Here is a 115,343-nt window from a genome sequence, read left to right as displayed (position 1 = left end):
GTTGCGCAGGCCGACGAATGCCTGGCGATTGAACATCGTGCCGGCGGCGGCCTGCGCGCCGTTGTTCAGGTTGAAGCCGGACTGCAGGTCGAAGATCGCATGCGTGCCGCCGCCGAGATCCTCGTCGCCGCGCAGCCCGAACTTCGACGCATACAGGTTGCCGTCGCGCATGTACACGTTCGAGTGGCCCTGCTGGTTGTTCACGTACGCGAGCGAATCGTCGACGACGCCGTATAGCGTCACGCTGCTTTGCGCATGGGCGGCGGATGCGCCGAGCGATGCGGCCGAAAAAATCAGGATTGCATATCGATTGCAAGGTGATTTCATTGTAGATCTCCAAGTCTCATCAAAGGGGGGCGGGAGGCTGCAAGCCTCCTCTGTGGTTGAGCGGCAGGCCGCACGAACGGCCCGCCCGATCGGTATGGGGCGCGTCAGCCAGCGAACGCGACGACGATGCGGCGCCATGCGCCGTCCTGCGCGTCCTGCTCGACGCGCGCGCCGCGGACGGCGACCGGGCCTTGCAGCGACGCGGGCAGCAGGATCTCGACGCGGTCGGCCGGGCGGCCCGGGCGGCCGTCCCAGCGGACCGACACGCCGAGCACGCCCGACGCCTCGCGGCCGGTCTCGATCCGCCACAGTCCGTATTCGCCGTCGCGCCACGCTTCAGTCTCGCCGTCGTCCTCGACGCATTCGCCGTACGCGACGCCGTCCTCGATGCGCGGCGCGACGAGGAAGCCGCGCGTGTCGGCACGTGCGCCGAAATGCTGTTCCGCGACGTTCAGCGGCAGCACGCGGCCTTCGCGCAGCAGCATCACCGGCGTGTCGAGCGGCGCGGGCAGCGTCACGCTCGCGCCGCCGTCGAACGATTGCGCGCTCGCGCAGCACATCCAGCGTGCGCCCGACGGCAGGTACACCGTGCGCTCCGCGCGGCCGGGATCGACGACCGGCGCGACGAGCAGCGCGTCGCCGAGCATCATGTCGTCGCACTCGTCGTAGCAGCGCGCGTCGCCGGGGAAATCGGCGAGGGTCGGCCGCAGCACGGGCTCGTAGCGCGTCGTCGACAGCCACAACAGGTGATAGAGATAAGGCAGCAGCCGGTAGCGCTGCTTGATCAGCGATGCGATCTGCGCGGTGATCTCCGGATACATCCACGGTTCGTTGACGGTGCCATCGTCGTTCCACGAATGGATGCTGAAGCGCGGCATGAAGATGCCGAACTGCACCCAGCGCAGCAGGAGCTCGGGCGACGGCGCGGGCCCGGAGAAGCCGCCGATGTCGTGACCGATGTTCGACACGCCCGACAGCGCGAGCCCGAGGCCCATCTTCAGGTTGTAGCGCAGCGTTTCCCAGGATGTGAAGTTGTCGCCGGACCAGGTCTGCACGTAGCGCTGCATGCCGGCGCCGCCGGAACGCGACACGAGGAACGGTCGCTGCGTCGGCGCATGCGTGCGCTGCGCTTCGCGCGACGCGCGCATCATCAGCATCGTCTGCAGCACTTTCGCCTCGCGCGCGGGGAACGGCTGGCCGAAGCCGTGCGCGATCGCGTCGGGCGACCAGATCTCGTATTCGTTGTTGTCGTTCCAGGTCGATTCGATCCCGTATTCGAGCAGCGCCGACGTGACCTGCTCGCGCCACCAGCGGTAGGCGTCAGGCTGCGTGAAGTCGAGATACGCGCCGACCTCGTCCCAGAACTGCACCCATGCGGGCTCGCCTGATGCCGAGCGGATCAGCAGCCCGCGCTGCGCGGCGTCGTCGAACGCGGGATGGTCGCGCAGCAGGCACGGCTTGATGTTCGCGCACAGGCGGATGCCGTGGTCGCGGTAGTGCTTCACGAAACCCTTCGCATCGGGAAACTTGTCGCGGTTCCAGTTGAACACGTAGCGCTTCGCGCCGATCGACGTATAGCCCGACGACAGGTGGAACGAATCGCACAGGATGTCGTGCGCGTCGCACTGCTCGACGAACTGGTTCATCTGCTGCTGCGCGTCCGGTGCATCGGTGTAGCTCATCGTCGAGCCCGAATAGCCGAGCCCCCATTTCGGCGTGCGCGCGGGGCGCCCGGTGAGCCACGTGAAGCGCCGCGCGGCCGCGAGCGGCGTGTCGGGCGACGCGATGAAGTAGTAGTCGAGATCGCCGTGCTCGGCGACGAAGTAGCGGTACGGGCCGTGATAGTTGTCGAGCTCGCGGCCCATGTCGAACGCGCAGTCCGACAGCGTGTCGTAGAAGAGGCCGAACCCCTGGCATGCGTCGGGCGACCACGTGATGTAGAACGGGATGTGCTTGTACAGCGGGTCGGTGTGCTTCGCGCTGTAGCCCATCGCGTCGATGTTGCGCATCTCGAAGCGCGCGCCCGTGCGGTCGAGGTCGCCCGCGCGTTCGCCGAGGCCGAACACCTTGTCGCCGCGCTCGCGGGCGACGTAGTGATACGCGCGATCGTCCCACCAGCCGAAGTTGTACGCCTGCGTCGCGCGGTCGGCGAGCGCGACGCGCCACGCGCCGTCCGCGCCGCGCATCGACCACGTGCAATGGCCGCCTTGCCAGCGCACCGCGAGCCGGATCTGCGCGGTTTCGACGCGCAGGCCGTCGTCGTCTTCGGCGAGATCGTACGCGGGCAGCGCGAAGCCGGTCAGGTCGACGCGGTCGCGCCCGTCGAGCGGTACGTCGTCGAGGCCCGGCGCGATCGACCACGTGCGCGGGTTGCGCGCCGTCGCATCGGGCAGCACGCGCACACGCACGATGTCGTCCTCGAGCACGAAGATCTCGACGGTTGCGCCCGCATCGGACGCGAGCAGCAGGCGGTTCGCGTGCCGGCCGGCGAGGCGGAACACGGGCGGATGAAGAAGCGAAGTCATGAAGGTGTTCCTGTGAGAGCGAAGGTCAGGCGTGCTGGGCGAGCAGGCGTTCCTGCTTCGACTGCCCGCGGATCAGCACCGCGAGCAGCGTGACGCCGATGATGTCGAACAGGCCGAGGCACGCGAACAGCGGCGCATAGCCGATCTTGTCGGCGAGCGCGCCGACCAGCAGCGAGAAACCGAGCCCGCCGATCCACGCGGCCATCCCGGCGAAGCCGCTCGCGGTGCCGACTTCTTCGGCATCGAACACGTCGGCCGACAGCGTGTTGACGAGCGCGGAGATCATCTGGTGCGCGAAGCCGCCGACGCAGAACAGCGCGATGGCCGTGTACGGCGACGACACGAGCCCGATCAGCGCGGGCCCGAGCATCAGCACCGCTCCGAGCGCGACGCCGGCGACCCGCGACCACACGAGCGGCAGCTTGAATCGTTTCACGAGATACGGTGACAGGTAGCCGCCCGCGATGCCGCCGAGGTCGGCCGCGAGAAACGGCATCCACGCGAAGATCGCGATCTGCGCGAGCGCCATGTGGCGCTCGGTCGCGAGGTACAGCGGAATCCAGAAGCTGAAGGTCTGCCATGCGGGTTCGGCGAAGAAGCGCGGCAGCGCGATGGCCCAGAAGCGCCGCGCGGTGACGACGTCGCGAATGCGGCGCTTCGACACGGGCGGCATCGTCGTCTGGCCATCGCGGATCAGCGCACGCTCCTGCGGCGTGATGCGCGGATGATCCGCAGGCGACCGGTATTGCGTGTACCAGAGCGCGGCCCACACGAACCCGAGCGCGCCGGTGGCCATGAAGGCGGCCTGCCAGCCGAACCGCATCGACAGGAACACGACGAGCGGCGGTGCGATCGCGGCGCCGAGCGACGTGCCCGCGTTGAAGTAGCCGACCGCGACGGATTTCTCGCGATCGGGAAACCATTCGGCGACGGCCTTCATCCCCGACGGAATCGCGGCGGCCTCGAACAGCCCCAGAAAGCCGCGCAGGATGCCGAGCGACAGCCAGCCCGACGCGAAGCCGTGCGCGACGCCGACCACCGACCACAGCATCGCGAACAGCGCGAACCCGAGCCGCAGCCCGATCAGGTCGACGACGAACCCGCACACGGGCTGCATGATCGTGTAGCCGATCTGGAATGCGCCGACGATGTACGAATACTGCTGCGTCGAGATCGCGAATACCTGCTTCAGCTCGGGGGCGAGCACCGCGAGGGAATTCCGCGCGAGGTAGTTGAGGATCGTGCCGACACATACGAGCACGATGATCCACCAGCGCAACGCCTTGACTGTCTTCACTGCTGTCTCCTGTCGGGCAGGGCAGGCGCGCGGCGCCTGCCCGATCCATGAGGGCCATCCGTCCGGGATGGCTTGTCTTGTCGATTTGTACGATGTCCGATCTTGATGGGCGCCGGATTTTCCGGTTTATATCGAAATATCGGTGTTCAAGCGAACATTCCGTCGTCATTGAATACGGAAGTTATCTGACGACTGATCATTTTCGAACATCCTATGTTCGAATGCGAATCCGGTCAACGTGAATTTGCGTTCGAACGAACTTGCTCGGGGTTTTCCCGATGGAAGAGTGGCGGCGCGCGCGGAGACGTACGGCGGTCGCATGCCGAAGGCACCGTGCGGTGGGGCTGAGCGATGGCCGAGCGCTCGGTGGGCGCCGGATGGGGCGTGACAACCCTGATGAAAATTTATTTCTTTTCTGGGTCCGGATTGTGTAAATTGATTTTCATCATCCTTGCAACGACCCTTCGCATGACGCCTCTCGTTTCGCACGACGCCAGTCACGACGAACCCGCGATCGCCGAGCGGATCGCGTCGGCGATGCCGTTGATGACGCCGATTCACCGGCGCATGGGCGAGTTCGTGCTCGCGAATCCGTTTCGCGCGGCGACGATGCGAATCGACGAACTCGCGCAGGCCGTGAATGCGTCGATCGCAACCGCGAACCGCTTCGCGAAGGCGCTGGGCTTCGACGGTTATCCGGCGATGCGCGCGGCGCTCGTGCGCGGTTTCGAGGCGACGCTCGGGCCGGTCGAACGGCTGCGCTCGGCGCAGGAGCAGGAGCCTGGCGTACGCGGCGCCGCATGGATCGACGCGGTGTTCGACCAGGCCGTCGCGAACATCGAGAACACGCGCGCGCAACTGGACGCGGCCGATGTCGAGGCCGCGGTCGAGGCGATTGTCGGCGCGCGGCGCGTGCTGATCCTCGGCGCGGGGTCGAGCGCGTTTCTCTCCGGGCTGATGGAGCACGGGCTGTCGGTGTGCCACGACAGCGTGCAGTCGCTGGCGCTGCTTGGCGGCCCTTCGCACGCGGCGCGGCGCCTGTATACGGCCGACTCGCGCGATCTCGTGATCGCGCTCGCGTTTCCGCGCTACGTGAAGGACACGATCGAGCTGGCCCGCCGCGCGGCGGCGCGCGGCGCGCGCGTGCTCGGCATTTCCGACGGCCCGCAATCGCCGCTTGCGCCGATCGCGTCGCTGAACCTGTACGTCAAGGCCGAGCGGCGCTTCGCGGCCACGTCGGAAGCGGCCGTGCTCGCGATGATCGAGGCGTTGATCGACGCGGTCGCGCTGCGCACGCACCGGTCCGCGAAGTCCGCCGCCGAGATGACCGAATTCCTGCTGCCGTGGCTCGTGCAGCCGCAAGCGGCGCTGCCGGCCGCCAACCCTTCTTCCCCCCGTCCGAAAAAATCATGACTTCTCCCGCGATCGTCGCGATTCACGGTGGTGCAGGCACGATCCTGCGCAATGCGATGGATACCGATACCGAACGCCAGTACCGCGCCGAACTGACCGCGATCCTGCAGGCCGCGCAGCAGGTGCTGGCCGACGGCGGCAGCGCGCTCGACGCCGTCACCGTCGCGGTCCGAATGCTCGAGGACTGTCCGCTGTTCAACGCCGGGCGTGGCGCCGTGTATACGGCCGAAGGCAAGCACGAACTCGACGCGGCGGTGATGGATGGCGCGACGCTCGGCGCCGGCGCGATCTGCTGCGCGACGCGCGTGCGCAATCCCGTCCTCGCCGCGCGGCGCGTGATGGAGGCGAGCGAACACGTGCTGTTCGCCGGCGCGGGCGCCGATGCGTTCGCGGCCGCGCAGGGGCTCGAACTCGCGGAACCCGGTTACTTCGGCACCGAATCGCGTCATGCGCAGTGGATCAAGGCGCGAGCGGCGGCCGGCACGATGCTCGACCACGATGCGGCGACGTTCACGTTCGGCTCATCGCAGCCGCAGTCGCAGCCGCAGCCGGCCGAACCGCTCGATCCGGACCGCAAGCACGGCACGGTCGGCGCGGTCGCGTGCGACCTGCACGGCCATATCGCGGCGGCGACGTCGACCGGCGGCATCACGAACAAGCAGCCGGGGCGGGTCGGCGATTCGCCGATCATCGGTGCCGGTTGCTATGCGGACGATGCAACCTGCGCGGTGTCGTCGACGGGTACCGGCGAGATGTTCATCCGGCTCGCGACCGCGTATGACGTCGCCGCGCAGATCGCGTATCGCGGCGCGTCGCTCGCCGACGCCGCGCACGACGTGGTGATGAACAAGCTGCCGCGCCTGGCGGGCCGCGGCGGGATCGTCGCGGTCGACGCGCACGGCAACGTTGCGATGCCGTTCAACACCGAAGGGATGTATCGCGGCTACGCGCGCGTCGGCGAAGCGCCCGTCGTCGGCATCTATCGCGACGACGCGGCCTGATTCCGGATCGCACGAGGAGACCCACCCATGACTTCGAGCCGAAACCCGTCCGGCCTGGCGCTGCCCGAGCAGCGCGTCGTCGCCGTCGACGACCTGTCGGTCACGTTCCGCCGCGAAGGCGCGACGTTCGACGCGGTGCGCAACGTGTCGTTTCACGTCGATCGCGGCGAGACGCTCGCGATCGTCGGCGAATCGGGCTCGGGCAAGTCCGTCACGTCGCTCGCGCTGATGCGGCTCGTCGAGCATGGCGGCGGCGAGATCACGGGCGGCCGGATCGCGTTCCGGCGCCGCGGCGGCGCGTTCGTCGATCTTGCGCAGGCGAGCGCCGCGACGATGCGCGGCATCCGCGGCGCGGACATCGCGATGATCTTCCAGGAGCCGATGACGTCGCTGAACCCGGTGTTCACGGTCGGCGACCAGATCAGCGAGGCGATCGCGCTGCACCAGTCGAAGGGGGCGGCCGAAGCGCGCGCGGAAGCGCTGCGGCTGCTCGATCTCGTGCGCATTCCGGAAGCGCGCCGCGTGTTCGCGCGCTATCCGCACCAGTTGTCGGGCGGGATGCGGCAGCGCGTGATGATCGCGATGGCGCTGTCGTGCCGGCCCGCGCTGCTGATCGCCGACGAGCCGACGACCGCGCTCGACGTGACGATCCAGGCGCAGATCCTGCAACTGGTTCGCGGGCTGCAGGACGAAATGAACATGGGCGTGATCTTCATCACGCACGACATGGGCGTGGTGGCCGAAGTGGCCGACCGCGTGCTCGTGATGTATCGCGGCGAGAAGGTCGAGGAGGGCGAGTCGGAGCGCATCTTCGCGGCGCCCGCGCATCGCTACACGCGCGCGCTGCTCGCGGCTGTGCCGCGGCTCGGTGCGATGCAGGGCACCGACGTGCCCGAGAAATTCCCGCTGCTGAAGGCGGACGGCGCGAGTGCGGCGGCACCAGCGTCTGCGTCTGCGGCGAACGACGATGCGCAGCCGCCCGTCGATCAGGCGGCGGCGCCGATCCTGCGCGTGCGCGACCTCGTCACGCGCTTTCCGGTGAAGAGCGGCGTGTTCGGCCGCGTGTCGCAGTTCGTGCATGCGGTCGAGCGCGTGAGCTTCGAGCTGCGCGCGGGCGAGACGCTCGCGCTCGTCGGCGAATCGGGCTGCGGCAAGTCGACCACCGGCCGTTCGCTGCTGCGCCTCGTCGAATCGCAGAGCGGCTCGATCGAATTCGACGGTCGCGACATCAGCGCGCTGAAGGGCCCGGACCTGCAGGCGCTGCGCCGGAACATCCAGTTCATCTTCCAGGATCCGTTCGCGTCGCTGAATCCGCGCCTGACTGTCGGCTTCTCGATCATGGAACCGCTGCTCGTGCACGGCGTCGCGAGCGGCCGCGAAGCGCAGGCGCGCGTCGACTGGCTGCTCGACAAGGTCGGCCTGCCGCCCGAGGCCGCGCGCCGCTATCCGCACGAATTCTCGGGCGGCCAGCGCCAGCGGATCGCGATCGCGCGCGCGCTCGCGCTGAACCCGAAGGTCGTGATCGCCGACGAGTCGGTGTCCGCGCTCGACGTGTCGGTGCAGGCGCAGATCGTCAACCTGATGCTCGACCTGCAGCGCGAGCTCGGCGTCGCCTACCTGTTCATCTCGCACGACATGGCCGTCGTCGAGCGCATCAGCCATCGCGTCGCGGTGATGTATCTCGGCCAGATCGTCGAGATCGGCCCGCGCCGCGCGGTGTTCGAGGCGCCGCAGCATCCGTACACGAAGAAGCTGATGAGCGCGGTGCCCGTGGCCGACCCCGCGCGCCGGCATGCGCCGCGCCAGCTCGCGGCGGACGAGATCCCGAGCCCGATCCGCGCGGCCGGCGACGAGCCGGTCGTCGCACCGCTCGTCGCGGTCGGCCCCGATCATTACGTCGCGACGCATCGCGTCGGCGGCGCGTACTGATTTCGCGAGGGGCCGATCATGGACCGCAGTTGCGCACGCGCCAGGCAAAGGCGCTATTTCCCCGAGCGGGTGCAGTCCCGCCGCGAATCCCACCACGCGTCACCGAACCATCCACAGGAGCCAAGCAAGATGAACAAACCGCATTCGTTCCCGATGTTCCGTCCGCGCGCGCTGCTCGCTGCGGGTGCCGGCGCGCTCGCGTTGTCGGCCGCGGTGCCCGCGTTCGCGCAGCAGAACGTCGTGGTCGCCGTGTACTCGACGTTTACGACGATGGACCCGTACGACGCGAACGATACGGTGTCGCAGGCTGTCGTCAAGTCGTTCTACGAAGGCCTGTTCGGTTTCGACAAGGACATGAAGCTCGTCAACGTGCTCGCGACCAGCTACACGGCGTCGCCGGACGCGAAGGTGTATACGGTCAAACTGCGCCAGGGCGTGAAATTCCAAGACGGCACCGATTTCAATGCCGCTGCGGTGAAGGCGAATTTCGACCGCGTGACCGATCCGGCGAACAAGCTGAAGCGTTACGGCCTGTTCCGGGTGATCGAGAAGACCGAAGTGGTCGATCCGACCACGGTGCGGTTCACGTTGCGCGAACCGTTCTCGGCGTTCATCAACACGCTCGCGCACCCGTCCGCGGTGATGATTTCGCCGGCCGCGCTGAAGAAGTGGGGGCGCGACGTGTCGCTGCATCCGGTCGGCACCGGGCCGTTCGAGTTCGTCGAATGGAAGCAGACCGACGACATGAAGGTGAAGAAATTCACCGGTTACTGGAAGAAGGGCTATCCGAAGATCGATGCGATCGACTGGAAACCGGTGGTCGACAACAACACGCGCGCCGCGCTGATCAAGACCGGCGAGGCCGATTTCGCATTCACGATTCCGTTCGAGCAGGCGAACGATCTGAAAAGCAGTCCGAAGGTGGACCTGATCGAGGCGCCGTCGATCATTCAACGCTACATTTCGCTGAACACGCAGCAAAAGCCGTTCGATAACCCGAAGGTGCGTGCAGCGCTGAACTACGCGGTCAACAAGGATGCGCTCGCGAAGGTCGTGTTCGCCGGTTACGCGACACCGGAGACGGGGGTCGCGCCGATGGGCGTCGAATACGCAACGAAACTCGGGCCCTGGCCGTATGACCCGGCGAAGGCACGCGCATTGCTGAAGGAAGCCGGTTATCCGAACGGCTTCGAATCGACGCTCTGGTCCGCCTACAATCACACGACGGCGCAGAAGCTGATTCAGTTCGTCCAGCAGCAGCTCGCGCAGGTCGGCGTGAAGGTGCAGGTGCAGGCGCTCGAGGCCGGCGAGCGGGTCGCTCGGGTGGAGAGTGCCCAGGATCCGGCGAAGGCACCGGTGCGGATGTACTACAGCGGCTGGTCGGCGTCGACCGGCGAGGCGAACTGGGCGTTGTCGCCGCTGCTTGCTTCGGCGTCGGCACCGCCGAAGCTGTACAACACGGCGTACTACAAGAACAGTCTTGTCGACGACGACCTCGCGCAGGCGCTCGCCACGACCGACCGCACGAAGAAGGGCACCCTCTACGCCGACGCGCAGAAGCAGATCTGGGCCGACGCGCCGTGGATCTTCCTCGTGCAGGAGAAGATCGTCTACGCGCGCAGCAAGCGTCTGCACGGGATGTACGTGATGCCGGACGGCTCGTTCAACTTCGACGAGATCTCGCTGAAGTGACAGCGCGCCACCTGCCATGCAGCGCCGGCGGAGCAGTCCGCCGGCGCATTGACCCGACCGGTGCCCCATGCTGAATTTCCTCGTCAAACGCCTGTTCGGCCTGCTGCCCACGCTCGCGATCGTCGCGGTGCTGGTGTTCCTGTTCGTGCACCTGCTGCCGGGCGACCCGGCGCGGCTCGCGGCCGGGCCGGAAGCCGACGACGCGACGGTCGCGCTCGTGCGCGCCGATCTCGGGCTCGACCGGCCGCTGCCCGCGCAGTTCGCGAACTTCTTCGTGAAGATCGCGCACGGCGATTTCGGCATGTCGACGCGCAGCAAGCGGCCGGTATCGACCGAGATCGGCGAGCGCTTCATGCCGACGCTGATGCTGACGCTCGTCAGCATGGTGTGGGCAACGCTGTTCGGCATGGCGATCGGGATCGCGTCCGCGGTGTGGCGCAATCGCTGGCCCGACCGCCTCGGGATGACGATCGCGGTGTCGGGCATCTCGTTTCCCGCGTTCGCGCTCGGCATGCTGCTGATGGAGATCTTCTCGGTGAAGCTCGGCTGGCTGCCGGTCGTGCCGGACGGCACGTGGAAGAGCTACGTGCTGCCGTCGCTGACGCTCGGCGCGGCGGTCGCGGCCGTGATGGCGCGCTTCACGCGCGCGTCGTTCGTCGAGGTGCTGAACGAGGATTTCGTGCGTACCGCGCGCGCGAAAGGCGTGCACGAGCCGATGGTCGTGCTCAAGCACTGCCTGCGCAACGCGATGATCCCGGTCGTCACGATGATGGGGCTGCAGTTCGGCTTCCTGCTCGGCGGCTCGATCGTCGTCGAGGCGGTGTTCAACTGGCCGGGGCTCGGGCGCCTGCTCGTCGATGCGGTGACGATGCGCGACTACCCGGTGATCCAGGCGATCGTGCTGCTGTTCTCGCTCGAATTCATCCTGATCAACCTGACCGTCGACGTGCTGTACGCGGTCATCAACCCGACCATCCGGTTCAAGTGAGGCGCACATGAACGCGACTGTCCAGACCGCGGCGCCGGCCGCGCCGAACACGATCCGCACGCCGTGGCGCGAATTCTGGCGCAAGTTCCGCAAGCAGACCGTCGCGCTCGTCGCGGGCGGCTTCGTGCTGGCGCTCGTCGTGCTGGCGTTCGTCGGCCCGCACATCGTGCCGTTCGATCCGGAGAACTATTTCGACTACGACGCGCTGAACGCGGGGCCGTCGGCCGTGCACTGGTTCGGCGTCGATTCGCTCGGTCGCGACATCTTCAGCCGGATCATCGCCGGCACGCGCATCTCGCTCGCGGCCGGCTTCTTCTCGGTCGCGCTCGGCGCGCTGATCGGCACGTTCTTCGGGCTGCTCGCCGGCTACTACGAAGGCTGGTGGGACCGCATCACGATGCGCGTGGCCGACGTGCTGTTCGCGTTCCCGGGCATCCTGCTCGCGATCGGCGTGGTCGCGATCCTCGGCAACGGGATGATCAACGTGATCTGCGCGGTCGCGATCTTCAGCATCCCGGCGTTCGCGCGGCTCGTGCGCGGCAACACGCTGATGCTCAAGCACATGACCTACGTCGAGGCCGCACGCAGCATCGGCGCGTCGGACTGGACGATCATCATGCGGCACATCCTGCCCGGCACGGTGTCGTCGGTCGTCGTCTACTTCACGATGCGGATCGGCACGTCGATCATCACGGCCGCGAGCCTTTCGTTTCTCGGGCTCGGCGCGCAGCCGCCGACGCCGGAGTGGGGCGCGATGCTCAACGAGGCCCGCGCCGACATGGTGACGGCGCCGCACATCGCGGTCTTCCCGAGCCTCGCGATCTTCCTGACCGTGCTCGCGTTCAACCTGCTCGGCGATGGCTTGCGCGACGCGCTCGATCCGAAGCTGGAGCGCCGCTGATGCGCGCTGCACCGATGCGGGCCGCGACGCTGCCGGCCGGGCCGCGTGGCACGATTGCCGACGTGCCGGGCGTGACGGTCGGCCATTGCACGCTCGCCGCCGGCAACGTGCAGACGGGCGTGACCGTCGTGAGGCCGCATCCGGGCGATGTGTACCGCAGCAAGGTGCCGGCCGGCGCGGCCGTGATCAACGGCTTCGGCAAGAGCGTCGGGCTGGTGCAGGTCGATGAACTCGGCACGCTCGATACGCCGATCGCGCTGACCAACACGTTCAGCGTCGGCGCGGTCGCGCACGCGCAGATCCGTGCGGCGATCGCGGCGAATCCGCAGATCGGCCGCGACTGGCCGACCGTCAACCCGCTCGTGTTCGAGTGCAACGACGGTTATCTGAACGATCTCCAGGCGTTCGCGGTGACGGCTGCGCATTACGACGACGCGTGCCGCGCGGCGTCGCGCGACGTCGTGCGCGGCGCGGTGGGCGCCGGGCGCGGGATGTCGTGTTTCGACCTGAAGGGCGGGATCGGCTCGGCGTCGCGCGTCGCCGTCGCAGCCGGCAGGCCCTATACGGTCGGCGCGCTCGTGCTCGCGAATTTTGGCCGGCTGCCGATGCTGGCGCTCGGCGGCGTGCCGCTCGGACGCATCGTCGCGCAACGGCGCGCGGCCGGGGCCGCGCACGCGGCGCCGCCCGAGCAGGGCTCGATCATCCTGTTGCTGGCCACCGATGCGCCGCTCGACACGCGGCAGTTGTCGCGGCTCGCGCGCCGCGCGGGCGCGGGGCTGGCCCGCACCGGTTCCGTCTACGGGCACGGCAGCGGCGACATCGCACTCGCATTCTCGACCGCGTACACGATCGCGCACGAGGCGTCGACTGTCGCGCTGCCGGCCCTCGTAGCCGATGCGGCGCTCGATCCGCTGTTCATGGCCGCGGCCGAAAGCGTCGAGCACGCGATCGCCGATGCGCTGCTGCAGGCCGTGACGGTTGCCGGGCGCGACGGCCACGTGCGGCAATCGCTGCGCGACGCCGTGCCCGATCTCGACCGGTTGTTCAACGAAGGCAACGAAGGACGTCTGACCCATTCATGAAGATCCTGATCTCGACCGACATCGAGGGTGTCGCCGGCGTGTTCGCCACCGAGCAGACGCGTGCTGGCAATCCCGAATACGAGCGGGCGCGCCGCTGGATGACCGCCGAGGCGAACGCGGCGATCGAAGGCGCGTTCGCGGGCGGCGCGCAGGCCGTCTGGATCAACGACTCGCATGGCGGCTTTCGCAACCTGCTGCCCGACGGGCTCGATGCGCGCACGCGCGTCGTGCTCGGCAAGCCGCGCACGCTCGGGATGATGGCGGGCCTCGAGCAGCAGCCCGACCTCGTGTTCATGATCGGCTATCACGCGAAATCGCAGACGCGCGGCGTGCTCGCGCACACGATCAACAGCTTCGCGTTCACGCAGGTGTGGCTGAACGGCGTCGAACTCGGCGAAGCCGGGCTGTACGGCGCGCTGGCGCGCGAATATGGCGCGCACGTCGCGCTGGCAACGGGCGACGACGTGTTCGCCGAGGAAACGCAGCCGCTGTTTCCGGATGCGTGTTTCGAGACGGTCAAGACGGCCGGCGGCGCATCGAGCGGCGACACGCTCACGCCCGCCGCATCGTGTGCCCGAATCGCGACCGCCGCACGCGACACGGTTGCGCGGGCGCTGTCGGCAGGCTTGCGCGCCGGTGCCCATCGGCCCGCGCCGGCCGCGTGCACGCTGCGCGTGCAGACGGCCGCGCTGGCCGACCTGTTCTGCGTGCTGCCGTCGCTCGAGCGTGTCGATGCGGTGACGCTGCGTTTCGACGGGCCTTCGGTCGAGCATGTGGTGCGCACGCTGAACAGCCTGTCGGCGATGTCGTTCATGCTGCGGTGATGCGCGCCGCCATGATGGCGCTTGCGCGCGACGGGTCAGCCGTTGCCGACGGGGCTTGCCGTCGCGGCGGGCAGGAACGCTTCCATCGCCGCGACCAGCGCGAGCGGCGTCTCGTTCATCGGATAGTGGCCCGCATTGCGCAGCACGTCGACGGTGGCGAGCGGATAGCGCCGCAGGTAGGTGCGGGCCATCAGCGCCGCGTCGAACGCCGGATCGTGCTCGCCGATCAGCACTTTCACCGGATGCACGCCCGCGATCTCGTCGCTGAAATCCGTATCGGCCCACGCGCGGAAGTACGCGCCGAACGCATGCGCGGACGAACAGGCTGCCGAATACGCGGCTTTCCACTCGACCCAGGCGGCGGGCAGCCGGCCGCCGGTGCTGCGATCGATGATGGTCCTGCGATCGGCGACGTGGTCGGCGGCGCGCTCGAATAGCGCGCGTCGCGCCGCGTCGAACGGCAGGCCGCCGCAAGGCACGGGCGCGATCGGCACCAGCGCGCGCACGCGTTCGGGCGCGACGGCGGCGATCCTCTCGATCGCCATGCCGCCCATCGAATGGCCGACAAGGCTGAAGGTCGGGAAGTCGAGCGCGTCGGCAAGCGCGAGCGTGTCGGCGGCGATCTCGTCGATCGTGTAGTCGCCGCGTGCTTCGCGCATGCGGCCGTAGCCGCGGTAGTCCATGAATACATAGCTGAAGCGTTCGCGCGACAGCCACGCTTCGACGGGTTCGAACGCGCGGGCGTCGCCGAACCAGCCGTGCAGCACGAGAACAGGGTGGGGGCCGTCCCCCACGCGATAAAACGTATTCGGCATGTCCGCTCCGATGATGTTGCAATCCGGCCGATCAGGCCGACGGGTCTTGCGGCCGTCAGGTCGCGCAAGGGTGGAGCGGATCGTAGATCGATCGAAGGAGACCCGCCTTCGATGTCGGGTCATTGATGATGGAATTCGGGCCGTGAGAAATACGCTGTTAGATCCCTACGAACACCTTCCCCGGAGCGTGGTCGTGACCGCCAACGACTTTGCGGCGGGCACGACGTTTCCGGAGCACGCGCACGGGCGCGGGCAATTCGCGTTCGCGTCGCGTGGCACGATCAGCGTGTCGACGCCGCACGGGCGATGGCTGGTGCCGCCGCAGCGTGCGTGCTGGGTGCCGGCCGGCGTGCGGCACGCAATGACGATGACCGGGCCGGTCACGATGCTCAACACGTTCGTGTCCGGCGACGCCGCGCAGGCGGCGGGCCTGCCCGGGCAGTGCGGCGTGTATGGCGTGTCCGCGCTGCTGCGGCACTTGATCGACGATGCGATCGACCTGCCGGCCCTGTACGACGTCGACGGCCGCGCGGGCAAGCTGATGGCGCTGCTGATCGCGGAAATCGCGACGATGCCGCGTCTGTCGCTGCATGCGCCGCTGCCGGCCGACGCACGGCTGGCGAAGGTGTGCCGGCACCTGTTCGCGTCGCCGTCGATCGCGGCCGATCTCGACCAGGTGGCCGCCGACGCGGGCGTGAGCCGGCGCACGTTCACGCGGCAGTTCCGTGCGCAGACGGGCGTGAGTTTTGCCGCGTGGCGTCAGCAGGTGTGCATGCTCGCGGCGATTGCCCGCCTGAGCGACGGGCAGCCGGTGACACGTGTCGCGCTCGATCTCGGGTACGCGAGCGCAAGCGCGTTCACGTCGGCGTTTCGCCGCATTCTGGGTGAAACGCCGAGCCGGTATCTGGAAATTCGGCGCTAGCCGAAAGGAATCGGCGGGCGGCGCGTGCCACGCTCGTTCGCTCGTCGAAGCGGCAAAAAAATACGCGCCTGCCACATTCGGTCAGACGCGTTTAAAGGCACTCGGTCAGAAAAAATGCGCGCACCGCCAGCGGGCGGTGTCGCGCGTTGCTTGCGGAATTGTTGCCTATTCCGATGTAATCATGTCGGATCGTAGCGGATAACGGAGCATACGCCGCATAACGCGCAAACGATATCGTGCTGGCCCGACGATTGATGTGCTGTCGCAGCATGCGTTTCAATCGCGCGTTCGATGTGGGGGAAGAAGCCCCGGACAATAGGCATCGGCAACCGTGCCCAGGCGCGATGCGGCGCAGCATCGAATGATTGCAACGGAACACGAAAAAAAAGCCGCGTGGCGCGATCCCTGTCGGTATCGCGTCACGCGGCGGTGCGGTTGCATCCGAAACCGGCGTGCGCCGGCGCGTGCGTCACACGTCGAAGAACACCGTTTCGTCCGGCCCCTGCATGCGGATGTCGAAGCGGTAGACGATCGGACGGCCCGGCTGCGCGTCGCGTTTCGCGACGAGCGTCGCGCGGCGCTCGGCCGGCACCGCGTTGAGCACGGGGTCGGCCGCGTTCGCGGCGGCTTCGTCATCGAAGTACACGCGCGTGAACGCATGGGTGAGGATCCCGCGCATCATCACGGTCACATTGATGTGCGGCGCGTCGTCGGCGGCGATGCGGCCCGGCTTCACCGTTTCGACGACGAAGCGGTGCTGCGCATCGGTGCCCGTGCCGACCCGCGCGAAGCCCGTGAAGCCGGATTTCGCGATGTCGTCGCGCGACGCGGGGTAGCGGCCCGCGCCGTCCACCTGCGTGAATTCGAGCACCGCGTCGTTGACGACCTTGCCGTCGCCGTCGAACACCTGCCCGACCAGCAGCACATGCTCGCCTTCGACGTGCGTCGCGGCGATCGTCGGCGTGAACAGGCTCTTCAGGTCGTAGTCGTATTGCTGCGGGCACAGGCCGTATGCGAAGTACGGGCCGACCGTCTGCGAAGGGGTTTGCTTCAGCGTCGTCATGGTTCAGCGCTCCATCGGGGTAGCGTCGCGGCCGCGCAGCACGATGTCGAATTCGTAGCCGAGCGCATAGCCTTCTTCGGTGATGTCCATCGAGAAGCGCGAGACCAGGCGATCGCGCGCGGCCTCGGGCGTGCCCTGGAAGATCGGGTCGTACGCGAGCAGCGGGTCGCCGGGGAAGTACATCTGCGTGACGAGACGCGAGCCGAAGTAGTCGCCGAACAGCGAGAAGTGGATGTGATTTGGGCGCCACGCGTTCGGATGGTTGCCCCACGGATACGCGCCGGGCTTGATCGTCAGGAAGCGGTAGCAGCCTTTGTCGTCGGTCATGCAGCGCCCCGCGCCGAGGAAGTTCGGGTCGAGCGGCGCGTCGTGCTGATCGACCTTGTGCACATAGCGGCCGGCCGCGTTCGCCTGCCACACCTCGACGAGCGTGTTGCGCACGGGCTTGCCGCCTTCGTCGAGCACGCGGCCCGTGACGACGATGCGCTCGCCGAGCGGCTCGCCGTTCTTCACGGCGTTCTTCGTCAGGTCGTGGTCGAGCGCGCCGAGATCCTCAGCGCCGTAGACGGGCGCGTACTGGTCGCGCAGCTTGTCCTTCAGCGGGATCAACGGGCGGGTCGGGCCGCGCTTCACGGACGAACGGTACTCGGGGTGGACATAGGCCGGATGCGACGGCCAGTCGCGCGGGGTGAGGATCGTGGGGGAATCCATCGGGCGTCTCCTGATAGGTATTTCGCGAACTGGATGGCACGACTTTAGCCAATCCGGAAAGTTATGCAAAATGACCTTTTTTCGCGAGACGTATAACCGTTCGTTATGTTCATCTCACCAATGAAAATTCCGCCGGACAGGATGCCTGTCCGGCGGAGAAAGCGATCGGGCTTCGCGTCGTCGGTGACGACCCCGTGCACGGCCCTCCAGCCAGCCCGTCGCTGCTTTTTTGTCGTTTGTTCTTGTTGTTATCCGGTCTCCCTGAGCGCCCGTTATGACTGACGGCCAGGATCGAACACGATCCCGTCGAATTCGAGCGACAGCGTGCCGCTGCGCAGCAGGGCGGCCGGTGTCGCGGCCCGATCGGCGCCGAGCACGTCGCTCACGTACTGCGCGCAGAACCCGCGCCGCGCCCGCAGGTTGAAGCGGTTGCCGAGCAGTGCGTCGATCCGCTGTTCGGCCGTCGCCTGAACCTGGCGCTGCGCGTCGACGGTCGGTGCCGCGACGCGGCGCGCCAGCGCGATGCGTCCGCCGTCGGTACGGGTGACGAAGCGCGACAGCGGCGTGAGCTTCGTCCACGCAAACGCGGGCTCGGCGATCACGGGTTCGTCGCCCGACGTATCGACGACGATGCCGAAGCGATTGGCCCACGCGCCCGCCGGGCCCGCCGCGTCGCGCGGCGCATGCGCAATCACGCGGATGAACACCAGATCGCCGACATGCGCGCCGGCGGCCAGCGTGCGAACGGTCGCGAGCGGCATCGTGCGATCCGTATCGCGTGCATCGCGCGGTGCGGTGTGGTGCGGTTCGTAGGCGGCGGCTTCGGTTCGGGGGGCCATTTCGGCTCCGTCGTTGTGTGGACAGGACGGAGCGGATTATGCAGACAAGTATCCGAAAGTGTTCATCTGCATGTGCTGGTAGCCTAATATCTGACCTTGAGCATCATTTTTCGATACCAAAATGACCGAGACCGCCCAACTCATCGAAACGCTGAAGCGCCAGTTGAAGGCGCAGGGAATGACCTACCGCGATGTCGCGGGTGCACTCGACGTGTCCGAGACCAGCGTGAAGCGGCTGTTCGCGAGCGGCCGCTTCACGCTGGAGCGCATCGTCGAGATCGCGCAATTGCTCGGCTACACGCTGGCCGAGCTCGTGCAGGAGGCGTCCGCGTCGGCGCCGCGGCTGCGCGTGCTGACCGAGCCGCAGGAGGCGCTGCTCGTGTCGGACGAGAAGCTGCTGCTCGTCGCCGTTTGCGCGATCAATTACTGGACCGTGCAGGACATCGTGTCGGCCTATCGCGTGACGAAGGCCGAGTGCGTGAAATACCTGCTGATGCTCGACCGGATGAACGTCGTTGCGCTGCTGCCGGGCGACCGGATTCGCCTGCGCGTCGCGCGCGATTTCGACTGGCTGCCGGGCGGGCCGATTCGCCGTTATTTCCACGAACATGCGCTTGGCGATTTTCTCGACAGCCGTTTCGACGGGCCGGGAGAAACGATGACGTTTTCGCAGGGGATGCTGACGGAAGCCGCCGCCGCGGAACTCGAACTGGAGTTGCGCCGGCTGCGCAGCAAGGCGGCTGCGCTGCACGCGGAATCGTCGTCCGCACCGCTCGGGCAGAAGCGCGGGACGGGGCTGTTGATCGCGAAGCGGGTCTGGGAGCCGACGGGTTTCCACGCGTTGCGGCGCGATGTGTGACGCGGGAATCCGGAAAGTTATGCAAAATGGCATTTCATCGACACTCGCATAACCGCCCGTTATGAATAATCGTATCGCCGACGGTCGCGTCAAGTTCCGGCACCTGCAGTGTTTTCTCGCGGTCGCGCAGTTGGGCGGCGTGCAGAAGGCGGCCGAAAGCCTGTCGATCACGCAGCCGGCCGTCTCGAAGACGATCGCCGAACTGGAGGCGATCCTCGGCGTGAAACTGTTCGAGCGCGGCCGGCAGGGCGCGCAGCCGACCCGCGAAGCGCAGTTGTTCATGCCGCACGCGAACGCGTGCGTGCTGGCGCTGCGGCAGGGCGTCGGGCTGCTCGCGCGCGAGGGCGGGGCCGCCGCCGCGACGCTGGAAATCGGCATGCTGCCGACCGTCGCGGCATCGCTCGCACCCGCGTTGATGAAGGCACTGGCCGCCCGCTGGCCGCGCATCGTCGTACGGATCGCGACGGCTGCGAACGCCGACCTGCTCGAGCGCCTGAAGTCCGGCGCGATCGAATGCGCGATCGGGCGGCTGTCGGAGCCGGAGCGGATGATCGGGCTCGCGTTCGAGCAGTTGTACAACGAGCCGCTCGTTGCGGTCGTGCGCGCCGGGCATCCGCTGCTGGCGAGCGCGGCGCCGGCCACCGAGCTCGCGCGCTATCCGGTCGTGCTGCCGCCGTTCGGCACGCTGATCCGCCAGTCGGCCGAGCAACTGCTCGGCGCATGCGGCGTGCCGCCGCTGGATTCGTTCATCGAAGTGCTGTCGGTATCGGTCGCGCGCGCGCTGGCGCTCGAGAACGACGCGGTCTGGTTCGTGCCGCTCTATGCGGCCGAATACGATCTGTCGGCCGGTGCGCTGGCGCGCCTGCCGCTGCCGTCCGCGGGCACCGACGAACCGGTCGGGCTCGTCCTGCGCACCGATGCGCAGCCGTCGCCGGTCGCGCGGACGCTGATCGATGCCGTGCGCGACATCGCGCGGTCGCGGTTCGGCGACACGCGCCCGCACCGGACGCCACGCGCCGCGCGCAAGCCGGCTCGCGGCGATCGTTGATCTATCGGGCCGGGCGGCAAGCCCGGCTCAATCCCTTTCCCTGCTGGTGGATTGGCCATTCGGTCAGTAGCGGACCTCGTGGTCCTTGGCATATCGTATCGTTTTTGGTACGATTGGTGACAAGACGATGGCGAGACAGCAGATTCAGGTCACGCTCGGCGTCCGGTTCTTCCGGACGGCCCGTGGCAACGAGCCGGTGCGCGAATGGCTCAGGGCGCTCGGGCAAGCGGAGCGAAGAGTGATCGGCGAAGAGATCAAGACCGTTCAACTCGGCTGGCCGCTCGGCATGCCGCTGGTCCGGAAGATGGCGAAGGATCTGTGGGAGATCCGCGTGATGCTGCCGGGGCGAAGCGCCCGCGTGCTGTTCACGGTCGTCGGCGACACGATGGTCCTGCTGCACGGCTTCTTCAAGCAGTCGCGGGCCACGCCGTCGGACGATCTCGACGTCACCGTCGCGCGCCTGAAAGCGCTGACGCACGCCATCTGAATTTCCCGGTTGCGCCGGAACGCACCGTCTCCGACGGTCGGGCCGCCGGCAACGCCATGCACTGGAGTACGACATGACGACCACGAACAACCCGCATATCGGCAGCGACTTCGATACCTTCCTCGAAGAGGACGGCAATCTCGAAGCGGCCACCGCCACCGCGATCAAGCGCGTGATCGCGTGGCAGATCGGGCAGGAAATGAAGGCGCAGCACATCACGAAAACCGCGATGGCCGCACGGATGAAAACCAGCCGTGCCGCGCTCAACCGGCTGCTCGACGAAACCGACACGAGCCTCACGCTGGCGACACTCGCGAGCGCGGCCGCCGCGCTCGGCAAACGACTCAGCTTCGAGCTGGTGCCGGCCTGACCGGTGTGAAGCAACGGCGCGCGGCCGGATTGCCGCGGTCGTCCGCGTGATGCGCGCCGCGAATTGGCCGGCGTTCTGCTGCGATACGGCCTGCGATTCGGCCTGCGATTCGGCCTGCGATTCGGCGACGCATCGCCGCGAGCGGGCGGGGGCGTCAGCCCACGCGCACGTGCCGGGTTATTTGCGCGGCCCGGTTACCTGCAGATAAAGCAGCGCACCACCTGCAAGCAACAGCGGGCACAGCAAATACCATCCGGTCGTCAGGAACAGCCCGGCGACCGCGACCAGCGAAATCCATGCGCAGCGGTAAGCGATGCCGCCGCGCGGCAGCAATTTCAGCGCGGCGGCCGCGCCGAGCCCGTACACCATCACGAAACACCCGGACGTCACGAGCACAAGCGGTTTCGGTCCGACGTCCGAGATCGTCGTCGCGGCCAGCGCGACGGCCGCGAGCACGGCGATCACGCCGAGGCTGCGGCGCGGGACGCCGCCGACCTGGCTGCCTTGCGCGAGCCACGCAGGCAGTGCGCCGTCGCGCCCGAGCGCCGCGCCGAGCTTGGCCGCGCCCGCGAAATACGCGTTCATCGTGCCGAGCGTGAGCAGCAGCGCGGCCGCGGCGGCCAGCACCTGCGCATGACCACCGATGCCGCCGGCGATCAGTTCGGCGAGCGGCGCGCCCGATACGCCCGCGGACGGCCCGAGCACCGTCACGCTCGCGGCGGCGACCGACAGATACAGAAACCCGACGACCACGACCGCGATGCCGGCCGAGCGCGGCATGTCGTGCGCGGGCCGGCGGAATTCGGCCGCGAGATGCGTGATCGCTTCCCAGCCCGCGAAGCTCCACACGAGCAGCGCGGCAGCCTGGCCGACCGCGAGCCAGCCGTGCGGCGCGAACGGATGCAGGTTCGCGGTGCGCGCATGCGGCGCGGAGGCGAGCACCGCGGCGAGCAGCAGCGTGACGAGCAGCGCTGATAACACGAGCTGCATGCGACCTGAAACGGTAACGCCGAATGCATTCGCGGCCGATACGGCCGCGATCAGCGCGGCCGCCGTGACGATGACCGTCGTGTGCCCGCCGCCCGTGACGGCCGCGACGTATGCGCCGCCGAACATCGCGGCGGCCGGCGCGCCGGCCGGCACCGCGAAGTAGAAGCACCAGCCGACGATCGCCGCCGCTTTCGGCCCGAATGCGCGCCGCGCATAGGTCGATACGCCGCCCGCGTCGGGATAACGCGCACCGAGTGCGGCGAAGGTGGCCGCGAGCGGCCCGGACAGCACGACGAGCGCGGCCCACGCGAGCAGCGATGCCGGGCCCGCGACCTCGGCGGCCAGCGCCGGCAACGCGATCACGCCGGTGCCGAGCACCGCACCGATATACAGCGCGGCACCCTGGAAAATCGTCAGCGAGCCCGCGTGATGGGCGGCGGGCGAGTCGGCATGCGAGGGCATCGGCGGCAGTCTCCGGAAGTCTTGTTTTGTTCGGGCGCGGGAGCCCGCGCGGTAAATCGTTGGATGCTACCCGAACGATGGCGACAGCGCGGCGCGGCGATCAGTAGTCTGCGCTGCGCCGCGTGTCAGTCGGTGTCAGCAGTAGCGCGCGAGCCGCAGGCGCGCATCCTCGCGCGTGGCGGGCGACAGTTCGGGGGCGTAGTGGAACGACCCCGACACGAGCGACGCAACGGGCATGCCGTCGCGGAACAGCACGCGATTGCCGGCCAGCGCCGGCACCTTGTCGCCGGGCAGCAGCGTGCCGGCCAGATTCAGCGGGTCGGCGCCCGTCACGCATACGTATTGTCCGTCGTCCGGTTGCCGCCGCAGTTCGCGCAGGATCGGGATCGCCTCGGGCAGCGCGAACTGCTCGCCCGCGAGCCCGGCGACGAAGCGTCCGCCGCGAATCTCGCCGCGCGCTTCGAGGCGCTGCAGCACGCGCACGAGCTCGCGCCAGCTCGGCAGCCAGTCGGCCTCGCGTTCGAGCAGCCGCCAGAACACGACGCCATAGCGGCGCAGCAGCGTCCACGCGATATGTTCGAGCGCGTCGGGATCGGTCGCGGCCGGGCCGCGTTTCGGCGCCGGCGCATCGTTCGACGGTGCCTGGCGCTGCACGAGCGCCCAGCGGCCCGCGTCGTCCATCCCGCCGATCAGCGCGCCGCCGCGTCGCGTGCGCGGCGCATAGGTCGCGCTGCGCTTGACGGCCGGCTTCAGCAGCGCGCGCAGGCCCGCGTAGCTGTCCGCATTCACGAGGCCGGCCGACACGAGCTCGCCGAGCGCCTGTTCGAGTTCGACGGGCAGCATGTGCAGGTCGTCGAGCAACGCATCGAAGAACATCGCGCCGTGCGCGACGAGGGTGTCGCGCACCTGCGTGGCCCGCGCGGACAGCGCCGGCTGCGCGTCGGGGTCGCGCAACGCCTGCCAGGCGGCGAGATGGCGGCGCGGCAGCAGCACGATCGGCGTCGTCTTCACGGGCGTGCCGGCCGCGCGCGCCGGCGCGCCGATACGCGTCCACACGAGCTTGCCCGAGCGGCACAGCTCGTCGAGGCCGCCCGCCATGTAGTCGGTGAGCCGCGCGGGCAGCAGCGCGTCTTCCCATGCGCTCGCCGCGGCCTCGTAGCCTTCGAGTTGTTCGACCACGGCCGCGAGTGCGTCGCGGCCCGCGCCGCGCGTGTCGGGCGTCAGGTGTTGCCAGTGGAACAGGAAGCGCATGAAATCGGCGCGCTCGACCGGTTCGATCTCGCGGCGCAGCCGCTTCACCGTATAGCGATGAATACGGGCGAGCAAGTGGCGTTCGCACCATTCGTCCGTCGTCGCGCCCGGCGTGAACCGGCCGCGCATGACATAGCCTTCGCGCTCCAGCGCCGCGAGTGCCGTCGCGATCGCCGCAGGCGGCAGGCCGAGCGGCGTCGCGATCGCGTCGAGCGCAAGCGGCCCGAAGCCGGTGAGCCGTGCGCGGATCACGTCGACGAGCGCGGCATCCGCTTCCCACGGTTGCGCGCAGGCGGCCGGTACCTTGAGCGCCGGCGCGGTGCGCGCGTCGGGGTGCAACGCGCGCATGCACACGAGCCGTTCGACCGGCACCCACAGCGCGGCGCCGCCCGGCGCGACGAGTTTCGTCGCGCGGCGGCGTTCCGCGAGTTCCGCGAGCCGGTCGGGCCAGCCTTCGTGTGCGTGTGCTTCGCTGTCGGCGACGCACGCGAGCGTCAGCAGCGCGTCGTGCATTTCGTCGGCGTCGCGCACGAGCGGCCATGCTTCGTCGCGCACCGCGTCGATCGCGTCGGCATCGAGCGCGCCGAGATCGTCGGTCGATTCGGGATCGCTCCAGCGGCGCGACTGCACGGCCTGCGTGCGGCGCTCCTCGAGCGGTGCATCGTCGAGGAACGCATAGGGTTTCGCGTTCAGGATCTCGGCCGCGAGCGGCGACGGCGCGGGCAGGTCGCGCGCGACGAGCTCGATCGCGCCGCTTTCGATCCGGCGCAGCAGCGCGAGCCAGCCGTCGGTGTCCATCGCGTCGTGCAGGCAGTCGTCGAGCGTCTGGTCGACGAGCGGATGGTGCGGTATCTCGCGCTCGCCGACGATGTTCTCGAGGCACGCGACCTGATCCGGAAAGACGGTCGCGAGCAGATCCTCGCTCTTCATCCGCTGCAGTTGCGGCGCGGTGCGCTTGCCGCCCGTGAAGCGCGGTAGCGCGAGCGCGGTGGTCGCGTTCCAGCGCCAGCGCACGCCGAACAGCGGCGCGTCGAGCAGTGCCTGGACCAGCACGTGCTCGGCGCTGGTCGAGCGCAGGTAGCGCCACACTTCGTCGAGCGCGAAGCTGTGCGCGAGCGACAGCGACAGGATGATCGCGTCGTCGGTCGCGGCGGCCTGCAGCTCGAAGTTGAAACTGCGGCAGAAGCGCTTGCGCAGCGCGAGCCCCCACGCGCGGTTGATGCGGCTGCCGAACGGCGAATGGATCACGAGCTGCGTGCCGCCCGATTCGTCGAAGAAACGCTCCATCACGAGCGTGTCCTGCGTCGGCAGCGCGCCGAGCGCGGCGCGCGTGCGTGCCAGGTAGTCGGCGATCTGGCGCGCGGCGTCGGGCGACAGGCGGAGATCGTCGACGAGCCAGCGCAATGCCGGCGCGAGGCGGCTTTCGGCGGGGGCGATAGCGGTGCCTGTTGCGGTTGTCGCTTTGGCAGCTGCCTGGCTCGCGGCGTGACCGCCCGCGCGCTTGCGCCCGCCGGCATCGGCCTGCCGGTCGCCGTCGGCGAACAGCCCGTCGAGCCGCGCGCGCAGCCGGCCGACCGCCGCCGACAGCTCGTCGCTGCGCCCCGGCGCCTCGCCGAGCCAGAACGGAATGTTCGGCGACTGGCCCTGCGCGTCCTCGACGCGCACGCGGCCCGTTTCCACGCGAATGATCCGGTACGACTGGTTGCCCAGCTGGAACACGTCGCCGGCAAGGCTCTCGATCGCGAAATCCTCGTTGACGGTGCCGACCTGGATGCCCTGCGGTTCGAGCAGCACCGCATAGTCGGCCATGTCGGGGATCGTGCCGCCCGACGTCGTCGCGGTCATCATCGCGTTGCGGCGCCCGCGCACCGTGCCGCCGACCACGTCGCGATGCAGGTACGCGCCACGCACGCCGCGGCGGCTCGTGAAGCCTTCGGCGAGCATCTTCATCACTTCGTCGAAGCGCTCGCGCGTCAGGCGCGCGTACGGCGCCGCGCGCGTGAAGCTCGCGTACAGCGCGTCTTCCTGCCATTCCGCGCACGCGACTTCGGCGACGATCTGCTGCGCGAGCACGTCGAGCGGCGCTTCGGGAATCCGCAACGCGTCGAGTTCGCCGCGTTGCACGCAATCGAGCAGCGCCGCGCATTCGACGAGTTCGTCGCGCGACAGCGGGAACAGCCGGCCCTTCGGCACGCCGCCGACATGGTGCCCGGAGCGGCCGACGCGCTGCAGGAACGGCGCGATTCCGCGCGGCGAACCGATCTGGCAGACGAGATCGACGTCGCCGATATCGATGCCGAGCTCGAGCGACGCGGTCGCGACGAGCAGCTTCAGTTCGCCGCGCTTCAGGCGCTGCTCGGCATCGAAGCGGTGCTCTTTCGCGAGACTGCCATGATGCGCGGCGATCGCTTCCTTGCCGAGCCGATCGGCGAGATGGCGCGCCATGCGCTCGGCGGTGCGCCGCGTGTTGACGAACACCAGCGTCGTGCGATGCACGGCCGCGAGCCCCGCGATCCGGTCGTACACCTGTTCCCACACGTCGGTCGCCATCACGGGCTCGAGCGGCACGTTCGGCAGTTCGAGCGCGAGGTCGCGCTCGCGCGTGTGGCCCGTGTCGACGATCGTGCAGTCGCGCGGCGCGTCGGCCGGGCCGCCGACCAGGAAACGCGCGACCGCGTCGATCGGCTTTTGCGTCGCCGACAGCCCGATGCGCGGCAGCGCGTGACCGGCCAGCGCGTCGAGACGTTCGAGCGACAGCGCGAGATGGCTGCCGCGCTTGGACGACGCGAGCGCGTGGATTTCGTCGACGATGACCGAGCGCACGTTCGACAGCATCTGTCGCCCCGATGTGGACGACAGCAGCACGTACAGCGATTCGGGCGTCGTCACGAGGATGTGCGGCGCGCGCTTGCGCAGCGCGGCACGCTCGGCTTGCGTCGTGTCGCCGGTGCGCACGGCGGTGCGGATCGCCGGTACCGGCAGGCCGAGTTGCGCGAGCGATTCGGCGATGCCGGCGAGCGGAGCGTCGAGGTTCACGTGGATGTCGTTCGACAGCGCCTTCAACGGCGACACATAGACGACGAGCGTCGTGTCGGGAAGCGTGCCGTCGTGCGACAGCGCATCGTGCACCAGATCGTCCAGCGCGCACAGGAACGCGGTGAGCGTCTTGCCGGAGCCGGTCGGCGCGGCGACGAGCGTCGAGCGGCCGGCCTTGATGTGCGGCCACGCGAGCGCCTGCGCGCCGGTCGGCGCGGCGAACGTACGCCGGAACCACGCGGCGACGGCCGGGTGGAACACGTCGAGCGCACTGGCGGCAGGGCGGGTAGCTGTGACGTCCATCGGAGCGTTGAAATGGGGTGCGAGCGTGCGGACGCATCGCGCGCGAATCGAATCGTCAGTGTGCCAGACGTCGCGCGTGCGTGCCGGGCACGCGCGACGACGCTTCAGATCGAGATGGGGGCCTGCACCGCACTTTCAACGGACGGAAAGTTGCGTGCGCGCCGGCACGGCGATAGCGCGTCGAATTGCGTCGAATTGCAACTACACGCGATGCAGCCAGCCGAGCCAGTGTTCGAGCAGCGGCGCGCGTGCCCACAACGACTGCGCGAGCCACAGCGTGCCGCCCCATGCGGCGGCCACCACGATCAGGTCGCAATGCCCGCTGTTCCAGAGGTTGAGCGAGTGACGCCGCCAGATCCACGGCACGCCGAGCGGGTTCGGCCAGTCGGCGAGCAGGTGCATCACGCCGCCGCACGCGAAGCCGAACAGCGGCGCGGCCCACAGTGGATGCGGATGGTGGATGAGCCCGTGCCACCCGAGCGCGAGCAGCGCGATCCAGCCGATGCCCCAGTGCGTGACGGTGCGGTGCGTGATCCACAGGCGGCGCTTGCGGCTCCACCATGCGACTTCGAGCCAGTCGGGCGCGGTGCCGCCCGCGACGCCGGCCGCGAACGCGGCGAGCAGGCCCGCGTGCCACGGGCCCGTGGCGCCGGTCTGCGCAACGAGGACGGCGGCGGCGACGCCGGCCGCGAAGCCGGACGCATGATGCGCGTTGTGTGATGCCATAGGGAGCGAGACGAAAAAACGTGAAGCAGCGCGTGATCGAAAGAAAATGATGCGGCGCGAAAGCGGGGCGCTATCTTCTCAGATCGGCCTGCGCAGCGGGTGGTTCGTCCGCAGATTTTTTGCGTATGCTGCGTTGCAGGCAGCGCAGTTTGCAACTTTCCGATTTGTGCATTGCGCGATGACGCGTGCGGCATGCAATTTCGACCGATCCGCGTGCGTGCTTCGGCACCGCCGCGTGACCGGGCTACATAACCGGCACGCATTCGTGGCGTGCCGCGTGTTCGACCCTTTTTGTCCCCCTATACTACGAAATCGGCATATGGCCGTCGGCGCGCCAGCGGCTGTAAGCGGATCAGGTGCTTTTCCTGCCTGAAGGAGATCCACATGGGGGACATGCAATGACTACGCTGAATCGCTTCAAATCATCCGCCGTCGTGCTTGCGACGGTGGCCGGCATCGGTTTCCTGCCGAACGCACCCGTCTATGCGAAAGGTCCGCAGCCGGCGGTCCTGACGAGCTCGGCGGTCGCGGTGGCCGACAAGTACAGCGCGGATGCCGCGGAGCGGATCTTCAAGGAAGGCGGCAACGCGATCGACGCGGCCGTCGCGATCGCATTCACGCTCGCCGTCACGTACCCCGAAGCCGGCAACATCGGCGGCGGCGGCTTCATGACGATCTACAAGGACGGCAAGCCGTACTTCATCGACTACCGCGAGCGCGCGCCGCTCGCCGCGACGAAGGACATGTACCTCGACAAGGACGGCAACGTCGTCAAGGGCATGAGCCTGTATGGCCCGCGCGCGGTGGGCGTGCCGGGCACGGTCGCGGGCATGTGGGAAGCGCAGAAGCGCTTCGGCAAGCTGAAGTGGAAGCAGGTGCTTGCGCCGGCGATCCACTATGCGCGCGACGGCTTCGTCGTCGACGAACAACTGGCGCAGCGCGGCGTCGACGCGTCGAAGGAGTTCGGCGGCAAGACCAACTTCGACAAGCACTTCTCCGGGTTGAAGGCCGGCGCGAACTTCAAGCAGCCCGACCTCGCCGACGTGCTCACGCGGATCTCGAACGATGGCGCGGAGGGTTTCTACAAGGGCAAGACGGCCGAGCTGATCGCCGCGTCGATGAAGACCGGCGACGGCAACGGGCTGATCACCACCGAGGATCTCGCGCAATACCGCGCGGTGTGGCGCCAGCCGGTGCAGGCGAAGTGGAACGGCTATGACGTGATCACCGCGCCGCCCCCGAGCTCGGGCGGCATCGGCCTCGTGCAGCTGCTGAAGATGAAGGCCGACCTCAAGCAGGACTTCGAGGGCGTGAAGCTCAACTCGCCGCAATATGTCCACCTCGTCGCGGAAATCGAGAAGCGCGTGTTCGCCGATCGCGCGCAGTATCTCGGCGATCCCGACTTCTACAAGGTGCCGATCGCGCAGCTGACCGCCGACGCGTACATCGCGAAGCGCGCCGCCGAAGTCAACCCGAAGGAGCCGTCGGACACGAAGAGCGTGCAGCCGGGCCTCGGCACGACGATGCCGGAGAAGGCGGAAACGACGCACTTCTCGGTGGTCGACAAGTGGGGCAACGCGGTGTCGAACACGTACACGATCAACGGCTATTTCGGCTCGGGCGTGGTCGCCGACGGCACGGGCATCGTGCTGAACGACGAGATGGACGACTTCTCCGCGAAGCCGGGCGTCGCGAACATGTTCGGCGTGGTCGGCAGCGACGCGAACGCGATCGAACCGAAGAAGCGCCCGCTGTCGTCGATGTCGCCGACGATCATGACCCGGGACGGCAAGGTGTCGCTCGTGATCGGCACGCCGGGCGGCTCGCGGATCTTCACGTCGATCTTCCAGGTGATCAACAACATCTACGACTTCAAGATGCCGTTGAAGGAAGCGGTCGGCGCGATGCGCTTCCATCACCAGCTGCTGCCGCCGAACACGATCTTCTGGGAGCCGTACCACCCGATCGAAGGCGAACTCGCGAAGCAGATCGAGGCGCGCGGCTATACGCTGAAGGGCCAGGACTTCAGCGGCGACATCCAGGTGATCAAGATCGACGGCAAGACGCCGGAGGCGATGGCCGACCCGCGCGGACGTGGCGTGACGCGGATCATCCACTGACGTGAAGTGACGCGTGCGCGTTTGCGACAGCGGCCGCGCACGCCGTTCCGCAGCCGGGCGTTCGGGCCCGGCTGCGGAACGCGCTCAGGGGGCAGTCCGGATGAATCCGGCGATCCGGGCCGCAACCGCTTCGGGCGCATCCTCGAAGCAGTAGTGCCCGACGCCCGCCAGCCGCTCGACAGGCGCGGACGGAAACAGCGCGGTAAAGAGCGGCAGGAAGTGTTCGGCGCCGAGCGTTCGATCGGCGTCTCCCCAGATCGCGAGCGCGGGTGTTGCGCGTATCGTGCGGATCGCCGCCGCATCGGGTTCCTCGAACCGGTGCATGCCGGCGGCAAACCCCCGTGCCCATCCGATCGCGCCGAGACAGTCGGCCGGTTGCGCGAACGGCGCACCGTATGCGGCGATCCACGCGTCGGTGATGATCGCGTGATTCTCGAAGCCGTTGAGCTTCAGCGTGCTCAGGATGTTGAAGCCGAGCTGCCCGAGCACCGTTTCGAGCGTACCGTCCGCCGCCGTGCGCATGATCCACTGGAACCACGGCGCATCGCGACCGTTCGCGGTCAGGCGCTCGACAAGGTCGGGCTGGCCGAACGGCGTCGGGCCGTTCGCCGACACGATGCGCCGGATGCGGGCCGGATGCCGCGCGGCGAGCCCCATGCCGACCGGCCCGCCGAAGTCGTGCATCACGAGCGTCACGCGATCGAGGTCGAGCGCGAGTACGAAACGCTCGAGGTTGTCGATATGGTCCTGTAGCCAGTAGCTGCGGTCCTGCGGCGTTGCGCTTTTGCCGAACCCCATGTGATCGGGGACGACGACGCGATGCGTTGGACTCAACGCCGCAACCAGATGGCGGAACAGATAACCCCAGGTGGGTTCGCCATGCAGGCACAGGACGGTTTCGCCGTCGCGCGGGCCTTCGTCCACGTAGTGCATCCGGAAGCCGGATGCATCGTCGAAATGCGGGGTGAATGGAAAGGTGCCGTCGAACGTGGCGTCGGACCGGATCATCGAGCGCTCCTTCGGGTAGTCGGATCATTTGGTTTCAAGTTGAAACTGGATGGAAGCGTAGACCATGAGGTTTCAAGTTGCAACCGAAGGAATGACCCGACGGCTGCTGAATGGCGAAGTCGGCTGCGCGCGATTAAGCAATGGAATGGGACCGTGCCTGGATCTGTCGCTCTAAAGTTGTGAATCTGTGCGCCAATTCGGGCCGCTAAATCAGTTCCGTTCATCGATCGCGAACAGTCGGGCTCGCGCGATTGATCTTTTGGCAAATAGGTTTTATATTGAAACCGTTTAATTTAACGGAACCGACTGCCGTTCGGCCCGCATTCCGGGAGCGGCATCGCCAAGCGCATCGATGAACAGACGAACCACGCACGAGGATTCCCCATGCGGCGTTGCCCGCCCGCTGGATGCGATCGGCGACTGGTGGTCGCTGCTGATCGTCCGCGACGCGTTCGACGGGCTGCGCCGGTTCGGCGAGTTCCAGAAGAACCTCGGCCTTGCGAAGAACATCCTGGCGGCGCGCCTGCGCAACCTGGTCGCGCACGGGATCATGGACATCGTGCCGGCCGCGGACGGTGGCGCGCATCACGAATACGTGCTGACCGAGAAGGGGCGCGGTCTGTTTCCGCTGCTTGTCGCGCTGCGGCAATGGGGCGAGGATTTCTGTTTCGAACCGGACGAGGCGCACGTGCTGCTCGTTGACAGGAGGACCGGGCTGCCGGTCAGGAAACTGGAGCTTCGGTCGCAGGACGGGCGCGTGCTCGGGCCGGAGGACACGGTCGTGCTGCCGCCGCCTGATTGACGTAACGACGCACACCGACGCGCTCGGCCAGTGTGCTGCTCGCGTTCCGCTTCTGACGGGCATGACAGGCGTTTTTCATCAATTTGACGCGCGACACTGGGATAATGCCGGAGTTTGGATGCGTCAATGATGGAAGGAGGCCCCATGGGCGACAACGATACCCGCACCGAGACCGACAACCGCACCGATCTGGCATCGATGGAAGAGCGTCAGCGCCGATTCGAGGAAGATCTCGTCGACGCATATGACGAAGAGCTCGAGATGGAGCTCGACGACCGCCGCTTCGACAGCGACGAGGAGCTGCTGTTCTCGCCGGAGCGTCGCGAGGCGCGCAAGGAATATTTCCGCGAGTTGTTCCGGCTGCAGGGCGAGCTCGTGAAGCTGCAGGACTGGGTCGTGACCACCGGGCACCGGCTGGTCGTCATTTTCGAGGGGCGCGACGCGGCAGGCAAGGGCGGCGCGATCAAGCGCATCACGCAGCGGCTGAACCCGCGTGTCTGCCGGGTGGCCGCGTTGCCCGCGCCGAACAACCGGGAGCGCACGCAATGGTACTTCCAGCGCTACGTCGCGCACCTGCCGGCCGGCGGCGAGATCGTGCTGTTCGACCGCAGCTGGTACAACCGTGCGGGCGTCGAGCGCGTGATGAATTTCTGTACCGACGACGAGTACGAGGAGTTTTTCCGTTCGGTACCCGAGTTCGAAAAGATGCTCGTGCGCAGCGGGATCCAGATCGTCAAGTACTGGTTCTCGATCACCGATCATGAACAGGAGCTGCGCTTCCAGAGCCGGATCCTGGATCCGCTCAAGCAGTGGAAGCTGAGCCCGATGGACCTCGAAAGCCGTCGCCGCTGGGAGGCCTATACGGCCGCGAAGGAAGAGATGCTGCAGCGCACGCATATTCCCGAGGCGCCGTGGTGGGTCGTGCAGGCGGTCGACAAGAAGCGCGCGCGGCTGAACTGCATCCACCACCTGCTGAACCAGGTGCCGTATCACGAGGTGCCGCGCCCGACGATCGATCTGCCGCAGCGCGAGCATCACGAGGATTACATTCGCCGTCCGGTGCCGGACACCATGATCGTGCCGGATACCTACTGACGCCGGCATTCATCCGGTGTGCGCGCCGCGCGGGCGGCGCGCTTGCCGGCTCGGGGCCGGCCATGCGGGGAAAGGCAGGCGCTTCGCCCGCGCGTCACAGCACCGGAAAGCCCGCCCGCCCTTGCGTCAGATCGAACAGTTCGGTTCTCGCATCGGCCTCGGCCGTCTCCGGCAGCTTGATCACGAGTTTCACCGTCATCCCGTACGCGCTGTCCACCAGTTCATACCCGGCCTGCTCGACCCAGCGGCGCACGCGCGCCTCCTCGGGGTAGCCGATCTCGATCGCGAGCCGCGTCTGGCGGATGCGCTCGACGCGCTCGGCATCGAGCAGCGCCGACGCGATCGCATCCGTGTACGCGCGCACCAGCCCGCCCGCGCCGAGCTTCACGCCGCCGTAGTAACGCACCACCGCGCCCAGCACGCCGTCGAGATCGTGATGGCGCAGCACTTCGAGGATCGGCCGACCCGCGGTGCCCGACGGCTCGCCGTCATCCGACATGCCCGACTGGCCGCCCGCCAGCAGCGCCCAGCAGACGTGGGTGGCCGTCGGATGTTCGTTGCGCAGGCGTTGCAGGACCTGCATCGCGGCGTCGCGGTCGTCGACGGGAATCGCGAACGCGATGAAACGGCTTTTGCGGATCTCGATTTCGGTCGTGCGGGGAGCGGATAGGGTGTAGGTCACGTTGATCGTCAGGGGCAAGCACGATCGATGCAATCGCCTGCCCGTATTTCGGGTGTTGTCTGGTTCGGCCGCGGCGGACGCGCGGCGCGTGTCGAAGCATACCGCGTGCGACGCGGGAGGGCGGCGAAACGTGCTGCGAACGGGCTTCCGTTCGGCATCCGGCGCCGATGCCGATCCGTCGATGCCGCGCAGCGTCAGCGCATGCCGACCGACGACCGAAGCGCCGTGCCCAGCGTGCGCAGTGCCTGCCGGGCCCGCGCATCGGTCGCGCTCGAGTAGACCACCACGTCGCGCGTCGACCGCCATGCGGCGCACGCTGCAGGGCTCAGCCTGCGTCGTGAGCCGCAGCGGTTGCGGCGGATGGTACTCGAAATCGGCCGCCGCCATCCAGCCGAACGACTCCGACAGGATGGTTTCGCCGTCGAGCCGCTGGCTGTCGTGCTGCAGCGCGACGGCGGCGTCGCGTTGACCGCGGTCGATCGTCGGGGCACCGCTAACTGCGCGATGCCGATGCGATTGCCGGCTGGCCTCGTGGTTGCCGCGCATCTGGCAGGCGTGGCGGCGGGGATCGTCGCGATCGCCGCGCTGGCGACATTGCTGGCGCTGCTGTTCCGGTAAAGATTGTCGGCGGATGGGCAAACGCGGGGGAGCCGGGGATGACATGCCCGGCTCCCCCGTCGGTTCATCGCCGATCAGTTACCCTGCAGCCGGATATCGCGCGACGACGCGCCGACATACACCGTTCCGCCCGGCACAACCCGCCAGCCGTTGTGCGACGTATCCCACACGCTCTGCATCCGCGGTGACACGGTGACGCGCACATGCCGCGCTTCGCCCGGATTCAGCCGGATCTTCTCCCAGCCGACCAGCCGCTTCGGCGGCTCGTCCTTGTACGGCACGCCGAGGTAGACCTGCGGCGTTTCCGCACCGGCGACGCGCCCGTCGTTGCGCACGGTAAACGCGACGCTCAGTGAGCCGTCCCATTGCCGCGACACCGACAGCCCCGAATACGCGAAGTGCGTATACGACAGCCCGTAGCCGAACTCGAACATCGGCTTGAGGTTGCGCGCGTCATACCAGCGATAGCCCATGTTCAGCTTCTCCGCGTAGACGGGATCGTTGTCGAACGCGCCGTTTTGCCCCCAGGTCGGCGAATCCTGGTCGCGCGCGGGGAACGTGACGGGCAGCTTGCCGGACGGATTGACCGCGCCGAACAGCACGTTCGCGATCGCCTTGCCGCCGGCTTCGCCCGGATACCACGCCTCGACGATCGCGGACACCTGATCCTTCCACGGCATCAGCACCGGATTGCCGCTCTGGACCACGACGATCGTATGCGGATTCGCACGCGCGACGGCTTCGACGAGCGCATCCTGGTTCGACGGGTTCGCGAGGCTCAGGCTCTGCAGGTCGCCGAAATCCTCGCCGGCCGGCTGCGCGACCACGACGATCGCGACATCCGAGCGGCCCGCGAGCGCCGCGGCCTGGTCGATCTCCTGCTGCGTATACGCGCGGAACGGCGACTGCTGGTCGCTGTTGCCCGCGTACGTGACCTGCGCGGCCGGTGCGAGCGCGCGGATCGCCGCGACGATCGGCACGTCGACCTTCAGCCACGGATTGCGCCACCAGCTGCAGCCCGTCGACGCGCCGAACGTCAGGCCACCGCAGCCCGCGAACGAACCCGTCACCGGGTCACGCGTGTTGCCCGAGCCGCCGCCCGACAGCACGGCCGCATCGGCATGGCCGCCGATCACGGCGATATGCGACAGCGCCGACGCGGCAAGCGGCAACTGGTTGCCGTCGTTCTTCAGCAGTACGATCGACTGTTCGGAGGCCGCCTGCGCGAACCGGTTCGCGGCCGCGAAATCGATCGTGCCGCCGCCCCTGGCCGGATCGTCCATCACGCCGACGCGGATCATCACGGCGAGCTTGCGGCGCACCATGTCATCGAGGCGGGCGGTCGACACCGAGCCGTTCGCGATCGCCTGCTTGACGGCCGCCGGCGTCAGGTACACGGTCGGCCCGACGTCTTCTTCCTCGTCGAGCCCGGCGTTGATCGAGGCGGCAGTGCTGTGCGCGGCGCCCCAGTCGGACTGCACCTGGCCCTGGAAGCCCCATTCGTTCTTCAGCACGTCGTTCAGCAGGTGATTGTTTTCGCACGCGTACGTACCGTTCAGGCGGTTGTAGCTGCACATCACGCTGCCCGGCCGCCCGCGCTTCGCGGCGATCTCGAACGGCAGCAGGTAGAGCTCGCGCAGCGTGCGTTCGTCGATCTGCGTGTTGCCGCCCATCCGGCCGTGCTCCTGTTCGTTGCCGGCATAGTGCTTGATGGTTGCGATGACTTTCTGCCGTTGCGTGGCGAGCGTGCGTTCGGCGAGCAGGTCGCCGGCGAGCAGCGGATCCTCGCCGAGATACTCGAACAGGCGGCCGCCGCGCGGCTCGCGCGCGAGATTGGTGCCGCCGGCGAGGCCCATGCCGAACCCTTGCGCGCGCAACTGGATCGCGACCTGCTTGCCGTAGTCGTACGACAGGCGGCGATCCCAGCTCGCGGCGACGGCGATCGTCGCGGGGAACGTCGTGCTGGCCTGCGACGTGCTGCCGGAACCCGTCGCCGAATCGACCATGTTGAGATCGGGAATGCCGAGCCGCGGCACGCCCTGGATGTAGCCGGCGCCGCCGCCCGGCACCTTCGACATTTCGTATTGCGAATGAATGAATTGAAGTTTTTCGTCGAGCGTCATCTTGCGCACGAGCAGGTCGGCGCGCCGTTGTGCGGCGGCCGACGCGAACGCATCGGTGGCGTCGCCCTGCGAGTTGAAGTCGGCGTTGCCCGCGTAGGCGGTGGTGCAGAGGGTCGCTGCCAGCACGACGGCCGGCCAGAATGTGTCCCGCATGTTGCTCTCCATGATCGTATTGCCGGTTGTTCGGATGATGTCTGGAGCTGCGCACGTCCGGTGGTTCGCACCGGACGTATTCGGCTGGCGATACAGGGTGGTTGCGCGTCGGCATGCCAGGCCAGGCGGGGAATCGTTACGGCCGGTTGGGCTCGACCGGCTAACGTGGGCGGCGCCGCACAGGCCGCCCGACGCTGCCGAATCGGATGTAGCGATTCTCTGCTGCGACTAATGGTATGAATGTAGTTTGACTACAGCATCGGTGTTTCTACCGATACGTACGATCTTTATTCGGCATGGTTGCGTGACGTGGCCGAAAGACGGTCATCGTTCCCGATCGCGCATGCGTGGCGGGGTAAGAAGTACCTGGGTACAAGCGTTTGTGCGGGGGCAATGCGTTGGTGAAGAGGGCGGCTGGTTGAGCGGTTTTTTGAGGCGCGATCCCATGTTCGTATGAAGATAGGTTTTGGGTGGGGTTGCTCACATACACGCTGCGCCAGACAGTGTCCAATCCAGTATTGCCGCGTGAGCGGCCCTGCCGGAGCACGACCGGCAGGGCGGCGCCGGTGCGGACCGTCCAATATTGTCTCGGGCGACGTTCGAGACGGCAATGCATAGGCGAGTCGGTGCGCAGCACTTTGTCGTGAGGCGCGCTGGTCGACAGGATGCAGACAAGCGCGACGAAGAGCCGCTCATGATGAACTGCACGGAATGACGTGTGGGGCAAGGGAAGTGCGGCAATGCAACGCGAGCCGTGCCGGCAAGCGTAATGCGGTAGTCCGTCGCGTTGGGCGGGTTCCTGCACAGTTTGGAAAGATGCGATGTCAACTACTACACAAAAGGAATCGAGGCTCGGTCTACCGCGACTGCGCGTGGTGGCGGCGGTGACCGTGTGTGCGCTGAGTGCGTGTGCATTTGCGCCAGGCATGACATATCAGGCGCCGGCCGAACGCGACGCGAATGCGCGCGTGGGCGTCGCCGCATCGGGCTCGGGTGGCCTCGACGGCGTGCAGAACGTGTCGAGCGAGGACCTGATCGAGATCACGCCTGCGTTCGTCGAACAGCAGCACGCCGGGCATTCCGCCAGCGTCGACGCTGAAGTCCGGCACCTGTTCGGCACGCCGAAGGCATACGTGATCGGCCCCGGCGACGTGCTGAACATCGTCGTGTGGGATCACCCGGAACTGAGCCTGCCCACGGCCCAGACGACGAACGGCGACAATATCGGCACCAACTCGGTTGCGGCGGGCTACACGGTCGATGCGAGCGGTAACGTGCAGTTCGCGTACGCGGGCCTCGTCCGCGTAGCGGGGCTGACCGAGGCGGAGGCGCGCGCGGCATTGACCCGACGGCTGGGCGAATACGTGCGCAAGCCACAGATTGCGCTGCGGATCCAGGCGTATCGCAGCAAGCGCGTCTATCTCGACGGCGAAGTGCGCACGCCGGGGCTGCAGATCGTCAACGACATGCCGATGACGCTGCCCGAGGCGATCGATCGCGCGGGCGGCTTCACGACCGGCGCTGATCGTTCGCAAGTCTCGGTGACACGCGGTGGCAAGACGGTGAACGTGAGCCTGCCGGCAATGATTGCGGCAGGCGTCAACCCGTCGAACATCCTGCTGCGCGACGGCGATCTGGTGCGCGTGCGCGCGGCGAGCGACGCGAAGGTGTTCGTGCTCGGCGAGGTGTCGCGTCCGGCGACGCTGACGTTGACCGACGGACGGATGAGCCTGGGCGAAGCGCTCGGCGACACGGGCGGCGTGAGCCAGTACACGTCGGACGCGCGGCAGATCTACGTGGTGCGCCGCGGGCCAGGCAACCGACCGCAGGTCTATCACCTGGACGGGCGTGCACCGGCATCGTACGCGCTCGCCGACCAGTTCGCGCTCGAGCGTCGCGACGTCGTATTCGTCGATGCGTCATCGCTGGTGCGCTGGAGCCGCGTCGTGAACCTGCTGATTCCGTCTGCGGCGCAGGGCGCGCTGACTTCCCGAGCCGTGACGCCGTGAACTCCGTTTCGAATGTCGCGATCGCGACTTTTCACATGCCTGCCGGAGCGATGCCGGTCGAATTCTTCATCCCGGCTTGACCCGTGCGACGGTGAGGCGGCAAGTATTGAAATTGTAATGTGGCGTACGAAATACGTCAGGTTTGAATGATCTACTACCCGTGGACATTCGAGCGGGGCCGTCTGCCTGACGCATCGAGGTCATCCGGCGTGAAAAATGGTGATATGACGGAGTGCGAATTAAGAACATTCTCAAAACCAGTCTCAACCTCGAAGAGCCCGCGGATCGGGGTGGTCCTCGGCGAATGCTCGCGCGTCATACGCGCGCCTCTCTTCGCTCACGCGAGCAATGATCGACCCCTTGCCCCATGGCCAGCGGCAAGCATGCATTGAAAATCCGGCCTGTCAGACACTTAGAAAAAGGACCAAACCATGACACCCATCCAGTTCGATGGATGCGTCGGTTGGCTGCACGAGGGCAATCGACCACATGGCATCGTCATTTGCGAGCCGCTTGGCCATGAGGCGCTTTGGCTCCACAAACTTGTGCGCTCACTCGCCGAGCATCTTGCCGACCGTGGCTTCCCGGTGCTGCGCTTTCACTATCCGGCGAGCGGCGATTCGCTTGGCGACGAACAGGATTCCGAACGCTTCGACCACATGCTTGCGAGCATCCGGCATGCGGTTCAGACGTTGCACGAACGCGCCGCGCTGGACAGCCTGACGCTCGTTGGCGTGCGTGCCGGGGCGGCATTTGCGCTCCTCGCGGCGGATGGTATACCCGGGCTCACGCGTTTCGTCGCACTTGCGCCCGTTGTACGTGGCCGCAGCTACGTGCGCGAACTTTCCCTCGTCGCGCAACGTTGGCTCGATAACATGCCACCGACCGTGCAGAATGCGGTTCGCGACGAACAGCCGTTCAATGTACTCGGCCACGCATATCCCGACGATCTCGTCGTCGCGCTCCGGCGCATCGACCTGTGCCATGCTGCCGGCCAGATGCGTACGTTGCCGGCACGCGCGTTGCTCATCGATGCGCCGTATGGCGACAGTCCTGCGCTATCGGACGCGCTGGAGGCACGCGGCGTCGCGGTGAGCATCCACACGTGTTCGGACTGGGCGGTCGCCATGCGGGAACCACACTGGTCGCGGCTGCCCGATGCGTTGCTCGACACGATCGCTAACTGGATCGACGACGGTCCTGACGCAGCCGTTCGCTCCTTCGCGCAACGCCCTGTGTCCGGCATCGTACTGGCCGGTAACGGCAGCGTCGAACGCGTGATTCGCGTGGGGCCACACCAACTGGTCGGAGTGCTGTGCGAACCGTCTGGCGACACCGTGCGCGCCGCTGCACCCACACTGCTGATTGCCAATACGGCCGCAAATCCGCGTATCGCTGACGGGCGGCTTGCCGTTCGGCTGGCCCGGTCGCTCGCGGCGCTCGGCATCCGCAGCCTGCGCATCGATTCGAGCGGCATTGGAGACAGCAGCCCGCGTGCACGCGACGACCAATCAGACATTCCGTATTCGGACCAGATGATTGTCGACATGATTTCCGCCGCACGTTGGCTGAAAGAAGCGGGGCACCACAGGATAGTCGCGTTCGGAATCTGTTCCGGTGCGTACGCATCGCTTCATGCCGCCGCGCGTGGTCCGTTCGCCGGCGTGATCGCGGTCAATCTCCCGGTTTTTGTATGGCCGCGCGGAGAGACGCTGGCGAATGTATTCCATAACCAGACCAATTCGATGCGCGGCTACGTTGCGTCATTGCGCAGCGTCGACAAGTGGCGCCGCCTGCTGCTCGAAGGTCGCGATCTGCGTCCGGTACTGCGTGCGCTATTCCGGTTCCTCGCGGATTTCATGACAGTGCCGATCAGGCGCCTCATGGAGCATGTCGGCAGGGGGCCGGGCAAGGACACGCCACGGGGATTGCTGCGTGACATGTCTGCGCGCGGCATCCGGACGCATCTCATCTACGGCACGTTCGATCCGGGCGTCGATACACTGGTCCGGCATTTCGGTCCCGTGTCCTGCGCGCTCGCGCACTTGCCGAATGTATCGGTCGACCTGCAGGACGCACTCGATCATTCGCTGAACGGCAACACCGCCGCGCAATATGTCATAGACCGCTGCGGCGCGCTGCTCGCCTGCTGGCGTGCGCCGGCAGAGCTCGCCGCGACCGCGGAAACAAAAACGAAACCGAACCGCGCAACGCCGTAGCATTCGGGCAAGCGCCTCACCAGGTCAAACGCGGCGGGCCGACGTGTCGGAGAGGGCCGGACGACTGGCAGGATTCCGCTGAACGGGACGGATCACGCGCTGGTGCGCCGGCAACCTGTTTGAAACCGTCCGAAAGTAACCGCGCGAACAGATCCCTGGTTTTCGACACATTATCGTGGCGGTGTCTATCGCTTGCGTCGCCCGTTTTCGACGGCGTCGGCGCCATGAGGCCCCTCAGGAATGTTGATGCAACGAAATCGCCGTGGATGCCGAAAAATGACCAAACGCTACGCTCCGCAGGCGACGCGCCAAATAGGTCCGTCGTGATGCGTGTGTTGGTCATCAACGACTTCGTTCGCAAGGGTGGTGCCGAGGAGGTGTACCGGGTGTCCGTCGACGTGCTTCGCGCACGCAACGACGTTGTGGTCGAAACATTCGATGAGCACACACTGTCCGATATTGAAAATAGTCAGCGTGTGCGTGCGTGGTCGCCTGCCGCTGCACGTGCTCTCGTCGCACTGCTCGAGCGATTTCGTCCGCAACGGATCCTCGTGCACAATTATCACAATCTGCTGTCGAGTGCGATCCTGCCCGTGCTCGCCCGCTACAAGCGGCGCTCGGGATGTGGCTTATACATGACCGCGCACGACTACCATCTCGTGTTTTACAACCCGAGCCTGCTTGTCTATTCCCGCGGACGCGCGCAACCGTTGTCGCTCGACCAGTTGCGTCGCGGCAGGCGTATCGTCTTCACCGCCAGTCCGCGCGGCTTTCTTCACGACGTCGCGAAGAAGTTGCATTGGCACGCAGTCAATGCGCTTTTTGACCCGCTTGGCCTGTTCGACGAGATCCTCTGTCCGAGTCCGTTCATGCGCGACCTGATCGCGCGATGCGGTCGAACACCCGCCACGCTTCTGCCGAACCCGATTGACGCAACGCTGGTTCCGTGTCCGCCGAAGCCAGCGAAAGGCGATCGTCTTGATCTGGCGTTCGTCGGTCGTCTGGAGGCGGACAAGGGCCTGGCTCCGCTTCTTGCGCTTATGGCGGAATCGGCCGGCGATGCGATTGCGTCGCTCACGGTCTACGGCGACGGGCCGGAACGGAGCAGCCTCGAGAAACATCACGCGACACTCGTCGAATCGGGGAGGCTGCGGTTCGCCGGACGTCTCGATCACGCAACGCTTTTCGCTGTGCTGCCAACGCACGATGCCCTCGTAATGCCGTCGATCTGGGTGGAAAACGCGCCCCTTGTGATCGTCGAAGCAGCGATGCTCGGCCTGCCGGCGCTGGTGCACGACATCGGAAGCCTGTCGACATTCGGCGACGAGATCGGCAACAAGATTCGCTACCGGAGTACGCCCGAAGACTTCGTACGCGCACTCACCGAACTGCGTGCGCACCTCGACAACGAAAATCGTCAGTACGACTGGTCGCGTTACTCGGTCGACTGCTATGCGTCGTCGCTGTATGCCGTACTCGGCATCGTCGTGGATGTACCGCGCACGTGGGCACATTGACAGTCGGCGCACTGTTCACTCTCAGCCCAGAAAGCACGATGATCGCCGTTCGAAAAAACTTCGCTTTGTTGTTTACGTTGCAAATCTCGACTTATCTCGTGCCGCTCGTCACGTTGCCACTCCTGACGCGTGTGCTCGGCCCCCAACAGTACGGACGGCTGTCGTTCGTGCTCGCGGTTACAACGTATTTCATCAACCTGGCGAATTACAGTTTCGACCTGACTGCAACGCCGCGTGTCGCGCTCGCGAACGGCAGGGTGGAGCGATCCCGTATTTTCTGGACAACAGTTTGCGCCCAATGGATGATCGCCGCCGCCGGCTTCGTCGTGCTCGTAGCGCTGACCATGCTCATCCCGCATTTCGCTGCGGAACGCACGGCACTGCTGATCGGATTCGGGATGGCAATCGGTGCCGCGCTTACGCCGGGCTGGTACTTTCAGGGAATCCAGAAGTTGAGCGTATACAGTGTCACGGTGGTTGTGTACCGTGCACTCAGTGTCGCCGCCTTCTTCCTGTGGGTACGCACGCCAGGCGATCTCTTGCACGCGGTCGCCATCAACGCGGCGGTGCCGTTGCTTTGCGGGGTCACGTTGCTTGCGTACCTGTTCTTCCATCGCGAGATCGAGCGCGTGCGCGTGCGGTTCGCCGACATCGCCGCCGCCCTGAAAGGCGGTTCGCAGGTCTTCCTCGCATCGACGTCGATCTCGTTCTATGCGTCGACCAATACCGTCCTGCTGAGTATCGTCTCCGGTAACGTCGCCGCCGGCTATTTTGCCGCGGGTGACAAGCTGATTCGCGCCGCAGTCGGCCTGTTGCAGCCACTGAGGGCGGCAACCTATCCGCACATCACTCATCTGATGCATCACGCGCGTGACGAAGCGTTCGCGTTCTTGCGCAAGCTGATCGTCGTGCAGGGCGCGCTGGTGCTGGCAATGTCGGCAACGATCTATGCATGCGCGCCGATCGCCGTCCGGATCCTGTACGGCAGCTCGTTTGCGCCGACGATCGGCGTGCTGCGTTGCCTGGCCCTGGTGCCGTTCATGGCATGCATGACCGATCTCTTCGGCGTTCAAACGATGCTGCCGCTCGGCATGAAGCGCGCGTTCAGCGTCATCCTGATCTCGTCCGGTGTGCTGAACGTGACCTTGCTGCCGCCGCTTGCCACGCTGTTTGCCGAGCGCGGCGCGGCTATCGCGGTATTGATCGTCGAAACGGCCGTGGCCGTCGCGCTCGTGTATGTACTCCGTCGTGAACGGGTCGGCCTGATCAACGTGTCGGCGCGTTCGGGGTGAGGCGATTCGCGCTCTGCACACACGACGTATGTGCATCGCGGCAGCGCGATCGTCGGCTCCGAAATCCTTCCGCGCCGCTGCCACTGAAAGTGTGGGTTGTCGAACTTTTCTCCCGGTTACGCGCCACTATACTGACGAGACAGTAGGGCAGGCCGGCGACGATTCACCGCTCCTGGTCAGCGCAATTCGCACGGATCGGCTCTCGCGAACGCGCTGATGACCTTCTCCTCCACGACGTCGCGCGAACCGTATCACGCGCAACGCCTTCGCGTCGCTCCGCTCGCAAAAATGTGTATCCAGCATCATGAACGGAAACCGATCGATTGACCGGCTATGGGCCGCAACATTAATGACCGCGATCGCGAGCGAAGTATTTTCCGGCGCGATCCGCTATTACACGTCGCTTGCGGGCATTTCGTTGCTCGGCTATCTACCCAAGGCGCTGATGGTCGGCTGCATCGTGTTCGGTCTCGTGATACGCCCGCGCGTCGACACCCTGCTCGTCGCAAGTTACCTGGCCGTGCAGCTGTGTGTTTCGCTCGCGAACGGCGTCAGTCTCGTGGCCGCGTGCTTCTGGATATGGACGGTTGCGCCGTTGCTGTTTGTACTCCACATGCCCCCCGGTGCAATCGACATGCTCGAATCACGCGCGATCCGGCTCGCGTTCGTCGTGTTGACGACAGCCTGCTGCGCAGGGGTCATGCTCAACTGGTTTGTACACCTGCCCTGGGTTGGCGGCAGCATCGACGTCGACGGCGTCAATGTGCAGCTCGCGACGTCCACTTACGTCGGCACCGTACCGCGCCTGCCTGGCTTCGGTCGAAGCAGTGCAACGACCGGCCTCGTGATCGGCCTGCTGACCACATGGCTCGTCCCGCGCCAGCGCAGCGCGATGGCTGTTGTGGCGCTGCTCGCGATGTCGGCGCTTGCGATCTGGGCAACCACCAACAAGACGACACTCATCGCGCTTTCGCTCGTGCTGCTCTGTTTCGCGATGCTGAAAACACCAGGCCTCAGGCGTGCCTGTATCGTCCTGACGGGTTTGATGATCGCATTGCCACTCGCGGGATGGGTGATCGCTGCCACGACCAATGTGGGTGTCGCTGATACGGGTTCGCTCGCTTCGATGCAGGACCGGCTGTTGAATACCTGGCCGAAACTGCTCGATGGCATGGCGAGTGCAAACCTGCTTTGGTTTGGCGTCGGGCCCGGTGGATTCGGTTCCGCGACGGCGTACTATACGGCCGATTTCGGTTTCAATACCGGCTATTCCGACAACGCCGCGCTCTATCTTGTCGCGAATATCGGTGTAGCGGGGGCCTTGCTCGTCATGCTCGTGTTCGTGCAGCGCGTGCTTGCAAGTCGCGCCGATGACCCGCGAACATGGCTGATGCTGCTCTTCGTGTTGTTGAGCGGCGTGACGACCGATATCTTCGAAGCGCTTGGCTGTTTGCTCTTCGCGGGCCTCGCGATCCGCACGCTTACCGTGCATGCCGGCCGGGAGAATCGCTCCAGTCGCGACGGTTTTGGTCACGCGGCGACTTGCGCGGGAAATCCATGAGTATGGCCATCGAACACGCGCGCATGAGGTCGTGGGCGAAATGGTTCGCAACCGCGCTGCTCGCGGCGGTCGCCATCTCGACAGCATCGAGTCCCGCCAGTTCGGACGAACCGCCGCTCGTCCTGCCGAATGCGGCGCAAACGTCGACGCTGCCGTTCGTCGTCCTTCCGCGCTTTTTCGACACGCGCGCGAACTCTGGTGTCGCGATTCACGAGATCGACGATCCCGCGCTGCTCGATGCAGTACGAGACGCCGGATTCTCCTTCGTCCGTACCGACCTGTTTTGGGATTCGGTGGAAACGCCGCAAGGCTGGAATTTCTCGCGCTACGACGCACTCGTCGCCAACCTGCGTGCGCGCGGGCTCGGTGCGCTGTTCATTCTCGGTTATCAGCATCCGAAACACGCTCCCAAGCAACCGCCAACGTTGCCCGCACAGCTCGACGCATTCGCCGAGTATGCGACGCAGGCCGCGCGGCACTATCGCGATCAGCCCGTACGCTTCGAAGTCTGGAACGAGGAAGATCACAAGGACTACTGGCTTGCGCCTCCATCGCCGATCGAGTACCGGAACCTGTTGAAGGCAACCGTTCGGGCGGTCAAAACCGCGAATCCGGATGCAGTCGTTGCGACGGGCGGCGTTCAGCAGGTCGACCTGACGTTCATACGGGCGGTAGGCGATATCGGCAGCGCGTCGCAGCCCGCACCCGACGCGGTCAGCGTGCATCCGTATCGACAGAAGGTGCCGGAGACCGCTCTGCACGACTACGCCACGCTCGCGCGAGATCTCGCCACGTATCGCACCGTGCCTGCCATTTGGGCAACCGAGTGGTCGTATCCGACCTATGGATACAAGTACGTGTCGCACACCCGCGACGGCCATGATCCTGACGCGCGCGAGCGCCAGGCTCGCTACGCGGTGCGACGCCTCCTGGTCGACTGGATTGCGCAGATCGGGCTCACCGCTTACTACGACATGCGCAACGACGGCCGCGACCCGAAGAACATGGAACATAACTTCGGGCTGCTGGACGCCGACAACACGCCTCTGCCGGCGTACATCGCGGTTCGGCATCTTTTCTCGTTTACCGCGAACGCACACGCCGCGAGAGTGTTTCTCGATCCTGTTCGCCGCTTCGCCGTCTTGCAATTTCGTGCCGAAGACGTCGTGAAATACGTGGTCTGGTGCTATGAAAGCAACAACGCGGTCGACGTCGACCTGTCGCAATTACCCGCCACGGGTACGTCCGCATCCGGTCTTTACGGAGCGCCACTCGACATTGCGCGTCGTCGACTGACCATCCGCGAGGAGCAAGGCCCGGTGTTCATCGTCTCGGCGACTGGCCGATAGCCGGAGCAAGATCGGGAACGGTCGAATCATCCAGAAAACAAACATGAAATTCAACGCACGAAACATCCAATACCCGCAGCGGATACCGGACGAATCCGGGATGAAGCAGCTCTGGCATGCCGTCGCACAACATCGTCGCCTGTTCTTTGCAACGATCGGTGCGACGCTTGCGACGGGCGTGCTGTATGCGCTGCTGGCCACACCGCAGTATCGGGCCGAAGCGCTTCTACGCGTCCAGACCAAGCCGGGCTCGTCGATCAGTTCGCTCTCGGACGTTTCCGGAACGATCGCGGCGTCACCGTCCGCGTCCGACGAAAGCGAGATGCTGATTTCGCGCGCGGTGATCGACAACGCGATCGACGCTGCCGGTGCGGATCTCGATATCCGCAACGCAAGCCGGTTTCCGCTGATCGGTCCGCTTCTTGCCTCGCGCTTCGATTCGGAAGACGCGCTCGCGCCAGCGCCGCTCGGGCTGACCGGCTACGCGTGGGGCGGCGAGAGGCTCGACATCGGCGAACTCTCGATTCCGAAAAAAAATGCGCTCGGCGATCGATTCAGGATCATCGCGGAAGATGCAAGCAACTGGACGCTCTATGACGACGACAACGACGCGCTCGCGCACGGCAAGGTCGGAGAAACGGTGCCATTCAGGCTCCCTGGTGAATCAACGGCCGGCCGATTGCGCGTGGACGTGTTGCGCGCGCGTCCCGGCATTGCATTCACGGTGCGCAAGCAGCCGGAGCCGCTCGTTTACGAAAACGTATCGAAGCATCTGAAGACGATCGTGCCGAACCGTGACTCGACACTGGAATCGCCTTCGATGATCCGTCTCAGCTACCGGGCCGACAGTGCACGGGAAGCGAAAAAGATGGTCGACGCGATCGTGCAGCAATATCTGCAGCGTGACCTCGCGTTTCGAACGGATCGCGCACGGCGCAATCTCGATTCGCTGCGTCAGCGGTTGCCGGCACTGAAGCACGACTTGCAAAAAGCCGAAGACGACCTGAACCGATACCGGACACAGACCGGCGCGATCGACGTCGATCAACAAGGCGCCGCGCTGATCAGCCGATTGAATACGCTCGCAGAGCATCAGACCGAGTTGCAGATCTCGCTCGACGACGTCAGGCAGCGCTTTCTGCCAAAAAGCCTCCAGTATCAGACCGTGCAGTCGCAGCTCGACCAGGTGAAGCGCGAGATCCGCGATACGAGCGCAGTGGCAGCCAAATTGCCCACGACTCAGCGCGAATTCGTGCGGCTGTCGCGTCAGGTGACGATAGCGACGCAGCTTTACACGAGCGTGCTGACCAACGCGCAGCAGCTCGAGATCGCTATCTCCAGCGCGGCGCCGGGTGTGACAGCCGTCGACTGGGCGGTCGCGCCGTTTCGGCCTGTCTGGCCCAAGCGCGGCATCATCGTGCTCGGTGCGCTGTTCGCAGGCGTGTTCTTTGCATTGACGGGCGTGCATTTGCTGTCGCTGTACCGCCGTGAACTACATTCGCCGGACACGCTGACCAGGTTGACCGGCCGACCGTGTCTCGCGATCGTGGCGTCGTCGCCCGCATTGGCTGCCGAGCCTGGCGGGCCTCGCTCGGCAGCGTTGCCGCTGGCTGCGACGCATCCGGACGACGCGGGCATCGATTCGGTGCGCGCATTGCGTGCGAGCCTGAAGGTTGCGCTCGCGGAGCGTCGTCAGGACGGCGGGGGCAAGGTCTTGCTGTTCACGGGGGCGACAGCCGGCGTAGGCTGCAGTTTCGTGTCGTCGAATCTCGGGTATCTGCTGACGGGAACGAACGCCAGCGTGCTGCTGATCAACGCGGATTTGCGGGCATCGCCGGTGGCCGGCGGCCCAGGTCTCACACAGGTGCTCGATGGCTCCGTGTTGCCCGATGCCGTGACACTACGCGTGGCCGGTAGCCGTCTGTCGATCATCCCAGCTGGCTCACCGGGCACAACGTCACCCGGCGAGTTGCTCGAAGGCGCTGGATTCGCGAAGCTCATCGCATCGCTACGCCACCGTTACGACTTCGTCGTCATTGACGGGCCGCCGCTCTTGCCGAGCAATGACGCGCTCGGCATCGTCGACGCGAATTGCGACGCGCACGTGCTTGTCTCGCGCAGCGGCTTGACACGCGCCTCCGACGTTGAGGCTGCGCTGTCGCGTTTGCAGAGCATCGGAGCGGATATTACGGGGCACGTCTTCAACGCATACACGGGATCGAAAAAACAGGTCGTCAAACGCGTGCGCGCGCGCGGCTTTCCGGTTCGCTCGACGGAGCGCCAGAGGGTGTAATTTTGGAAATCTCCGTGTCGCGGGGCCGCGTAGCGGCGAGGGCGGAACCGGGAAGAAGGCGTGAATTCGAACGCGTTCCGGATTGCGCTTCTTACCGCTGTGGACAGCGGAATTTTGGGGGCGATCGAAGTGCGCGTCCTTGACGGCGTGTATCGGTCGCGCTAAAGCGTGTTGAATATTTCGGCCATCATTTCCGCGCTTTTGCTCCAGCGGTATTTCTCGGTGTGCAAAAATCCTCGGCATTTCAGGTCCGCCCTGAGTTCGGCGGAATCAAGCAAGTTTCGCAATTTTTCCGCAATGTCGTCAGGAGAGTAAGGGTCGCAGTAAAGTGCCGCATCGGCACAAACTTCCGGCAGGGCCGCGGATCTTCCCACCAGGGTTGGGCACCCATATCGCATGGCTTCAAGAGGCGGAATTCCGAAGCCCTCGTAGATCGACGGGTAGAGGAAGCACGCCGCATTTTGATACAGTGCCTTCAGCTTCTCGTCGCTGATATATCCGGCGTACTTGATGTTCGGCTCGGTCGCTGAGATATCGTCCTGTGTCCCGAAAACGGCGGCATTGCGCATGCCGACGATGACAAGATCTATTGACGGATCGTTGATTTGCCGAAATGCCGCGATCAGCCGGCCAAAGTTCTTGGTGGGATTCATGCTGCTGACTGCGAGCACGAACCGATCCGGCGTGAGCGAGTGCTCTTTCAATACGCTCGTGTCCGGTTCCAAAGCGTCGAGATGGTCCGAACCAAGTGGCACGACGCTGATTTTTTCCGTTGAAACACCGCAGTGGTGAGCGAGGCGATCGCGTGAGAAGCAGGAGTTGGTCAACACGCAAATAGAGGTGCGCGCAAGAATCCAGAACATGACGCGGTACCACGCCCGGAACAGTCGGGAGAAGTGCGCGGGTGTGTCGAACACCGCCGCATCGTGCATATAGATGATCTGGTTGCCGAGGAAAATGGACCCGGAATTGCCAAGGTTGACGATGCGGTTGCGGTGTGCAAAAAGAGGAAGTGCCAGTTGTTCCCAGATCACGCCTTTGGAAAAACCGGCCTTAATCGTCCTGGTGCCGTTCACCACGCCGTCGGCATGCGGGGGAACGAGAACCGTTATCGAATCTTGCGGCTGCAACGTGACCAGTGCGGCGATCAACTCACGTGCGACTCTTTGCACCCCCGTTGTTTTTTGGGTGGTGAATCGGCCGTTATATACGAGTTTTTTTGGTTTTTTGAAGTTGCTCATGTCAAATCCGGTGCAATCGACGTGCGACCAAGGTCCGTGTCGATTTCCGCAGCCTGTCAGGCCTTAACCTGATCGGGAGCGGCATGTTCGAAATACAGGGCATCGGCACGACGTGTGTTCGCGCTCAGTCCGTAAAGGGAATGCCACTGTCGGAATATGGCGTTCATGGAAAACCGATGGAGTGCGAACTTTCTGGCCGATTCCCCCATTTGCTCCCGAAGTTGTCGGTCGTCGCGGAGCATGGCCACATACCGGGCCATCTCGTCAGCACTTGACGCGATATATCCGGTAACACCGTGAATAACCACGTCGCGGTTTCCGACGACATCCGTCACCACGGCGGGCAGGCCGGCCACTTGAGCTTCGATCAGTGCGACAGGCATGCCTTCCCAGCGGGATGTCTGGACGTAGATATCCAGTCCGGACGTCAGCTCGAGCGCGCGCGCGCGCGTCACCCAGCCGCTACAGACAATCGCCTGACTTTCGCGAGGATCCGGAATTTCGCCGGGGTTGCCGCCAATCCAGAGAAACTCGACGTCGGAACCATGCAGTTCGGCAGCCAGTTGCGCGAAGGCTTCATGGTTTTTCTGGAACGAGGCGCGCCCACTCATTCCGATGGCAATTTTGTGATCGCCACGCGCCCGACGCGAAGGGATCTCGGCGACATTGACGCCGTTTTCCACGAGCACCGCCGATTTCGCTCGAACCCTTCCTTTGATCTCCCGGAGTTCGCTGTCCGAGCAGGCGACAATGGTTCCACCCAGGCGGGCTGCCATTCGCTCGAAACTCAAGTAGGCGAACTGCTTCGCGCGGGAAACATCGCAGCGCAAAAACGAAAGTCCGTGTGGAGAATAGAGCACCCTCGCACCAGGCGCGGCTATCTTCGCGGCGGCCCGTCCCAGCACGCCAGCCTTCGAAGAATGAAGATGGATTACCGTTGGATCGCATTCTCGAAGGATTTTGGCCAGCGCGCGCAAACTGAGCAGGTCTTTCCTGACGCTGACTTCGCGCGCCATCTCGACGTAGACGAGCTTGACGCCAGGCTGGAAGAGCGTAGAAAAATCGGCCGGCGTTTCTGGTCGTATGGCATGCAGCACAGTCACATCGACGCCCGTTGCCGCGGCGTGGTTGGCGAGATGGACGAGCATCGAAAGTACTCCGCCGCCAAACGCTTCGACAATGTGAACGATCCTTTGTATGGTCATCTTCGGGGCAGTCTGTTCGACCGGGTGTTGCGTGATCGACCGTAAGAACGAATATCCGACGAATCGCGATGTCGATGACGATCAATCCATTCGCTGGATAGAATAAAAAAGATATGTATTACTGAATGTTAGATTGAACTTAAACCTTGTCGCCTATGTCCGTTCCGCCTCGGTCAGTCGCACGATATGCAGGCGTCGTCAGGGGGCTTGGGCCGCCCGATGCCGGGCCGATATAGCGAGAGGGCGGAACACTTCGCTACCTGTAGAAGCGGCCGGACGATTTACCTCATGCAACCGTGAATATCTGCTCGAGGGCGCCTGATTCCGTGTGTCTGAAGCATTGTGCTACGCATGCGCGAAGCGCTGGGTGCGATGGCTTACATTGGGCGGCCGAAGCGTAGTCGATCGCGCTTCGGGCGTATCGGAGGGGCCTGCATGAAATGCAGCAGGCTGTTCTGCCGCGCGCGCCTATCTTTTACGAGCGCGACGGCAGGTTCGAAACACGCTTATCGAGCGACGTCCGGCACGGTGGCTTGCGCGTGCGATTTCTGCGACGCGGGCGGAGCAGGTTGTGGCGGGCGTGCATCGACAGCGCGCCCATACTGATCATCGAATCGGACGATGTCGTCCTCGCCGAGATAGTCGCCCGACTGCACCTCGATGATCTCGAGCGGGATCCGGCCGGGATTCTCGAGACGATGCACTTCGCCGACGGCGATGTAAGTCGATTCGTTCTCGCAAAGCAGGAACGTCTCGTTGCCGCGTGTCACCTTCGCGGTGCCGCGCACGACGATCCAGTGCTCGGCGCGGTGATAGTGCATCTGCAGCGACAGCAGCTTGCCGGGCTCGACGACGATCCGCTTCACCTGGAAGCGCTCGCCCAGATCGATCGAATCGTAATGGCCCCACGGCCGCTGCACCTTGCGGTGCTCGCTCGCCTGCGGGCGCCGGTCGGTCTTCAGGCGCGCGACGATGTTCTTCACGCGCTGCACGTCGTGCTTGTTCGCGACCAGCACCGCATCGGGCGTTTCGATCACGACGACGTCCTTCATCCCGACGCATGCGATGAGGCGGCCCTCCGAACGCACGAGACTGTCCTGCGTGTCCTCGAACACGATCGGGCCGCGCGCGACGTTGCCGTGATCGTCCTTCGGCATGATTTCCCAGATCGCATCCCATGTGCCGACGTCCGACCAGCCGGCCGCGAGCGGCACCACGATGCCTTCGATGCCGAGTTCGGCGTGCTCCGCAAGCCGTTCCATCACCGCATAGTCGATCGAGTCCGACGGGCACGCGGCGAAGGCCGCCGCATCGATCCGGAAGAACGGATCCTCGGCGACGCCCGCGCGCCAAGCGGTCTCGCAGGCCGCGTGGATTGCCGGCGCGAGCGCGCTGATTGCCTTCAGCCAGACCGACGCGCGCGTGACGAAAATCCCGCTGTTCCACCAGTAATCGCCTGAGTGCAGGTAGCGATCGGCGAGCGCCGCATCGGGTTTTTCGACGAAGCGCCCGATCGAGTAACCGCCCTGACCGCCGTGGCGGCCCGCGCGCGGCTCGCCGACCTGGATGTAGCCGTAGCCCGTTTCCGCGCGGCGCGGCAGCACGCCGAGCGTGACGATCGCGCCTTCCTGCGCGTAGCGCGCCGCGCGCGCGATGGCATCCTGGAACGCGCCGACATCGGCGATCACGTGATCGGCCGGCATCACCGCGAGCACGGGATCGTCGGCAAGCACGCTCGCGTCGAGCGCGGCAAGCGTCAGCGCGGGCGCGGTGTTGCGCGCGGCCGGTTCGAGCAGGATGCGGGCGGGCGCCGCGCGGCCGAGCACCTGCGCAGCGCTCATGACGCGATGTTGCTCGCCGCATACCAGCAGCAGCGTGTCGTCGAGCGACGCGTTCGCGATGCCGTTCAGTCGGCGCGCCGTCGCCGACAGCGGCGACTCGTTCGAGACCAGCTCGATCAACTGCTTCGGATACTGCTCGCGCGACAGCGGCCACAGCCGCGTGCCGGCGCCGCCGGCGAGGATCACCGGCAGGACGCGCGGCAGATCGGGTTCGGGAACCGGGCGAAGGGTGCGGATCATCGGATGGCTCCGGTATCGGCGGGCAGCCGGTTGTGTGCGCGGCTGTCGGTGCGCGTGTCGTCGTTGCGCGACCGCGGTGTCGGGACGGCCCGGGACAGCAGGTGACGCAGCGCGCCGGCGGCGCGGTCGGCCGGCCGGACCAGGCCGACGAACGGCGCTCCCTGTTCGAGATACGGGCCGTAGGCCTTGCGGAATCCGAAGCGCTTGTAGAACGCCTGGCGCGGCACGGGTACGTGCGTGCGCACCGCGGCATCCGGCCACGCGGCCTGCGCGGCGGTGAGCGCGCGCCTGATCAACTGCTCGAGCGTGTCGTCGTCGCGGCAGCTCTCGCTCGTCAGCACCTTGTCGATCACGACGTCCGGATCGATGTCGTCGCCGGGCAGGATGCGTGCGTAGGCCGCGACTTCCGTCGCGTCGCCGTCGCGCACGCTCACATAGACATGCAGCGCGCCCGCGTCCTTGCCGTCGATGTCGAGATGCGTGTGCGCGTCCTCGACCACCAGCACGGCGTTGCGCGCGCGCAGGATTGCATAGAGATCCACTGCGCTCAGATGTTCGAATTCACAACAATGCCATTCCATGATGCTGTCCTCGCGTGATGCCTTCGGCACGCCGTGCCGCACGGACGCGATCGTTCCGTGCGACGCGGCGATCTTCATCATCCGGATGCGCCGTGCACCGGTCTGTTCGACAGCGTACTCACGCTCCGGATTCGCGCGGCCGGCGCGGGATGCGCGGTGGCGCGCGTGCCCCGGGAACGCCGCAATGTGCGGTAGCACACACCGCCGGGGCCGGTGCTTTTCCATAATTGATCCATCCTGGTGGCCCGCCGCGATGCGTTCACGCGCTGCGTGCCGGACGGCCGTGCTGCGCTGCGGGACGCGCGTGCCGGCACCGCCGATTTCACGCGGGGCAATGGCGATTCGCCGGAGAACGGCATGCACGAGCGGCGTTGTTGATTACGGCGTGTAACGGATGGGCGGGCCGTGCGCCGTCGCGACACGATGCGGCCGTCCGACGGCGCGCGCGATTATGCGATGCGTGAAACGCGGTGCCGGCCTTATTCGCGGATTTCGTTGAAAATCGCGGGCAATCGACGGCACCCATCTTGCGGAAAAGTAGTATTTGCCACTGATTGACGGGAATGGTCATAGATAATCAAATCTCAGTGGTCAAAGGCGCGTCGTGCGGGGCGACCGGTGGCGTAACCCGCTGATTCAGGTTTATCTTTTGGTAACAAGACCATCTCGAAACGGGGTGTAAATTCAGGAGCGGATGAAATGCGGCGGTCATTCCGAAAGCGGGTTGACGGCCATCCGGTTCAGCATCGGGCGCGACTGTCGTGTACGACGCGATGCACATGCGGACGGAATTCCCGTTTGCCGACGTGCCCCGCCTGATGGCGGGTCGCATCAAAGCCGGAACGTCGTGGCTCCAGCGGCCGCGCGTTCCGTTCGAGTTCGATGACAACGAGGCCGGATGACATCCGGCTCGACCTCCGGGGCTCTCGCCGTGTGCAGTTTCGATCTTCGCCAAAGCTGCGGAAACGCGGCGCGGACAGGCGGCCATGCGCCGCCGGCCGCAGTGCACGCGAACGGTTCGCGGAGTGGAGAAAGTGATGGTTCGTTATGAATATGCCAATAACGCGCGATAAGAGCGCCGGCAGGGGGAGCGGTAACGGGCAGCGTCCGCTGATTTACTGGACGCAGTCGCCGTCCGTCATGCTGCGAAAAGAACTGTCGCGACGCGACTGGAAGGTTTCGGTCGTCGCGCATGCGAACGAGCTGCGCGATACGTCCGGTGAAATCACCTGCGGCATCCTCGACCTGAGCGGCGGCCACGCCGATGCGATCGGCAGCATCGCGTCGACCTGCGCGTCGATGCGCGACGTCGTGTGGGTTGCGCTCGTCGACGTCGGCCAGACCGCTTCGCCGAACGTGCGCGCGCTATTGCGCGACTATTGCTTCGACTATGTCACGTTGCCCGCGTCGCACCAGCGGATCGCCGATACGGTCGGCCATGCGTACGGCATGGAATGCCTGTTCGCGCGCGACCGCGAACGTCTCGAATCGGAGGAGCAAGGCATCGTCGGCACCTGCAGCGCGATGCTGCGGCTGTTCGATACGGTGCGGCGCTTCGCGCGCACCGACGCACCGGTGTTCGTGTTCGGCGAAACGGGAACCGGCAAGGAACTGACGGCTGTCGCGATCCATCGTCATTCGGAGCGGCGCAACGGCCCGTTCGTCGCGGTCAACTGCGGCGCGATTCCGCCGCATCTGCTGCAATCGGAGCTGTTCGGCTATGAGCGCGGCGCGTTTACCGGCGCGAACGCGCGCAAGATCGGCTATGTCGAGGCGGCGAACGGCGGCACGCTGCTGCTCGACGAGATCGGCGACCTGCCGCACGAGAGCCAGGCCAGCCTGCTGCGTTTTCTGCAGGAGCGCTCGATCCATCGCCTCGGCGGCAGCGATCCGGTGCCGGTCGACGTCCGGATCGTCTCCGCGACGCACGTCGACCTGCGCGAAGCGATGGAGCAAGGGCGATTTCGCGCGGACCTGTTTCACCGTCTGTGCGTGATGCGTATCGACCAGCCGCCGCTGCGCGCGCGCGGCAAGGACATCGAACTGCTCGCGCACCACATGCTCGAACGCTTCCGCGGCGACGCGCGCCATCGCGTGCGCGGCTTCTCGACGGATGCGATCACGGCGCTCTACAAGCACGACTGGCCCGGCAATGTCCGCGAACTGATCAACCGCGTGCGCCGTGCGGTCGTGATGACGGAAGGGCGCCTGATCACCGCGCAGGACCTCGAACTCGAATACTGTCTCGACGCGGCGTCGCCGTCCGTGGCCGACATCCGCAAGTCGATCGAGCGCGAGGCGATCGAAACCGCGTTGCTGCGCACGCGCGGGCGCATCGCGGCTTCCGCGCGCGAGCTCGGCGTGTCGCGCGCGACGCTGTATCGCTGGATGGAAGCGTACGGGATCGAGCGGCCGCGCGGCACGGGCTCGTCCGACTGAGGCTCGACAGGTGACGATCGCGGCGCGCGGCGGCCGCGAGCGTCGCGTTAACCGGCCTGCGTGGCGCGCACCGTTCTTGCGGTGTTTACCGCCCGGATGTCCACGGCGGTCGGCGCGTCGGCGGCGGCCGGATGCTTCCCGGCAATGTCCAGCGGAACCAGCGCGACACGCGCCGGCGTGCCGGGCGCGAGATGGAACCAGTCGTCGCGCGGCATGAACCCCGGCGCGGCGATCTGCACGTGGCGCGCGACGTGCCGCGTGTCGATGTCGACGTGCCATGTGTCGCCGGTGCGCGACACGCACGCTTCGATCCCGAGTTCGCGGCGCGCCAGCACGGCCGGATGCGTGCGGGACGGGAAATGGAACGCCTGCGACAGCAGCGTGCCGTCGTCGGCGCGCAGCGTTGCGACGACGGTGTCGTGTTCGCAGGGGCCGAAGCGGTACGCATAGGTCCAGTCGAAGAAGCGGCCGAGCAGCTCGGCCGAACCGATCCGCACTATGTCGTGCGCCGCGATCCGCACCAGGCAGCCGGCCCGCGCGACCGGCGTGCGGCCGTCGCGCAGCGCGACCAGTTCGACCGCCGCCGACAGCGGCGCCGGGCGCTCGTTGACCACGTGCACGTCGAGCCCGTTCAAACCTTCGTCGACGAGCAACACCTGCACCGGCTGCAGTACCTGGCGCAGCGCATACCATGCCGATTTCGGCCGATGCGCGGCGTCGATCACGCCCCATCCGGCGCCCGGCATCACGTCCTGGAACTGCCATACGAGTGCACCGGCGCAGCGCGAGCCGGTGCGCCGCCATTCGGAAAACGTCTCGCGCATCAGGTCCGCGATCACGGCGCGCGACAGCTCGAAGTAGCGAGCCGGATCCTCGCGCCGCAGCCGGTCGGGCGCGACGTCATACAGCGTTTGCAGATAGTGGTCGCGGATATCTTCGAAATCCCACGACGTGCCGGGGTCGCGCGGCACGGCCGCTTTCCAGCGCGGCTCGTGCACGCCGGGCCAGCCGAGCTCGGCGAGCGTTGCCTCGCATGGCACGTTCGCGAACGCGAGGCATTCGCTCGCGAAGCGCACGTCTGCGCGGCGCGCATCGTCGGGCGGGCGCAGGTACGCGCCGACACCGTAGTAGTGCGACACGCGTTCGCGCGGCGCGAACGGCAGCACGCCGCCGTCGGGCGAATCGGGCACGTACGGGACGTCGGGCCGGCGCGCGGCCGCATGGCCGGCCAGCCGGTCGGCGGTCAGTTCGAGGAAGCGCTGCTTCGGCCCGAGCCCCGACATCGCGGCCTGTTGCGCGATCTCGCTGCCGCCGCACAGTACCGCGAGCGACGGCGACGCGCCGTGGCGCGCGAGGAACTGCACGGCTTCGCGGTCGACGTTGGCCGCGAACGCGGGATCGTCGAGCGCATAGTCGAAGTTCGCGAACATGAAATCCTGCCAGACCAGCAGCCCGAGCCGGTCGCACCATGCGTGGAACGCGTCGGCCTCGTAGGTCATCGTGCCGCCGACGCGGATCATGTTGAAGCCGGCGTCGCGCGCGAGCCCGAGCAGGCGGCCGTAGGTCGCATCGTCCGCGTGCAGTGCGAGCGGCGCGGCGCTGCTCCAGCACGCACCTCGCGCGAACACCGGCACGCCGTTGATGCACAGCCCGAAGCCCTTGCCGTCGGCGCCGGCGTCGATCTCGATCGTGCGGAAGCCTGTCGAGCCGAGCGGCAGCCGTTCGTCGCCGATGTGCAGCGTTATCTCGTAGAGTGCCGGCTCGCCGTGCGTATGCGGCCACCAGCGGCGCACGTTGGGCACCGCGACGCTCGCGCGCAGCCGGTCGGCGCCGGCGCGTTCGAGCGTTGCGTGGTGTTCGCCGCACGACAGCCGGGCCGCGAGCGTGTCGGGCAGCGGCGCGGAGAATGTCAGTTCCGCGTCGAGCCAGCCCGTGTCGCCTTCGACGCGCGCATGCAGGTCGCAATCGACCAGCACGGGCCCGTCGGCCGGATCGAGCACCTCGACGGGCCGCCACGGGCCGATCGGCACGCAGCGCGGAAACCAGCCGGGCATGTGTCCGAACAGCGACGTGCGGATCGTGCGCAGCGCGGCCGGCTCGGCGAGCCGCGTGCGCCAGCGCGCACGGCGCGGCGCGCGCGCGTCGCGCAGGTGCGGGGCGAGGGCACGGAAGCAGAGGGTCAGCCGGTGCGTGCCGTCGAGCGACACGGGAACATCGTGCGCGACGAACATGCTGTCGGAGCGGAGGATCGGCGTGTCGTCGAGCCAGGCTTGCGCGAGCGTGGCGAGGCCGTGAAAGCGCAGTATGCGCGGCCCGCGTCCGCGCAGTTCGATCCGGTACCAGTGGTCGCGCTCGTCGAGCGATGCCGCTTCGTCGAGACGGCCGGCCTGCGCAAGCACCTGCGCGACCGTGCCGGGCACGGGCGCCGCGATCCAGCCGTCGCCGGCGGCCGGGAGGTCGCGCGGTTCCTGCACGGCGCCCGCGGCCGTCGCCAGCATCGACCACGCGGGCAGGGCACGCGCGCGCGTCACCGCATGGCCGGCACGGGCGCCGCATCGCTGCGCGCGGGCGTCATGTGCCGCAGCGGCGCGCCGATCTGCCGCGCGCAGGCGACGAGGTCAGCGTACGCGGTCTCGATCGCTTCGAGCGTCGAATCGCCGCGTTCTTCCTTGCCGCGCGCGCAGGCGCGCGCGAGCCGAAATTCCAGCACCATCGCTTCGGCCGCGATGCGATCGCACGCGGCGCGGATCTCGGCGAACGGCCCGGCGCACCCGCTGGCCTGCAGCCAGCGCGCGTAGTGGCCGAACAGTTCGAAATTCGCGCCGAGCTGCCGCACCGAATTGAACGAGTACGCGTGGAAGTGTTCGAGCGGCGAATCGGCGAGCATCCTCGCGTCGGTCTGCAACTGCCGCCGGAATGCGGCGATCGGATCGACGACCGGCAGGCGCCGCAGATGGCGCTGCAGCGCGGCGAGCGACGCTTCGCAGAGCGCGCGCTCGTCGAGCGGCGCAAAGCGCCGTTTCGCGCATTCGACGTACGGCGGCAGCGTCATCGGCGAGCTGTCGCCGACCAGCCCGTTGTAGTCGAAATCTTCGGCCACGTAGTAGCCGCTGTTGTGGAAGTAGCCGATCTGGCGCTTCGAGCGGTCGATCGCATCGATGCCGATCGTCGTCTTCGTGTGCTGCGTGCGATAGCTGCTGCCGCGCGTGTCGGGCAGGAACCACGCGTCGACCTCGACGATCATCAGGTGACCGCGTGCGACCTGCGTTTCGATGTGCTGGTCGAGCGGCTCGTAGATCGAGTGCTCCTGCACGACGATGCCGTAAAGCCGCTCCAGTTCGTCGTGCGGAAACTTGAAGAACGTGAACTGGTCGCCCTCGAAATCGAGCGCGATCGTAAACGGCAGCGCCGCGTACGGGTTGAAGCCCCACCACCGGAGCACCTCGAGCCACATGTCGACGTAGCAGTTGGTCTGTTTCCAGACCATCTCCTGGCTGTGCAGCGGGTGCGGCCGGTAGTGGCGCGCACGGTGGCGCACATCCTCGAACGACGCGTCTTCGCCGTCGCGGGAAACGAACCTCATGGTGTGCCCCACAGCACGTCGCGGACTTCGCGCGGCCATGCGTCGATGTCGAAGCCGTGGTGGCGGAACAGCGCGAGCGTGAGCCGTTCGAGGCCGAAGCCGACGCAACCGGTGTGCGCAACGTCGCCCGGCGCGGTGCGGATGTCCCACAGCAGGCCGAAATGGTCCATGTGGTAGTTGAAGCTCAGGCACGCGGTCTGGCGGTTGTCGTGCTCGATCGGGATCAGCAACTCGAACTTCAGGCTCTGCTCGCGCTGGCTGTTCGCGACGATCTTGCCGCCGCGCCCGAAAAACGGGTCGTTCGCGAGGTCGATCGCGTTTGGCAGGCGCAGCGCGTCGATCATTCGCGTACCGCGTTCGATCCACGTCTCGCGGAACGCGACGATCTGCTCCGGCGTGCCGATCCGCACATACTCGCGCATCCGGAACAGCTGCATGCGGGTCGGATCGAGCGACGGCTCGTGACGGAAGCAGTACGAGAACACGTCGACGGTGCGTCCGTCGGCGGGCAGCGCGCCCGCGCGCGCGACGACGGGGTAGACAGGGTAGCACGCGGCCGGTGTCATCACGACGTAGGTCGGCTTCTGGTTTTCGGTCCAGTCGTCGCCGCGATCGAGGCACTGCAACAGGCGCTGATGCTGGCGCTCGTCGCCGCAGAATGCATGCACGCTGCCCGCCAGTTGCGGGAAGCTCTTCATGTATTCGCTGCGCTCGAACTCGGTGCGGCTCATTGCCGGCGGGAAGCGCAGCACCTCGGCCTGCTGGTCGGCGCCGATGCGCGTGACGAACGCGTCGAGCGCTTGCACGACGCGCTCGAACCGTTCGCTGCGGCCGAACAGGCCCTGGATGCCGGTCGATACCAGCAGGCCTGAGTCGATCAGCGCATCGCGCAGCGGGTTGACGCCCGCGCGGTCGAGCGGTGCGTCGGCGGGCGTGGAGGCGGTGGAGGGCACGGCGAGGCGATCGTTCACGTATGTTTCTCCAGCGTCGCAGGACGCAGCGCGAGCAGCAGGTTCGAGGTGTTGGCGGCAATGCGGTCGTTGCTGATCATCAGCGGCGCCGCGTGCAGGTCGCGGAGGTGACGGCCGATGCTGAACGGCGTGCCTTGCTTGTAGCCGGCCATCCCGCAGATCATCATCGCCTGCTGCGCGACTTCCAGCGCGGTCGTCGACACATAGGTCTTCAGCGTGTTGATCTCGGCGGCCCAGGCCATGCCGGCCGACCACGAGCGGGCCGACGCATTCGCATGGAGACGCAGCACGTTGTCGACACGGGCCTGCATCGCCTGCATCAGCGCGAGCGATTCGGCGATGCGCCGCGACGCGGGCGACGGCGCCCCGTCGGTCTGGCGTGCCTGCGCGCGGAAGAACTGGTGCGCGCGATGGAATGCGTCGCCGGCCACGCCGATCCATACGGCGGCCCACAGGATGTGCGAAACCGGCACCATCGTTTCTTCGGCGATCTTCGCGAACGGCACCGGCAGGCACTGGACGGCGGCGCCCTGCGCGTCGAGCGCGAAACCGTTGCTGCACGTGCCGCGCATCCCGAGCGTGTCCCATTCGCCGCGGCGCGTGAGCGTATAGCCGTCGCGCAGCAGCGTGACGAGCACCTGTTCGGAAGCCGGCGCGTCGGCATCGCGTCGCGCGGTCGCAAGAATGCCGTCCGCATAGTCGCCGTACGAGATCGTCGGCGCGGATTTGCGCAGCCGGAATTCGCCGCCGCTGGTGTCGAGCGCGCACTGGCTCGCGCGCAGGTTGCCGCCGACGCCGTCTTCCGACGTGGCCGACGCGAGCAGCCACTGGTGGCGCACGAGCTGCTGCAGGAACAGCTTGTGCCAGCCCTGGTCGGCGGCATGGTCGACGATGCAGGCGATCTGGATCTGGTGCATCGCGAACACCATCGCCGACGATGCGCAGGCCTGGCCGAGGATCGAACAGGCCGAGGCGATGTCTTCCAGCGACGCGCCAGCGCCGCCGAGATGGGTCGGCACCATCGCGCCCAGCAGCCGGCGCGCGCGCATCGCCTCGATCGCCTCGACGGGGCAGCGCGCGTCGCGATCGACCGCATCCGCGTGCTGGGCGGCGATCTGCGCGACGGCGTGCGCGGCCTCGTCGAGCCGATGCGATTCGCTGTCGGCCGCGAGTTCGGGAAGCAGCCCGCTCATGCGGAATGCTCGGTGCGTTGAAGCGTGGCGACCGTGTTCGCGAGCGCGTCGATGCTGCGGAACAGGTTGCGGTTCAGCATCTCGTCGGGAATCTCGATGTTGAACTGCTTCTCGATCGCGAGCATCAGCTGGATCGTGTCGAGCGAGGAGAGGCCCGCTTCGTAGAGGTCGTCCCCGTCACCGATCGAATCGATCGCGGCTTCGAGATGGGCGACGTGCTTGAGGATGGTTCTGATTTCGTTTTTCACGTGCTGCTCCGGCATGCGTGGTGTCGTCCGCTCGGGCAGACGCGCGACAAGCGCTGACATCCCCCCGGCAGTCCGGCATCAGTAGACCATTGGCAGACACGGCGTTCTGTTCGCCACCCTACAAACAGCTGACCCCGCATGCAGGCGGTGCTGAAGCGCCGCGCTGATCGGGCACGCCAATCAGGCGCGCGATGCGGCCGGCACGCCCGAGTCGGCCGACAGGATGCGCTTCATCTCGTCGCGCACGATCGCGCGGCAGCCGCACGACATCTTTTCGAGCCCGTCGAGGTCGGCGAGCTCGATCGAGCTCCGGTATTGCCGGATCAGGCCGAGTTTCTGGATTTCGCCGGCGGCATCCGTGACCGTTTCCCGCCGCACGCCGAGCATCTGCGCCAGCATGCTGTGCGTCACCTGGATCTCGATGCTGCGCGTACGGTCGTACGCCAGCAGGAACCATCTGCATAACTGATGTTTGAGCACGTGATGACGGCTGCAGAACGTGATCTGCGATACCTGTACCATCAGCAGTCGCACGCAGACGAACACGAGATGGCGGATCACCGGCGACGCATCGAACGCGGCGGTGAATACGCGCCGGTCGAGCCGATAGACGAAGCCGTCGCGGCAGGCGACCGCACGGCAAGGCATCCGGCCGCTGCCGCCGATCACGTCGTCGCAGACCACGCTCTCGCTACCGATCTCCGCGACCTCCAGCGTCATGCCGCCGGACGACACGTACTGCAGCGAAATCGCCGTCGTGACGGGGAGGTAGACCGCGGCGAGCATTTCGCCGGGTTCGCAGAGCACTTGCCCCGATTTCAGGTGGACGAGTTGAAGGTGGGGGACCAGCGTGGCGAGCTCGTCGCGGTCGATGGCCGCGAGAAACCGGTTGGCATCGAAGCTGTGGGAAAGCTCGATCATGCCGTTCGCATGCGCGACGGCGTCGTGGGCCTGGTGAGTCACGGCGCATCCTCGTAGGGTGGCTGTCGCGCGTCGTCGCGGCGATCCCCCGGAAAAGGGGAATTAGCACGATCGTGCGGACTTGTGTTCATCGAAAATAGCATGTCGATGCTGGCGAAAAGGCTAGCACGCAATTGAATTAATTCAATTGCATATTGCGTCATCTCACAAAGTTTGACGATTCGGATTGCGTGCAAACGTTATCCGGATTTAATGATTCGATTTGATGAAATTAATCATCCGGAAGCGGAGTGGTGCGCGGATCGGCTATTCGATACCAATCGGGAGTCAATCGCATAACGCTGCACATCGTACAGAGAAAGTGCCGGGCGCACATTGAACATTATTTGACAAATAAACGGGATGCGCAATATTGTTCATTAATATCAATGGCTTGTGTTGGATGTGTGCGATAGCGTACAGAGCCTGAAATTAGTGCGCCGATTCAAATTTGAGACAGTTTCAAACGAGCGTGTGAAGCGTAGGGCCGCTGCGGCAGGCTGCCCCGTGCATCGCGGAAACAATTGAAAATCGAATGTAAGTATTTGAACGATAAGCTTTGCGGCACCGATGCGCCTGCCCCGGTTCGATGCGCGCGAATTGGTCAGTCGAATGGTGCGCTGTGTCCGTCGAGCGGAAGAGTGTCCGGAAATGAGACGTTTTTTTTGGTTTGAGGCGGGTTATTCGGGTGATTTAAATCGGGTGTGATTCATATATTAAGGATGGGCGGGTATTGGCACGTAAATCGCTTATTCGGGCTGGCGTGTCGAAACGGGACGGCCGACTCGATCCGGCGGTGACAAGCCGATGGTCAGTCGGATTCAGGGTTGCGGGCCGCAACCACCGTCAACGTCCGGGCGCGCATCGCGATAACGAGTTCCATGCACGCGGCTGCAGGCGGCGCGGACAATAAGAGGGATACAGACATGCTTCATCTTCATTCGAGCTACTCGGCGAATGCCATCCTCGATGCCCTTCCGGAGGACAGCATCCGCACCATCGCACCGCATCTCGAACTGGTCCGGATCAAGGCCGGCATGCTCGACCGGGTCGGCGAGCCGATGCGCCATCTGCATTTCCCGACGACGGCAATGATGTCGGTGCAGCACCTGATGGAGGACGGTGCGATGGTCGAGGTGGCGGTGGTCGGCCGCGAGGGGGTGGTCGGGCTTGCGACGCTGGTCGGTGGCACCGCTGCGTCGAACCGGGTCGAGGTCCGCATCGGCGGGATGGCTTATCGCGTGCCGAGCTGCGTGATGCGCGCCGAATTCGAGCGGTCGCCTGCGACTTACCGGCTGCTGCTCAACTACTGCCAGGCGACGATGGCGCAGATCTCGCGCAGCGCGCTGTGCAACCGGCACCACTCGGTCAGCGAGCAGCTCAGCCGCTGGCTGCTGCTGGCGCACGACCGTATCGACGGCGACGAGCTGACCGTCACGCAGCAGACGATCGCGAACATGCTCGGCGTGCGGCGCGAAGGCGTGACGGAAGCGGCCGGCAACCTGCAGGAAGCCGGGCTGATCCGGCAGCGCCGCGGCCGCATCACGGTGCTCGACCGCGACGGCCTCGAACATCACGCGTGCGAATGCTACGACCTGATTCGCGCCGACTATCGCCGGTTGCTCGGCGCGCGCGGGAATGCGAGGCCGGCGCCGGTTCGCCCCCGCATGCCGGAGGTGCGTTGCGGATTCCCGGCACATGGTGCGTGACGATGCAGTCGAGGTCCGGTGGAACGAATGCGATGCGGCGTGCCGCGATCGCGGCGGCCGACGTCGTGCTCGTGCTGGGAGGGGCGCTTGCGGCGCAGGCGGCGTCGGGCCTTGCCTGGCGCGAACTGTCCGACGCGCAGCGTGGCGCGATCGCGCTGCTGTGCGTGATGACCGTGGCGCTGCTGCCGCGCTACCTGCGCACCGTGCGCGGCGGCGTGGCGCCGCAGGGCGGTGCTTACGTGCTGACGCAGGCAATGATTGCCGTCGTCTGCGCGAGCGTGCTGACGGTGGCCGGCACGATGTGGATCATGAACCGCGGCGGCACGGTCACGACACGCTGGATCGTGCGCACGGTGCTGGCCGGTGACGCTGCGCTGCTGCTCGGCCGTGCCGCGCTGCTGGCACTCGCGTTGACGCATGACGACCCGCGCGCGCGGCAGCGCCGCGTCGCCGTCGTCGGCGCAACGGCGTACGGGCGCGTGGCGATCGAGCGGATGCAGCTCGCGTCGAACGGCCCTTTCGTGGCGGCATGCGTATTCGATGACGATGCACCGGCTGCCGCGGGCGGCATCGGCGGCGTGCCGGTGATCGACGACTGGAACGCGTTGCGCGACATGATTCGCGGCGGCGAGATCGACGAGGTGTGGCTCACGCTGCCGATGTCGCACGAGTGGCGGATCCAGCGCATCGTGCGCGAGCTGCGCGACGAATTCGTCGAGCTGCGGCTGCTGCCCGACGTGCGGCAGATGGCGGTTGTCGATCGCTCTGCGACCGACGTGCTCGGCATGCCGGCGATCAATCTCGCGACCACGCCGCGCTCCGCGCCGGAGCTGTGGGCGAAGTTCGCGTTCGACCGACTGTTCGCGTTCGGCGTGCTGATTCCGTTGCTGCCGCTGCTGTCGATGCTGGCGCTCGCGGTCAAGCTGTCGTCGCCGGGGCCCGTGCTGTTCAGGCAGCGCCGCAAGGGCGTGGACGGCCGCGAGTTCGACATCCTGAAGTTCAGGACGATGCGTGTGCATCGCGCGCTGCCGGGCGTCGTGCGGCAGGCGTCGCGCAACGATTCGCGCATCACGCGCGTCGGCGCGTTCCTGCGGCGCACGTCGCTCGACGAGCTGCCGCAGTTCTTCAACGTGCTGTTCGGGCAGATGTCGGTCGTCGGCCCGCGTCCGCATGCGATCGAGCACGACGACTTCTATCGGCAACTGATCGACTGCTACATGTACCGCTACCGCGTGCGGCCCGGCATCACCGGATGGGCGCAGGTAAACGGCTATCGCGGCGAGACGCGCAAGGTCGAGGCGATGGCAGCGCGCGTGAAGTTCGATCTGTTCTACATGCAGAACTGGAGCTTCTGGTTCGACATGAAGATCATCCTGTTGACGGTCGTGCGGGGCTTTATCGGTCGCAATGCTTTCTAAGTAGAACGAATGATTTGGAAAGCGTCGCGTCGTGCGAGCGATCGCACCGACGGGGGCGACGCGGGTCCCGTCGTGCCGACGGAATCGCGCGGCAACGCGGCGAATTGCTGCGCTGCGGCGTGCGTCGCGCGTCGTGATTTCGCGTCCGTCCCCAGTTTATGCAGGCGTGTCGCGTGCGTCGTCGGCACGCTGATTCCGGTCAACACACGGGTGTTCAATGGGTTTATCCTGCGTCGAATGCGTCCGGCGCTTCGTGCGTCCGGGCGTGCATCCGGGCGCGGCGGCGCCGGTTATGTCTGCCCGCCGCGCGCCGGCGCGACACCGCGCGCCGCACTTTCCGCGCGGAACCCGGACAAGGAGAGGTGGCCATGGCGCTCGACCAACAACAACGGCAGACGCTGAAACAGCGGCTGAACGAGAGCGAGCAGGCGTTGCGTGCGGAGATCCGCACGAGCGAAGACCACCGCGCGTCGGAATCCTATGCGGATCTCGCCGGCGCGGCGCCGGACGAGGGCGACGAGGCGAACGCGGATCTGTTCGTCGACGTCGATCATGCATTGATCGGCATGAAGCTGACCGAACTGCGCGCGATCGGACGCGCACATCAGCGGATGCGCGACGGCAGCTACGGCGAATGCATCGATTGCGATGCGTCGGTCGACTACGAGCGCCTGATGGCGCGCCCGACCGCCGAACGCTGCACGCATTGCCAATCGCTCTACGAGCGACGATACGCCACGACGCCGCGCGCATCGCTCTGACGTCGCGGCCGCCTTCGCGCTGCACGCGATGCGCGGCCGGCGTACGATGACGAACGGGCGCCCGGCGGCGTCGACATGCGTCGCCGGGCGGGCAGACGCCGTCGCGCACGCGCGCGGCGCCATCCACGTGGAAGGGAGCCACGCCGATCATGCCGATCCACAATGCCGAGTGCGCGGCCGTGTTCGCCGAGATCGCCGACATGCTCGAGATCCAGGGCGCCAATCCGTTCCGCGTGCGTGCCTACCGCAACGCCGCGCGTACGATCGCCGACTACGGGCGCGATATCCCGACGATGATCGCGAACGGCGACGATCTCGGGAAGATTCCGTCGATCGGGCCCGATCTCGCGTCGAAGCTGCGCGAGATCGCCGTGACCGGCACCTGCGAACTGCAGCAAACGCTGCGCCATGCGCTGCCGGGCGCGATCGTCGAGCTGCTCGACGTACCGGGGCTCGGCGCGAAACGCGTGAAGGCGCTGCATGACGCGCTGCATGTCGATTCGCTCGAACAGCTTCGCGCCGAAGCGAAGAGCGGGCACGTGCGCGAGCTGCCGGGCTTCGGCGCGAAAACCGAAGCGCATCTGCTCGAAGCGATCGACGACCGCCTGCAGCGCGAACCGCAACGCTTTCTGCTGCCGGATGCCGCGCAATCGCTGATGCCGTTGCTCGAACGCCTGCGCGCGGTCGCGGGCGTCGGCAAGGCCGTGCCGGCCGGCAGTTTTCGCCGCCGCCGCGAGACGGTCGGCGATCTCGACATTCTCGTCACCGCGCGCGATCCGGTTGCCGTCGCCGAAGCGTTCGTCGGCTACGGCGACGTGGCGCGCGTGCTCGCGCACGGCAAGACGCGTTCGAGTGTCGTGCTGGCCAGCGGATTGCAGGTCGACCTGCGCGTCGTCGATGCCGATGCGTTCGGCGCGGCGCTCGTCTACTTCACGGGATCGAAGGCGCACAACATCGCGCTGCGCAGGATCGCGCAGGCCGGCGGGCTGAAGATCAACGAATACGGCGTGTTTCGCGGCGACGAGCGGATTGCCGGCGCGACGGAGGCGTCGGTCTACGACGCCATCGGGCTGCACGACGTGCCGCCCGAACTGCGCGAGAATCGCGGCGAGATCGACGCGTCGCGCGCCGGCACGCTGCCGGCGCTGGTCGAGCGCAAGCATGTCCACGGCGACCTGCATGCGCATACCGACGCGTCGGCCGGGCGCGACAGCCTGCGCGCGATGGCCGATGCGGCGCGCTCGCGCGGGCTCGCGTATCTGGCCGTCACCGATCGGACGCCGCATGCCGGCCGTGGCCGAAACGGCTTCGAATGGCTCGCGCGACAGCTCGACGAGATCGATCGCGTCAATGCGTCGTTCGACGATTTCGTGCTGCTCAAGGGCGTGGAGGCCGGCATTCGCGAGGACGGCAGCCTCGATGTGCCCGATGCCATGGTCGGCCGGCTCGATCTCGTGATCGGCGCGGTACGCGACGGCTTCGACCTGTCGCGCGACGCACAGACCGATCGCATGCTGCGTGCGATGGACCATCCGCATTTCACGATTCTCGCGCACCCGACCGGCCGCGTGCTCGGCGAGCACGACGCATGCGAACTCGACGTGCCGCGCGTGATCGCGCAGGCTGCGGCGCGCGGCTGCTTCGTCGAACTCGATGCGCAGCCTCGACGGCTCGATCTGCCGGACATCTGGTGCCGCGAGGCCGCGAAGGCCGGCGTGCTGGTGGCGATCGGCTCGGATGCGTGCAGCGCGAGCGAGCTCGACAATCTCGCGTACGGTGTCGATCAGGCACGACGCGGCTGGCTCACGCGGCAGGACGTGCTCAACACGCGCACGCTCGCGCAACTGCGGCCGCTGCTGGCGCGCACGATGGGCGCGGGCGGTGTGTCGAAGCGGAGCCGGTCGAGGGGCGCGTGAAGGCGGCTGGCGGCGCATGCCGCCAGCCGTGCGTTCGTGCGGTAACGTCAGGCCAGCCCGGTCACGCCAGCACGCCGGCCGCCGGCACATAAGGCAGGCCGAGCGCCAGCGCGACCGCTTCGTATGTGATGTGCCCGTTGCATATGTTCAGGCCCGCGCGCAGATGGGGATCGTCGGCCATCGCCTGCTTCCAGCCCTTGTCGGCGAGCGCGAGCGCATGCCCGAGCGTCGCGTTGTTCAGCGCGAAGGTCGACGTGCGCGCGACCGCGCCGGGCATGTTCGCGACGCAGTAGTGCACGACGCCGTCGACGACAAAGGTCGGGTCCGCATGCGTCGTCGCATGCGATGTCTCGAAGCATCCGCCCTGGTCGATCGCGACATCGACGACGACCGCACCCGTGCGCATCGTCGCGATCATGTCGCGCGTGACGAGCCGCGGCGCCGACGCGCCCGGTACGAGCACGGCACCGATCACGACGTCGGCATCGCGCACGGCTTCGTCGATCGTGTGCGCATTCGAGCAGACGGTCGCGATCCGGTTGGCGAAGACCAGGTCGAGCTGGCGCAGCCGGCCCACGTTGGTGTCGAGCACGGTGACGCGCGCGCCGAGGCCGACCGCCATCTGCAGCGCGCCGGTGCCGACGACGCCCGCGCCGAGCACGACCACGTGCGCGGCCGGCACGCCGGGCACGCCGGCCATCAGCAGGCCGCGGCCGCCGCGCGGGCTTTCGAGGTGGGTCGCCGCGACCTGGATCGACATGCGTCCGGCCACCTCGCTCATCGGCGCAAGCAGCGGCAGGCCGCCTCCGGGGCCCGTCACGGTTTCGTATGCGATGCATACCGCGCCGGACTTCACCAGTGCGGCCGCCTGCTCGGGATCGGGCGCGAGATGCAGGTACGTGTAGAGGATTTGCCCGCGCCGCAGCATCGCGCATTCGGTCGCCTGCGGCTCCTTGACCTTGATGATCATGTCGGCGCGCGCGAATACTTCGTCGGCGCCGTCGCAGAGCGACGCGCCCGCAGCCGCATAGTCGTTGTCGAGCAGGCCGATCGCCGTGCCCGCGCCGCGCTGCACGAGTACGCCATGACCGTGCCGCGTGAGTTCGCGCGCGCCGGCCGGCGTGAGGCCGACGCGGTATTCGTGGTTCTTGATCTCTTTCGGCACGCCGATCAGCATGAGTCACCTCCATGGCCTTCGTTATCGTTTGTCGTGCATGTGCGCGGCCGGGCGAGCGATGCACGTGCGGCCGGTTGCGCAGGGGGCGTGCCGACGGCAGTACTGGAATAACAGGGTAGTAGTGCGCGGTGGGAAGTCAAGCGACCGGCCGGCGCGACGATGCCTGCGCACTGCATCGCAACATGCGTTGCCGCGGCTTGCGACCGGACGTCGCAATGCGCACGCTGCCGGGTTTCGGTATCGTCATGCGTGTCGCGGGCCGGGGCCGCGGGCCGGAACCCTTCCGGCAGAACAACGAGACAACGAGACGAGGACACTTACCGACATGACCGGTGCGTATTTCAGCGTGCCGACGCTTTGCGCGATTGCGCTCGTTCACGTCTACTGGGCGTTCGGCGGGCGGCTCGGCAAGCGTGCGGCCATTCCGGAACAGGACGGCGTGCCGCTGCTGCGGCCGACTGCCGTCGGCACGCTTGCCGTCGCGGCGGCGCTGCTGGCCGGCGCATGCGTGGTCGCCGCGCGGGCCGGCTGGCTTGGGCGGAACGCGTATCCCGGCACGATCGCGTTCGCGGTCGTTGCGCTCGCATTGATCTTCGCGGTGCGGGCCGTCGGCGATTTCCGCCACGTCGGCTTCTTCAAGCGGATTCGCGGGTCGCGTTTCGCGCGGATGGACACGCTGTATTACTCGCCGCTTTGCGCGGCCCTGGCGCTATCCATCGCGTCGATGTTCTGGCCGGGGTGAGCGGCACGCAGCGCAGCAGGTAACCCGGCCCAACGCAGAACAATCGTCTGCCCGACGCGCGGATCGGCCGGCAATCGCGCCATCCTTGTGCATTCCGGCTTCCTGTTTTTTCAATTGTTGCGATTTTCGATGCATTGAATTGCATTGAACCCCCTCGAAATGGAACCGGTTCCAGTTATAATTCGCGGCACTCGTCGCCGGACCCGCAAAGAGGGTCGTGCACGTTGCGCTTGCTGTCGGCAAACGCGGCGTCTAAGTTGAATCAGGGTCAGGCGATGGCGGGCAGGTTCGGGCCGACAGGCCGGTATTTGTCTGAGGATCCGGCCCGCGAAGCGGTCGATCCGCGCAGCGCCTCCGGCACCGGCGCGCCCGCATCGAGGTTGTTCGCAATACACGAAAGAACAGGACGGCCAGCCGCGTGCGGCATGGCTGCCGTGCCGGCACGCCGCATGCGGAATGCGCGCGTCCGGACCCGATCCCCAACGATCAACATCCGACCATGTCCACGCCACCTGACAAACCCAACTCGCGTCGCCGTTTCCTGCGCACGTCGGTCGCGCTCGTGCCGATCGCGTCGGTCGCCGGCTGCGACCTGCGCTCGTCGTCGCAGCCGGCGACGACGGCCGGCAACGCGTCGGCCGCATCGGCCAACGCCGAACGCGCGCCGTACAAGCCGACCTTCTTCGATGCGAAGGAATGGACGTTCGTCCAGGCCGCCGTCGACCGGCTGATTCCGGCCGACGCCGAAGGCCCCGGCGCGCTCGAATCGGGCGTGCCCGAGTTCATCGACCGCCAGATGGAGACGCCGTATGCGCACGGCGCGACGTGGTACATGCAGGGGCCGTTCCAGCAGGGCGTGCCCGAGCTCGGCTACCAGCTGAAGCTCGTGCCGCGCGACATCTACCGGCTCGGCATCGCGGCGGTCAACCGCTATTGCGAGAAGACCCACGGCAAGGCCTTCGTGGATCTCGACGCGCCGACGCGCGACACGGTGCTCGGTGCGCTGGAGAAGGGCGGCGCACAGATCGACGACGTGCCGCCCGGCGTGTTCTTCGGCCAGTTGTTGCAGAACACGCGCGAAGGCTACTTCAGCGATCCGGTGCATGGCGGCAATCACGACATGGCTGCGTGGAAGATGATCGGCTTTCCGGGCGCGCGCGCGGACTTCATGGATTTCGTCAACCAGAACGGCAAGCCCTATCCGTACGGCCCCGTCTCGATCAACGGGGAGCGCAGCTGATGGCCGCAGAGAAAAAACCGCACGTCGATGCGGTAATCGTCGGCTTCGGCTGGACCGGCGCGATTCTCGCGAAGGAACTGACCGAAGCGGGCCTGAAGGTCGTCGCGCTGGAGCGCGGCGAATATCGCGACACCTATCCGGACGGCGCGTATCCGAACACGATCGACGAGCTGACCTACAACATCCGCAAGAAGCTGTTCCTCGACCTGTCGAAGACGACCGTGTCGATTCGCCACGGCGTGCAGGACACCGCGCTGCCGTACCGGCAGCTCGCCGCGTTCCTGCCGGGCGAGGGCGTCGGCGGTGCCGGGCTGCACTGGTCGGGCGTGCATTTCCGGATCACGCCGGAAGAACTGCGCTTGCGCAGCCACTATGAAGAGCGCTACGGCAAGAAGTTCATCCCCGCAGGGATGACGATCCAGGACACGGGCGTCAGCTACGACGAGCTCGAGCCGCATTTCGATTTCGCCGAGAAGGTGTTCGGCACGTCGGGGCAGGCGTACAAGGTCGGCGGCAAGGTGGTCGGCGACGGCAACGTGTTCGAAGCGAACCGCAGCGACAGCTTCCCGTTGCCCGCGCAGCTCAATACGTATTCGGCGCAGCGCTTCTTCGATGCGTCGAAGTCGCTCGGCCTGCATCCGTACCGGCTGCCGTCGGCGAACACGTCGGGCCCGTACACGAACCCGTACGGCGTGCAGATGGGCCCGTGCAACTTCTGCGGCTACTGCAGCGGCTACGCGTGCTACATGTACTCGAAGGCGTCGCCGAACCTGAACATCCTGCCCGCGCTGAAGCAGGCGCCGAACTTCGAGCTGCGCTCGAAGTGCCACGTGCTGCGCGTCGACCTCGACGACACGAAGAAGCGTGCGACGGGCGTGACCTACGTCGACCCGGCCGGGCGTGAAGTGCACCAGCCGGCCGATCTCGTGATCGTGGCCGCGTTCCAGTATCACAACGTGCACCTGCTGCTGCTGTCGGGCATCGGCAAGCCGTACGACCCGATCTCGGGCGAAGGTGTCGTGGGCCGCAATTTCGCGTACCAGAACCTGTCGACGATCAAGGCGTTCTTCGACAAGGACACCTACACGAATCCGTTCATCGGCGCGGGCGGCAACGGCGTCGCGGTGGACGACTTCAACGCGGACAACTTCGACCACGGCCCGCTCGGCTTCGTCGGCGGCTCGCCGCTGTGGGTCAACCAGGCCGGCGTGAAGCCGGTCAGCGGCATCGCGACGCCGCCCGGCACGCCGCAGTGGGGCTCGGCGTGGAAGAAGTCCGTGAAGGATTACTACGCGCACACTATCTCGATGGATGCGCACGGCACGAACATGTCGTATCGCGACGTGTATCTCGACCTCGATCCGACCTATCGCGATTCGTACGGCCAGCCGCTGCTGCGGATGACCTTCGACTGGAAGGACAACGACATCAAGATGGCGCAGTACGTGACCGGGCAGATGAAGAAGATCGCAGAGGCGATGGGGCCGAAGGCGATCGGTGTGTCGACGCGCGAGTTCGGCAAGCATTTCGATTCGCGCGCGTACCAGACGACCCACCTCGTCGGCGGCGCGATCATGGGCACCGACCCGAAGACGAGCGTGCTGAACCGCTACCTGCAGTGCTGGGACGTGCACAACGTGTTCGTGATGGGCGCATCGGCGCTGCCGCAGGGCATCGGCTACAACCCGACCGGGATCATCGCGGCGCTGGCCTACTGGTCGGCACGCGCGATCCGCGAGCAATACCTGAAGAATCCCGCCCCGCTGGTGACCGTATGAAGAGGACGATGAACCACAACGCCGCGCGGCGTGTATCGCGCGCGCTGACGGCCGGTGCGGCCTGGGCGATGTTCGGCCTTGCGGGCACGACGGCGTTCGCGCAACCGGCGGCAGCGCCCGCGGCGGCTTCGGGCCCGGCCGCGACGCCTGCCGCGCAGTCCGCGGATGCGCTCGTGGCCCGCGGCGCGTACCTGGCCCGCGCGGGCGACTGCGTTGCATGCCACACCGCGAGCGGCGGCAAGCCGTTCGCGGGCGGGCTGAAGTTCGACACGCCGATCGGCGCGATCTATTCGACCAACATCACGCCGGACCCGAAGACGGGCCTCGGCGGCTGGACGCTCGACGAGTTCGACCGTGCGCTGCGAGCGGGCGTGCGCAAGAACGGCGACACGCTGTACCCGGCGATGCCGTTTCCGTCCTATGCGCGGCTGACCGACGCCGACGTGAAGGCGCTGTACGCGTACTTCATGCACGGTGTCGCACCCGTCGAGCACGAGAATCGCGCGGTCGACATCGTGTGGCCGTTGTCGATGCGCTGGCCGCTCGGCATCTGGCGCAAGATGTTCGCGCCGTCGCCGAAGCCGTTCGACGCGGCGCCGTACACCGACCCGGTGGTCGCGCGCGGCGCGTATCTCGTGCAGGGTCTCGGCCACTGCGGCGCGTGTCACACGCCGCGCGCGCCGACGATGCAGGAGCGCGGGCTGACCGACGCGGACGGCCCGGACTTCCTGGCCGGCGGCGCTGCGATCGACGGCTGGGTGCCGACGAGCCTGCGCGGCGAGCAGCGCACGGGGCTCGGCACGTGGACGGAAACCGAGATCGTGCAGTTCCTGAAGACCGGCCGCACGCTGCGCACGGCCGCGTTCGGCGGGATGACGGACGTGGTCGGCCACAGCATGCAGCACATGACCGACGAGGACCTGAACGCGATCGCGCGCTACCTGAAGACGCTGCCGCCGCGCGTACAGGGCGAGCAGCCGCACGTGTACGACGCGGCCGCCGCGAAGGCGCTGCAGACCGGCGACGCGAGCAAGCCGGGCGCGGCCGTCTATCGCGACAACTGCACGGCCTGCCACCGCAGCGACGGCCACGGCTACACGCGCGTGTTCCCGGCGCTTGCCGGCAACCCGGTCGTGCAGGGCGACGATCCGACGTCGCTGATCCACGTCGTGCTGGAAGGCAGCGCGCTAGAGGGCACACGCACCGCGCCGTCGACCTTCACGATGCCGCCGTTCGGCTGGCGCCTGTCCGACCAGGAAGTCGCGGACGTGTCGAACTTCGTGCGCACGAGCTGGGGCAACACGGGCGCGCCGGTGACGGCCGCGCAAGTCGCGAAGGTGCGCAAGAGCGTGCCGTCGACGCGGCCCGAAGCGCCGCCGGGCGCGCGCTTCCCGCAAGCGTCGCGCTGACGCGGCGGCGGGGCGCCGGCCCCGCCTGTCCGATCCGCTTCAACGCGCCGGCGAGCCCGCTCGGCGCCTTTCGTTGCGTCGGGGTTGCACCCCGCAAAGGCGCGCCGCCGCGTGAAAATTTCGCGGCGTCGCGCCATTTTTTCGTCTCATCCCTTATCCTTCCACTCTTGAACCTTACTAAATAGTTACAAGAACTTGGGAGGGGGGATGCCTCATGACGTCAGCCTGATTGCGTTGCTCGCGGCCGGTTTCGGTCTCGCGATGATCTTCGGTTACCTCGCGTCGCTGCTGAAAATGCCGCCGCTCGTCGGTTACCTGCTCGCCGGGATCGTGATCGGCCCCGGCACGCCCGGTTTCGTCGGCGACCTGTCGCTCGCGCAGCAGCTCGCCGAAGTCGGCGTGATGCTGCTGATGTTCGGCGTCGGCCTGCATTTCTCTCTGGGGGATCTGCTCGCGGTACGCAAGATCGCGCTGCCGGGCGCCGTCGTGCAGATCACCGTCGCGACGCTGCTCGGCGGCGGGCTCGCGCTCACGTGGGGCTGGAGCTTCGGTGCGGCGCTCGTGTTCGGGCTCGCGCTGTCGGTCGCGAGCACGGTCGTGCTGCTGCGCGCGCTCGAAGGGCGCGGGCTCGTCGAGACGGTCAACGGGCGCATCGCGGTCGGCTGGCTCGTCGTCGAGGATCTCGTGATGGTGCTCGTGCTGGTGCTGCTGCCACCCGTCGCGGGGCTGCTCGGCGGCACGCCGCCCGGCGACGCGCATGCGGACGGCGGCAGCATCTGGGGCACGCTCGGCGTCACGATGCTGAAGGTCGCGGCGTTTATCGCGCTGATGCTCGTGGTCGGCAAGCGCGTGTTCCCGCGTATTTTGTGGCTCGTCGCGCGCACCGGCTCGCGCGAGCTGTTCACGCTGTGCATGATCGCGGCGGCGGTCGGCATCGCGTTCGGCGCGGCGAAGCTGTTCGACGTGTCGTTCGCGCTCGGCGCGTTCTTCGCCGGGATGATGATGCGCGAGTCGGAATTCAGCCGGCGCGCGGCCGACGAGACGCTGCCGCTGCGCGATGCGTTCTCGGTGCTGTTCTTCATCTCGGTCGGGATGCTGTTCGACCCGAAGGTGCTGCTCGACCAGCCGCTGCACGTGATCGAGGTCGCCGCGATCGTGCTGGTCGGCAAGACGCTCGCGGCGGTCGCGCTCGTGATCGCGTTCCGTTATCCGCTGAACACCGCGCTGACGGTCGGCGCGGGCCTCGCGCAGATCGGCGAATTCTCGTTCATCCTCGCGGGGCTCGGCCGTGCGCTCGGGCTGCTGTCGGCCGAGGGGCAGAGCCTGATCCTCGCGGTCGCGCTGATCTCGATCGCGATGAATACGCTGCTGTTCGCGATGATCGATCCGGCGCTCGCATGGATCCGCAAGCATTCGGCATTCGCGCGCAGGCTCGAGGCGCGCGACGATCCGCTCGCCGCGCTGCCGATGTCGACGCCGCAGACGCACCTGACCGGGCAGGTCGTGATCGTCGGCTACGGCAAGGTCGGCACGCGGATCGCGCACGCGCTGGACGAGCGCGGGATCGCGTATGTCGTCGTCGAGCAGAATCGCGAGCTCGTCGAGAAGCTGCGCGAGGACGGCGTCGCCGCCGTGTCGGGCGACGCGATCGAGCCGATCGTACTCGTGCAGGCGCATATCGCGCGCGCCGGGATGCTGGTCGTCACGCTGCCCGACGTGTTCGACGTGCGGCAGATCGTCGAGATCTCGCGCACGCTCAACCCGACGCTCGAGGTCGTGCTGTGCACGAACAGCGGCGACGAGGCCGCGCTGCTGTCGAGCGAAGGCATCGGCACCGTGTTCATGGGCGAGACCGAACTCGCGCGCGGGATGACCGAGCACGTGCTCGGCAGGATGGTGAAGCCGGTCGCGGCGGCGCATTGACGGCGCGCGCCGTGGCGGCTTCAGCTTGCCGCCTTCGCCTGTACGGCCGCGCCCGACTGCGCGGCTGTCTTCACCGGCGCGGTGGCTTTCACTGAGGCAGCCGTCTTCGGTTGAACCACCGCCTTCGGCGCTGCGACTGTCTTCTTCGGTGCCGCCGCCTTGGCCTGCGCATTCGTCTCAGGCTCGACCGGCGCGTCGGGCGGTACGCCGAGCAACTGCAGCGAGCCGCTCGTGACCGACGCGAACACCGGGCCGGCCACTGTGCCGCCGTAGTAGCCCTTGCCGCGCGGCTCGTCGATCATCACCGCGACGATCAGGCGTGGGTTGCTCATCGGCGCCATCCCCGCGAACAGCGCGCGGTACTTGCCCTTCGCATAGGTCGCGCCGACTTGCTTGCGCGCGGTGCCCGTCTTGCCGCCGATCCGGTAGCCGTCGACGCGCGCACGGCGCCCCGTGCCGCCTTCGCCGACCGCCATCTCGAGCATCGAGCGGATCGACGCGGCCGTTTGCGGCGACGTCACGCGGTGGCCGCGATGCGCGTCGATCGTCTGCTGGTCGGTGCCGTTCTTCAGCAGCGACACGGGGTGCAGCGTGCCGTCGCCCGCATAGGCCGTGTACGTTTGCGCGATCTGCAGCAGCGACATCGACAGGCCGTAGCCGTACGCCATCGTCGCCTGCTCGATCGGCCGCCAGCGCTTGTAGCCGCGCAGCCGGCCCGACGCGACGCCCGGGAACGTCAGTTCCGGCGCGCGGCCGATCCCGTATTCCTGGTACTTGTTCCAGATGGTTTCGGCGGGCAGGTTCAGCGCGAGCTTCGCGAGCGCGACGTTGCTCGACTTCTGCAGCGCCTGCGACACCGTCAGCGAGCCGTGGTTCGACGTGTCGTGGATCACGGCCGGGCCGATCTTGTAGGTGCCCGGCGACGTGTTGATGATCGTGTTCGGCGTGACCTTGCGCTCGTCGATCGACAGCGCGACGACGAGCGGCTTGATTGTCGAGCCGGGTTCGAACGTGTCGATCACCGCGCGGTTGCGCAACTGCTGGCCCGTGAGGCGCGCGCGGTCGTTCGGGTCAAAGGTCGGGTAATTCGCGAGCGCGAGGATCTCGCCGTTCTGCGCGTCGAGCACCACGACGCTGCCGGCCACCGCGTTGTTCTCGACCACGGCCGCCTTGAGCTGGCTGAACGCGAGCTGCTGGATGCGGCGGTCGATCGTCAGCTCAATCGTCGCGCCGTGCTGCGCGGGGACGAGCGGGCGCGTGTCCGATACGATGCGGCCGAGCCGGTCGCGGATCACCTCGCGTTGCCCCGCCGTGCCCAACAGGCGCGCATTCGCCGCGAGCTCGACGCCTTCCTGGCCTTTGTCCTCGACGTTCGTGAAGCCGACCACGTGCGCGGCCGATTCGCCTTCCGGGTAGAAGCGCTTCGAATCGGCGATCTGCGTGATGCCGTCGATCGCGAGCTTGTCGAGCCGGCCTGCGGTGTCCGCGTCGACCTGCCGCTTGAGCAGCACGAACGTACGGTCGTGGCCGAGACGCCGCTTGACCTCGACGAGCGGCATGTCGAGCAGCTTCGAGATCTGCGGGTAGTCGGTATCGGCGACCTGTTTCGGGTTCGCCCAGATTTCATAGGTCGACAGGCTGACCGCGAGCATCGCGCCGTTGCGGTCGACGATGCGCCCGCGCATCGCGTCGAGCTCGATCGTGCGCTGGTAGCGCTTCTGACCCTGGCCGACATAGAAATCCTGGTTCGCGACCTGCACCCAGAAGGCACGCGCGATCAGCGCGGCGAATGCAAGGAACACGATGATCACGACCAGCTTCGAGCGCCACATCGGCAGGCGCGACGCGAGCATCGGATTCTTGGTTGCGGCCGCGTACGGATCGGCGGGGTGGGTCTTCTTTTTCACGCTCATGCAATGGCCGGGTCGGGCCGCCGGATGGCGGCAAGTCAGTCTGAATAATGCGATTGTAATAAATGAGTAAACGCCGTGTGGGGAAAGTGTGTTCCGGCCCCGCGAAAAGTGGGCGGCGGCCATCCGGCGGAGCGCGGAAAGGGGGCAGGAAAGGGGGCAGGCAAGGCGGGGTGGAAGCGGAATTTCACCGCCGCAGCAGACGGCGAAAGGCCGGCGATCCGCTGCGTGTCGATCCCGGCGCACGATATCCGGTACCCGGTCGATTCCGACCGTCACCGCAGTGCGATCAATTGCCCGGACCGTGGTTATTTTTTTAAACCGGAAAATGAAAAAGCGCCCCGAAAGGAGGCGCCGGTAATTCTGAATATCGAAATAAATATCGCTGAAACTGGAATAAACCCGAAAACCGCAGACGATTTACATCAATGATTTCTATCGGGCGACGGAAATGAATTCCCGGTATTCCGGCTGGATCGTGCAGGGATCGACGGCCTGCAGCCGCCACGCGCCGGCGTGATTGCCGGCGAGCACGGCGGGGCCCTGTTCGCGCTGCGTCGCATCGAACGACAGTCCCGTCAACTGGCATACGGCATTCCCGCCGTCGGCCGCGCAGAGCGCCATCGCGCCCTCGACGTCGCGTACCTTGCCCCAGGTCGGAAGATCCATGTCCTGATGTGCCTCGCGCGACCACAGCCCCTCATCGGTATCGACCCACAGTACCGCGAAAGAGTGCCGGGTTGCCGATTCGCTGCCATTAATCCGAATAGTGAGGCGCATTGGATCGTCTCCTAAAAAAATTGACACATTCGACCGTTTTGACTTGAACAGTCTAGATAGACTGCGGTGAAACGCAAGTGATAATCCGCAATAAATCCGTATTGAGTCGATTGCGGTTTCAGATGAAACGACGTCTGACGATTCGCGGTCGTTCCGGCAGCGCGCTCAAACGCAGACGGCACCGGTGAGTCTGGTGTTAACGCGTGTCTGGCCGACGTGCGAGACATGGGATGACATGGCCGTGGGGCGCGTCGATCTGTCGCGTGCGACCGGCCGCTGAAACCGGGCGACCGATGCAACATGGCACCGTTCGAATGCGGCCCGACCGGATGTTTCAGCGTGTTGACGGCGCGACCGGAACGACACACTCCGACAATCGCGTACAAATCGGCACACTTTCACGAAACTTTCGGGACAGACTTGCATGCGATCGGGCCCCACACTGGGAACTTCCCGATCCTGTGCCGCGGACGCCCGTCCTCGGCGGCTGCCGCCGCTTCGTGCCAGAGACGCGATCGAAGCGATCGCGGGCCGCACGCCCGCTCGGGACTGTCAGGGCGCGCGTCAGCCCCGGCCCGGCCGGTGAGCCGTGCACAACCCGCAACCGCGGGCGCCGCGCCGCCCGGCCGACTCTTCGAAGGAGATTATCGTGCTGATCTGGAAAACCGCGTTGTCGCTCAACTGGCGGACGAGCCTCGTGTCGCCGGCCAGCGCGCCGGTCGCGGCGGCGAACGTCGGACGGCTGGTGCTGACCGGCGCGACCGGCTTCATCGGCAGTACCGTGCTGACGGCGCTCGTCAACGCAGGGCTGCTCGAACGCATCGTGTGCGTCGTGCGCGCGCAGGATCGCGGCCACGCCGTCGCACGGCTGCGCGACGCGGCGTTGCGCGCGGGGCTCGCGCCGTACTGGGCGTCGCGCCTGACCGACGCGAACGTGATCGTCGGCGCGCTCGGCGACGTGTGGCAGGGCGCCGACGCGCCGCGTCTCGCCGGCGCGACGCACGTGATCCACTGCGCCGGCCATGCGTCGCCGGCCGACGGCGCGCACCTGCAGGCCGACATCGCCGATTCGGTGCGCTTCGCCGAACGCTTCGCGCGGGCGCCGCGCCTGCAGCGCTTCGTGTACGTCGGCACGGCCTACGCGCATGCGGGCCGCGGCGGGATCGTGCACGAAGAGGCGGCGCGCGACGCGGCGAACGACGTCGCGCAAGACGACGAAGGCCTGCCGGGGGCGGTGCTCGCGGCGGACTACCTGCACGCAAAGGCGGAAACGGAGCAGCGCCTGCGCGGGCTCGGGCTGCCGCTCGTCGTCGTGCGGCCGTCGCACGTCGTCGGCCATACGGTGCTCGGCACGCGGCCCGCGCCGAATTCGTTCTGGATGTTCCGTCTTGCGCATGCCGCGCGCCGCTTCACCGCGCGGCCGATGACACGCATCGACATCGTGTCGGTGGACGACGTCGCGCGCGCGACGATGCTGCTGGCAGTCAAGCCGACGCTCGCGCACGACCTTTATCACGTGTCGGCCGGCGACGAGGCGCCGCAGGTCGCGCAGATCGTGCGCGCGATGGACGAGGCGGCGGGGATGACGGGGGCGCCGCGCTACGCGGCGTGCGCGCCGGCCGAACTGCCGCTCGTGGTGCGCGACGTGCTCGGGCGGCCCGATCCGGCACTCGAGCGCGTGATCGGCCGGGCGCTGCAGCGCTGCGCGGAATTCGCGACGGTCGATCGCGTGTTCGACAACCGCCGCGTGCGTGATGAAATCGATTTCGAGCCGTTGCCGTTCATCGATTACGTCGAGGAATGCATGCGCACGTCGCGCGGCGTCGCGGTGACCGAGCTGATGCGCGGCGCGGTGCACTGACCGCCCGCGCCGTATCGGCACCTGTTCCCGCGGCTGGCGGGAACGGGCGCCATCATTGCGCGTTGCCGCCGAGTTCGATGAGCCGGTCGAGCGCGCGGTAGATGTCTTCCAGGCCGTCCTGGCCGAATCGCGACTCGAGCTGCCGGTACTGCTCGTCGATGCGCGGACCGATTTCCGTGACGAGCTTTTTGCTTTGCGGCGTCAGGCTGACCAGCAGCCGGCGCTGATCCTCCTGCGCGCGCGTGCGCGTAATCAGGCCGTCGCGCTCCATCCGTTCCAGCACGCCCGTGAGGCTCGGGCTCAGGATGCAGCAGCGCCGCGCGATCTGTCCCGCTTCGAGCGCGTGCGCCGGTTCGCTGTCGAGCACGCGGATGATCCGCCATTGCTGTTCGGTCAGCGCGAATTCCTTGAGAATGGGGCGGAACAGGCCCATCAGCGTTTCGCGGGCCTCGAGCAGCAGCATGGCAAGGTTGCGATGGTCGAGCGTACGGTTCATCGGGGTGGGCAGAGGACGGGGACGCATCAATCTTAACAGCCGAAGGTGATGAATTTCGCATCTCAGGGTAATCGAGGTTGCCAGCGCCCGATTGTTTACTTAAGATATTAACTATTGACGATGCGCCGCGACGCGCGGCAGGGGAATGACGCATGGAGCTGTCTTGCACGACCGCCGCGGCGCTGCCGTTGCCGGTCGCCATCGGTACCGTCTACGGTGCGCTGCTCAACGAGCGCGCGGCGCTCGACGCGCTCGGCGATGCCGTGACCGCGCCGCCTTACGGCCGTCCGCCGCAGGCGCCGATCCTTTACATCAAGCCGGCCAATACCCATGCGGCCGACGGCTCGGCCGTCGTCGTGCCGGGCGGCGTCGACGCGCTGGAGATCGGCGCGTCGGTGGCCGTCGTGTTCGCCCGGCGCGCCACGCGCGTGCCGGCCGCGCAGGCGCTCGACTACGTGCACGGCTTCACGCTCGCGAGCGACGTGTCGGTGCCGCATCCCGATTACTACCGTCCGGCCGTCCGCTTCAAGTGCCGTGACGGCTTCTGCCCGCTGGGTCCGGAAATCGTGCCGGCCGCCGCGCTTGCCGATGTCGACGCGATCGAACTGACCGTGCGGATCGACGGCGAGCTGGCCGCATCCGTGTCGACCGCCACGCTGATCCGCCCCGTGCGCGAACTGATCGCCGACGTAACGGCCTTCATGTCGTTCGACGCGGGCGATGTGCTGCTGCTCGGTGTCGCGGGCGGTGCGCCGCGTGCCCGTGCGGGCAGCACGATCGAGATTGCCGCCGCTGGCATCGGCACGTTGCGGCACACGCTGATTGCGGAGGAAACACGATGAAGACGGCGCGCGTGATCTACAACGGCGCACTGCATGCGGCCGAACCGGCCGGCGATGGCATGATCCGCCTCGACACGGGGCGGGTGGTCGCCGAGGATGGGGTCGCATGGCTACCGCCCGTCGCGCCGCGCACGACGTTCGCGCTCGGCCTCAACTATGCCGACCACGCGAAGGAGCTCGCGTTCAAGGCGCCGAGCGAGCCGCTGATCTTCCTGAAGGGACCGAACACGTTCATCGGCCACCGGTCGCGTACCGTGCGCCCGGCGGATGCGACGCACATGCACTACGAGTGCGAACTGGCCGTCGTGATCGGCCGGCCCGCGCGCAACGTGAGCCGCGCGCAGGCGCTCGACTGCGTGGCCGGCTACACGGTCGCGAATGACTACGCGATCCGCGACTATCTCGAGAACTACTACCGCCCGAACCTGCGCGTGAAGAACCGCGACACCTGCACGCCGCTCGGGCCGTGGTTCGTCAGCCGCGACGAGATCGGCGACGCGGGCGACCTGACGTTGCGCACGACGGTGAACGGCCGGGAGACGCAGCGCGGCAGCACGCGCGACATGATTTTCGACGTGCCGGCGCTGATCGAGCACATCAGCGGCTTCATGACGCTCTCGCCGGGCGACCTGATCCTGACCGGCACGCCCGAGGGGCTGGCGGACACGAAGCCGGGCGACGAGGTCGTGACCGAAATCGAAGGGATTGGCCGGCTCGTGAACACGATCGTCGGCGAAGCAGACTACTATCGCGCCGGCTGAGCCCGTCGCCCAAGGAGAGTACATGACCATCAAGCACTGGATCGACGGCCGCGAAGTCGAGAGCCGCGAGACCTTCACGACGCTGAATCCCGCGACCGGCGACGTGATCACCGACGTCGCGGCGGGCGGCGAAGCCGAAGTCGACGCGGCCGTGCGCGCGGCGAAGGAAGCGTTCCCGAAGTGGGCGAATACGCCCGCGAAAGAGCGCGCGAAGCTGATGCGCAAGCTTGGCGAACTGATCGAGAAGAACGTGCCGATGCTCGCGGCGCTGGAGACGCAGGACACCGGCCTGCCGATCGCACAGACGAGCAAGCAGCTGATTCCGCGCGCGTCCGAGAACTTCAACTTCTTTGCGGAAGTGTGCGTGCAGATGAACGGCCGCACCTACCCGGTCGACGACCAGATGCTGAACTACACGCTCTACCAGCCGGTCGGCGTGTGCGCGCTGGTGTCGCCGTGGAACGTGCCGTTCATGACCGCGACGTGGAAGACGGCGCCGTGCCTCGCGCTCGGCAACACGGCCGTGCTGAAGATGTCCGAACTGTCGCCGCTGACGGCCGACCAGCTCGGCCGGCTCGCGCTCGAAGCCGGCATCCCGCCCGGCGTGCTGAACGTCGTGCAGGGCTATGGCGCGACGGCCGGCGATGCGCTGGTGCGCCACCCGGACGTGCGTGCGGTGTCGTTTACCGGCGGCACGGTCACGGGCAAGCGGATCATGGAGCGCGCGGGTCTCAAGAAGTATTCGATGGAGCTCGGCGGCAAGTCGCCGGTGCTGATTTTCGACGACGCCGATTTCGACCGTGCGCTCGACGCGTCGCTGTTCACGATCTTCTCGATCAACGGCGAACGCTGCACCGCGGGCTCGCGCATCTTCGTGCAGCGCACGATCTACGATCGTTTTGTTCAGGAATTCGCGCGCCGCGCGAACAACCTGGTGGTCGGCGATCCGTCCGATCCGGCCACGCAGCTCGGTGCGATGATCACGCGCCAGCACTGGGAGAAGGTGACGGGCTACATCCGCATCGGCGAGCAGGAAGGCGCGCGCGTGGTCGCCGGCGGCGCGGACAAGCCGGCAGGCCTGCCCGACCATCTGCGCAACGGCAACTTCGTGCGGCCGACCGTGTTCGCCGACGTCGACAACCGGATGCGCATCGCGCAGGAAGAGATCTTCGGGCCGGTCGCATGCGTGATTCCGTTCGAGGACGAGGAAGAGGGGCTGCGGCTCGCGAACGATACGGCCTATGGCCTGGCGTCGTACATCTGGACGCAGGACGTCGGCAAGGTGCATCGCCTCGCGCGCGGCATCGAGGCCGGGATGGTGTTCGTGAACAGCCAGAACGTGCGCGACCTGCGCCAGCCGTTCGGCGGCGTGAAGGAATCGGGCACCGGGCGCGAGGGCGGCGAGTACAGTTTCGAGGTGTTCGCGGAGATCAAGAACGTCTGCATCTCGATGGGTTCGCACCACATTCCCCGCTGGGGCGTGTGACGGGCGCGGGCGTTTCGCCGCAAGCACAATACGGAGACTCACGATGGGCAAACTGTCCCTCGCCGCGAAGATCACGCACGTGCCGTCGATGTACCTGTCGGAACTGCCCGGCAGGCATCATGGCTGCCGCGAGGCGGCGATTCGCGGCCATCAGCTGATCGGCGAGCGCTGCCGCGCGCTCGGCGTCGACACGATCGTCGTGTCGGACGTGCACTGGCTCGTCAACGCGGGCTATCACGTGAACTGCAATGCGCGGTTCGCCGGCACGTATACGAGCAACGAGCTGCCGCATTTCATCCGCGACATGGAGTACGCGTATCCGGGCAACCCGGCGCTCGGCCGGCTGATCGCCGAGACGGCCACCGCACGCGGGGTCGCGACGCGCGCGCACGAGATCGACAGCCTCGAGCTCGAATACGGCACGCTCGTGCCGATGCGCTACATGAACGGCGATCAGCACTTCAAGGTCGTTTCGATCGCGGGCTGGTGCATGTGGCACGCGCTCGACGAAAGCCGGCGCTTCGGCGAGGCGCTGCTGGAAGCAATCGGGAAGAGCGATTCGAACGTCGCGTTCCTCGCGAGCGGTTCGCTGTCGCATCGCTTCAACGACAACGGCAGCCCCGAGGAATCGATCCACCAGATCAGCCGCGAATTCTTCCGGCAGGTCGACCTGCGCGTGGTCGAGCTGTGGAAGCAGGGCGATTTCAAGACCTTCTGCGCGATGCTGCCCGAGTACAACACGCATTGCCACGGCGAAGGCGGCATGCACGACACCGCGATGCTGCTCGGCCTGCTCGGCTGGGATCGCTACGACAAGCCCGTCGAGATCGTCACCGACTATTTCGCGAGTTCGGGCACGGGGCAGATCAACGCGATCTTCCCGTTGGCCTGAGCGCCGCGCCACGCATCCGACATCCGACTGCAAAGCATGGGACCCGAGTAAGCGCTAAAGCGCTAACTCGGGTCGACAGGAGATTAGCTATGCCACACATCGTCGTCGAATACACCGCGAACATCCGCGACGACGCGCGTATCCCCGCGCTGCTGCGCACGATCAACGCGACGCTGATTGCGCAGGGCGGCGTGTTTCCGACAGGCGGCATCCGCTCGCGCGCGATCGAGCTGCAAGACTACTGCGTCGCCGACGGCACGGAGGACGACGCGTTCGTCCACGTGACGCTGAAGATCGGCTCGGGCCGCAGCGACGACACGAAGAAAGCCGCGTGCGACGCGTTGTTCGACGCAATCAAGACACATTTCGCCGAGCTGTACGCGAAACGCTACCTCGCGCTGTCGATGGAACTGACCGAGTTCAGCGAAAGCGGCTCGTACAAGCACAACAACATCCACGCCCGCTACAAGCGGGCCGGCTGAACCCCAATTCCCGATCCGACCATGCTCGAACCCGCCCTCATCGACCAGCTTGCGCAGCGCCTGCACGACGCCGAGCGCGCGCGCCGGCAGATCCGCCAGATCTCGCTCGACCACCCGGACATCACGATCGACGACGCGTATGCGATCCAGCGCGCGTGGGTGACCCTCAAGCTCGCGGAAGGTCGCACGCTGAAGGGGCACAAGATCGGCCTCACGTCGAAGGCGATGCAGAACACGTCGCAGATCGACGAGCCCGACTACGGCGCGCTGCTCGACGACATGTTCTTCGCGGACGGCGGCACGATCCCGACCGGCCGCTTCATCGTGCCGCGTGTCGAGGTCGAGCTCGCGTTCGTGCTCGGCAAGCGGCTCACCGGCCCGAACTGCACGATCTTCGACGTGTACGACGCGGTCGATTACGTGGTGCCCGCGCTCGAGATCATCGACGCGCGCAGCCAGTCGATCGATCCCGACACGAAGCGGCCGCGCAAGGTGTTCGACACGATCGCCGACAACGCGGCGAACGCGGGCGTCGTGATCGGCGGCCGGCCGGTGCGGCCGCAGGACGTCGACCTGCGCTGGGTCGCGGCGATCATGTCGCGCAACGGCGTGGTCGAGGAAACGGGCGTCGCGGCCGGCGTGCTGAACCATCCGGCGAACGGCGTCGCGTGGCTCGCGAACCGGCTGTCGCGCTTCGATGTCGCGCTGGAGCCGGGGCAGATCGTGCTCGGCGGCTCGTTCACGCGGCCGTGTGCGGCGCGGCCGGGCGACACGTTCAGCGTCGACTACGGCCCGCTCGGGACGATCCAGTGCTACTTCGAGTGAGCGAACGATGCAGATTCCTTCGAATGTCTTCAAGGCCGCGCTTGCGCGCGGCGATGCGCAGATCGGGCTGTGGCTCGGCCTCGCTAATCCGTACAGCGCGGAAGTGGTCGCGGGCGCCGGTTTCGACTGGCTGCTGATCGACGGCGAACATGCGCCGAACACGGTGCCGTCGATCCTCGCGCAACTGCAGGCGGTCGCGCCGTATCCGTCGCAGCCGGTCGTGCGCGTGCCGTGGAACGATCCGGTGATCGTCAAGCAGGTGCTCGATCTCGGCGCGCAGACGCTGCTCGTGCCGATGGTGCAGAGCGCCGACGAAGCGCGCGCGGCGGTGGCGGCGACGCGTTACCCGCCGCACGGGATTCGCGGCGTCGGCAGCGCGCTGGCGCGCGCGTCGCGGTGGAATCGCGTCGGCGACTACCTGCATCGTGCGAACGATGAAATGGCCGTGCTCGTGCAGGTCGAGACGCGCGCGGGGCTCGATGCGATCGATGCGATTGCACGTGTCGAAGGCGTCGATGGCGTGTTCATCGGGCCGGCGGACCTGGCGGCCGATCTCGGGCATCTCGGCAATCCGGGGCATCCGGACGTACAGGCCGCGATCGACGGCGCGATCCGGACGATCAAGGCGGCCGGCAAGGCGCCCGGTATTTTGAGTGCGGATGAAGTGGCGGCGCGGCGCTATCTGGAAGCGGGCGCGTTGTTCGTCGCGGTCGGCGTCGATACGACGCTGCTGGCACGGAGCGCGGAGCGGCTCGCCGCGCAGTTCAAGGGCCGCGGCGGCGACGCGAAGAAGGGCGACGGCACGTATTGACGCAGCGGCTGCGCGCGGCGGTTTTGGTCTGCCGACCTCCGACCTCCGGCCTGCCGTCCTGCGACTTCATGTGCGTGCAGAGCTGCCCATTCTGCGCGTCGTTCTGCCTCCATATAGTTCCCGGGCGTCGTCCCCAGCGCTCGCGCCAGTCTGGCCTGCTGGCGCTACTGCACGAACGTCTGCCCCGTCTCGGCGGCGAAGCGGCGGCACGTCGTCCGTTCACCGATGCCGGCCCATTCGACCCATTCCTCCAGTCGCCGGTTGTCCGCGAGATTCGTAGCCAGTACATCGGTGATCTTCCTGAACCGCAGACCCTGTGGCCGCGCGAGCCGTTGTGCCTCGGTACGCCAAGTTTTTGTAAACCTGATGCAATACTGATCTGAGTGCAGTTAGAATCGCGCAAGAGAGCCCATGTCATATTAATGACAATAAGTAAGCAAAAAGTAATAAAGGGATGGGAATGGACGCGCAAGATATTGTGAGGGCCCTTCACGGCGGATTGCTTCAGCAAGACCGTCTGCTGAAACTCGATACCCCGCTGGGCACCAACGTGCTGCTACCGCATCGCGTAGCGGGCTGGTCTCGGATCGGACGGCAGTACGACTTCACGCTCGATGTGTTGTCGACGCGCAACGATCTCAAACTGAAGAAACTGATCGGGCAACCCATAACCCTGTGGATCCAGCAGGCGAACAAGTCGTATCTGCCTCGGCATGGCTATGTTTATTCGATAAGACGGCTGGGAGCGGAAGGTGGGCTGACCAGCTACCAGATCGGATTCGCATCGTGGATGAATTTCCTCAAGTTTCGCCGGGATCAACGTATCTGGCAGGACAAGCCTGTCGATGAAATCCTCAGCGACGTGTTCAACGCCCATCCGCAAGCGAAAGGACAGTTCAAGTTCGCACTTTCAAAGCCGCTGCCGCCAAGATCGTATTGCACTCAGTACGAGGACGACTGGAACTTCGTTCACCGGCTCATGGAAGCAGAAGGACTGTTCGGCATCTGGACGCAGGCTGGCGATGGCAAATCGCACATGCTGACAGTTACTGATCGCCTAGACACTTGTGAGCAATCTGCTCCGCAAGCGGTTCAATTTTCGCGAGACGGTGCAAATAGCGAGGTCGACGCACTGGTTCACTGGTCCGGAGTGCGAGTCCTGCATAGCGCCGTGCTGACGACGCGCACGTTCGACTACAAGAATCCATCTTCCCTGGGAAATCCCAAGGGCACTAATGTACCGACAGTGTTGCCCGAATTGCCCGAACAGTTGGAGATGTACGAGTACACCGGCCCGTACACCTACCTGAAGCAAGAGCGAGGAGATCACCTTGCCAAGGTGCAAATGGAGGAGTGGGAGTCGAGCGCCAAGCGGTTCTACGGTACTGGCAGCCTGCGTGCGGCCGATGCGGGCAGGTGGTTCGAATTCACCGGGCATCCAGAGCACGATCGGGATTCTGCCGAGCGGCGTGAATTCGCGATTATCGAAACCGTATGGCTGATTGAGAACAACCTCCCAGGCTCAAGTCATCACGCTAACTTCCCTCATGGACTGCAGGGGCGTCTGTCCGACGCAATGGCGAGCCGGGGCATCGGAAACACATCGATCATTGTGCACGATGATGGAGCCAAAGGCTTCTTTCTCGTCGAGATAGAGGCGCAAAGAAAGGCCGTTCCGTATCGCAGCCCGTTCGAACACCGCAAGCCAGTCATGCAGATGCAGACGGCTACTGTGGTGGGTCCGCAAGGTCAGGAAGTCTATACGGATGAACTGGGGCGCGTGAAGGTGCAGTTCCACTGGGATCGCATTGGAAAACGTGACGAGCGCAGCTCGTGCTGGGTGCGGGTTGCACAGCCGTGGTCCAGCGCTCAGTTTGGCGGTATCCAGTTACCGAGAGTCGGTGACGAGGTGGTCGTGCCATTTTTCGATGGTGACCCTGACAGGCCGGTGATCACGGCCCGTGTGGGGAACGGCACGCATCGGCCGCAGTGGAATCTTCCCGATCAACATGCCCTGTCGGGTTTCGTCAGCAAGGAGATTGGTGGAGAGCAGAACAACGTCTGGCTGAAAGACGACACGGCGGGGCAAGTGCAGACCCAGATTCGGAGCGATCATCTTGAGTCAGGACTGCATTTGGGCTACCTCACGCGAGTCAGCGAACCCACTGGGCGCGGCGAGAAGCGTGGTGAGGGTGCGGAGTTGCGCACGGATGGTCACGTTGCGGTACGCGGCGCACGCGGGATGCTCCTGTCGACGCATGCCCGCCCCGGGGCGACTGGGGATACTTTCAGTGTCGACGAGGTGAATCTCCAACTTGTGAACGCGCAGGATATCGCCGCCGGCGTCGCGCAGTCGGCCCAGGCAGCAGGCGCGCAAGATGGCGAGCAAAAGGCTATTGCCAATTCGCTGAAGAGCCAGGCGAACTCGATAAAAGGTGGCGGTACGCTCAAACAGTTCGAGCGGCCGTATTTGGTGTTGGCCAGCCCTGCAGGCGTCGCGGCCACGACTGACGAACAGATTCACCTGAGCAGTGGCAAAACCACTGCAGTTACCACTGGCGAACATATGTCCGTCAGTACGGGCGGTGGATTTTTCGCCAGTGCACGTCGAGCGCTGCGCCTGTTCGCCTATGAGGCCGGTATGAGGCTCGTTGCGGCGGCCGGCGACATCGACGTGAAGGCACTAAAGGACAGCATCAATCTGCTGGCGAAGCTGAACGTTACGGTGACGGCCACGAAAATCACGATTAGTGCGCAGCAGGAGGTCGAGATCAACGGGGGCGGGAGCTATACCCGGTGGACAAGCGGGCAAATCAAGAGCGGCACATCGGGCGGCTTTGAAGTGCATTCAGCAAGCCAGACGTTCGTTGGTCCTGATAGCGTAAGCGCGCCGAATATTCCTGCGTTGCCGCCAGAGAAGGAGCAACTGCACTTCGCTTTGCAGGCGTTACCGGGTGAAGGGCATTTGATTTCCGGCGAGCCCTATGAGCTATACAAGGGGAGCGCAAAGATCGGCGCAGGCGTCACTGACGAATTCGGTCGGATCGTTGTGGACGACCACCAGGCAGGTACCCAAGCCTACACTGCTAAACTCAGCAACGGCGCAGAATACCATTTAAACGTCAAGGATGCGCTCAACGAAGAATCTGATCACCCGGATCAACGCACGAATCAAGGTGAGCGGTATGCCTGAGAGCAACGCCAATCGCATCCACTACTGAGAACAGCAGACATGGCAGATTTCCCACTTAAAACTCACAAACACGCAACAGTCGCGATCGATGAACAATCAAGGTCGGCGAAGAATGCGATGCAATTTCTTGTTGAGCACCGCGACGTGAAAGAAAAGAATGGGGACGGCACCTGCCCGATTACAAAGGGAAACAAGCTCAGCTTCATCATTTGCGGCGAAGAGGGATTCAAGCGGATCGCCAAAGACTTGCGCGATGCGAAGAAATCGGCAGATATCGTCTGCTGGGGTTTTGATCCAGGTATGGAGCTCGAGAGAGGCGGTGAAACGTGGCCACGTGGGCAAACCTACGGACAGTTATTGGACGAGATCACTACCCGCAAGGAAAATCCTGTCACAGTGCGATTGCTGATCTGGTCTACCCCCCGGGGCTCCGCTGTCCAAAACAATATGCCCGGTTTTTCAGATGTGCAGGAAAATTGGACTAGTGGTCCTATTGTTTACCATCTTCGACAGGGGCCCGCGTATGGCGATGAGAATAGCGAGCGTCACAAGGCCTGTGTTGCATGGTGGGCCGAGAACCTACCCGGAGGAAAAATCAATAGCGGAAAGAATCCTCGCCTTCGTGTTGTACTGCGTGAAGTTTCGCCTGCCGATGCGAAAGCCTTGATGACTACTGCGCCTGCAGAAGAGGACAAGCCTGTAACCAGTACATTCAGTGTTGTTGATGAGCGAAGCGGGATGGAGGACTATGGGACACATCACCAGAAACCAATCCTGATCGATTACGATTACGACAACGGAAGTAAGGCGGTTGGTTACGTCATGGGGCTAAATTCGGTTACCGACTACTGGGATCGGACCGTTCACGAAATCGACGATCGAAAGCGTGAGATCTTGTCTTCGCCACTTATTGAAGACGAGCTGAAGCGAGAAATTTCAACGCAGACTGCGCCAGCAAAAACTAGTTTGTACCAGGGCCTGAAAAACAGGCTTTCGAAAAACGACGTGCAGCGCGGAATAGGGCACGAAAACTACGTGCATGGACGTCCCTTTCAGGACTACGCGTGCCGAGTTGTAGGGCCGGCGCTTGCGCAGCTGCATTTCAATTTTGAAAACGCATGGGCTGTGGCACTCAACGTTGGAGAATTGCCGTACCAGATTCCTCCAGCACCACCAGCGAAGATTCCGCGGGTAGCAGGAAATCCGGCGCATCTTGTGCAAATTGTGCGCACGCAACCTCGTGAACGAGAAAAATCGATCAAGGAGGTGTATTTCCAGGCTACCAGTAGTGCACGCAACTACATTTACATGGAAAATCAGTATTTCTTTTACCCGGAATTCGCCCGTCACCTGATCAAAACACGGAAAAAATATTGCGATGACTGGATGAGGATGGCAAATAAGCCAGTTACTGAAATGCCGAAGCTGCATCTTTTTATCGTGATTCCACATCCGGAGCGGGAGGAAATGGTGCCTCGAACATACGATACTCTGACCCTGCTTGGGGCTGGTGATTCGATGTCTGAGCAAAAGGGGCTTGTCGATAAAGGGAAACTTGATTTTGTCTATGAAAAGGGCAGCAGAGGTCGTGGTGAAGTGCTTGATCGACCTAGTGTGGAAAATCTCGAGAAAACGCTGGGTGTCGTTGTCAGTGTCGCGAGATTGCGAACGAGTGGTCCCGATGCTGATCAAAACATGTCTTATCGGGAAATCTATATTCACTCGAAGTTGATGATCATTGATGATGTGTTTATTACGGTGGGTAGTGCAAACCTGAACCAGCGAAGCATGGCTATTGATAGTGAAATTAATATAGCTGCAACCGGTAGTATTTATGCGGCTGATCTTCGCGAGCGTGTATTCGGATTGCTCTATGGTGGCGATGTTAAATATAGCGGTCACCCGAAAGATATGCCGGATACATTCAGGAATTGGAATCGACGGATGAGCAAGAATCAAGACATCCAGCAAGCGGGTACGCAGCCGATGACGGGGTTTTTGTTGCCATTCATCGAGCATCGTTCGACCACGACGCTGTACGGGTCGATCTCCGTGCCAAATGGCGGTGGCCTCGGTGGCTCTCCTGAAAATGTGTACGCATGAATATTTTTATCTACGTGTTGCGTTTTGCCCTCGCCGCTTTGTTGTTAATAACTACGGCGCATGCGGGCATCCTGACTTCTATCGGTAATAAGTTGACCACTGCTATGTCTGATCTGCCACGAAACGAAAAACTACCGCTCTTTGATCCACACCGAAAAGACTTTACCTGTGTATATGAGGCGCAACGGGTGCCGTCCGTTGATCCACAGGCAGAAATGTGGTTCCAGCAAGCGTTGAGGCTGGACGCCCCGGCGGTACCTGCTGACAACGTCGACTATACAAAGGTATATCAGCTCTATCTGCAAGCAGCTGAAAAAAATCATTGGAAAGCGATGCTGAATCTGGCGTCGTTGATCTTGAGTGATCATTCCGGCGTACCAGACCACAATCCGGAAGTCGCCATTCAATGGGTCGAGAAGGCGATGAGGCTCGATATCCCCGACGCGTACGACAGGATGGGTGTATATCATCTCAACGGCGTGGTAAAGGAGGGGGACGCTACGAGCGCTTACGCTTTTTTCCAGCGAGCAGCGGATATGGGTAGTCCGGCTGCAATGGCGTATCTGGGATACAAGTTGGCTGCGTCTTACGATAACCCCAGTGAGGGCTTTTGGGCCAACCAAGCGGTGGGAACCAAGATGCTCGAATGCGCTTTTGCACAGGGATATGGAGATGCCGCAGAGAAGCTGGGTCTGATCTATGCGCGTCCCAATACACTTGAGGCGAAGCTCCGCGCGCTGAAGGTCTTGCATGAAGGTGTGAAGCTCGGGAGCACCAAATGTGCAGATAGCCTCGTATCGGAATTTAACGGGATGGATCTCGAAAATGGAACCAATCTGGTAGGCCATATCGACAAAGCGCGCGCTCAACGGTACGGAAAAATTGCTGATATCTTGAAACTTTACGACGGACGATTGAAGCTTCCCAACCTGGACAAGATACTGCCGTTACCACCAGCGCCGCTACCCAAATGGAACGGTGATGGACAAACGCTGATCAATGCCGCGAAGGCGGTTACTCCACCAGTCAGTCGGCAAAAGAGTAGTGCGCTTCAGGGACGTTCTTTTATACCCGATGGTTATGCGGTCGCCGCATTGGAGACGAGCACGCTTGCAGTCGGTGGGGATCAAAGCGTACCCCAAACGGGATACTGGCTGGCACTGTATGGTTCATCGAATGAGCCCGATGGGCGGTTGATCGCTCGATCTGGCTCGCCAGAGCGCTTTGAAACGGGAGAGCGGTTCGAGTTGCCGTTGCACGAATGGCTATCGCCGGATCGAGTGCAATGGCATTTCCTCGGTGAGGCGTACCGCCTGCCGCCACAGCGTGCAGATTTTTTGGCGAATATGGTTGAAGCGGGATTATTGCGCGAGGTAGCTGCGCAGCCGGTGGCAGTGAAGTGCTCGGGTGATCGTCGCTGCACGGAAACAGGCGTGTGGGAAGGCCGCGTTGCAGATGACCATCCAATGGCCGCTTTGTTTAACCAATGGAATCAGCAAACGTTTGTCGAAAAGGGGCGGGCGTTTCCATCACCTATCGAGCAATTCATCGACATTGCGAACGATGATGTTGAATGGACCTATTTGGGGAGCCCGAATGCAGAAACGGGTTCCGCCGGCATTTACACCATTACTCTTTAAAAGTGGTGTAGTGCTGCATTCGACGTAGGCTGGGGCGGTCATCGTTGACGCCAAGCCCATCGCTCGCAAGAGCGACACCGTCGAGGGCAGTGCGGTGAGATGTCTTGAAACAGGACGGCGGGAGTGTTCTGTCACTGAGGACCCGGCAGACCCGAATGATCGATATCGAATCGCGATGCAGCGTGATAACAGTGTGGGCCGTTCAGTTCGAATATCCGATATATCAGTAAGTGAGCCGCGACTATTCACCCCTGCTGACGGCCGCACCTATCCTTCCGCTCGCCGGCCCGCCTCCATATACTTCCCCGGTGTCGTCCCCAACGCCCGCCGGAACATGTCGATGAACGCGCTCACGTTGTCGTACCCGAGATCGAGCGCGATCGTCGTCACCGGCACGCCGTCGGCGATTCTCTCCAGCGCCCGCAGCAGCCTTGCCTGCTGACGCCACTGGGCAAACGTCAGCCCCGTCTCGGCGACGAAGCGGCGGCTCATCGTTCGTGCGCTGATGCCGGCCCATTCGGCCCATTCCTCCAGCCGCCGGTTGTCCGCAAGGTTCGTGGCGAGCGCGTCGGTGATGCGCACGAGCCGCGCGTCGCGAGGCCGCGCGAGACTTAGCGATTCGACTTCCGACGCGGCGATTTCATCGAGGATCACGTCGGCGATCCGCGTCTGCGCGGCATCGAGTTCCGAATCGCCCCAGCTTGCCGCGCGCTGCACGGCTTCCCGCAGCAGCGGCGACGCCCGGATCGCGCGCGGCGTATCCGGCAGCGCCGCGCAGCGTGCTTCGGCGACGAACGCCGACCAGCCGGAAATCGGCCCGAACGAGCGCAGCGAATGCCGGCAATGCGGCGGAATCCAGATCGCGTGGATCGCCGGCACGACCCAGTCTTGGTCGTCGAGACCGATCGTCAGCAGCCCACTCAGCGCGCCGACGAGCTGGCCGCGCGCATGCGCGTGCGGCGCAGTCACGCGCGGGTCGCGTTGCGACAGGACGGCGGCAACGACGAACGGGCCGTCGTCGGACGTGATGAAGCGGGCGGGCAGGAGCGGATCGGACATGGCCGGATAGCGGTATCGAATGGCTGTTATACCGGAGATCGGCCGGATTCGCACGCCTACACTGCGTCCATCGATGACAACCGGAGTACGACGCGATGCGAGCCGAACAGATGCTTCCCGACCATGCCGACCGGATCGATGCCGGCGGAACGACGATCCGCAAGGGCACCGTCGGCGCGTTTCTGGTCAACGCGCGCGTGCTGACCGATCCCGGCGCCACGCCCGCCGACCGGGCACGCGCGGAAGCCGACGCGATCGATGCGTTGCCCGCGCTGCGCGCGCTCGGCCTGTTCGACGTGATGGAAGTGCGCGATCCGGCGCTGCGCGCGTGGCTCGACGCGCGCTGACGTCCGCCGCAACGGTCGATCGAGATCCCCGATTCAAGGAGCCACCATGAAAGCCGCAGTCGTGACGGGCGCCGGCGAGCGTCCCGTTCATATGGAATTCGAAGCGCCGCGTGCGATGCCGGGCCACCGTCTGATCGACGTGGCGGCGTCCGCGTTGAGCCGGATCGCGCAGGCGCGCGCGTCCGGCACGCATTACTCGTCGGACGGACCCTATCCGTTCGTCGTCGGCGTGGACGGCGTAGGCCGTCTCGACGACGGGCAACGCGTTTATTTCTTCGGCGCCCCCGCACCGTTCGGCGCGATGGCCGAGCGCACGATCGCGCCCGAGGCGCGGTGCGTGCCGCTGCCGGACGGGCTCGACGACGTCACGGCCGCGGCGATCGCGATTCCCGGGATGTCGTCGTGGGCGGCGCTGACCGAACGCGCGCGGCTCGTGGCGGGCGAGACGGTGCTCGTCAACGGCGCAACGGGCACGTCGGGGCGGCTGGCGGTGCGAATCGCGAAGCATCTCGGCGCCGCGAAGGTGATCGCGACGGGGCGCAACGCGGTCGCGCTGGACGCATTGCTGAATGCCGGCGCGGACGCCGTCGTGTCGCTGCAGCAGGACGATGCGGATCTGGCCCGCGCGCTCGAACCGCATTTCCGCGCGGGCGTGGATATCGCGCTCGACTATCTGTGGGGCGCCAGTGCACAGGCGCTGCTGGTTGTCGCCGCGAAGGCGACGCCGGATGGCCGGCCGCTGCGTTTCGTGCAGATCGGCGCGATCGGCGGCGCGGATGTGCTGCTGCCGGGCGCCGTATTGCGCGCGACCGCGATCGAACTGATGGGCAGCGGCCTCGGCAGCGTGTCGCTGCCGCGCTTGCTGGCCTCGGTGCGCGGTGTGTTCGACGTGGCCGGGCCGGCGGGCCTGGCGATCGATACGCGCGCGGTGCCGCTGTCGGCCGTCGGCGAACACTGGAACGATACGAACAGTCTCGTTCGTCCGGTGTTCACGATGCGGGGCGAGTGAACGGCGACTGAACCGCAGCGGGCCAGGCGCTGCGCGATGAGCGAGCCGCGCGGCGACAACCGGCTATCCGTCGTGATGCCGCCGCGCGTGGGGCGAAAGCAGGGCGGCCGCGGGCGAAAGATGCCCCGCCGCCCGCCGCGTCAGGCTCAGAACCGCTGCTGAATCCCCGCCGTCACGCCGACCTGCGAGGTGCCGTATCCCGCGAAATCGCGCGACACGCCGACCTTCTCGCCGTGCTGCGCGATCGCGAACGCACCGGCCGCATACAGCACCGTGCGCTTCGACAGCGCGTACTGCGCACGCACCGACACGAGCGTCGGATCGGCATCCGAGCCGCCCTTGATGTTCTGGTGATAGACGGCCGCGATCAGCGAGAACGTCGGCGTGAACTGGTACGACCCGCCGATCCAGACCATATCGCTCAACTGGTTCGCGGCAGTGGTGTGGTACGTACGCTTGTAATTGCGATAACCAGCCATCGTCTTCAGGTTGCCGAAGTCGTAGCTCAGGCCCGCGTGGATGCCCTGGATGTAGTTGACCGGATCGGCCGGCGTGACGCTGTCGGCCGCGCCGTTCTGGCGGTCGAACGTGACCACCGCCGCGAACGGCCCGCTCTCGTAACCGAGCGCGAAGTCGTACTTCGAGCTGGTCTTCACGCTGCCCGGCACGTTGCCGAAGCCATACAGCGCACCGAACTTGAAGCCGCTGAATTCTCCGTCATAGCGCACGGCGTTCGACGAGCGCGTGAACAGGCCGTCCTTGCGGCCGCCCGTCGCCATCGACGACGTCGCCCACGAGTAGTTCTGCGCGTAACCCATCGGGTCGAACGGCAGCATGTAGTCGTAGGTGACGGTGAAGTTGCGGCCGAGCGTGAATTCGCCCCATTTGCCTTTCAGGCCGACCGTCGCGCGGCGCGCGAAGATCGAGTCGGGGCCGTCGTCGGACGCGCCGTTCGCGAGATCGATCCCGCTTTCGAGGCGGAACACGGCCTTCAGTCCGCCGCCGAGATCCTCGACGCCGCGCAGGCCCCAGCGCGACGTGTTCTTGTTGCCCGACTTGAGCTTGAACGAATTGCCGCCCTGCGGCGCCGCGTGGTTCGTATATTCGATGCCGGCATCCATGATCCCGTACATCGTGACTGACGACTGCGCGTGCGCGGCGGGCGCGGCGATGCAGGCCGCGGCGGCCGAGCCCGTAAGGACTACTGTGCGAAAGGAACGTTCTGCTCGTGACTTCATTGACGGTGTCTCCTTGGTTCTTGTGGGTTGGGTGAAACAGGTGCGGCGTGTGGCAGGCCGCGGCAGACGCCGGAAGACGTCAGCCGGACCGGCATGTCATCGCATGGCGCGATGCGCGCGGCGCGTGAGCCGCCGCGATCGGGTCAGCCCGCTTTCGCGAACGCCCAGCAGTCGTTGGTCGGGAATTCGATCCAGTGCTTGCCGGCAGCGCGCGGCACGTGGCCGAACGCGCGCAGGCGCATGTCGCCGCAATGGAACAGGTATTCCCAGCGGTCGCCGAGATACATCGACGTGACGAGGTCGGCCGGCAGCCGGTTCGCACCCGGGCCGTCGGTGACCTGCACGCGTTCGAGGCGAATCACGGCCTGTGCGTCCTGGCCCGGCGCGAACGTGTCGCGGGCGAGCGCGCGCAGTTCCCAGCCGTCGCCGGCGAGCGTCACGCATTCGCCGTCGATCGCGGCGACGCGCGCGTCGATCCGGTTGTTGCTGCCCATGAACTCGGCCGTGTACAGCGAGCGCGGCGAGCCGTACAGCTCGGCCGGCGTGCCTTCCTGCTCGATGCGCCCGTTGCGCAGCAGCAGGATGCGGTCGGACATCGCCATCGCCTCGGTCTGGTCGTGCGTCACGCACAGTGCCGACAGCCCGAGCGACACGATCAGTTCGCGCAGCCACGCACGCGCTTCCTCGCGCAGCTTCGCATCGAGGTTCGACAGCGGCTCGTCGAGCAGGATCACCGGCGGGTTGTAGACGAGCGCGCGCGCGATCGCGACGCGCTGCTGCTGGCCACCCGACAACTGGTGCGGAAAGCGTTCCGCGAGATGGCCGAGGCCGAGCTGGTCGAGCGCGGTCTGCACGCGGCGCTTCTGTTCGGCTGGCGCGACGCGGCGCAGCTTCAGCCCGTAGCCGACGTTGTCGGCGACGGTGCGGTGCGGCCACAGCGCGTACGACTGGAACACGAGGCCGAGCGAACGTTGCTCGACGGGCAGGTCGATGCGCTTCGCGCCGTCGAAGAACACGCGGTCGTCGAGCTGGATGCGCCCGTCGGACGGCTGTTCGAGGCCGGCCACCGCGCGCAGCAGCGTGGTCTTGCCGCTGCCCGACGCGCCGAGCAGGCAGACGACTTCGCCGGCCTTCAGTTCGAACGACACGCCCTTGAGGATCGGATTGGCGCCGTAGCTGAGGTGCAGGTCGTCGACGATGAGCTTATCCATGAAGTTTCACTCCGAAACGCAGGGCCACGCCGAGACCGGCGCCGACCATCGCGATGTTGATGACAGAGAGCGCGGCGACCTGGTCGACGGCGCCGGTCGCCCACAGCGACACGAGCAGCGCGCCGATCACTTCGGTGCCGGGCGACAGCAGGTAGACGGCGGTCGAGTATTCGCGCTCGAAGATCATGAAGATCAGCAGCCACGCGGCGAGCAGGCCGAAGCGCACGAGCGGCAGCGTCACGTCGAGCGACACGCGGCTGCGCGTCGCGCCGACGCTGCGGCCGGCTTCCTCGAGTTCGGGGCCGACCTGCAGCAGCGCGCTCTGGATCAGCCGCATCCCGTACGCGAGCCACACGACCGTGTACGCGATCCAGATGCTCCACATCGAGTTCTTCAGCTCGCGCAGGCCCGGCACGAACAGGAAGATCCACAGGAACGCGAGACCGGCGAGCAGGCCGGGCACCGCACGCGGCAGCAGCACGAGATAGTCGAGCAGCTTCGTCGCCCAGTCGTTGCGGCGATGGCCGGCGAACGCGACGAGCGAGTAGAAGCCGACCGCGACGGCGCCGCCGATCACACCGATGCCGAGCGTGTTCACGATCGCGCGCACGAGGTTGTCCTGCTCGAACAGTTCGGTGAAGTTCGACAGCGTCAGCACTTCGGCGAGCGCCACGCCTTCGCCCCAGTTGGTCACGAACGCACGCAGCACGATGCCCGAGATCGGCACGATCACGGTCAGCATGAGCCACAGCGCGACGATCGCGAGCGCGACCCAGCGCCACACGCCGAGCGGCAGCACCGTCGCGCGGCCGGCCTTGCCCTTCACGGTGACGAAGCGGTTCGCGGTTTTCAGCAGGCGGCGCTGCAGCAGCACGAGCGGGAACGTGATCGCGACGATGCACACGGCAACCGCGGCCATCAGGTGATACGACGGCACGCCGAGCTTGTTGGTCAGCTTGTACAGGTAGGTCGCGAGCACGAGGTGGCCTTCCGGATCGCCGAGCACGAGCGGCAGCCCGAACACTTCGAAGCCGAGGAAGAACACCAGCACGCCGGCGAACAGCAGCGCGGGCATCGTCATCGGCAGGCTCACGTCGAGCGCGACGCGGAACGGGCGCGCGCCCGCCACGCGGGCGGCTTCCTCGACGTCCGAGCCGAGGTTGCGCAGCGCGGCCGACGAGTACAGGTACACGTGCGGCACGTGCGTGAGGCCGACGATCACCGTGATCGCGAAGATCGAGTACACGTTCCAGGGCACGCTTTGCAATCCGAACAGTTCCTTGAACCACACGGAGTAGAAGCCGACCGGGCCGGCCGCGACCACGTAGCCGAACGCGAGCACCATCGGCGACACGAACACCGGCGTGAGCAGCAGCGGTTCGAGCCAGCGGCGGGCGGGCAGGTCGGTGCGCACCATCAGGAACGCGAGGATGCCGCCGAGCGGGATCGAGATGAACAGCATCCCGCCGGCGATGATGAAGGAGTTCTTCACGGCCGACCAGAAGTCGGGATCGTTGAAGATGAAGCGGAAGCCTTCGATGCCGAGCGTCTTGTTCGCGTCGAAGAACGGCGCGGACAGCAGGCTCTGGAACAGGATGAAGCCGAGCGGCAGCGCGACCGCGACGGTCAGCACCGCGACGACGATCCAGCGCAGCATGCCGGTGAGCGGCTGCAGGCTGTTGACCGGCAGCGCGGGAATCGCGCCGCCCTGGCCGGTGGTGGGCGGAACGGGCGGCGCCGTTCCGCGTGTGCTGGTTGAAAGCATGAGTTCGCCCCTGCGGCCATCCGGATGGCCGCCTCTAGGAAGTCGGTAAGGGGAAAGGGGCCGCCCGGGCAAGGTTCCGGGGCGGCCGGCCGGTCAGCGGATCAGCGCTTGATCGACTGCTGCCATTGCTTCAGGAAAGCAAGCCGCTTCGACTGGTCGAGATAGACGAGCAGGCCGGTGCCGATCTGGATCGGCTTCAGCGAATCGCCGAGTTCCTTAGTGAGGCTCGCGGCCGACGTTTCGCCGGTCACGTCCGCGCGGATCGCGTACAGGTTCGCCTGGTTCGCGATCAGCGTCTGGCCACGCTTCGACAGCAGGTAGTCGACCCACAGTTTCGCGGCGTTCGGGTTCTTCGCCTTCTTCGAGACCGTGGCGAGGCGGCTCACGACCTGCGTGTAGTCCTTCGGAAACACATAGCCGATCGACTTGTCTTTCTTCGCCTTGGCATAGGCGTACGACCCGATGATGTTGTAGCCGATCAGGTTCTCGCCCGACGAGATCCGCTCCATCATCGCGCCCGTGCTCGACTGCAGCTTCGGGCCGGTCGCGCCGATCGCCTTCACGAGTTCCCACGTGACCTTCTCGTTCACGTGGGCGTCCTGCGTCAGGTAGTTGAAGCCGACGCCCGATTTCTCGATGTCGTAGGTCGTGACCTTGCCCTTGAACTTGTCGGTTTGCGTGGTGAGGAGCTTGATCAGGTCGGCGCGCGTCGTCGGCACTTCGTTCTCGGGGATCAGGCGCTTGTTGTAGACGATCGCGAGCGGCTCGAATGTCGTGCCGTACGCCTGCTTCTGGTATTGCGCCCATTGCGGCACGTTCGGGCTTTCGGGCGAATCGTAGGACGCCATCAGGCCGTCGTTGACGAGCTTGACCTGCAGGTCCATCGCCGAGCTCCACAGCACGTCGGCGCTGGTGCTGCTCGCCGCGTTCTCGCTGATGTAGCGGTTGTACAGCTCGGTGCTGTTCATGTCGTTGTACTCGACCTTGACGCCGTACAGGCTTTCGAAGTCCTTGATCAGCGGACGCACGAGGCCCGTGTCGGTGGTCGAGTAGACGATCAGCTTGCCTTCCTTCTTCGCGGCATCGATCACGCCTTGGTAGTTACCCGGATACCCGGCCGGAACCTGCGCGGCGGCGCTGCCGGCGGCAGTGCCCAGAACGACCGCCAGCGCGGCGGCGAGCTGCTTCGGTGCAAACGGCATGTCTTCCTCCAGTTACGTATAGATGTTGTTCGAGTGACGCGGATGTTAATTGCGGGGTACTTTCAGCCTGCTTTCATTTCGGTTCACAATAGCGTCCTTTGTGTCATGGATTTCCCGAGGTCCCCATGCGTGTGCTGCTCGTCGAAGACAATCCGAACCTGGCCCAGTCGTTGAACGACGCGCTGAGCGCCGCGCGCTTCGCGGTCGATCACATGGCGGACGGGGAGGCGGCGGACCACGTGCTGCGCACGCAGGATTACGCGCTGGTGATCCTCGATCTCGGGCTGCCGAAGCTCGACGGGCTGGAGGTGCTGCGGCGCTTGCGCGCGCGCCGCAATCCGGTGCCGGTGCTGATCCTCACCGCGCACGGGTCGGTCGAGGACCGTGTCAAGGGGCTCGATCTCGGCGCCGACGACTATCTCGCGAAGCCGTTCGAGCTGACCGAACTGGAGGCGCGCGCCCGTGCGCTGATCCGGCGCAGTCTCGGCCACGAGCATTCGCGGGTCGAATGCGGGCCGCTTTCGTATGACAGTATCGACCGCAGCTTTCATCTCGCGGGCGAGCCGCTGTCGCTCACGCCGCGCGAGCGCTCGGTACTCGAGGTGCTGATCCTGCGCAACGGCCGCGCGATCAACAAGGAAACGCTGTCGGAGAAGATCTTCGGGCTCGACGAGTCGGTCAATGCCGACGCGATCGAGATCTACGTGTACCGGCTGAGGAAGAAGCTCGAAAACACGGGCATCGCGATCGTCACGTTGCGCGGGCTGGGGTATCTGCTCGAAGCCAAGGCGGTATGAGTTACAACCCCCACGCTCACTTTTGTTCGCTGCCCCCCGAGGGGGCGCACGCCTCCCTTGGGGCGGCCCGGCGGGAGGCATGATGAAGCGTCCGAACCTGCGCACCCAGGTCGCGCTGTGGCTGCTGCTGCCGCTGCTCGGGCTGCTCGCGCTCGATTCGTGGCTCACGTACCAGCGCGCGATGAGCGCCGCGCACGTCGCGTTCGACCGCACGCTGTCGTCGTCGCTGAAGTCGATCCGCGAAGGCGTGCGGCTCAACGACGGCGAGATCGAGGTCGACCTGCCGTATCTCGCGCTCGAAATGCTCGAATCGAGCGACGGCGGCAAGATCTACTACCTGATCCGCCAGGACAACGGCCACACGATCACCGGCTACCCGGACCTGCCTCTGCCGCTGGGGCGCGACGCGGGCGACGGCGCGCTGTTCGTCACGCGCTACTACGACGTCGTCTATCGCGGCGAGCAATTGCGGATGGCCGCGCTGCGCATCCCGGTGCACGACGTGCCGACCGCGCAGTCGCGCATCGTGTGGGTGATGGTCGGCGAGACGATCGAGGCGCGCCAGGCGCTCGCGCGCGAGATCCTGGTGGGGTCGCTGCTGCAGGAAGGGCTGCTGGTTGTGCTCGCGCTCGGGATCGTCTGGCTCGGTGTCGGGCGCGGGCTGCGGCCGTTGAACCGGCTGTCGGCGACGGTCGCCGCGCGCAGCGAGGACGACCCGACGCCGCTCGACACCGGCGCGATGCCGAGCGAGTTGGCGCCGCTCGTCGATTCGATCAACCAGTATATCGGGCGCACGCAGCGGATGCAGGTCGCGCGGCGCCGCTTCTTCGCGGATGCGGCTCATCAACTGAAGACGCCGCTCGCGGCCGTGCAGGCCGGCGTCGAACTCGCGCTGCGGCCCGACGAGCAACCGCGCGCGAACGGGCACCTGCGGCGCGCGAACGGCGCGGTGCGACAGGCCGCGAAGATCGTCCAGCAACTGCTGTCGCTGTCGCGGCTCGATTCGGACAGCGGCCATGCGGTCGCGCACAAGCCGGTCGCGCTGTACCGGCTCGCACGCAGTGTGACGCTCGACTGGTCGCCCGTCGCACGCGCGCGCGACATCGATCTCGGCTTCGAGCACGAGGCCGACGTCGACGTGCATGGGCAGCCCGACCTGCTCGGCGAGATGATCGGCAACCTGATCGACAACGCGATCCGCTATGCGGGCGACCGCGCGGTGATCACGGTGCGCGTGTCGCGCGACGGCGAGCATGCGCGGCTCGACGTGATCGACAACGGGCCGGGCATTCCGGCCGACGAACGCGACGCGGTGTTCGAGCGCTTCCATCGCGGCAGCAAGACGCAGACGGTCGAAGGGACGGGGCTCGGGCTGTCGATCGTGCGGGAGGTCGCGCGCGTGCATCAGGGCAGCGTGGCGCTGGCCGATGCGGCGGGCGGCGGGTTGGTCGTGACGATCCGGCTGCCCGTGGCGAACGAAGCGGAGCCGCGCGCCGCGTAATCGCGCGTGACGATGCGGGAAGCGGCGGGTCGTGAGCGGCTGCTTCCTGGCGTCGACGGTTATCCGATTGTGCGAGTGGTTCCGTGAGCGCGGCTCAATCGCCGAATCCGAGCTCCGCTTCGACCGACTGGCCGATTTCGAGCCACGCCCCGGCACCTTCGACGACGATCGCGTTGATGCCGAACGTCAGCGCGTCGTCGTAGTTGGGGTTCGCGCGATAGACCTGCATCGTGTCGGTCGGCTCGTGCGGCCATGCGGGATCGGGCGCGCCGGTGACCTGGTCGATCGTCGGCATCGGGCAGCGCGTGCACAGTTTCACGAGGCGCAGCCGCACCGGCGTCGCGCCTTCGGTGTCGAGGTGTTCGACGAAATCCTCTTCGTAGGCATCGAGATCCGACACGACGATGTTCGGGCGGAAGCGGTTCATCGGAATCGCCGGTGCGCCTTTCGCGACGAGCCGTGCGTTCAGGTCGTCGAGCGACGACTGTCCGATCACGAGCAGTGGATAGCCGTCCGCGAACTGCGTGTGCGTATCGATCTCGCCCGTCCATTTGCGATTGCAGGCACGGCGCGCGTCAGGCCCGAAGCGCACGAGCTTTGTGGGCACGCCGAGGAATTCGGTGAGCCAGGCGGCCGTTTCGGCGCCGGTGTCGATCGCGTCGACGGTGTCGCGCCAGACGGTCGCGGCCATTTTCGGGGTGGCGGGAGACGCGTGGCCGTCGAGCGGCGTGCGGATTTCGCGCATGCCCGGCGCGTTCAGCACGAGCGCATCGCTGTCGAGCGCGGTGCGGATCAGCGCAAGGCGCGGGTGCGTGCGCTGCGTGATCATCTGCCCGTCGGGGTCGGTGATCAGCCAGTGGCGGTCGTAGGCAAGGCCCGTTTCGAGCAGTTGCGCGCGCGACAGCGCGATGCCGGCGCAGGATTTGATCGGATAGACGAAAAGTTCGCTGATGGCTGGCATGGCGCTGGCTTCGAATGACGAGGATAGTCAAAACGCGATTGTGCCAGATCGTGCCCAAGCCGTTCGGGCGGTTGCGCACCGCCGCGCGGCCGGTTACGCGAGCGGGAAGCCGGGGTCGAACGTCGTACGCACGTCGAGCGGCTGGCGCAGCAGTCCGGCCTTCAGGTAGAAGTCGGCCGTGCGCTGCTGCCCGGCGATCACCGTCGCATCGATCGGCTGCCAGCGCGTGTTCCGGCGCTCGAACTGCAGCTTCGCGGCGGCCTGCGGAATGCCGATGATGCGCGCGAGCGCGGCGGAATACGCGTCGACATGCCGGTATGACCACGCCTGCGCGCGCACGATGCGCTGCAGGAAGTCGTGCAATACGTCGCGCTTCGACGCGATCGCCGCGTCGGTCGCCGCGACATAGCTGAGGCCCGACCACAGCCCGCGGCCGTTGACGAGCACGCGCGCGCGGCCGCTCGTTTCGGCGAGCGCGGTATAGGGTTCCCACGTCGCCCATGCGTCGATCGATCCGGTCGCGAGCGCGAGCATCGTGTCGGCCGGCGACAGGAAGCGGAACGACACGGCATCGGGCGGCAGGCCGGCTGCGTCGAGAGCCTTCAGCGTGACGAAATGGCCGATCGAGCCGCGCGTGGTGCCGATACGCTTGCCCTTCAGGTCGGCCGCACCTTTCAGCGCCGAGTCGGGTCGCACGAGCACGGCCGTGCCGTACGGATCGGAACGGTTCGCGCCGATCACCTTGATGCGTGCGCCCGACGCGAGCGCGAAGATCACCGGCGCGTCGCCGATCGGTCCGCAGTCGACGGCGGCCGCGTTCAGTGCTTCGGCGAGCGGTGCGGCGGCCGGGAACTCGGTCCACGCGATGTCGTACGTGAGGCCGCTCAGTTCGCCGGCCGCTTCGAGCAGTGCGCGCAGCCCGCCTTTCTGGTCGCCGGCGCGCAGCAGCGGCCGTGCGCCCGATTGCGCGCGCAGCGCGGCCGGGGCCGCGGCGACGGTGGCGAGGGCGCTCGCCTGCGCGAGGAAATGGCGTCGGGACGGATTCATCGTGAAGTCGGGTCGGTTGGAAGAAAGGTTCGGGAATTCAGTGCGGGAGCCCGGCCTGCACGTCGCGCACGGGGTCCGCGTCGACGCGCAGCAGCAGCGCGGTCAGCGGATCGCCGTTCGTCGCGCGCACGGTTCGCGGGTTTTTCGGGGCCGCCGTGTCCGAGCGGCACAGCAGATCGGCATCCGACCAGCCGGCACTGCCCGGCAGTGCCCGCGCGCGCAGCCAGCCGCGACGATCGGCGAGAAGCTGGGTGCCGCCGAGTGCGTCGGCCGGCACGCCCGCGATCGTCGCGAACGCCTGCCACGCGTCGGGCGTCGCCGCGACGCAGTTCGCGCGGAGGTTGCCCGCCGGTTGCGCGCGCGCACCGTGTGGCGTCACGAGCAGCGTCTGCCAGCGCGCATCTTCGGGCGGCGGCAGCGCATCCGGCGCGAGTGCGACGATGCGCACGCGCTGGCCGGCGCGCCAGCGTTCGAGCGGCTGCGGTGTGTCGTTGCCGCAGCGCACGTCGAGCGCGGGCAACGCGACCGGCACGGGCCATGCTCCTTCGGCCTGCGCGCCGCTGCCGGCCGCGAGCGCTTTCAGATAATCGAGCACGGCCCAGGTGTCCTGCGGGTCGAGCGTCGCGGCGAAGCCGGGCATCGTCGATGCGCCGTGTTCGTCGCGCATGCCATGCCGCACGCGCCAGAACAACTCGCCGTCGAGGCGGCGGGCCAGCAGCGCGCCGGCAAAGGTGGGCGGCCAGTGCGCGAGCGTGGCCGCGAGCGGCCCTTCGCCACGTCCGTCCTCGCCGTGGCAGGCCGCGCAGTGTTGCGCATACAGGTGCGTGCCGCGCATGACGTTCGATATGGAAAACGGCGCGGGATCGCGCTGGAAACTCGTCGGCACGGCGGGCGAAAGCCACAGCGACAGCGGCGGCCACGGCGCGAACCATGCAACGGCCAGCGCGGCGATCGCCGACGCAAAACGCCACTTGCGCGAAGCGAGCGCGATGCAGGCGAGCAGGGCGGCGAGCGTCGTCGCCGCGCACGCGAACGCCAGTTGCCGCGTCAGCCCCGCGTCGATGCGCAGCGTCTCGAGCGCGATCCGGTGCGCCCACGGCCACGCGGCCTGCCCGTCGGCGTCGCCGGTCAGGCCGGCCGCGTGCAGCAGGCGCGCCAGCGCGACCTGCGCGCGATACAGCCATTGCAGGAACACAAGCGTCCAGTCGGCGAACGGCGGCGCACTCATCGGCGGCGCGCGCGCCGCGACGCGTCAATCCGGCGAATGGCACCGCGCATCTACCAGCTCGCATCGAGTCCGAGATGCCGTAACGCTTCATGGCGCAGCGCGGCGAGGCGCGGGTCGCCGCGATGGCGCGGGTAGGGCAGGTCGACGCGCAATTCGGCGACGATCCGCGCGGGACGCGGCCCGAACACGATCACGCGCTGCGCGAGGAACAGCGCCTCCTCGACGTCGTGCGTGACGAGCAGCGCCGAGAAGCCGTCGCGTCGCCACAGCGCGGTCAGCTCGGCCTGCATCGTGAGCCGCGTCAGCGAATCGAGCTTGCCGAGCGGCTCGTCGAGAATCAGCAGGCGCGGATCGTTGACGAGCGCGCGGGCGAGCGCGACGCGCTGCGCCATCCCGCCGGACAACTGATGCGGGAACGCGTTCGAGAAGTCCTGCAGCCCGACGCGCGCGAGCGCATCGTCGACGCGATGCCGGTTCGCGCGCGCCACGCCGCGCGCTTCGAGGCCGAGCGCGACGTTCGCGCGCACGCGTCGCCACGGGTACAGCGTCGGGTCCTGGAACACGACGATGCGCGACGGGTCGGGTCGTTCGATCGGCACGCCGTCCTGCGCGATGGTGCCTTGCCCAGCGGCATCGAGGCCGGCGACGAGACGCAGCAGCGTCGACTTCCCGCAGCCGCTCGGGCCGAGCAGCGCGACGAATTCGCCGGCGGCGACCGACAGGTTGACGTCGTCGAGCACCGGCAGCGGGCCGCCGGGGCCGTCGAACGCATGGCTGACGTGACGGATGTCGATGCGCGCGCCGCGCGCCGGCGTAGCGGCGGGGGCGACGGAAACAGCGGAGTCGAGTACGGCGGCGCTTACCATTTGACGGTTCCTTTCTGCCATGCGAGCACGCGGTCGCGCACCGCGAACAGCAGCGCGATCAGCCCGGAAAACAGCAGCGCCATCACGATCAGCGCCGCATACATGTTCACGTACGACGCCCAGCCCTGCGCCCAGCTCAGGTACCAGCCGAGCCCCGACTTGACGCCCATCATCTCGGCGACGACGAGCACCGTGAACGACGCGCTCAGCCCCATGAAAACGCCGACGAACACGTGCGGCAGCGCGGCCGGAATCGCAACGCGCAGCACGAGAAAGCGCGCGTCCGCGCCGAGTGTGCGCGCGACGTCGTAGTACTGCCGGTTGACGCTCGCGACGCCGGACCACGTGAGCACGGCGACCGGGAAGCCGGTCGACAGCGCGATCAGGAACGCGGCGGCCGAATAGCTCGACGGGAAGAAGTAGAACGTGAGCGGCAGCAGCGCGGTGGCCGGCACGGGGCCGAGCACGCGCAGCACCGGATGCACCCAGTAGCCGATCCGGCGCGACCAGCCGATCGATACGCCGACCGCGAAGCCGACCGTGACGCCGTACGCAAACCCGAGCGCGAGCAGCTTCAGCGTGTTGCCGGCGCTGCCGACGAGGCGCGGCCAGTCGTCGACGTAGACTTCGATCAGCGCCTGCGGCGGCGCGAAGAACGGCGTGGGCAGCCAGCCGGTTTTAGCGGTGAGGATTTCCCAGGCGGCGAGCGCGAGCGGCAGCGCGACGAGCCACGGGCCGGCCAGACGCACGCGCGCGAGCCGCGTGCGCGTGGCGGGAACGAGCTGGCCGAGCGTGGCGGCGGCGAGCAGCAGCGCGGCGATCGACCAGGCGGCCGTGCCGAACGTGTCCGTGTACGCCCAGTCGGTGAAGCCGACGACGCGGTTCGGCCACAGTTGCGTGAGCGCGCCGAGCGCGGCCCATGCAAGCGCGGCGGCGATGCCGGTCGGCCAGGCCCGTGCGCGGCGGCCTTCGGCTGCCAGCGTGGCCTCGCAGGCCGTGCAGGCGACGCGCGCGGACGCAGTGGTACTGCCGCCGGCCGGTACGGAAGAGGCGCGTGCGGTGGAAGCCTGTTCGATCGTCGACATCGCGTTACCCCAGCACGTTCGCATAGACCTGCTGCGCGAAGCGCTGCGGGTCGGTGCTTTTCTTCAGCACGCTGATACGGCGGAAATCGTCCGCATAAAACGCGATTTCCTGCTGCAGGTCGACGTTGGTCGGGTGATGCGTGTAGGTGAGCGTCGCGTAGAGCTTGCGCAGGTCCTCGGGGCTGATCTTCGGCGAATACTTCGCGAACACCTTCGCGGCCTCGTTCGGATTGTCGTGGGTGAATTCGGTCGCCTGCACGATCGAGCGCGCGAGCGCGGCGGCGGCCGGTCGGTCGTTGCGCACGAGGTCGCCGCGCGCACCGATCACGCAGCACACCTTGCGCGCGTATTCGCCGGACAGGTTGGTCGCCAGCTCGGTATACGCGCCGTTGCTGCGCTTCTCGAGCAGAAAGAGATTCGGGTCGCCGTCGGCGATCGCGTGGATCTCGCCCTTGTCGACCGCGACGCCGAGCAGGTCGGCCGGATACTGCCGCCACGTGACGTCGCGCTCGGGATCGATCCCGTTCTTCGCGAGCAGGATCGAGAAGAAATGCTTGCCGGGCGCGGCGAGATCGCTGACGCCGACCGTCTTGCCCTTCAGCGCCTGCAGCGTCGTGACGCCGGCTGCCTTCGCGCCGACCAGCCGCACGCAGCCGCCGTGCGAGCTGCCGATGATCTTCACGTCGAAGCCGGCTTCGAGCGGCTTCAGCCAGCGGTGGATCATCCCGACCGCCGCGTCGGCCTTGCCGGTCGCGATCGATTCGAGCAACTGGTCGGTCGACCCGCTGTAGTTGATCAGGTCGACCTTCAGGCCGTTCTTCTCGAAGAAGCCGCGCTCCTGCGCGACGACGATCGGCGTCAGGCAGAACGCGTTCTGGTTCCACGCGAACGTCAGCTTCTTCAGCGGCGGCGCGGACCAGGCCTGGCGGCCGAGCGTGATCGCGGGCACGGCGAGCGCGGCAGCGCCGGCCGCGCGCAGCAGCCGGCGGCGTGTGTCGTCGTGCGTGTCGGCCGGCGCGGTGGCGGTGGTGTGGGTCATGGTCTGGTCTCGTTCGTGCGGAAGGATCGTTCAGTCGAGCAGGTCGGGTTCGTCGGCGACGACGCGCGCGAACAGGCTGTCGAATGCATGCAGCGCGCCCTCGGGGCCGCCGATCTGGCCGTGCGTGTGGCGCGCGGTCGCGTGATCGATCGGTTGCGGCGTGCCGGCCGCTTCGGCCAGCAATTGCGTGTGCGCGGCGTTGTCGAGCGCGATGTACCACCACGCAGCGGCCTCGACCGTCGGGCCGGCCGTCAGGATGCCGTGGTTCTTCAGGATCGCGCCCTTGTGCGTGCCGCCGTCCGGCTTCGCGAGCGCGTGTGCGATCCGCGCCCCTTCGCTCGTGTCGACGACCATCCCCGTGAAGTCGTCGAACAGCGCGTGATCCTCGTAGAACACGCACGCGTCCTGAGTCAGCGGATCGAGCGGGCGGCCGAGCGTCGACCACGCCTTGCCGTACGTCGAATGCGTATGCGCGGCGGCGACGATGTGCGGATGCGCATCGTGGATTGCTGCATGGATCGCGAACGCGGCCTTGTTCAGCGGCCGCGTGCCGATCGCGGTTTCGCCGCGTGCGTTGACGAGCAGCAGGTCGGACACCTTGATCTGCGAGAAATGCACGCCGAGCGGGTTCACCCAGAAATGGTCGGGCAGTTCCGGATCGCGTGCGGTGATGTGACCGGCGAGCCCCGACGCGAAGCCGAAGCGCGCGAACAGGCGGAACGCGGCCGCGAGCCGCTCCTGCCGGTGGCGGCGTTCGGCGGCGACGTCGATGCGCGGCGCGGGCGGGTCGAACCAGAAATGCTGGCGCGGCGCTTCGGCGAGCACGAGGCCCGACGCGGTGCGCTCGGGCTGGGAGAGGACGGCGGACATGGCGTGCGGCTCCCTTTGCGTCATGCGGCGCGGCGCGCCGCGTCGCGTGCGGCGACAGCGCTGCGCACGCGCGGAATCAGGTCGCGGCCGTAGTCGATCGCATCTTCGAGCGGGTCGAAGCCGCGGATCAGGAACGTCGTGACACCGAGGTCGTAGTAGTCGAGCAGTGCGTCGGCGACCTGTTCGGGCGTGCCGACGAGCGCCGTCGAATTCGAGCGCGCGCCGGTGAGCTTTGCGATCTCGGTCCACAGCCGCTTGTCGACGCGCGAGCCGCGTTCGGCCGCAGCCAGCAGGCGCCGCGCGCCTTCGCTCTGCTGCGGGCCGCCGGCGCCAAGGCCGGCCGCTTCGCGCAGCCGGCGCGTTTCGTCGAGGATGCGATGCGCGCGCGCCCACGCTTCGTCTTCGGTCGCGGCGAGGATCGGGCGGAACGACACGGAGAAACGCACCTGCCGGCCGTGCTGCGCGGCTTCGGCGCGCACGCGCGCAGTCAGGTCGCGCACCTGGTCGAGCGATTCGCCCCACAGCGCGTAGACGTCCGCATGCTTGCCGGCCACGGCGAGCGCGGCTGCCGATGCGCCGCCGAAATAGATCGGCACGTGCGGCCGCTGGAACGGCTTCACTTCCGAAAAGCCCTGCTTGAACCGATAGTGCGCGCCGTCGTGATCGAACGGCTGCGCTTCGGTCCAGATGCGCCGCAGGATGCCGAGGTATTCGTCGGTGCGCGCATAGCGCGCGTCGTGGTCGAGGAAATCGCCGTCGCGCTGCTGCTCGCTGTCCGAGCCGCCGGAGATGAAGTGCACGGCGAGCCGGCCGCGGCTGAACTGGTCGAGCGTCGCGATCTGCCGCGCGGCGAGCGTCGGCGCGGTGAAGCCCGGGCGATGCGCGAGCATGAAGTGGATGCGCTCGGTCGCGGCCGCCGCGAACGCGATCGTCAGCGTCGCCGACGGGCCGGTCGAGTGATGCGGCACGAGGATTCGGTCGAAGCCGGCCGTTTCGTGGGCGCGGGCAAAGTCGCGCACGTAGTCGGGATCGACCACGGGGCCGGACGCCGGGTGGATTTCCGATTGCTTCTGGCTCTGGATCATGCCGATGAATTCGACGCTCATCTAGGTCTCCGGTGCAGGGATGTCCCGGCGCACGGCCGGGCAGGAATGGAGCGCAGGTTAACGCCGCGATCATGCGGAATGGAAATAATCAATCCCGATTTGAATATCAGATTTGCATGGTTTGGGCGCGTGTGCGTTGCGCATACGCTGTGGGCTCGTGAATGATCTGGCGCGCGTTGGCGGCGTGTCGTGCGGCGTGTGGCGCGTGCCGATTGATCACCGCTATGGCCGCCTTTGCCGCCTTTGTGCCGCCTTCGTGCATTACCCAGGGAATCTGTCTCGATGTCCGCCAGCCTTGCCGCTTCCTCGCCGTCGCCGCAGCAGCCTTCGCTGCGCCTCCTGCCCACCGACAATGCAGACGACGCGCGCGTCGCCGCGCTGCTCGACCGCCTCACCCCCGAACTCGCCGCCGATGCGGCCCGCAACGACGTCGACGGCCGTTTCCCGCACGAAAACTTCGCGCGGCTGCATCGCGCGGGGCTGATCGCGCAGGTCGTGCCGCGCGAGCATGGCGGCGCCGGCGCGACGCTTGCGCAGGCGAGCCGGATCGTCACCGCCGTCGCGCGGGCCGACCCGGCGACCGCGCTGGTGTTGACGATGACGTATCTGCAGCATCGCGCGCTCGGCCGCGCCGACAACCGCTGGCCTGCACCGGTGCGGCGCGCGGTGTTCGACAGCGCGGTCACGCAAGGCGCGCTGATCAACGCGCTGCGCGTCGAGCCCGCGCTCGGTTCGCCGTCGCGCGGCGGCCTGCCGGAAACCGTTGCGCGCCGCGACGGCGACGGCTGGCGGCTGTCCGGCCACAAGCTGTACAGCACCGGGATTCCGGCGCTGCGCTGGCTGGCCGTGTGGGCGCGCACCGATGAACCGGAGCCGCGGGTCGGCGTGTTTCTCGTGCCGCGCGACCGTGACGCGGATGGTGATCGGATCCGCGTGATCGAAAGCTGGAATCACCTGGGCTTGCGCGCATCGGGCAGCCACGAGGTCGTGTTCGACGACGTGCGGCTGCCGGCCGATCACGCGGTCGACGTGCGCGCGCCGCAAGCGTGGGCCGTGTCGGCCGCGACCCATGCGGATACCGACGCACACGCCGACCAGCAGGCGTGGATGGTCGCGCTGCTCGGCAGTCTGTACGACGCGGTGGCGCGGGCATCGCGCGACTGGTTGATCGGTTTCGCGACGACGCGTGCGCCGAGCGGGCTCGGCGTGCCGCTCGCGACGCTGCCGCGCGTGCAGGAGGCGGTCGGCGAAATCGAGGGCTGGCTGAATGCGAACCGCGTGCTGCTCGACGATCACATCGCGCGCACCGACGCAGGCGACGCGCCGTCGGTCACGACCAGCGGCCTCGTCAAGCGAACCGTGACCGAGCACGCGATCCGTGCGGTCGAGCAGGCGCTGAAGCTGTCGGGCAATCACGGGCTGAGTCGCGGCAATCCGCTCGAACGCCACTATCGCGACGTGCTGTGCAGCCGCGTGCATACGCCGCAGGACGATGCGATCGCGGTCGCGGCGGGGCGTGCGGCGCTCGAAGCGGCGGGTCGGGGAGAAACGAAGGCGGAGGCGGGCGGGACGTCACGCAACGAGGTCGAACACGAGCGAAACGATGCGTGAGCGGAGCGGGGCGGCCGCGGGAGCAAGCAGGGCGGCGCCGTG

General features: G+C 66.4%; 91 protein-coding genes and 1 pseudogene (1 of these 92 only partly in view). 51 read left to right on the top strand and 41 right to left on the bottom strand.

What is annotated here, in order from left to right; translation table 11 throughout:
- From CUJ89_RS25510 to CUJ89_RS25500, 3 genes are all read right to left on the bottom strand, one after another.
- On the bottom strand, positions 1-327 hold the beginning of the coding sequence (locus CUJ89_RS25510; protein ID WP_114180147.1) for a porin. It extends 861 nt beyond the left edge of the window; the window shows 327 of its 1,188 coding nt (coding positions 1-327); it begins with the start codon at positions 325-327; its stop codon lies off the left edge, out of view.
- Between the two features lie 104 nt (positions 328-431).
- Positions 432-2,852, bottom strand: a complete 2,421-nt coding sequence (locus CUJ89_RS25505; protein WP_114180146.1) for a glycoside hydrolase family 31 protein — start codon at positions 2,850-2,852, stop codon at positions 432-434.
- Between the two features lie 25 nt (positions 2,853-2,877).
- On the bottom strand, positions 2,878-4,149 hold the full coding sequence (locus tag CUJ89_RS25500; protein ID WP_114180145.1) for an MFS transporter: 1,272 nt from the start codon (positions 4,147-4,149) through the stop codon (positions 2,878-2,880).
- 468 nt (positions 4,150-4,617) lie between these two features.
- Between CUJ89_RS25500 and CUJ89_RS25495 the strand changes: the two genes are divergently transcribed.
- From CUJ89_RS25495 to CUJ89_RS25460, 8 genes are all read left to right on the top strand, one after another.
- Positions 4,618-5,562: a MurR/RpiR family transcriptional regulator gene (locus CUJ89_RS25495; RefSeq protein WP_114180144.1), complete on the top strand. Its 945-nt coding sequence runs from the start codon at positions 4,618-4,620 to the stop codon at positions 5,560-5,562.
- Complete coding sequence (locus tag CUJ89_RS25490; protein WP_114180143.1) at positions 5,559-6,563, top strand: isoaspartyl peptidase/L-asparaginase family protein; 1,005 nt, start codon at positions 5,559-5,561, stop codon at positions 6,561-6,563. Before CUJ89_RS25495 ends, CUJ89_RS25490 begins: the two co-directional genes overlap by 4 nt.
- A gap of 27 nt (positions 6,564-6,590) precedes the next feature.
- Positions 6,591-8,492 (top strand): dipeptide ABC transporter ATP-binding protein, encoded by a 1,902-nt coding sequence (locus CUJ89_RS25485; RefSeq protein ID WP_114180142.1) that lies wholly within the window; start codon positions 6,591-6,593, stop codon positions 8,490-8,492.
- 129 nt (positions 8,493-8,621) lie between these two features.
- Positions 8,622-10,184 carry a glutathione ABC transporter substrate-binding protein GsiB gene (gsiB, locus tag CUJ89_RS25480; RefSeq protein WP_114180141.1) on the top strand — a complete coding sequence of 521 codons (1,563 nt, stop codon included), beginning with the start codon at positions 8,622-8,624 and terminating at the stop codon, positions 10,182-10,184.
- Between the two features lie 67 nt (positions 10,185-10,251).
- Positions 10,252-11,172 (top strand): glutathione ABC transporter permease GsiC, encoded by a 921-nt coding sequence (gsiC, locus tag CUJ89_RS25475; protein ID WP_114180140.1) that lies wholly within the window; start codon positions 10,252-10,254, stop codon positions 11,170-11,172.
- 7 nt (positions 11,173-11,179) lie between these two features.
- On the top strand, positions 11,180-12,073 hold the full coding sequence (gene gsiD, locus CUJ89_RS25470) for a glutathione ABC transporter permease GsiD (RefSeq protein ID WP_114180139.1): 894 nt from the start codon (positions 11,180-11,182) through the stop codon (positions 12,071-12,073).
- Entirely contained in the window at positions 12,073-13,155 is a 1,083-nt protein-coding gene (locus CUJ89_RS25465; protein WP_114180138.1) for a P1 family peptidase, read from the top strand. The genes gsiD and CUJ89_RS25465 overlap by 1 nt, the downstream gene beginning before the upstream one ends.
- Positions 13,152-13,979, top strand: a complete 828-nt coding sequence (locus CUJ89_RS25460) for a M55 family metallopeptidase (protein ID WP_114180137.1) — start codon at positions 13,152-13,154, stop codon at positions 13,977-13,979. The genes CUJ89_RS25465 and CUJ89_RS25460 overlap by 4 nt, the downstream gene beginning before the upstream one ends.
- Before the next feature lie 35 nt (positions 13,980-14,014).
- Here CUJ89_RS25460 and CUJ89_RS25455 read toward each other — a convergent pair whose 3' ends face one another.
- The gene (locus CUJ89_RS25455; protein WP_114180136.1) at positions 14,015-14,794 is read right to left on the bottom strand and encodes an alpha/beta fold hydrolase; all 780 of its coding nucleotides are present in this window, start codon (positions 14,792-14,794) and stop codon (positions 14,015-14,017) included.
- A 142-nt stretch (positions 14,795-14,936) separates the two neighbouring features.
- Here CUJ89_RS25455 and CUJ89_RS25450 point away from each other — a divergent pair, with 142 nt between their 5' ends.
- On the top strand, positions 14,937-15,716 hold the full coding sequence (locus tag CUJ89_RS25450; RefSeq protein ID WP_114180135.1) for an AraC family transcriptional regulator: 780 nt from the start codon (positions 14,937-14,939) through the stop codon (positions 15,714-15,716).
- A 469-nt stretch (positions 15,717-16,185) separates the two neighbouring features.
- Here the strand turns inward: CUJ89_RS25450 and pcaG are convergent, their stop codons facing one another.
- The 3 genes from pcaG to CUJ89_RS25435 all read right to left on the bottom strand — a co-directional run bounded on the left by pcaG (position 16,186) and on the right by CUJ89_RS25435 (position 18,329).
- Positions 16,186-16,779, bottom strand: coding sequence for a protocatechuate 3,4-dioxygenase subunit alpha (pcaG, locus tag CUJ89_RS25445; RefSeq protein WP_114180134.1), 594 nt, complete (start codon positions 16,777-16,779; stop codon positions 16,186-16,188).
- A 3-nt stretch (positions 16,780-16,782) separates the two neighbouring features.
- The gene (gene pcaH / locus CUJ89_RS25440; protein WP_114180133.1) at positions 16,783-17,490 is read right to left on the bottom strand and encodes a protocatechuate 3,4-dioxygenase subunit beta; all 708 of its coding nucleotides are present in this window, start codon (positions 17,488-17,490) and stop codon (positions 16,783-16,785) included.
- A gap of 272 nt (positions 17,491-17,762) precedes the next feature.
- The gene (locus CUJ89_RS25435; protein WP_114180132.1) at positions 17,763-18,329 is read right to left on the bottom strand and encodes a YiiX/YebB-like N1pC/P60 family cysteine hydrolase; all 567 of its coding nucleotides are present in this window, start codon (positions 18,327-18,329) and stop codon (positions 17,763-17,765) included.
- Between the two features lie 121 nt (positions 18,330-18,450).
- Between CUJ89_RS25435 and CUJ89_RS25430 the strand changes: the two genes are divergently transcribed.
- The 4 genes from CUJ89_RS25430 (at position 18,451) to CUJ89_RS25415 (ending at position 21,093) form a co-directional block, all read left to right on the top strand.
- Positions 18,451-19,188, top strand: a complete 738-nt coding sequence (locus CUJ89_RS25430) for a helix-turn-helix domain-containing protein (protein WP_114180131.1) — start codon at positions 18,451-18,453, stop codon at positions 19,186-19,188.
- 61 nt (positions 19,189-19,249) lie between these two features.
- On the top strand, positions 19,250-20,236 hold the full coding sequence (pcaQ, locus tag CUJ89_RS25425) for a pca operon transcription factor PcaQ (RefSeq protein ID WP_114180130.1): 987 nt from the start codon (positions 19,250-19,252) through the stop codon (positions 20,234-20,236).
- A 127-nt stretch (positions 20,237-20,363) separates the two neighbouring features.
- Positions 20,364-20,723 carry a type II toxin-antitoxin system RelE/ParE family toxin gene (locus tag CUJ89_RS25420; RefSeq protein WP_114180129.1) on the top strand — a complete coding sequence of 120 codons (360 nt, stop codon included), beginning with the start codon at positions 20,364-20,366 and terminating at the stop codon, positions 20,721-20,723.
- A gap of 73 nt (positions 20,724-20,796) precedes the next feature.
- Positions 20,797-21,093 (top strand): XRE family transcriptional regulator, encoded by a 297-nt coding sequence (locus tag CUJ89_RS25415; protein WP_011355454.1) that lies wholly within the window; start codon positions 20,797-20,799, stop codon positions 21,091-21,093.
- A gap of 177 nt (positions 21,094-21,270) precedes the next feature.
- Here the strand turns inward: CUJ89_RS25415 and CUJ89_RS25410 are convergent, their stop codons facing one another.
- From CUJ89_RS25410 to CUJ89_RS25400, 3 genes are all read right to left on the bottom strand, one after another.
- The gene (locus tag CUJ89_RS25410; protein WP_114180128.1) at positions 21,271-22,545 is read right to left on the bottom strand and encodes an APC family permease; all 1,275 of its coding nucleotides are present in this window, start codon (positions 22,543-22,545) and stop codon (positions 21,271-21,273) included.
- Positions 22,546-22,680: 135 nt separating this feature from the next.
- A complete protein-coding gene (locus tag CUJ89_RS25405) occupies positions 22,681-27,135 on the bottom strand; it encodes a DEAD/DEAH box helicase (RefSeq protein ID WP_114180127.1) in 4,455 nt (1,484 codons plus the stop codon).
- A 201-nt stretch (positions 27,136-27,336) separates the two neighbouring features.
- Positions 27,337-27,861, bottom strand: coding sequence for a metal-dependent hydrolase (locus tag CUJ89_RS25400; protein ID WP_114180126.1), 525 nt, complete (start codon positions 27,859-27,861; stop codon positions 27,337-27,339).
- A 398-nt stretch (positions 27,862-28,259) separates the two neighbouring features.
- Here CUJ89_RS25400 and ggt point away from each other — a divergent pair, with 398 nt between their 5' ends.
- A complete protein-coding gene (gene ggt, locus CUJ89_RS25395; RefSeq protein ID WP_114180125.1) occupies positions 28,260-29,981 on the top strand; it encodes a gamma-glutamyltransferase in 1,722 nt (573 codons plus the stop codon).
- Positions 29,982-30,065: 84 nt separating this feature from the next.
- On the opposite strand, the gene CUJ89_RS25390 is transcribed toward ggt, so the two are convergent.
- Positions 30,066-30,989 carry an alpha/beta fold hydrolase gene (locus CUJ89_RS25390; RefSeq protein ID WP_114180124.1) on the bottom strand — a complete coding sequence of 308 codons (924 nt, stop codon included), beginning with the start codon at positions 30,987-30,989 and terminating at the stop codon, positions 30,066-30,068.
- A gap of 352 nt (positions 30,990-31,341) precedes the next feature.
- Here CUJ89_RS25390 and CUJ89_RS25385 point away from each other — a divergent pair, with 352 nt between their 5' ends.
- Positions 31,342-31,791 carry a winged helix-turn-helix transcriptional regulator gene (locus tag CUJ89_RS25385; RefSeq protein WP_114180123.1) on the top strand — a complete coding sequence of 150 codons (450 nt, stop codon included), beginning with the start codon at positions 31,342-31,344 and terminating at the stop codon, positions 31,789-31,791.
- 144 nt (positions 31,792-31,935) lie between these two features.
- Positions 31,936-32,886, top strand: coding sequence for a polyphosphate kinase 2 (ppk2, locus tag CUJ89_RS25380; protein ID WP_114180122.1), 951 nt, complete (start codon positions 31,936-31,938; stop codon positions 32,884-32,886).
- A 94-nt stretch (positions 32,887-32,980) separates the two neighbouring features.
- Here the strand turns inward: ppk2 and CUJ89_RS25375 are convergent, their stop codons facing one another.
- Positions 32,981-33,568 (bottom strand): IMPACT family protein, encoded by a 588-nt coding sequence (locus CUJ89_RS25375; protein WP_114181557.1) that lies wholly within the window; start codon positions 33,566-33,568, stop codon positions 32,981-32,983.
- Between the two features lie 360 nt (positions 33,569-33,928).
- Here CUJ89_RS25375 and CUJ89_RS38065 point away from each other — a divergent pair, with 360 nt between their 5' ends.
- On the top strand, positions 33,929-34,186 hold the full coding sequence (locus tag CUJ89_RS38065; protein WP_161556559.1) for a hypothetical protein: 258 nt from the start codon (positions 33,929-33,931) through the stop codon (positions 34,184-34,186).
- 74 nt (positions 34,187-34,260) lie between these two features.
- On the opposite strand, the gene CUJ89_RS25365 is transcribed toward CUJ89_RS38065, so the two are convergent.
- Positions 34,261-36,462, bottom strand: a complete 2,202-nt coding sequence (locus tag CUJ89_RS25365) for a glycoside hydrolase family 3 C-terminal domain-containing protein (protein ID WP_114181556.1) — start codon at positions 36,460-36,462, stop codon at positions 34,261-34,263.
- Between the two features lie 821 nt (positions 36,463-37,283).
- On the opposite strand from CUJ89_RS25365, the gene CUJ89_RS25355 reads away from it, so the two are divergent.
- The 7 genes from CUJ89_RS25355 (at position 37,284) to CUJ89_RS25325 (ending at position 48,702) form a co-directional block, all read left to right on the top strand.
- Positions 37,284-38,471 carry a polysaccharide biosynthesis/export family protein gene (locus CUJ89_RS25355; RefSeq protein WP_114180120.1) on the top strand — a complete coding sequence of 396 codons (1,188 nt, stop codon included), beginning with the start codon at positions 37,284-37,286 and terminating at the stop codon, positions 38,469-38,471.
- 431 nt (positions 38,472-38,902) lie between these two features.
- A complete protein-coding gene (locus tag CUJ89_RS25350) occupies positions 38,903-40,690 on the top strand; it encodes a serine aminopeptidase domain-containing protein (RefSeq protein WP_114180119.1) in 1,788 nt (595 codons plus the stop codon).
- A 326-nt stretch (positions 40,691-41,016) separates the two neighbouring features.
- The gene (locus CUJ89_RS25345) at positions 41,017-42,207 is read left to right on the top strand and encodes a glycosyltransferase family 4 protein (protein ID WP_114180118.1); all 1,191 of its coding nucleotides are present in this window, start codon (positions 41,017-41,019) and stop codon (positions 42,205-42,207) included.
- Positions 42,208-42,245: 38 nt separating this feature from the next.
- Positions 42,246-43,499, top strand: coding sequence for an oligosaccharide flippase family protein (locus CUJ89_RS25340; protein ID WP_114180117.1), 1,254 nt, complete (start codon positions 42,246-42,248; stop codon positions 43,497-43,499).
- Positions 43,500-43,848: 349 nt separating this feature from the next.
- A complete protein-coding gene (locus tag CUJ89_RS25335; RefSeq protein WP_201752329.1) occupies positions 43,849-45,060 on the top strand; it encodes a hypothetical protein in 1,212 nt (403 codons plus the stop codon).
- Positions 45,057-46,409 (top strand): cellulase family glycosylhydrolase, encoded by a 1,353-nt coding sequence (locus CUJ89_RS25330; RefSeq protein ID WP_114180115.1) that lies wholly within the window; start codon positions 45,057-45,059, stop codon positions 46,407-46,409. Before CUJ89_RS25335 ends, CUJ89_RS25330 begins: the two co-directional genes overlap by 4 nt.
- 43 nt (positions 46,410-46,452) lie before the next feature.
- Positions 46,453-48,702 (top strand): GNVR domain-containing protein, encoded by a 2,250-nt coding sequence (locus CUJ89_RS25325; RefSeq protein ID WP_114180114.1) that lies wholly within the window; start codon positions 46,453-46,455, stop codon positions 48,700-48,702.
- Between the two features lie 161 nt (positions 48,703-48,863).
- Here CUJ89_RS25325 and CUJ89_RS25320 read toward each other — a convergent pair whose 3' ends face one another.
- From CUJ89_RS25320 to CUJ89_RS25305, 4 genes are all read right to left on the bottom strand, one after another.
- Positions 48,864-49,943 (bottom strand): glycosyltransferase family 4 protein, encoded by a 1,080-nt coding sequence (locus CUJ89_RS25320; protein ID WP_114180113.1) that lies wholly within the window; start codon positions 49,941-49,943, stop codon positions 48,864-48,866.
- A 56-nt stretch (positions 49,944-49,999) separates the two neighbouring features.
- Positions 50,000-51,148: a glycosyltransferase gene (locus tag CUJ89_RS25315; protein WP_114180112.1), complete on the bottom strand. Its 1,149-nt coding sequence runs from the start codon at positions 51,146-51,148 to the stop codon at positions 50,000-50,002.
- Between the two features lie 506 nt (positions 51,149-51,654).
- On the bottom strand, positions 51,655-53,229 hold the full coding sequence (locus CUJ89_RS25310; RefSeq protein WP_114180111.1) for a mannose-1-phosphate guanylyltransferase/mannose-6-phosphate isomerase: 1,575 nt from the start codon (positions 53,227-53,229) through the stop codon (positions 51,655-51,657).
- Positions 53,226-53,891 carry a drug:proton antiporter gene (locus CUJ89_RS25305; protein WP_236654956.1) on the bottom strand — a complete coding sequence of 222 codons (666 nt, stop codon included), beginning with the start codon at positions 53,889-53,891 and terminating at the stop codon, positions 53,226-53,228. The genes CUJ89_RS25310 and CUJ89_RS25305 overlap by 4 nt, the downstream gene beginning before the upstream one ends.
- 966 nt (positions 53,892-54,857) lie before the next feature.
- Between CUJ89_RS25305 and CUJ89_RS25300 the strand changes: the two genes are divergently transcribed.
- On the top strand, positions 54,858-56,249 hold the full coding sequence (locus tag CUJ89_RS25300) for a sigma-54 dependent transcriptional regulator (RefSeq protein WP_201752328.1): 1,392 nt from the start codon (positions 54,858-54,860) through the stop codon (positions 56,247-56,249).
- A gap of 47 nt (positions 56,250-56,296) precedes the next feature.
- Here the strand turns inward: CUJ89_RS25300 and CUJ89_RS25295 are convergent, their stop codons facing one another.
- From CUJ89_RS25295 to CUJ89_RS25270, 6 genes are all read right to left on the bottom strand, one after another.
- Positions 56,297-58,747, bottom strand: a complete 2,451-nt coding sequence (locus tag CUJ89_RS25295; protein WP_236654955.1) for a glycoside hydrolase family 2 protein — start codon at positions 58,745-58,747, stop codon at positions 56,297-56,299.
- A gap of 29 nt (positions 58,748-58,776) precedes the next feature.
- Positions 58,777-59,832 carry a DUF1839 family protein gene (locus CUJ89_RS25290; RefSeq protein WP_114180109.1) on the bottom strand — a complete coding sequence of 352 codons (1,056 nt, stop codon included), beginning with the start codon at positions 59,830-59,832 and terminating at the stop codon, positions 58,777-58,779.
- The gene (locus tag CUJ89_RS25285) at positions 59,829-60,803 is read right to left on the bottom strand and encodes an amino acid--[acyl-carrier-protein] ligase (RefSeq protein WP_114180108.1); all 975 of its coding nucleotides are present in this window, start codon (positions 60,801-60,803) and stop codon (positions 59,829-59,831) included. The genes CUJ89_RS25290 and CUJ89_RS25285 overlap by 4 nt, the downstream gene beginning before the upstream one ends.
- On the bottom strand, positions 60,800-61,996 hold the full coding sequence (locus tag CUJ89_RS25280; protein ID WP_114180107.1) for an acyl-CoA dehydrogenase family protein: 1,197 nt from the start codon (positions 61,994-61,996) through the stop codon (positions 60,800-60,802). Before CUJ89_RS25280 ends, CUJ89_RS25285 begins: the two co-directional genes overlap by 4 nt.
- Positions 61,993-62,244 carry an acyl carrier protein gene (locus tag CUJ89_RS25275; RefSeq protein WP_201752327.1) on the bottom strand — a complete coding sequence of 84 codons (252 nt, stop codon included), beginning with the start codon at positions 62,242-62,244 and terminating at the stop codon, positions 61,993-61,995. Before CUJ89_RS25275 ends, CUJ89_RS25280 begins: the two co-directional genes overlap by 4 nt.
- A gap of 180 nt (positions 62,245-62,424) precedes the next feature.
- Positions 62,425-63,207, bottom strand: coding sequence for a Crp/Fnr family transcriptional regulator (locus CUJ89_RS25270; protein WP_201752326.1), 783 nt, complete (start codon positions 63,205-63,207; stop codon positions 62,425-62,427).
- 923 nt (positions 63,208-64,130) lie between these two features.
- Between CUJ89_RS25270 and CUJ89_RS25265 the strand changes: the two genes are divergently transcribed.
- The 4 genes from CUJ89_RS25265 (at position 64,131) to polX (ending at position 69,008) form a co-directional block, all read left to right on the top strand.
- Complete coding sequence (locus CUJ89_RS25265; RefSeq protein WP_114180105.1) at positions 64,131-64,913, top strand: Crp/Fnr family transcriptional regulator; 783 nt, start codon at positions 64,131-64,133, stop codon at positions 64,911-64,913.
- Positions 64,914-64,915: 2 nt separating this feature from the next.
- Positions 64,916-66,331, top strand: coding sequence for an undecaprenyl-phosphate glucose phosphotransferase (locus CUJ89_RS25260; RefSeq protein ID WP_236654954.1), 1,416 nt, complete (start codon positions 64,916-64,918; stop codon positions 66,329-66,331).
- Between the two features lie 368 nt (positions 66,332-66,699).
- Complete coding sequence (locus CUJ89_RS25255) at positions 66,700-67,092, top strand: TraR/DksA family transcriptional regulator (protein ID WP_114180104.1); 393 nt, start codon at positions 66,700-66,702, stop codon at positions 67,090-67,092.
- 149 nt (positions 67,093-67,241) lie between these two features.
- The gene (polX, locus tag CUJ89_RS25250; RefSeq protein ID WP_114180103.1) at positions 67,242-69,008 is read left to right on the top strand and encodes a DNA polymerase/3'-5' exonuclease PolX; all 1,767 of its coding nucleotides are present in this window, start codon (positions 67,242-67,244) and stop codon (positions 69,006-69,008) included.
- 61 nt (positions 69,009-69,069) lie between these two features.
- On the opposite strand, the gene ald is transcribed toward polX, so the two are convergent.
- Complete coding sequence (ald, locus tag CUJ89_RS25245) at positions 69,070-70,185, bottom strand: alanine dehydrogenase (RefSeq protein WP_114180102.1); 1,116 nt, start codon at positions 70,183-70,185, stop codon at positions 69,070-69,072.
- A gap of 325 nt (positions 70,186-70,510) precedes the next feature.
- Between ald and CUJ89_RS25240 the strand changes: the two genes are divergently transcribed.
- From CUJ89_RS25240 to CUJ89_RS25220, 5 genes are all read left to right on the top strand, one after another.
- Positions 70,511-70,927, top strand: coding sequence for a DUF3995 domain-containing protein (locus CUJ89_RS25240; protein ID WP_114180101.1), 417 nt, complete (start codon positions 70,511-70,513; stop codon positions 70,925-70,927).
- Positions 70,928-71,426: 499 nt separating this feature from the next.
- Positions 71,427-72,167 (top strand): gluconate 2-dehydrogenase subunit 3 family protein, encoded by a 741-nt coding sequence (locus CUJ89_RS25235; RefSeq protein ID WP_114181551.1) that lies wholly within the window; start codon positions 71,427-71,429, stop codon positions 72,165-72,167.
- Positions 72,167-73,945 carry a GMC family oxidoreductase gene (locus tag CUJ89_RS25230; protein WP_114180100.1) on the top strand — a complete coding sequence of 593 codons (1,779 nt, stop codon included), beginning with the start codon at positions 72,167-72,169 and terminating at the stop codon, positions 73,943-73,945. Before CUJ89_RS25235 ends, CUJ89_RS25230 begins: the two co-directional genes overlap by 1 nt.
- A complete protein-coding gene (locus tag CUJ89_RS25225) occupies positions 73,942-75,354 on the top strand; it encodes a cytochrome c (protein ID WP_114180099.1) in 1,413 nt (470 codons plus the stop codon). The genes CUJ89_RS25230 and CUJ89_RS25225 overlap by 4 nt, the downstream gene beginning before the upstream one ends.
- A 207-nt stretch (positions 75,355-75,561) precedes the next feature.
- A complete protein-coding gene (locus CUJ89_RS25220; protein ID WP_114180098.1) occupies positions 75,562-77,277 on the top strand; it encodes a cation:proton antiporter in 1,716 nt (571 codons plus the stop codon).
- 20 nt (positions 77,278-77,297) lie between these two features.
- Here CUJ89_RS25220 and CUJ89_RS25215 read toward each other — a convergent pair whose 3' ends face one another.
- Positions 77,298-79,190 (bottom strand): peptidoglycan D,D-transpeptidase FtsI family protein, encoded by a 1,893-nt coding sequence (locus CUJ89_RS25215; protein WP_114180097.1) that lies wholly within the window; start codon positions 79,188-79,190, stop codon positions 77,298-77,300.
- Positions 79,191-79,298: 108 nt separating this feature from the next.
- Here CUJ89_RS25215 and CUJ89_RS37835 point away from each other — a divergent pair, with 108 nt between their 5' ends.
- Positions 79,299-79,619: a hypothetical protein gene (locus CUJ89_RS37835; protein WP_161556558.1), complete on the top strand. Its 321-nt coding sequence runs from the start codon at positions 79,299-79,301 to the stop codon at positions 79,617-79,619.
- Positions 79,620-79,622: 3 nt separating this feature from the next.
- On the opposite strand, the gene CUJ89_RS25210 is transcribed toward CUJ89_RS37835, so the two are convergent.
- Complete coding sequence (locus CUJ89_RS25210) at positions 79,623-79,967, bottom strand: DUF3564 family protein (RefSeq protein WP_114180096.1); 345 nt, start codon at positions 79,965-79,967, stop codon at positions 79,623-79,625.
- Between the two features lie 649 nt (positions 79,968-80,616).
- On the opposite strand from CUJ89_RS25210, the gene CUJ89_RS25205 reads away from it, so the two are divergent.
- A complete protein-coding gene (locus tag CUJ89_RS25205) occupies positions 80,617-81,828 on the top strand; it encodes an SDR family oxidoreductase (RefSeq protein WP_114180095.1) in 1,212 nt (403 codons plus the stop codon).
- 52 nt (positions 81,829-81,880) lie between these two features.
- Here CUJ89_RS25205 and hpaR read toward each other — a convergent pair whose 3' ends face one another.
- Positions 81,881-82,324 carry a homoprotocatechuate degradation operon regulator HpaR gene (hpaR, locus tag CUJ89_RS25200; RefSeq protein ID WP_114180094.1) on the bottom strand — a complete coding sequence of 148 codons (444 nt, stop codon included), beginning with the start codon at positions 82,322-82,324 and terminating at the stop codon, positions 81,881-81,883.
- 152 nt (positions 82,325-82,476) lie between these two features.
- On the opposite strand from hpaR, the gene CUJ89_RS25195 reads away from it, so the two are divergent.
- From CUJ89_RS25195 to hpaI, 7 genes are all read left to right on the top strand, one after another.
- Positions 82,477-83,166 carry a fumarylacetoacetate hydrolase family protein gene (locus CUJ89_RS25195; protein ID WP_114180093.1) on the top strand — a complete coding sequence of 230 codons (690 nt, stop codon included), beginning with the start codon at positions 82,477-82,479 and terminating at the stop codon, positions 83,164-83,166.
- Positions 83,163-83,927, top strand: coding sequence for a fumarylacetoacetate hydrolase family protein (locus tag CUJ89_RS25190; RefSeq protein WP_114180092.1), 765 nt, complete (start codon positions 83,163-83,165; stop codon positions 83,925-83,927). The genes CUJ89_RS25195 and CUJ89_RS25190 overlap by 4 nt, the downstream gene beginning before the upstream one ends.
- A gap of 22 nt (positions 83,928-83,949) precedes the next feature.
- Positions 83,950-85,413 carry a 5-carboxymethyl-2-hydroxymuconate semialdehyde dehydrogenase gene (hpaE, locus tag CUJ89_RS25185; protein ID WP_114180091.1) on the top strand — a complete coding sequence of 488 codons (1,464 nt, stop codon included), beginning with the start codon at positions 83,950-83,952 and terminating at the stop codon, positions 85,411-85,413.
- A 43-nt stretch (positions 85,414-85,456) separates the two neighbouring features.
- Positions 85,457-86,305 (top strand): 3,4-dihydroxyphenylacetate 2,3-dioxygenase, encoded by an 849-nt coding sequence (hpaD, locus tag CUJ89_RS25180; protein WP_114180090.1) that lies wholly within the window; start codon positions 85,457-85,459, stop codon positions 86,303-86,305.
- Positions 86,306-86,394: 89 nt separating this feature from the next.
- Positions 86,395-86,787 carry a 5-carboxymethyl-2-hydroxymuconate Delta-isomerase gene (locus tag CUJ89_RS25175; RefSeq protein ID WP_114180089.1) on the top strand — a complete coding sequence of 131 codons (393 nt, stop codon included), beginning with the start codon at positions 86,395-86,397 and terminating at the stop codon, positions 86,785-86,787.
- A 21-nt stretch (positions 86,788-86,808) separates the two neighbouring features.
- Positions 86,809-87,612, top strand: coding sequence for a 2-oxo-hept-4-ene-1,7-dioate hydratase (gene hpaH / locus CUJ89_RS25170; RefSeq protein ID WP_114180088.1), 804 nt, complete (start codon positions 86,809-86,811; stop codon positions 87,610-87,612).
- 7 nt (positions 87,613-87,619) lie between these two features.
- The gene (gene hpaI, locus CUJ89_RS25165; protein ID WP_114180087.1) at positions 87,620-88,423 is read left to right on the top strand and encodes a 4-hydroxy-2-oxoheptanedioate aldolase; all 804 of its coding nucleotides are present in this window, start codon (positions 87,620-87,622) and stop codon (positions 88,421-88,423) included.
- Positions 88,424-88,515: 92 nt separating this feature from the next.
- Here hpaI and CUJ89_RS38625 read toward each other — a convergent pair.
- A pseudogene (locus CUJ89_RS38625) lies at positions 88,516-88,764 on the bottom strand (AraC family transcriptional regulator); the annotation flags it as partial.
- 119 nt (positions 88,765-88,883) lie between these two features.
- On the opposite strand from CUJ89_RS38625, the gene CUJ89_RS25155 reads away from it, so the two are divergent.
- The 3 genes from CUJ89_RS25155 to CUJ89_RS25145 are packed head-to-tail and all read left to right on the top strand — an operon-like array spanning position 88,884 to position 95,359.
- Positions 88,884-91,616: a type VI secretion system Vgr family protein gene (locus CUJ89_RS25155; protein ID WP_114181550.1), complete on the top strand. Its 2,733-nt coding sequence runs from the start codon at positions 88,884-88,886 to the stop codon at positions 91,614-91,616.
- A 39-nt stretch (positions 91,617-91,655) separates the two neighbouring features.
- Positions 91,656-93,719 (top strand): phospholipase D-like domain-containing protein, encoded by a 2,064-nt coding sequence (locus tag CUJ89_RS25150; RefSeq protein WP_114180086.1) that lies wholly within the window; start codon positions 91,656-91,658, stop codon positions 93,717-93,719.
- Positions 93,716-95,359 (top strand): DUF6396 domain-containing protein, encoded by a 1,644-nt coding sequence (locus CUJ89_RS25145; protein WP_236655079.1) that lies wholly within the window; start codon positions 93,716-93,718, stop codon positions 95,357-95,359. Before CUJ89_RS25150 ends, CUJ89_RS25145 begins: the two co-directional genes overlap by 4 nt.
- A 267-nt stretch (positions 95,360-95,626) precedes the next feature.
- On the opposite strand, the gene CUJ89_RS25140 is transcribed toward CUJ89_RS25145, so the two are convergent.
- Positions 95,627-96,418 carry an AraC family transcriptional regulator gene (locus CUJ89_RS25140; RefSeq protein WP_114180085.1) on the bottom strand — a complete coding sequence of 264 codons (792 nt, stop codon included), beginning with the start codon at positions 96,416-96,418 and terminating at the stop codon, positions 95,627-95,629.
- 95 nt (positions 96,419-96,513) lie between these two features.
- On the opposite strand from CUJ89_RS25140, the gene CUJ89_RS25135 reads away from it, so the two are divergent.
- Together CUJ89_RS25135 and CUJ89_RS25130 are read left to right on the top strand one after the other, a co-directional pair.
- Positions 96,514-96,765: a hypothetical protein gene (locus tag CUJ89_RS25135; protein WP_034179673.1), complete on the top strand. Its 252-nt coding sequence runs from the start codon at positions 96,514-96,516 to the stop codon at positions 96,763-96,765.
- 46 nt (positions 96,766-96,811) lie between these two features.
- On the top strand, positions 96,812-97,774 hold the full coding sequence (locus CUJ89_RS25130; RefSeq protein ID WP_114180084.1) for a quinone oxidoreductase family protein: 963 nt from the start codon (positions 96,812-96,814) through the stop codon (positions 97,772-97,774).
- 146 nt (positions 97,775-97,920) lie between these two features.
- Here CUJ89_RS25130 and CUJ89_RS25125 read toward each other — a convergent pair whose 3' ends face one another.
- The 4 genes from CUJ89_RS25125 to CUJ89_RS25110 form a co-directional block, all read right to left on the bottom strand.
- Positions 97,921-99,012, bottom strand: coding sequence for a porin (locus tag CUJ89_RS25125; RefSeq protein ID WP_114180083.1), 1,092 nt, complete (start codon positions 99,010-99,012; stop codon positions 97,921-97,923).
- 143 nt (positions 99,013-99,155) lie between these two features.
- A complete protein-coding gene (locus CUJ89_RS25120; RefSeq protein ID WP_114180082.1) occupies positions 99,156-100,223 on the bottom strand; it encodes an ABC transporter ATP-binding protein in 1,068 nt (355 codons plus the stop codon).
- Positions 100,216-101,988: an ABC transporter permease gene (locus CUJ89_RS25115; RefSeq protein ID WP_114180081.1), complete on the bottom strand. Its 1,773-nt coding sequence runs from the start codon at positions 101,986-101,988 to the stop codon at positions 100,216-100,218. Before CUJ89_RS25115 ends, CUJ89_RS25120 begins: the two co-directional genes overlap by 8 nt.
- A 101-nt stretch (positions 101,989-102,089) precedes the next feature.
- Positions 102,090-103,190 (bottom strand): ABC transporter substrate-binding protein, encoded by a 1,101-nt coding sequence (locus CUJ89_RS25110; protein WP_114180080.1) that lies wholly within the window; start codon positions 103,188-103,190, stop codon positions 102,090-102,092.
- Positions 103,191-103,315: 125 nt separating this feature from the next.
- On the opposite strand from CUJ89_RS25110, the gene CUJ89_RS25105 reads away from it, so the two are divergent.
- Entirely contained in the window at positions 103,316-103,987 is a 672-nt protein-coding gene (locus CUJ89_RS25105) for a response regulator (RefSeq protein ID WP_065502220.1), read from the top strand.
- Positions 103,988-104,069: 82 nt separating this feature from the next.
- Entirely contained in the window at positions 104,070-105,488 is a 1,419-nt protein-coding gene (locus CUJ89_RS25100; protein WP_114181548.1) for a sensor histidine kinase, read from the top strand.
- Positions 105,489-105,582: 94 nt separating this feature from the next.
- Here CUJ89_RS25100 and CUJ89_RS25095 read toward each other — a convergent pair whose 3' ends face one another.
- The 8 genes from CUJ89_RS25095 to CUJ89_RS25060 all read right to left on the bottom strand — a co-directional run bounded on the left by CUJ89_RS25095 (position 105,583) and on the right by CUJ89_RS25060 (position 113,690).
- Positions 105,583-106,449, bottom strand: coding sequence for an MOSC domain-containing protein (locus CUJ89_RS25095; RefSeq protein WP_114180079.1), 867 nt, complete (start codon positions 106,447-106,449; stop codon positions 105,583-105,585).
- A gap of 93 nt (positions 106,450-106,542) precedes the next feature.
- On the bottom strand, positions 106,543-107,496 hold the full coding sequence (locus CUJ89_RS25090) for an ABC transporter substrate-binding protein (protein WP_114180078.1): 954 nt from the start codon (positions 107,494-107,496) through the stop codon (positions 106,543-106,545).
- A 37-nt stretch (positions 107,497-107,533) separates the two neighbouring features.
- Positions 107,534-108,724 (bottom strand): c-type cytochrome, encoded by a 1,191-nt coding sequence (locus tag CUJ89_RS25085; protein ID WP_114180077.1) that lies wholly within the window; start codon positions 108,722-108,724, stop codon positions 107,534-107,536.
- A gap of 50 nt (positions 108,725-108,774) precedes the next feature.
- On the bottom strand, positions 108,775-109,590 hold the full coding sequence (locus tag CUJ89_RS25080; protein ID WP_114180076.1) for an ABC transporter ATP-binding protein: 816 nt from the start codon (positions 109,588-109,590) through the stop codon (positions 108,775-108,777).
- Positions 109,584-110,675 carry an ABC transporter permease gene (locus CUJ89_RS25075; protein WP_114180075.1) on the bottom strand — a complete coding sequence of 364 codons (1,092 nt, stop codon included), beginning with the start codon at positions 110,673-110,675 and terminating at the stop codon, positions 109,584-109,586. The genes CUJ89_RS25080 and CUJ89_RS25075 overlap by 7 nt, the downstream gene beginning before the upstream one ends.
- A gap of 4 nt (positions 110,676-110,679) precedes the next feature.
- Entirely contained in the window at positions 110,680-111,714 is a 1,035-nt protein-coding gene (locus CUJ89_RS25070; RefSeq protein WP_114180074.1) for an ABC transporter substrate-binding protein, read from the bottom strand.
- 30 nt (positions 111,715-111,744) lie between these two features.
- Positions 111,745-112,584 carry a class II aldolase/adducin family protein gene (locus tag CUJ89_RS25065; protein WP_114180073.1) on the bottom strand — a complete coding sequence of 280 codons (840 nt, stop codon included), beginning with the start codon at positions 112,582-112,584 and terminating at the stop codon, positions 111,745-111,747.
- Between the two features lie 20 nt (positions 112,585-112,604).
- On the bottom strand, positions 112,605-113,690 hold the full coding sequence (locus tag CUJ89_RS25060; protein ID WP_114180072.1) for an LLM class flavin-dependent oxidoreductase: 1,086 nt from the start codon (positions 113,688-113,690) through the stop codon (positions 112,605-112,607).
- Between the two features lie 282 nt (positions 113,691-113,972).
- Between CUJ89_RS25060 and CUJ89_RS25055 the strand changes: the two genes are divergently transcribed.
- The gene (locus CUJ89_RS25055) at positions 113,973-115,301 is read left to right on the top strand and encodes an acyl-CoA dehydrogenase family protein (RefSeq protein ID WP_114180071.1); all 1,329 of its coding nucleotides are present in this window, start codon (positions 113,973-113,975) and stop codon (positions 115,299-115,301) included.
- The last annotated feature ends 42 nt before the right edge of the window (positions 115,302-115,343 follow it).

Origin of the sequence: Burkholderia pyrrocinia (assembly GCF_003330765.1) — a bacterium.
GTDB classification, from domain to species: Bacteria; Pseudomonadota; Gammaproteobacteria; order Burkholderiales; family Burkholderiaceae; genus Burkholderia; species Burkholderia pyrrocinia_B.
This window is presented reverse-complemented; position numbering and strand designations above follow the sequence as displayed.

Bases quoted from the DNA above. Each gene is read 5' to 3' on its own strand.
- CUJ89_RS25505 (WP_114180146.1), bottom strand. From the start codon at position 2,852: ATGACTTCGCTTCTTCATCCGCCCGTGTTCCGCCTCGCCGGCCGGCAC.
- CUJ89_RS25495 (WP_114180144.1), top strand. From the start codon at position 4,618: ATGACGCCTCTCGTTTCGCACGACGCCAGTCACGACGAACCCGCGATC.
- CUJ89_RS25490 (WP_114180143.1), top strand. From the start codon at position 5,559: ATGACTTCTCCCGCGATCGTCGCGATTCACGGTGGTGCAGGCACGATC.
- CUJ89_RS25485 (WP_114180142.1), top strand. From the start codon at position 6,591: ATGACTTCGAGCCGAAACCCGTCCGGCCTGGCGCTGCCCGAGCAGCGC.
- gsiB (WP_114180141.1), top strand. From the start codon at position 8,622: ATGAACAAACCGCATTCGTTCCCGATGTTCCGTCCGCGCGCGCTGCTC.
- gsiC (WP_114180140.1), top strand. From the start codon at position 10,252: ATGCTGAATTTCCTCGTCAAACGCCTGTTCGGCCTGCTGCCCACGCTC.
- gsiD (WP_114180139.1), top strand. From the start codon at position 11,180: ATGAACGCGACTGTCCAGACCGCGGCGCCGGCCGCGCCGAACACGATC.
- CUJ89_RS25465 (WP_114180138.1), top strand. From the start codon at position 12,073: ATGCGCGCTGCACCGATGCGGGCCGCGACGCTGCCGGCCGGGCCGCGT.
- CUJ89_RS25460 (WP_114180137.1), top strand. From the start codon at position 13,152: ATGAAGATCCTGATCTCGACCGACATCGAGGGTGTCGCCGGCGTGTTC.
- CUJ89_RS25455 (WP_114180136.1), bottom strand. From the start codon at position 14,794: ATGCCGAATACGTTTTATCGCGTGGGGGACGGCCCCCACCCTGTTCTC.
- pcaG (WP_114180134.1), bottom strand. From the start codon at position 16,779: ATGACGACGCTGAAGCAAACCCCTTCGCAGACGGTCGGCCCGTACTTC.
- pcaH (WP_114180133.1), bottom strand. From the start codon at position 17,490: ATGGATTCCCCCACGATCCTCACCCCGCGCGACTGGCCGTCGCATCCG.
- CUJ89_RS25435 (WP_114180132.1), bottom strand. From the start codon at position 18,329: ATGGCCCCCCGAACCGAAGCCGCCGCCTACGAACCGCACCACACCGCA.
- CUJ89_RS25430 (WP_114180131.1), top strand. From the start codon at position 18,451: ATGACCGAGACCGCCCAACTCATCGAAACGCTGAAGCGCCAGTTGAAG.
- pcaQ (WP_114180130.1), top strand. From the start codon at position 19,250: ATGAATAATCGTATCGCCGACGGTCGCGTCAAGTTCCGGCACCTGCAG.
- CUJ89_RS25420 (WP_114180129.1), top strand. From the start codon at position 20,364: ATGGCGAGACAGCAGATTCAGGTCACGCTCGGCGTCCGGTTCTTCCGG.
- CUJ89_RS25415 (WP_011355454.1), top strand. From the start codon at position 20,797: ATGACGACCACGAACAACCCGCATATCGGCAGCGACTTCGATACCTTC.
- CUJ89_RS25410 (WP_114180128.1), bottom strand. From the start codon at position 22,545: ATGCCCTCGCATGCCGACTCGCCCGCCGCCCATCACGCGGGCTCGCTG.
- CUJ89_RS25405 (WP_114180127.1), bottom strand. From the start codon at position 27,135: ATGGACGTCACAGCTACCCGCCCTGCCGCCAGTGCGCTCGACGTGTTC.
- CUJ89_RS25400 (WP_114180126.1), bottom strand. From the start codon at position 27,861: ATGGCATCACACAACGCGCATCATGCGTCCGGCTTCGCGGCCGGCGTC.
- ggt (WP_114180125.1), top strand. From the start codon at position 28,260: ATGACTACGCTGAATCGCTTCAAATCATCCGCCGTCGTGCTTGCGACG.
- CUJ89_RS25390 (WP_114180124.1), bottom strand. From the start codon at position 30,989: ATGATCCGGTCCGACGCCACGTTCGACGGCACCTTTCCATTCACCCCG.
- CUJ89_RS25385 (WP_114180123.1), top strand. From the start codon at position 31,342: ATGAACAGACGAACCACGCACGAGGATTCCCCATGCGGCGTTGCCCGC.
- ppk2 (WP_114180122.1), top strand. From the start codon at position 31,936: ATGGGCGACAACGATACCCGCACCGAGACCGACAACCGCACCGATCTG.
- CUJ89_RS38065 (WP_161556559.1), top strand. From the start codon at position 33,929: ATGGTACTCGAAATCGGCCGCCGCCATCCAGCCGAACGACTCCGACAG.
- CUJ89_RS25365 (WP_114181556.1), bottom strand. From the start codon at position 36,462: ATGCGGGACACATTCTGGCCGGCCGTCGTGCTGGCAGCGACCCTCTGC.
- CUJ89_RS25355 (WP_114180120.1), top strand. From the start codon at position 37,284: ATGTCAACTACTACACAAAAGGAATCGAGGCTCGGTCTACCGCGACTG.
- CUJ89_RS25350 (WP_114180119.1), top strand. From the start codon at position 38,903: ATGACACCCATCCAGTTCGATGGATGCGTCGGTTGGCTGCACGAGGGC.
- CUJ89_RS25345 (WP_114180118.1), top strand. From the start codon at position 41,017: ATGCGTGTGTTGGTCATCAACGACTTCGTTCGCAAGGGTGGTGCCGAG.
- CUJ89_RS25340 (WP_114180117.1), top strand. From the start codon at position 42,246: ATGATCGCCGTTCGAAAAAACTTCGCTTTGTTGTTTACGTTGCAAATC.
- CUJ89_RS25335 (WP_201752329.1), top strand. From the start codon at position 43,849: ATGACCGCGATCGCGAGCGAAGTATTTTCCGGCGCGATCCGCTATTAC.
- CUJ89_RS25330 (WP_114180115.1), top strand. From the start codon at position 45,057: ATGAGTATGGCCATCGAACACGCGCGCATGAGGTCGTGGGCGAAATGG.
- CUJ89_RS25325 (WP_114180114.1), top strand. From the start codon at position 46,453: ATGAAATTCAACGCACGAAACATCCAATACCCGCAGCGGATACCGGAC.
- CUJ89_RS25320 (WP_114180113.1), bottom strand. From the start codon at position 49,943: ATGAGCAACTTCAAAAAACCAAAAAAACTCGTATATAACGGCCGATTC.
- CUJ89_RS25315 (WP_114180112.1), bottom strand. From the start codon at position 51,148: ATGACCATACAAAGGATCGTTCACATTGTCGAAGCGTTTGGCGGCGGA.
- CUJ89_RS25310 (WP_114180111.1), bottom strand. From the start codon at position 53,229: ATGATCCGCACCCTTCGCCCGGTTCCCGAACCCGATCTGCCGCGCGTC.
- CUJ89_RS25305 (WP_236654956.1), bottom strand. From the start codon at position 53,891: ATGATGAAGATCGCCGCGTCGCACGGAACGATCGCGTCCGTGCGGCAC.
- CUJ89_RS25300 (WP_201752328.1), top strand. From the start codon at position 54,858: ATGAATATGCCAATAACGCGCGATAAGAGCGCCGGCAGGGGGAGCGGT.
- CUJ89_RS25295 (WP_236654955.1), bottom strand. From the start codon at position 58,747: ATGCTGGCGACGGCCGCGGGCGCCGTGCAGGAACCGCGCGACCTCCCG.
- CUJ89_RS25290 (WP_114180109.1), bottom strand. From the start codon at position 59,832: ATGAGGTTCGTTTCCCGCGACGGCGAAGACGCGTCGTTCGAGGATGTG.
- CUJ89_RS25280 (WP_114180107.1), bottom strand. From the start codon at position 61,996: ATGAGCGGGCTGCTTCCCGAACTCGCGGCCGACAGCGAATCGCATCGG.
- CUJ89_RS25265 (WP_114180105.1), top strand. From the start codon at position 64,131: ATGCTTCATCTTCATTCGAGCTACTCGGCGAATGCCATCCTCGATGCC.
- CUJ89_RS25260 (WP_236654954.1), top strand. From the start codon at position 64,916: ATGCAGTCGAGGTCCGGTGGAACGAATGCGATGCGGCGTGCCGCGATC.
- CUJ89_RS25255 (WP_114180104.1), top strand. From the start codon at position 66,700: ATGGCGCTCGACCAACAACAACGGCAGACGCTGAAACAGCGGCTGAAC.
- polX (WP_114180103.1), top strand. From the start codon at position 67,242: ATGCCGATCCACAATGCCGAGTGCGCGGCCGTGTTCGCCGAGATCGCC.
- ald (WP_114180102.1), bottom strand. From the start codon at position 70,185: ATGCTGATCGGCGTGCCGAAAGAGATCAAGAACCACGAATACCGCGTC.
- CUJ89_RS25240 (WP_114180101.1), top strand. From the start codon at position 70,511: ATGACCGGTGCGTATTTCAGCGTGCCGACGCTTTGCGCGATTGCGCTC.
- CUJ89_RS25235 (WP_114181551.1), top strand. From the start codon at position 71,427: ATGTCCACGCCACCTGACAAACCCAACTCGCGTCGCCGTTTCCTGCGC.
- CUJ89_RS25230 (WP_114180100.1), top strand. From the start codon at position 72,167: ATGGCCGCAGAGAAAAAACCGCACGTCGATGCGGTAATCGTCGGCTTC.
- CUJ89_RS25225 (WP_114180099.1), top strand. From the start codon at position 73,942: ATGAAGAGGACGATGAACCACAACGCCGCGCGGCGTGTATCGCGCGCG.
- CUJ89_RS25220 (WP_114180098.1), top strand. From the start codon at position 75,562: ATGCCTCATGACGTCAGCCTGATTGCGTTGCTCGCGGCCGGTTTCGGT.
- CUJ89_RS25215 (WP_114180097.1), bottom strand. From the start codon at position 79,190: ATGAGCGTGAAAAAGAAGACCCACCCCGCCGATCCGTACGCGGCCGCA.
- CUJ89_RS25210 (WP_114180096.1), bottom strand. From the start codon at position 79,967: ATGCGCCTCACTATTCGGATTAATGGCAGCGAATCGGCAACCCGGCAC.
- hpaR (WP_114180094.1), bottom strand. From the start codon at position 82,324: ATGAACCGTACGCTCGACCATCGCAACCTTGCCATGCTGCTGCTCGAG.
- CUJ89_RS25195 (WP_114180093.1), top strand. From the start codon at position 82,477: ATGGAGCTGTCTTGCACGACCGCCGCGGCGCTGCCGTTGCCGGTCGCC.
- CUJ89_RS25190 (WP_114180092.1), top strand. From the start codon at position 83,163: ATGAAGACGGCGCGCGTGATCTACAACGGCGCACTGCATGCGGCCGAA.
- hpaE (WP_114180091.1), top strand. From the start codon at position 83,950: ATGACCATCAAGCACTGGATCGACGGCCGCGAAGTCGAGAGCCGCGAG.
- hpaD (WP_114180090.1), top strand. From the start codon at position 85,457: ATGGGCAAACTGTCCCTCGCCGCGAAGATCACGCACGTGCCGTCGATG.
- CUJ89_RS25175 (WP_114180089.1), top strand. From the start codon at position 86,395: ATGCCACACATCGTCGTCGAATACACCGCGAACATCCGCGACGACGCG.
- hpaH (WP_114180088.1), top strand. From the start codon at position 86,809: ATGCTCGAACCCGCCCTCATCGACCAGCTTGCGCAGCGCCTGCACGAC.
- hpaI (WP_114180087.1), top strand. From the start codon at position 87,620: ATGCAGATTCCTTCGAATGTCTTCAAGGCCGCGCTTGCGCGCGGCGAT.
- CUJ89_RS25155 (WP_114181550.1), top strand. From the start codon at position 88,884: ATGGACGCGCAAGATATTGTGAGGGCCCTTCACGGCGGATTGCTTCAG.
- CUJ89_RS25150 (WP_114180086.1), top strand. From the start codon at position 91,656: ATGGCAGATTTCCCACTTAAAACTCACAAACACGCAACAGTCGCGATC.
- CUJ89_RS25145 (WP_236655079.1), top strand. From the start codon at position 93,716: ATGAATATTTTTATCTACGTGTTGCGTTTTGCCCTCGCCGCTTTGTTG.
- CUJ89_RS25140 (WP_114180085.1), bottom strand. From the start codon at position 96,418: ATGTCCGATCCGCTCCTGCCCGCCCGCTTCATCACGTCCGACGACGGC.
- CUJ89_RS25135 (WP_034179673.1), top strand. From the start codon at position 96,514: ATGCGAGCCGAACAGATGCTTCCCGACCATGCCGACCGGATCGATGCC.
- CUJ89_RS25130 (WP_114180084.1), top strand. From the start codon at position 96,812: ATGAAAGCCGCAGTCGTGACGGGCGCCGGCGAGCGTCCCGTTCATATG.
- CUJ89_RS25125 (WP_114180083.1), bottom strand. From the start codon at position 99,012: ATGAAGTCACGAGCAGAACGTTCCTTTCGCACAGTAGTCCTTACGGGC.
- CUJ89_RS25120 (WP_114180082.1), bottom strand. From the start codon at position 100,223: ATGGATAAGCTCATCGTCGACGACCTGCACCTCAGCTACGGCGCCAAT.
- CUJ89_RS25115 (WP_114180081.1), bottom strand. From the start codon at position 101,988: ATGCTTTCAACCAGCACACGCGGAACGGCGCCGCCCGTTCCGCCCACC.
- CUJ89_RS25110 (WP_114180080.1), bottom strand. From the start codon at position 103,190: ATGCCGTTTGCACCGAAGCAGCTCGCCGCCGCGCTGGCGGTCGTTCTG.
- CUJ89_RS25105 (WP_065502220.1), top strand. From the start codon at position 103,316: ATGCGTGTGCTGCTCGTCGAAGACAATCCGAACCTGGCCCAGTCGTTG.
- CUJ89_RS25100 (WP_114181548.1), top strand. From the start codon at position 104,070: ATGAAGCGTCCGAACCTGCGCACCCAGGTCGCGCTGTGGCTGCTGCTG.
- CUJ89_RS25095 (WP_114180079.1), bottom strand. From the start codon at position 106,449: ATGCCAGCCATCAGCGAACTTTTCGTCTATCCGATCAAATCCTGCGCC.
- CUJ89_RS25090 (WP_114180078.1), bottom strand. From the start codon at position 107,496: ATGAATCCGTCCCGACGCCATTTCCTCGCGCAGGCGAGCGCCCTCGCC.
- CUJ89_RS25085 (WP_114180077.1), bottom strand. From the start codon at position 108,724: ATGAGTGCGCCGCCGTTCGCCGACTGGACGCTTGTGTTCCTGCAATGG.
- CUJ89_RS25080 (WP_114180076.1), bottom strand. From the start codon at position 109,590: ATGGTAAGCGCCGCCGTACTCGACTCCGCTGTTTCCGTCGCCCCCGCC.
- CUJ89_RS25075 (WP_114180075.1), bottom strand. From the start codon at position 110,675: ATGTCGACGATCGAACAGGCTTCCACCGCACGCGCCTCTTCCGTACCG.
- CUJ89_RS25070 (WP_114180074.1), bottom strand. From the start codon at position 111,714: ATGACCCACACCACCGCCACCGCGCCGGCCGACACGCACGACGACACA.
- CUJ89_RS25065 (WP_114180073.1), bottom strand. From the start codon at position 112,584: ATGTCCGCCGTCCTCTCCCAGCCCGAGCGCACCGCGTCGGGCCTCGTG.
- CUJ89_RS25060 (WP_114180072.1), bottom strand. From the start codon at position 113,690: ATGAGCGTCGAATTCATCGGCATGATCCAGAGCCAGAAGCAATCGGAA.
- CUJ89_RS25055 (WP_114180071.1), top strand. From the start codon at position 113,973: ATGTCCGCCAGCCTTGCCGCTTCCTCGCCGTCGCCGCAGCAGCCTTCG.